This is a genomic window from Planctobacterium sp. AWH2_060 (assembly GCF_056158425.1).
This window is the reverse complement of the sequence record NZ_JBSWTG010000001.1, coordinates 3,401,353-3,516,695: the sequence shown is the minus strand read 5'-3', so window position 1 is coordinate 3,516,695 and position 115,343 is coordinate 3,401,353. Positions and strand designations below refer to the sequence as shown.

The window sequence follows — 115,343 nt, the reverse complement described above, 5'->3', positions numbered from 1 at the left end:
GGCCTTAACTACCGACGACTTCAAGCGCATTCTTACTGAGCCCAGCGCCTCGTTAACCGAGCAGTATCAGGCCCTGATGGCCACCGAAGGGGTGAACTTATCTTTCTCTGAAGACGGTATTGATCGCATTGCGCACGCCGCCTGGCAGGTGAACGAAACCACCGAGAACATCGGTGCCCGTCGATTGCACACAGTGCTGGAGCGTCTGATGGAAGACATCTCCTATGATGCTTCTGAAATGGACGGTGAACAGGTGGTTATCGACGCCAAGTACGTGAATGAACATCTGGAATCCCTGGTAGAGAACGAAGATCTGAGTCGTTTTATTCTTTAGTTCATTTCTGCTTTTGATGAAAGCCCGCTGTTATTGCGGGCTTTATTGTTTCTGCGCCTGCACAAATGTGTTTTTAATGTTCATCGGTGTCTATTTTTATCCAAAAATTGACATTCTGAGTCTATTTATACCCATATTTCCGGTGTTATTTTTACTCATTCAGATAGGTAATCTTATTTTTAAACGCTAAGTCACTGATTTTATTGCTTTGTTAACAAGCCATTATGTTTTTTGTTAAAGCCTTCCTGTCTTCATCCAATCCGGCAAAGTAGTTGTTGTGAATATGACGCTCGTTGCAGTGATGCAAAACACTGTAAAAAACTAAAAGAAATACAGGAACCCTATCCATGTTGACCAAACTTTCTCTGGTGACAGCCGCTGTGCTGAGTGCCACTTCTGCCCTGGCAGATGACATCTACATCTCTGAATACGTCGAAGGCAGCAGTTACAACAAAGCCATCGAATTACACAATCCTACAGGGACAGCCATTGATCTGTCTGTCTACAGTCTGGATTTTTATTTTAACGGCAATACCTCTGTGGGTTACAGCATCGCACTGGAAGGCTCTCTGGCCTCTGATGCTGCTCACGTGGTGGCGCATGGCAGTTCTGCTCAGGCAATTTTAGATAAAGCCAATCAACTGAAAAGTGGTAGCTGGTTTAATGGCGATGATGCTGTGGTACTGAGCAAAGACGGAGTCGTGATTGATGCGATTGGACAAGTGGGCGTAGATCCAGGTTCTAGTTGGAGCAGCAATGGTGCCAGCACTAAAGACAAAACTCTACGACGTATCAGTGGTATTGTCAGTGGCGACAGTGATGCGTTTGATGCTTTCTACCCTGATGTAGAATGGCAGGTTTTTGATAAAGATAGTTTTAATGATCTGGGCAGTCATGGTGGCAGCGATAACGGTGGAGACAATGGCGATAATAACGTCGATTTAGGCGTCTGCTCTGAGGCTGCTACCCTGATCAGTGAAGTACAGGGAGCAGGTGATGAAAGTCCGTTAAAAGGCACTAGTGTGGTGGTGGAAGCCATAGTAGTTGCGGATTTCCAGCAAAGTGAAGAACTGAAAGGCTATTTTATTCAGGAAGAAGATAGCGATATCGACGATAACGCTGCCAGTTCTGAAGGGGTGTTTGTTTACGACAGTAGCACCGAGGTTAATGTGGGTGACAAAGTTCGCCTGGTGGCTGAAGTTCAGGAATATTATGGTGCCACGCAATTAGGAAACGTGGCAGCTGCAGAAGTATGTGATAGTGGCTACAGCGTCACACCTGCTGCGCTTAGCTTACCCGTTACAGACAGCGCGGCATTGGAAAGTGTCGAAGGTATGCTGGTGAATATGTCGCAAACCTTAACGGTGGCCGACAACTACAGTTTGAGCCGTTACGGTGAAATCGTGGTGTCATCAGGCAGATTGTACAATCCAACTCAGATTGCTTTGCCCGGAGAAGCGGCCAATGCCGTTGCTGCGGCAAATGTCTTAAATCAAATCACCATTGATGATGGCAGCACGCAACAAAATCCAGACGCAATCCCTTATCCATCGCCAGAGTTAAGCGCCGCCAATACCCTGCGCGCGGGCACCGAGATTCAGGGAGTCACCGGCGTTGTTACCTATGGATTCAGCAAATACCGCATTCATCCCACTCAACCTTTGAGCTTCGTGGATGCCAACCCCAGAACTTCTGCGCCTGAATACAGTTACGAAGGGGAATTGCGGGTGGCCAGTTATAACGTCTTAAATTATTTTAACGGCGATGGTCAGGGAGCTGGTTTCCCCACTTCTCGTGGTGCTGATTCACTGGAAGAGTTTGTCCGCCAGCGGGATAAAACCATCTCAGCCATTTTGGCCATGGATGCTCATATCGTAGGCTTGTTGGAAGTCGAAAATGATGGCTTTGGAGAATTCAGTGCCATTCAGGATTTGGTTAATGGCCTGAACGATAACGCTTCTGAGGGTGAATGGGCATTTGTGAATTTCAATGCCGATAATATCGGAACTGATCAAATTACCTCCGCAATCATTTATCGCAAAGACATGGTGGCAGAAGTAGGCACCGCTGCTCATACCACCGCCGTGCCCTTTGACTATGGCAACCGCGCACCGGTGGCACAAACCTTCAAAGATCTGTCCAATAACGATGAGCTAACCTTTGTGGTGACCCATCTGCGCTCCAAAGGTAGCTGTAGCAGCGCTGAGGGCGATGACCAGGATCTGGGTGATGGCCAGGGCTGCTGGAACGCGACACGGGTATTTGCTGCCAATGAGTTGATGAGCTGGTTAGCTGCTAACCCCACTGGTAAGGCAGAGTCAGATATCATGATTCTGGGGGATATGAATGCCTATGGTATGGAAGATCCCATTACCACCTTTAAAGGTTACGGCTTAACGGATTTAAAAGCAGCGTATTTGGGCAGCTATAATCATTCGTACATCTACCGCGGTGAGTCCGGCAGTCTGGATCACGCATTTGCATCAGCCAGTCTGAGCAACAAAGTAAAAAGCGTGACGGATTGGCATATCAATGCAGATGAACCCATTGCTTTAGATTACAACACCGAATACAAGTCAGCTTATCAACAGGCTAACCTGTATGCCCCTGACGCCTACCGTGCCTCGGATCACGATCCGGTGATTATCGAAATCGATACCTATCAGGAGTATCAGCAAGACTGGACGGATTTATCTGGCAAGCGCAGATGGCGTACCTATAAATTTGAGCTGCCAGAAGGCTCAAAGTATCTGGAAGTGACCACCACTGGCGGTGAAGGCGAATTGTCCTTGTGGCTAAACCACGGCAAAAAGCCCAACAAGCGCCGCTATCAATGTCGCTCGAACAACTATGGCACCGAAGAGCGCTGCGTGATCGAAGCACCGGAATCCGGCAAATGGTTCATCCGACTGCGCGGGCACAAGCGCTATTCTGGTGTGTCCATGAAGGCCTATAGCCACAACTAACGGCTCTTAATGCGCCGAGACTGAAAGCCGGGTAACCTCAGGGGCCCGGCTTTTTCCTTTATTACTTATGCAGCACAAAAGTGAGTGTCTTATTAACACCCAAACAAAGACAATTCTCTACTTTCACTCTGCACTGAAATAGTTGAAATCCACTGCCGCTGAATTTATCTGGTACGCAAATAGCGGTTAGTTTACTATGCGGAATAAACGGACATCCAGCCACCGTGGAAAGTGAACATGATGTCTTTTATAAAAATGTTATGTAACTTAGGAGGTTACGTTGAAATATCTACAGCTGTTAATTATTGCTTGCGTGTTATCAGGGTGTGCAAGCTCAAACATTCAATACGCCAAATATTCATTACCACCAAACGCAGAGACCTCAACGGTTGAGTTTTGGGTTCACGGATTTAGAAACAATGGAACCATAACTCTCGGTTATATTGATCCAGAAGAAAAAAGCGAAAAAACAACACTGTATGAAATTGCCAAACTACAAACTAACGGTATGTTCGACGAACCTACAAAATCAGTCATAGTGGAGATACCAGCAGATCAGCTATTTACTGTTTTTTACGACAATATAAGCTCCTCAGGTTATGTAACAACTAATTGTTATGGCTATCTTCCCTTGCAACTGGATTCACGCAAAAGCTACAAAATAGAAGTTATTAACTGGACTCCTAAAGAAGCAACATTTGCTGACTTTACCTGTGAGTTTGACATTAACGAAGTTCAAACCGACGGAACACTAAAGCATGTGGCATATGTTAAGCCAGAGAAAAAGCAATAGCCGCACATAACGAATAAGGATAAGTCGCGCGAAGCCGCGACCTATCCTGTTGTTGAACAAGCCCGGAGCGCAGAATTGGGGGATACTATAACTACTATAACTAAACAACTAAACAGGACATCCATCTTAAAGTTTGGGTGATCCAGTTTTCGTGATTTTGTTTGTGGTTTACTGATTAGTTTCCCGAAACCAGTTTTAACTGGTCTCAAAGGCCGTGATTTAATGCAGAGAAAAAGGAGCTTGGTTCGCTGGAATCGCCGGTTCAGCCATACAAGGGCCTTACCTTGCGATAATTCTGCTAAAAATTGGATTTACGGTACTTACTTTCAGCCAAATAATCGGATAGCTGTGTTTTTATCCCTGAGTCGTTTTAGCTTGTGTCGATGTCGATAGGCTTCAAGATAAAATTCACTGCCAGCAGCGTGATGAAAACAGTTTTCAAATTGAGTGGTGAGTTCCTGCCATTGTTCCGGTCTGAGATTGAGGCGTTCTAATATTGCCGGTGTTGATTCTTCAATGGAGCCACGTTTATTGGGTAAGATAGCTCTGCCCGTGATATCAACCAGCTCCAGGTAATCAGATAAATGAAAGGGTAAACCATGGGGCAAATCCTCTTTGATATTGCCGGCAAAAGGTATCAGGAATTTAGGTGTTTTTCCTGCTTTGGCTGCATTGATACGATACTGAATACTGGTGTGGTCGGATTCTTCCGGTGTTTCAGCCATTTTGGCTCGGATGGGGTTTAAGTCCACATAGGCCATACAGGCTGTAAGCGCGGCTTCATCTAATAAGGCTTGCGATTTGAATCTGCCCTCCCAGAATCTGCCGGTACATTTATCTTCCTTATTGGCTTCTCTGGCTATGTATTCATTTAAATAACGCATAAACCAGCTGATATCCGTCAGTCGCTGCCGCCATATATCCGCGGTTTCTTCAACGGTTAGTAATTGCGATTCATGCATTTGCATTCGTTGTTCCGGATTCAAATACTGATGACTCAGCAATGTGCCATTACTAAGCCTGTGCCAGCGGCGAATCACCTCTTCGGTATCCCAACTATCTGATAAAACTTTATGTATGTGTAACACCAGGTGAGTGTGGTTGCTCATTACCGCATAGGCACAGACATCAATAGCAAAAATTTGAGACAGAAAGTGAATACGGTCTTCAACCCACTGGCGGCGGTGCTCATAGCTAACCCCGGTTTGTTTGTCTTTCCCGCATAAATAGGCTCTACGCACACAACGGGAAACACAGTGGTAATAGGGCGTATCTTCAAGGCAGATTTGCGCCTTCCTGGCTTTTGGCATGTTAACTCCTCCTGAGTCTGCTGAATGAAGCTTCTATTTTGCACAAATAAGAGTGTTTGGAAACTGTACTGAAGTACAGTTATGATGGGTGTCCTGTTAGTACTTCCTGTTAGTACTGAAATTGATACATATCAGGAGTTTGAGCTGGAGTGGGCAGATTTATCCGGCAAACGCGGATGGCGTACCTATCAATTTGAGCTGCCAGAAGGCTCAAAGTATCTGGAAGTGACCACCACTGGCGGTGATGGCGAATTGTCCTTGTGGCTAAACCACGGCAAAAAGCCCAACAAGCGCCGCTATCAATGTCGCTCTAACAACTATGGCACCGAAGAGCGCTGCGTGATTGAAGCACCGGAATCCGGCAAATGGTTCATCAGACTGCGCGGGCACAAGCGCTATTCTGGTGTGTCCATGAAAGTCTATAGCCACAACTAACGGCTCTTAATGCGCCGAGACTGAAAGCCGGGTAACCTCAGGGGCCCGGCTTTTTCCTTTCTTTCTTATGCATCTCAAAAGTGAGTGTCCTGCAAAAACCAAAACGAAGACAATTCTCTACTTTCTCTCTGCACTAAAATTGTTGATTACCTCTGCCACTGTATTTATCTGGTACGCAAATAGCGGTTAGTTTATTATGCATAAAAAGACGGACATCCAGCCACCGTGAAAAGTGGACATGATGTCTTTTATAAAAATGTTAACTGCCTCAGGAATTATCGTGATATACGAGATCAAAGCTGGTGAGAGAAGCATAGGAACTACCAAATTTGAATTTGGTGATCCGCCAATGGGCTTTGTCCACGGCGAATTTATACCATCTGAACAGTATTGCTCCAGAAATAGCTATGAAGAGCTTGTTGTTATTTGTGCAGATACCGACGAGCTTATTAGTTGTGTTTCCGTCTCAATCGAAGATAATTCTGACAAGGCTGGGAAGCAAGATGTCCATATAACTGCTCTGCTTTCGTCTTCCGAAGAGTACGAAAAATACTTCAGACATCATATAAATAAGTATGATGCCAGCCATAAATAACCTACAGGATCTTTTTGGCATCTCTGTAAAAGTTTTCGTGCGAACCGAAAACCAGTAACTCTAAAACCACAGAGCCGCTTTCATAGCTGTATCCTAAAAGCGTCAATTGTTTCGCCATTTTGAATTTGTAAACACGCATAAACGACAGGTCGCCTTTCTTTTGCTCTCCTAGCAAAGGTTCTGCAACAAGCGCTTTAACTGCTTTATCTAAATCCGCTTTCTGATTCTTATAAAGCTTTTTGACTGCCTTTTTGAACGTGGTTGTTTGCAGGACTTGGGTAACTTTAGCCAAAGTCATAAATCTCTAGCTTCCCGGCTTCCTTCTCTGCTTTAGCGATAATCGCTTGTTTTACAAATTCATAGGGTAAATCAGGATTATCTTCCATCATTTCGCCAATCTTAGCCCAGTGTTCAATTTGCTTTGGCGTTGTTCTATTTAAAGCTTTTCCTATAATACTGGCTTTTTCTACCAGTTCCTGATCAAGTCTGATACTTGCAGTAGCCATAACCTTTCCACCTCTAAGTTTTCGTTTGTAGCAACTTACCACAATTGTAGAAATTGGCTGTAATAAATGCAATCGAACCAGGACAAAAATCCAAAGTAAAAAGTGCCAGTTATCTTTCTCAATGCAACGAGAGGGCGAAACAAGTCGCCCTCGCTAACAGAATAGTGACATAAATATTCTAGTTACTCGCCTGCGCTTTGCGTCTCCAGGGTTCAATCGGTTGCGTAAAATAACGCCACCAAACGTACTTCCAGGGAATTAAAACCAGTAAGATCGCAATTGCAATGAGCGATGCCTTTGCATTGACGATGCCCGGTATCTCCTGACCGGCCAGCCATGGTGGAAGGGCAACGACAGACAACCACACCAGCTTCCAAACGATTTCATAGATCATAATAGGCAGAAATGCCAAAGGACGGAATATCCCTCCAATTGCCATGATGGCAAGGGTAAATAACATCGAATGCCCAAGTCCCCGCCAGTTAGTCCATTCAGACGCTCCTTCTAAAATATAATTCAGCTGCTTTGAACCCAGAACCATTACCATGGCAGCAAAAATAATTCTAAGCCCCCAGGTTTTCCATAGTGGCACGGGCGGAGCACTCCTGATTATCACTTCATTGTCGTTCATATTACTTCTCCTTTAGAGACTCTTATTGATTGCTGTTTCGGTGTTAACTGCGACTCTCAGATAGCCCTTCTTACACAGAGCATTCAGACTTTGGAAATAAAGGTTTTTGCTTGTCCAAAACCATTCCTCGTTTTCTGAGTTCGCTGCAATGCTGCCATGGGTAAGGGTTTCAGGAGCATCGAATTTGAAAATCGATACACGAAAAACACAAAAAAGAAGAAAAACTTCGAAACTGACCGCAGTTCACGTAATATCAATGTTGGCAAAAGAGAGAGTAAAAATTGGAACTAAACTGGGAATTGCTGAAAACCGCACAGCTGTGCATTGTGTTGCTGAGTCTGACGTTAGCCATCATTCATTTTCGTCACAGGGAAACGCATGTTTTGCATTTGGCCTTTGCGGTTTTTTGTGGCTCTTCGTCGATGTACATTGCCTACAAATTGACACAAGACTTTTGGTCCCCCTATCACCATCTGATCGGAATTTTGGGTTTTGCCACCTGTAGCGGCTACTGGCTGTTTGCGCGGGCATTTTTTCGCAAAAGTAACCCTTTCAATCGCCATCACCTGTTATTCGTCGGCGTACTTGGTGCGTGCCTAATATTGCGGCACCTTGTGCGTTTTGCAGAAAAAATGTGGTTGCTAAATACTGACTGGATCCCTGCGCTGACCACCATTTTGTCAGAAGCCATCGCGCTGTTTTCATCAGGTATGCTTATTCTGGCATTTTGGGAAGGTTATCGCGGCTTGCAAAGCGCTGCAGCGTTACAACGTAAAGTGATTATTATTTATCTGTCTTCTTTTATGGTTGCGGTTGTCAGTGTCATGCTCGTCGCTGCTGTGCTTCCGAAAGAATTGTTGGCCGGTGCGGGACGAGACTGGCTGGTGGTTTTCGCTTATTTATTAATACTCAGTATTAGCCACGGGCTGATTGTATTTCGTCAGCGACAGCTTGACGAGATAGACAAAAATACCGAACTCAGTGCGCAGCAAGAAAAGAAACTCGCGCAGCAAATTAATGTGCTCCTGGTGGAGGAGAAGCGTTTTTTGGAAGCGAATTTGCGAGTCGCCGATATCGCCCGAGAGCTAGATGTTCCCGAATATCGGATCCGCGCTCTCATGCTCAATCATTTCAATGCCAAAAACTTCAATCACTATGTCAATCAGATGCGAATTGAATATGCAAAAACTTTATTGCAAGCTCCTGATAAACTGGATTGGCCGGTACTTGTTGTGGGGATTGAAAGCGGCTTTGCATCTGCCGCTCCCTTTACACGTGCCTTTAAAGAGTTTGCCGGTTGCACACCGGGACAGTATCGCAAGCAACAACTGGCAAACCAATAGTTTATTTCTCGGCTTTGGAAAACACTTGTCAGGCAAAAACCAGCTCGATTAAGCCACAAACTCCTGCAACCAGGGCGGGTTCAACTGCCAGGAAAAACAGCGGATTAGCAGCGACTATTAACGTCAGGCCAAAGGCCCAATAAATCCCTTTGCCGAATACCGAGGCAAAAATCAGGTAGCGACAACCAATAGTTGCCATCATAGCCGGAAAGAAAAATTGCGGGTTGAGCAAATACAAGCCATAGGCCATGGCGCAGCCCAAAATTAACCATATTGTGGATGCCGCCACCAGTGGATTTAGCCCATTGCCTTTGGCGGTTTTCGCCGGACGCCCCAACATTTTATCCAGCACTGTACCAATTGGATGAATCATCATGCCACCGATGAGTAAGGTCCAGACGCCGTTGTGCATACCAAGCTGAAATGTCACAAGTGCGGCAATAATCCACACAATGCCAGATACAACAATACCAGGTGCCCCGTCGTAGTAGGCATGGCGCATTTCACTTTGATGGTTTTCGGTTGCAGTCAGGTTCATCTGTTTTTCCGTTATTGTAGTTATTTATCAAGCGCTTACGCTTTTTTGATTGACCAAGAGTATAACGAACAACATTTTCCTGACAAGAACCTTGAAATGCATGTCAATTATGTGGAAATCTCTTCCAGTGGCACATAATCTAAATCAAAACCAAAGCAACGAGGGCTGACGGCAGCTAGTGCTTTTTCGCTGCGAAAAAAAGCAGGGCAAGCTACGGCAAATACGGCCACTCTTTGTCCGTAGCGCAACCGTTCAGCATTGATGGGTTGAACTGTTTCGTAATCTACGATCACAATCAGATCAGGAACAGAGGCCAACACCTTGTCAGCTTCTCTGACCAACAGGTACTCGTTCTTTATGCTGATTTTTATTTCGCGATTGGCGTCTGAAAAATCCAGGATGCTGGCTTCTCCCACGTCATATCCGCCAACAATCTGGGTGCTTTTGTCAATAATTTTGCCGCAGCTCAGCAGTCGACAAGAACCGTACAAAGAAGTCTCAAATAACTCCTGAAGTGCCGGCAGAATTTGCTCAGCGTTGCCTTTGTGTTGCTTCAGCAACTGCCCCAACTGAATGGCGAAGCTCAGGGTACCAGGAATTATGGCGCGTTTTAGCTGTTTCCCCGTCATGGGGTGCTCTGCGGTGGTGAGCATTCCACCGGATGCCATAGTTAAGGCCCGAATGTGGCGCTCATAGGTGTCGGTATCCTTGGTGGAAAAACTGGTGACATTGCCCTGATAATCATAGGCGACCGCTGGAGAGGGGGATACACCTTCTATGGCGTAACTCATCATCTGTGCTTCGGGCAATGCCCGTCCCATTCCGTCTCCATCCACTATGGCAGTGCCAGAGGCGGCTGCGGCAATCAGAGGCAGTAAGGAGTTGGCTCCGCCAATCTCAAACGCGGCAACAGCGTCTACCGTTTCTCCTGTGTGTTCTTGCCAGGCTTGCAATGTTGCTGATGCCTCGGTCAACGAAGGCAACAACTCCAGACTAACAGTTGGTGCACCGACCCCGCCCAGGGTGATAATACGTGCATCATCTGGCAAGTCATCGGGGTTAAGCAGAGTTACCTCGCCATAAGTTCGCAGTGCTTGTTTGGCTAATAGCAGTGGCACATAAGGGTCTCCGCCGCCGCCCGTTGCTAAAAATACTGCACCCAGTGCCAGGTCATCCAGTTGTTGTACAGAAATCTTCATGCTTAAGCCCCCTTATCGCTTGCAAACAGGATGTCACCAATGACTTTCACCCGGATTTTAATGTTTCCGTCATCCATGTATGGAATGCTGGTTTCTTCGATGTCTGCCAGTCTCAGGCTGTCGGCATTGGCTCCTGCCGCAACGGCCTGATTTATTGCCTGACTTTTTACCTGTGCAATGGCGGCTTCTCTGGACATTTGGCGGTAGTTAAGCATGGCCTCTGCTTCTCCGCCGATCTGGGCTATGGAAGCGCCAATGGCATTGGCCACCGCGGCATTTTCCGGGCGTATAACTTGTGATGCTGAAGGCAAATCATCCTGCACCAGGATTGCACCACCACCTACCAGAATCACGGGTACTGGTTTGCTGCTGGGTTTCATCATATCTATGTGTTGATCTAATAATGTGTGCATGGTGTTTCGGGCATTATTAATGGTGTTTTGCGACAGATGTTGGAGAAAGCGAGTGTCGCCGATATCCGCCTGACCCGATGCCACGATAATATCTGTTGCCGTCAGCGTTGAACCGCCAAATATCAAGGCCTCCTTTACCAGGTTGTGTCCGGTGGATTGTGGTCCGATGCGCCTGCCATCATCCAGCACAATACTGCCTCCGCCTAACCCCACCGCTTGAATATCAGGCATGCGAAAGTTAGTACGTACTCCGCCTACTGAAATGACGATATTTGATTCTCTGGGAAAACCATCCTGTAAAACTCCGATATCAGAGGTAGTGCCACCGATATCCACCACTATGGCATCTTTGAGCCCGGTGAGTTTACTGGCTCCCCTGAGTGAATTGGTGGGTCCTGAGGAAAAGGTCAACGCTGGATATTGAGTGATAAATTGCGCGTTCATCAGCGTACCGTCGTTTTGACTGATAAACATAGGGCATTGCAGGCCTTCATTTTGGATTGCATGCAGCATGGCACTGACCACTTTATGGGCGAACGGCAGTAATGCCACATTCAATGCAGCGGCATTTTCCCGCTCCAAAATGCCCAGCTTGCCCATTCTATGAGACAGAGTGACATTGGCATCCGGGATCTGTGTCTTGAGCAATTGCTCTACCTGAAATTCAGGTTCCGGATTCATGGGGGAGAATGCCGACGCCACGGCGATACTTTTAATGCCTCTAGCGCGAATATCGGCTATGACTTTGTGAATTTCTTCCTGATTGAGTGGACTCAGTGGCCAGCCATCATAGAGATAGCCACCATTGACCTGGTAGGTTTTCAGTTGCATAGCGCTAACCAGATCTGTTGGCCAGTCACAACCCGGCGGCAAACCTTCTCCTGACGGAGAGCTCATGCGAATGATGGCCGTAGGAGCCAATTCCCGGCGCTCCACTACAGCGTTGGTAAATTGTGTGGTGCCAATCATCACTGATTGAATTTGTGCAGCGGATACTCCGGCATCCAGAATAACCTGCCGCAGTGCGTGGATAATACCGGACAGCACATCCTGACTGGTAAGGGCTTTGGTGGCTGCCAGCAGTTGCTCTCCCTGCATTAACACAGCGTCGGTGTGTGTACCGCCTACATCGATACCTATTCGCATTGTCTGACTCCTGAATCGGCTGGATTCATTACTGATAAAGGGTTGATAAAAGTTAGTTAGCACTGTTGCCAGGTGGTGGTTTTACCGCCAAAAATCGCTTGCTGGTGGCCCAGTAAACGAGTGCGCAGAGCAAAATGGCATCCAGCACGTTAATACCTGTGACAGTGGGTAGTGTGACGAACATGTCAGTGACCGCCAGGCTGGAACCGGCAAGCCATGCTAGCGCCGCAGCAGGCGAAAACGGGATTTTTTGCGCCAATGTGAGCGCCTGGTAATCACCGCGATATAGCAAAAAGTAATCAACCATGATTACTCCCGCCACCGGCACAAAGATGGCGGATAAAATCACCAGAAATTGAATGAATACTTCCAGAATATTGAAGGACGCAGCAACAATTCCGGTAATGCCAAGCAGTGTCGTATTTAAATGACTTTGTGCTTTTGGCCAGGTCGCGGCAACGCTTAAACAGGTGCTGTAAAGATTCAGGGAATTTAAGATCCAACTGCCACAGATGACAATCGCAAATGCCATTACCCCCAAACCAATTGCCAACATTAATTGCAGAATTTCATGGCTGTTAGTCGCAGCACCTGCCCAGGCGGCAACGATCATCACCAACAACTGCACCACTAAATAAGACCAAAAAGCAGTGTGCCATGCGCCATGACGATGTCGGCTGAAACGGGTAATATCAGGCAAAATAATAGCGCCTATAATAATGGCGCCGACGATAGCGCTGACACCCTGACTAATAGCAATCTTGTTCTCGCCTGGAATATTGAGAAAGTCAGCCAGGGGTAAAAGTTGCAGCGCGCTGTACAGCATATATAGAGTTACAAGCGCAATAACCGGCACCATCCAGGAGGCGATGCGGTTGATGGCTGAGAAGCCAATTACCGTGGTGACAGTCATCAGAGTTCCGGCTATAAGTTCGATTGCGAAACCCGGTAGTACATCCATTTGATATTGCTGAAACAGGACGTTGACCGCCCCAGAAAACAGATCGATGTTGACCCCAAACCAACCCAACAACGACAGGGCAAATGCCAGATTAATCGCAGCAGCACCTTTATCACCAAATGCAATACGTACCAGTTGATAGGAACTCATGCGAGTCTGAACCCCGATGGTGCCCATGGCACCGCCAATCAGGGTTAATATCAGGCAGCCAATCAGCATGGCCTGCAATGCATCCGGTATAGACAGTGACTGCGCTACCTCTAAGCCTGTGATAAAGGTAGGTAGAGAAAAGGCCACCATAGCGGAGATGGCCGCAATGCGAGGCCAGGCAATCAACTGGTTTTGATGGGGCAGCGTGTTCCTTTGCTCTTGCGGGATCATGTCATTGTGCATTGTCTGAGCCTTTCACTGAAGTTGCTCTGGTGGATGAATTAAGTCTATAGCATGGCAGAAAAATATTTGTTTGAAGTGCAGGGTTAGAAAAACAGATTGTTTTTTATTTCAGTGCAAATCAAAATCTTATTTTGTTCTAAGCGGAAAGTCTGATGACAAAAAAGAATATTAAGCTGGATGCAATCAATAAACGCATTCTGGCTACCATCCACAAACAGGCCGATTTGTCTAATCAGGAGTTGGCGGATCTGGTGGGGTTATCGCCCAGTGCCTGCTTTCAGCGCACCAAAGCACTAAAAGAAGCCGGTTACTTCTTTAACTTTCACACCGAAATGGATTTAGACCGCATCTGCGAACACGTGCTGGCTTACGTGGAGGTTAAGCTCGAATCCAATACGCCCCAGGCCCGAAAACCTTTTGAACAGGCTGTTCAGGATATCCCGGAGTTTATGGATTGTTTGAGAGTAGAAGGTGAATTTCACTACATGATGTTCAGTTGCTTTCCCAATATGCAGGCGCTGAACAAGGTGTGTGACGACGTGGCCGGAAATCCCAAACTAGGAATCAGGGAAATGCGTATCAGAACCATTTTAGAGCGAGCTAAGTGGTATCTGGGATATCCTTTGGAAAAACTCAACTGGTTGGAGTGAGCCTTCAACGTCCAGCAGATAAATGCAGGTTATCGCTGACTTTATGGGTTTGTTGAGCGAGATAACCAGACCAGAAATCGGCACCTAATTCGTTCATCAGGTTGGCTTCGGCATTCATCAGCATAGCGACACCGATACCCAGTTCACTACAAAAGGAAACTTCGGCGCGGTAGCCTTTAACCCAGCCGCTGTGATATGCCACCTGCAGGCCATCAATTTCGTATACCCGCCAGCCCAAGCCGTAGTGAGCGTTGTCCAGCAGATTGCGCCACGCCCGGCGTCTTAATTCGCGGGAAGTGCGGATGTGTGGTTGGGTGATCTCTGAAATGATTTCCGGCTCAATAACGTCCGGGTATTCCCCCAGCATGGCTTTCAGCCAGATACCCATATCATGACTATTGGTGTTAATGCCGGCTGCCGGAGAGACTCGATAGTAGGATTCATTCAGGCGGGTCTTAGTCCAGTTTCTGGCACGGGTGAGTACATGCGGTTTGGCCCAGTCATCGGCCTGCATCAGAGGTTCACGACCAACACTGGTGTGATACATATTCAGTGGTGTCAGCAGCTCTTGTTCCAGCACTCGTCCATAGGAAGTATTGTTTTGCTGAAAGTGATATTCCAGTACGCCAAAAAGGGCGTTTTGATAGGTATAGCACTTGCCTGGCTGACACAAAGGGTCTAAATCTTTGAGCTGATCGATAATCTTAGGCAAGGGATATTCGGCTTCAATCAGGTTGTCATAAGCGTTGCGCATCAAACCGCTGCTTTGGCTGAGCAGGTGCTCCAGAGTAATATTGCGATTGTTATCGCTAAAGGAGAAATCAGGGGCCAGTTCTTGCAGGGGTTGCTGCCAGTTGAGCTGTCCTTTATGGACCAGTTTTGCCGTTAATCCTCCTGTAAAGGTTTTCGATACCGACGCCAGGCGAAACAGGGTTTGTTCGTTAACGGGTTGACCGCCTTTTTCGGTTAAACCAGTATTGAAATAACGGGGTGCACGGTTGCGTTCGATAAACACCATGCTAAAGCCGGGAATTTTTTGGCGGCTAATTTTTGAACGGGTATCCTGCCAAAATTCATCAATATAGTGCTCGTCTGCCAATGCAGAAAAGCCAATAACGGACAGCAGGACAACAATACTAAGGCGCAAAAAAATCAACCAAAACTCCGGCAAAAATAACAACTTACGGTTTGCACGCGAACCTGAAGGCAGCCTACAAACACGCTATTATCGCGATTAAGTGCTGTGCTTGCAATGCCACACAGCTGAACAATTAGCCTGACGGCCAGGTTTTGCTGCCACATTCAGTTCCGGTTTCGTCGCATTCGGTGCAAAAAATAACGTAAACTGGCGCTAGTATCGAAATAAAAAACCGGACCAAAAAATGAATTCACAGCAATGGCAACAAGCCAGAATGAGTCGTGACAGGCGCTTTGACGGTCGCTTTTTTGTGGCTGTGAAAACCACAGGTATTTTTTGCCGTAATATTTGTCCGGCTAATTTACCCAAAGAAGAAAATGTCGAATATTACGCCCATGCTGCCCAGGCGCTAAGTCAGGGCTATCGGCCCTGTTTGCGTTGCCGACCGGATAGCGCTCCCAGCTCCTTTGCCTGGATGGGCGTAGAAACTACCGTGGCCCGCGCCATGCGGATATTGCGGGAATGCCCGGAATCCGATTTGCAACAGGTAGCTGACAGATTGGGCATATCTGATGGGTATTTACGCAAGCTGTTTCGTCAGCATTTAGGAGTATCGCCAAAACAGTTCCAACTAACCGAGCAACTGTTGTTCGCCAAAAAGCTGTTGCACGAAACCAATTTAACGGTGGAACAGGTAGCGGTCACCGCAGGCTTTCAGTCAGCCAGACGATTGCAACAGAATATGAAACAAGCCATGCAATTGACACCTTCGCAAATTCGCCTGAAACAAGCCGAATCTGCCGGGCAATTGCAATTGTATCTGTCGTACACACCGGATTATTGCTGGCGTCAGGTAAGGGATTTCTGGGGTGTTCGGGCTGTGCCGGGAATGGAAGAGGTTACCGAAACCAGCTATGCCCGCAGTTTTAATTGGCTGGGCCAAAAAGGTTATTTCAAAGCAGAAATCGAGCCTGAACGGTTTCGCTTTCGCGTAACTCTGAACATGGCGAGTTATAGTGAATTGCGGGGCGTTCTGCAAAACATCAAACGCATTCTGGATTTGGAAGCGGATCACAATTTGGTGCAACAGGCATTACTCAATACCGGTTTAACTGAGCAGCAGTTAACTGTTGGCATACGTATTCCGGGAGTCTGGTCTTTGTTTGAAGCGGGATGCCGGGCAGTGTTAGGGCAACAGGTGTCGGTTAAAGCCGCAGTAAATAAAGTGGCACAGCTCACTGAAGAGTTAGGCGAGCCTGTCAGGCCTGAGGCTGGCTCGGAAGGCGTCGCTGTTAACCGCTTGTTTCCTACGCCGGAAGCAGTGGCCAACAGTGACCTGGAATTTTTCAGGATGCCGCAAGCCAGAAAAAATGCCTTAAAAGCGCTGGCGAAATTTATTCATGAGCAAGGTGAGCATACCTCGCCCGATGAATGGTTACAGATTAAAGGGATTGGGCCCTGGACTATTGCCTACGCCAAAATGCGTGGGCTGTCTGAGCCAGATATCTGGCTGGGTACCGATTTGGTAATAAAACATCAGATTAAACAGTATTCCCTGAATACCGATGCCGCTGCTCCCTGGCGCAGTTATCTCACTTTCCAGTTATGGGACAAAGCATAATGAACAGCAAAACTAACCGCATTTATGATTATCTGAAGACGCCATTGGGATGGCTGGAGATCGCTGCAAGCGATGGGAAATTGCGCCATATTCTGTTTGTGCAGGAACCCGAGCATGGGGCATCGTCAGAGACGGTATTAACAGAAGCAAAACAACAGCTTGAGCAGTACTTTGCCGGTGAGCGCAGCGTATTTGATTTGCCACTGGCCCCCGAGGGCACCGATTTTCAGAGCAAGGTTTGGCAGGCGCTGTTAACCGTGCCATATGGCGAAACCTGTAGTTATCTGGATATCGCGCAACAACTGGGTGACAGCAAAGCGGTTCGGGCTGTGGGAGCGGCCAATGGTAAAAATCCGCTGAGTATTGTGGTGCCTTGTCATCGGGTTATCGGTAAAAACGGTAAATTGACCGGTTATGCAGGGGGATTGTCCAGAAAAGCATGGTTGCTACAACTAGAATCAGGGCAAAATAGCGCGAAGCAACCCTCTTTCTGGGATGAGTAACAGGACAGTAATATGCAGGCTAAATCTTATCTGGAGCTTTTGATCCTCGGCGCGCTGTGGGGCGCGTCATTTTTGTTTATGCGCACAGCATCGCCAGAGTTTGGTGCCTTTTCTTTGATCCTGTTTCGGGCTTCGATTGCGGCTGTGTTTTTACTGGTGCTGATGGCCTTTATTCGCCGTCATGAAATGCAGCAAATTCGCACTCATTGGCGACATTTGGTGGTGCTGGGATTAACCAATACCGCCATGCCTTTTACCTTATTCGCCTGGGCCACACTGTCGCTGGAAGCCGGGCTAACCGCTACCCTGAATTCCACCGCGCCCATGTTCGGTGCGCTGGTGGCCTGGCTGTGGCTAAAAGACAAAATAGCGCCAGCCACCATCTTTGGTTTAGTGGTGGGCTTCACTGGGGTGTTCATCCTGATGTCAGAAAAGATTTCCGATGACGCTATGTTGCTGCTGCCCATTATGGGGGCCTTGTTTGCTTCCACTTGCTATGGCTTTGCCGCTTGCTATTCCAAGCTCTATGCAGCGGGAATGAAACCGCTGGCGGTGGCTACCGGCAGTCAGGTTTATGCCTCTTTGATGTTGATTGTACCTGGCGTCATCACTTGGCCAGATGTGATGCCGTCAGTCAGCGCCTGGCGGGATGTGATTTGCCTGGGCATCGCCTGTACCGGCGTAGCCTATATTCTGTATTTTCGTATTTTATCCCGCGAGGGAGTCAGCAAAGCTCTATCGGTAACCTATCTGGTGCCGCTGTTTGCCTTTATTTGGGGCTGGTGGTTTATCGATGAGCAGGTTACCCAAACTATTTTGCTGGGGGCAGCGACCATTTTATTGGGTGTGGCGCTCACCACCGGCATGCTTAAGTTGCCGTCGAAGCTCTGGCTGGCAAAGCCGGAAACTAAATAAGTGATAGCGCTTAAGCAGAACTTCTTAAAATCCATATTGACACAGCGCTTAGCGCTAAAGTAAGTTAAAAGGGAAATTTATACTTCTTGTCGGAGTGCCGGATTTTTCAGTGATGGGTGAAGCCCACAATTGAAAAATTTTGGCTGAGATCGCAGTTGCGGGATCCGTGAACCTGACCAAGTTAATACTTGCGTAGGAAACAAGAAAGCAAGCCTCAAAATCCAGGAATAATCCAATTCAGGTACTTTCCGGGACGGTTGTGGCGGCTTCCTGTCCAGCTTCTTCTTATTTCTGACAAGACCGATTTAACACAAAGAGGTCTTATCATGACAACCAATACAAAAAATGCTCGCCAGCGCCGCGCTGAAGCCGAAGAGTTTATTCAACAATTGCGCGGCTATGATTATCCCAATTCCAAAAAGATTTATGTAACTGGCTCGCAACCCGATGTGCGCGTGGGCATGCGGGAAATTCAACTGGCCGACAGTCTTATCGGTGGTAGCGAAGAAAATCCACAATATGAGCCGAATGCACCAGTACGGGTTTACGATACCTCCGGTGCCTACGGTGAACCTGACGCTGAAATTGATGTGCGCCTCGGCTTGCCAAGGCTCAGGGAAGCCTGGATTGCCCAGCGACAGGACTGCGAAACGTTACCTGCACCCAGCGCCGGATTTTCTCAGCAAAGGCTGGCGGATGAAGGATTGGATCACATTCGTTTTGAGCATTTACCCGCTATTCGCAGAGCCAAACCCGGAGCCAATGTCACCCAAATGCACTATGCCAGAAAGGGCATCATTACCCCGGAAATGGAATACGTAGCGATTCGGGAGAACATGGGCAGAACCAAACTGGCCGATGAGATACGCGCTGCGCAACAAAAAGGCGAGTCTTTTGGAGCCAGTATTCCCGAACAAATCACCCCGGAATTTGTGCGTCAGGAAATCGCCCGCGGAAGGGCAGTACTGCCCTGTAATATCAACCATCCGGAAAGCGAGCCTATGATCATAGGTCGCAACTTTCTGGTAAAGGTGAATGCCAATATTGGAAATTCCTCGGTGACCTCTTCCATTGAAGAAGAAGTGGAAAAGCTGGTGTGGTCCACTCGTTGGGGCGCAGATACCGTGATGGATTTGTCCACCGGTCGTTATATCCACGAAACCCGCGAGTGGATTATTCGCAACAGTCCTGTGCCTATCGGCACAGTTCCCCTGTATCAGGCGCTGGAAAAAGTGAATGGAGTGGCTGAAGACCTCACCTGGGAAATCTATCGCGATACCCTGATTGAGCAGGCAGAGCAAGGCGTTGATTACTTTACAATTCACGCCGGTGTTTTGTTGCGCTATGTGCCTTTAACAGCGAAACGGGTGACGGGCATTGTTTCTCGTGGCGGCTCTATTATGGCGAAGTGGTGCCTGGCCCATCACAAAGAAAACTTTCTCTACACTCACTTTGAAGAAATCTGTCAGATCATGCAGCAGTATGACGTCAGCTTTTCCCTGGGTGATGGCTTGCGGCCTGGTTCGATTGCCGATGCCAATGACGCTGCGCAGATGGCAGAATTATCCACCTTAGGCGAACTTACTAAAATAGCCTGGCAATACGATGTGCAGACTATCGTGGAAGGGCCAGGACATGTACCCATGCAACTGATAAAGCACAACATGGATGAACAGCTCAATTTGTGTCACGAAGCGCCATTTTACACCCTTGGCCCACTGACCACCGATATTGCGCCTGGCTATGACCACATCACCTCGGCCATTGGCGCGGCGCAGATTGGTTGGTACGGCACAGCGATGTTGTGCTACGTGACACCCAAGGAGCATTTGGGGTTACCGGATAAACAGGATGTAAAAGAAGGGCTAATTACTTACAAGATAGCTGCCCATGCTGCCGATCTGGCAAAAGGCCACCCAGGTGCGCAAATTCGCGACGATGCCTTATCTAAAGCGCGTTTTGAGTTTCGCTGGCACGATCAATTTAATCTCAGTTTAGATCCGGAACGAGCACGAGAATACCACGATCAGACTCTGCCGCAGGAGTCTGGCAAGGTGGCGCATTTTTGTTCCATGTGTGGTCCCAAATTCTGCTCAATGAAGATTTCTCAGGATGTACGCGATTACGCAGCGGAGTTGGGCGATGAAGTGATTGAGATTCAGATGCTGGATATTGAGGCCGAAATGCAACAAAAATCCGCTGAATTTAAATCCTCTGGTAGTGAGCTTTATCATCCGGTGAAATAAACCATGCATATTGCAATATTAGGGTTTGGCTTGTTGGGGCGTTTGTGTGCACTGCAGCTTCTCGGGCGTGCCAGGATTACAGTGTTCAGTGCTGATGATCCGGACATGCCGCAAGGGGCAGGTGCAGTAGCGGCGGCCATGTTGGCACCATTGGCGGAAGCGGTACATTGTGCTGAGCCGCGTTTGTTGTCTTTAGGTAAAGAGTCAATGGCGCTCTGGCCGCAGCTTTTGGCCCAGTTACCTAAAGCTGTGTGGTTGCAGCAAACCGGCACTTTAGTGGTGTCTCATCATGCTGATGATGCACTGCTTGCGGAATTTCAGCAGCGCACAGGCCGCTGTCAGTCAGAACCCAATCCTTGGTTAGACAGGTTGGCGATTGCTGAGCTGGAGCCAGATCTGCCCGCTCATTTTCGACGGGCATTGTGGTTATCCGGTGAGGGGCAGTTAGACAATCGCAGTTTTTATCGTGCCAGCTTGCAGGCCTGTCAAAGAGCTGGGGTGACAATGCACTGGCAAACGCCGGTTGATTCCTTATCGGGAGCACAATGGGCAACAGAGTGGACCAAAGGACGTCTAGCGGGGCAAGAGTTTGATGCTGTGCTGGATTGTCGCGGGTTAGGTGCCCGAAATACCCTGGCTCTGACTCCCAATCCCGTATTCGGTGCAAACACAAAACAACAGGAAGCAGCGCAACGCAACCTGCGAGGCGTGCGCGGAGAGATTATTCGCGTGTCTGCCCCGGAAGTTCATCTGACCCGGCCGGTGCGTTTTATGCACCCCAAATATCCCCTGTATATTGCGCCTAAGCCTGAGCAGCAGTTCGTTATTGGTGCTACAGAAATAGACAGTCAGGATGATTCCCCCATTAGCTTGCAGTCCAGTATGGAGTTGTTATCCGCTGCCTATGCTTTGCATCCGGGGTTTGCCGAAGCTCGTATACACAGTGCCCGCACAGGTTTGCGACCGGCGTTTGCACATCATTTACCGACCATCTATCGTCATGAACGTTATGTGAGTGTCAATGGCCTTTATCGTCATGGTTACTTACTTGGCCCTTTGTTTAGCCAGGCAGTCTCAGCCATGGTACTCAAGCGGCCCGTGCCGCATTCCGTGGTGCCTTTTATCACTGACAGCAATAAGGAAGACAGATGCGAATCCGATTTAATGGTGAATTAACCGAAACCGATACTCAATGTCTGGCGGAGTTTTTGTCCACCGTGGTGGATAGCCGCCTGGCTTTTGCAGTGTCGGTTAATGGTGATTTTGTGCCTAAACAGGCCTATCAGCACACCAGTTTGAAAGAAGGGGATCAACTCGATGTGCTGTCACCGATGCAAGGGGGATAACAATGCTAAACGGCCATAATGACATCATCGAAAATAAGTCTGAACCAGCAGAAATGCCTTTTCCACTATCGCTATTTACGGACAGTCGTTTGTTGCTGGGAACAGCACAATATCCCTCTCCGACCTTGATGCAGCAGGCAATCGCAAAGGCACAGCCCGCTATGGTGACTGTGTCGTTGCGCCGTCAGGGCAGTATTGAGGGCGGCGCGGAGTTTTGGCAAATGGTTAAACAAACCGGTGTGCCGGTATTGCCCAATACCGCAGGTTGTCGCTCTGCGAAAGAAGCTATTACCGTGGCGCAAATGAGCCGGGAAGTGTTTGCCACTGAGCTGATCAAGCTGGAGATCACAGGCGATGATTACAATCTGCAACCGGATCCGTTTGCTTTGTTAGAAGCCACAACAGAGCTTATCAACCAAGGGTTTAAGGTGCTGCCCTACAGCACTGATGATCTGGTGCTGTGTCAACGCCTGGTGGAAGCTGGATGTCAGGTTGTGATGCCCTGGGGGGCGCCTATCGGCAGCGGCAAAGGTTTACTCAATCCCTATGCCCTTAAAACCCTGCGGGCCAGATTGCCGGATGCGTTTTTGATTATCGATGCCGGAATCGGTAGCCCTTCTCATGCCTGTCAGGCGATGGAATTAGGCTTTGATGCGGTACTGTTAAATACTGCTGTGTCTCAAGCGGCTGATCCGGTACTGATGGCAGGCGCATTTCGCCAGGCAGTGGCAGCGGGGCGCGCTGCGTATCTGGCGGGACAAATGCAATCGCGGGAAACCGCCAGCCCATCTACTCCGGTTTTAGGAACACCATTTTGGCAACAATCATGATGAATAAAAACAAACAGCCCTATATTTGGGCTATCGGTGGCTCAGATTGCAATGCCGGGGCCGGTATTCAGGCGGATATTAAAGCGGCGCAGAAACTGGAAGTGTATTGCAGTACGGTGGTCAGCGCGGTAACAGTGCAAAACAGTCAGGGCCTCTTGGCCATCAACCCGGTGTCCATTGACCTGTTCAGTGAACAGATACAGGCGCTGGCGGAGGATGGCTTGCCTTCAGTGCTTAAGATCGGTTTGCTGGCCAGCACAGATCAGGTTTTGTGGCTGTGTAACTGGCTGAAAACCCTCAAACAAAATAATTCCAAGCCTCTGGTGGTATTGGATCCAGTGGTGTCCGCCAGTCGTGGTGGCAGTCTCACTCAGCAGGATACCCGCAGTGTTTTGACAGAGTATTTATTGCCTTATGTGGATGTGTTAACCGCCAACAGACAAGAAGCACTCTGGCTGACGGGCAGTCAAGGTAACCCAGATAGCGAAACCCTGTTGCAAGGATTACAGCAGTTACCGGTAAATTGGGTGTTGTTAAAAGGCGGGCACGAGCTGAATTCTGAAAAAAGTATTGACTGGTTGCAGGGCCAGGGCGAATTGTTGGCATTAAGCTCGGAGCGTATAAGCGCTGTTGATGCGCACGGTACCGGGTGCGCCATGGCCAGTGCCTTGGCGGCTGCTATGGCAAAGGGGCACGCTTTAAAAGAAGCTTTTGTATTGGCCAAGGCACTGGTTTTTCAGGGGATTCAAAACCATTTATCCATAGGCGGCGGAGCGCCTAAGTTGGGCCTGCAACCATTGTGTTTTAGCGCAAACGAATTTCCGCACTATCATCCAGTGCAAGAGTCTGTAATACCGGCAGCGGCTTTTGCCAGTTGCAATACAAAACAACTGGGCTTGTATCCTGTGGTGGATTCGCTGGCGTGGGTAGAGCGCCTGTTTAATTATGGGGTAAAAACCCTGCAGTTGCGTATCAAAACCGGTGATATGCAGTTTATTTCTGAACAAATCCGCAAGGCCAATCAATTGGCTCGTGTGCATCAGGCCAGATTATTTATTAATGATTATTGGCAACTGGCCATTGAGCATCATTGTTATGGCGTACATCTGGGTCAGGAAGACTTAGATTCGGCTGATTTGTTCGCTATACAAAAGGCGGGGTTACGTCTGGGCATTTCCACTCATGGTTATTATGAGTTGTTACGGGCCATGTCGTTACAGCCCAGTTATATTGCTATCGGAGCGATATTTGCCACAAACACCAAGGATATGTCAGGCCAAATCCAGGGAACTGAAAAATTGCATCATCTGGTGAAATTAGTGAAAGGCTATCCACTGGTGGCAATTGGCGGCATCAATCTGGCTAGAACGCCTGAAGTGTTGGCTACGGGAGTTGGCTCTGTCGCTGTAGTTACTGCCATTACTCAGGCACAAGATCCGCAACAAAGCGTTCGTCAGTTTCAGTCACTGTTGCAGCAACAGGGTATCGCAAATGAGCCAGAGCAGTACTGATAAACGTTATGTCCGGCAAATGGTGTTGCCACAAATAGAGCCAGAGGGACAGGCGCTTATCGCAGCCAGTCAGGTGCTGGTGGTGGGCGCGGGAGGCCTGGGCTGTGCCGCCCTGAGTTATCTGGTGGCTGCTGGCGTGGGACAGATTTCCATCTGGGATCCGGATACAGTCAGTGCAACCAATCTGCCCCGACAGCTTTTGTATCGCGCAGAGGATATTGGCCGTTTAAAGGTAGAGGTGGCAAAAACGCAATTGCAGGGAATTAACCCCGATTGTCAGATTCAGATACAAAGCCAGGCGTATACTGCAGATGCTGAAATCCACCACAAACCTCAGCTGGTATTAGACTGTTCCGATAATTTCCAAACCCGTTTTACTATCAATCAATGGTGTCACAGTACTCAGGTTGATTTGGTGGGAGCAGCTGCAACACAACTCAGCGGTCAGTTGTGGTTATGTCATCACAGCCAGCAACAGTTACGGCAGGGATGTTATCAATGTTTGTTTGGCGAGGGTGAACTGCCAGCAGAAAATTGCCTCAATCAGGGCATTCTCGGACCGGTTGTGGGGACTATGGGCACAATGCAAGCCACTCAGGCGCTGCTAATCCTGGCTGGAAATAAATCAGAAAACCAATTCATGCAGGTAAACTGGCAAACTCTGCAATGGCAAAACATGCGTATTCACCCTGAAAACCATTGTCTGGTTTGCGGCTAATTGTTTAGCGCACAAAACTGAGGTTTCGTGAATGGCGGTTTGCTTCTAGAATTAAAAGAGCCCCGAAACCTGAGGATCCCGTAGCGGCAGGGCAATTACCTGACGCGATATTGCATGAGCAGCCAGCTTTATCAGAAGTTTACTATTGCCAGTGAGCGCGCTTGGATCGTGGGGGATATCCACGGCCAGTATGAACTGCTGATTAAGCACCTTGCTCAATTGGGATTTGATCCGCAGCGGGGCGATCGCCTGTTTAGTGTTGGCGATCTTATCGATCGTGGGCCGGACTCACTCAAAACCCTGCAACTACTAAATAAATCCTGGTTTTTTGCGGTGATGGGCAATCATGAACAAATGCTGCTTAAAGGTTTGGCAGCCATGGCGGGAGACGGCAATATCGCTGATATTCTCAACTGGCAAACCTTTAATGGTGGCGACTGGTATCAACCCAAGTCGGATATGGCGCTTAAGGTGGCAGCCCTCTTGGACAAAGTTAAATCTCTGCCCATGGCCATCGAACTGGAAACCGAATCAGGACGCGTTGGTATAGTGCATGCGGCTGTACCGGGGAATCAGTGGCTCAGACAAGAAAGTTTAGCCGCTGCAGATATTCAAAAGCACCTGCTCTGGTACCGGGATAACGCTTTACAGGCGCGTCAATTTCAACAGCCCGATATTTCCTCCAGCCCGCAACAACGGGAGACTCATCAGGTATCCGGCATCGACAAAGTGGTGGTGGGGCACACTATCATGACCGGCGGTAATCCGGTGTATCTGGGCAATACCTTGTATCTGGATGTGGGGGCCGCCAATGGTCTGACACCGGCAGTGATGTCAGCCCAAAAAGTACTGCAAATCCACACTCAGGGTTCGGTTGCGCTTTCCTGAAGCTATCTCCCGACAAATTGGCAACGGCTTTTCGTTGCAGGGTGAGTTGCATTCGTTACAATAAGCACAATTTTTTGCAAAGGATCCGTTATGTCAGTTTCTGCCATTGTTTTGGCTGCCGGTAAAGGCACCCGCATGAAGTCGGAATTACCCAAAGTGTTACATCCCATCGCGGGCAAGCCCATGGTGCAACACATTATTGATACTCTGGGCGAAGTGGGTGCAGCTCAAATCAATCTCATCTATGGTCATGGCGCAGAGCAACTGCAAACTGCGTTAGCCCATAACAGTCTTAACTGGTGTTTACAGGCAGAACAATTGGGTACGGGCCATGCGGTCATGCAGGCTATCCCGCACATTCAGGATGACGATGATGTATTGATTCTGGTGGGCGATGCGCCACTGATCAAAGCCGAAACGTTGCAGTCTCTGATTGCCACCAAAAAAGAAGCTGATTTGGTGCTGTTAACGGTAGTGCTGGACGATCCGACCGGTATGGGCCGCATTGTGCGTGATGGCGATCAGGTTAAAGCCATTGTTGAGCACAAAGATGCCAGTGACGCGCAACGACAGATTCAGGAAATTAACACCGGCATTATGATTATGGGTGGTGCTGATCTTAAGCGCTGGCTGGGCCAACTGGAAAACAACAACGCGCAACAGGAATACTACCTCACTGACGTCATTGCTATGGCCGCAGAGGAAAACAAGGTGATAAAGGCCACGCAAGCCAGCTCTGCAGTAGAAGTAGAAGGCATTAACAACCGGGTGCAATTGGCCAAGATTGAACGCGCTTATCAATTGCAACAGGCGCAAGCCTTAATGATTAATGGTGTCAGCCTGGCCGATCCAAACCGTATCGACATTCGCGGTGAAGTGAGCACAGGAACAGATGTCAGTATCGACGTGAATGTTGTGTTGGAAGGCAAGGTTGTCTTAGGTAACAAAGTAAAAATCGGTGCGAATTGTGTTCTCAAAGATTGTGAGATTGCCGATGGCACGGTAATAGAGGCCTTTTCCAGTATTGAACAGGCAGTGGTCGGCACTGATTGTAATGTCGGACCTTACGCCCGCCTGCGCCCCGGTTCAGTGATGAAAGCCAAAGCCAAAGTGGGCAACTTTGTGGAAATGAAAAAAACCGAGTTGGGTGAAGGCGCCAAGGCCAATCATCTGACTTATTTAGGCGATGCCACTGTGGGAGCGGGCGCGAATATCGGTGCTGGCACCATCACCTGCAACTATGACGGCGTCAATAAATTCAAAACCGACATTGGCGAAGGGGCTTTTATCGGCTCTAACAGCTCGCTGGTGGCCCCGGTGACTATTGGCAAAGATGCCACAGTAGGTGCCGGCTCAGTTATTACCAAGGCAGTGGAAAGTGAACAACTGGCTATCGCTCGTGGTAAGCAGCGCAATGTCACTGGCTGGGCACGCCCGGTCAAAAAGTAAGCTCTACGCTATTCAATTCAAAGCCGGGCCATCACAGTCCGGCTTTTTTTAATGCTTTTCTCGCCAGGATGAGAGCATGAATGCTCACTTTATGACCAAAACGCCCAGAAACTAAATATTTCCATTTTAAGATAAAGCCAAACTGACTCGTATATGGATTCAGTAAGGTCAGGGTTTGTTCGAAGTACAAAACCCTATTCCCCTTTACGCGTAATAAAGGGCGACATCAGTTCAAACAACGATGAGAGATATCAGGGATGATAGCTCAATCAATGCCCAGCACAGGGATGTGCTGTCATTGATGGTCGTCGTTGTTCTGATGGCGAAGTTTATGTTTTTGCGCGTCAGGGGCTGCGGGGGATTCTCAAGGGGGGCGCAGCCGCTCACCTTGAGGCGCAGTCGGCGCCCCGACAATAATTTCAGTCAAAGGATAGTGGTTGAATTAGACTGCGGCTTCGAAATAACTCTATCTAACATCAAGCTCAATTTAGGAGTTTGAAGGCTGATTGATAGTCCCGCTTCAATAATCAAAGGCAAGTCAAAATTGATTGGCTTTAGCTTGGTTAGAGCAGGCTGGTTTCGATTGTTACTCAAAAAAGTTTTCCAATTACACCCTGTTTTACCCCTCAGTTCAGTTATTTTTGCTTGCATTAAGTTTCGTTTTGAATAATATGTTTCGAAACGAAACTTAAGGTGCTTGTTTTGAAACGTAATACCCAGCAACGTCGTCGCCAGATTGTCTCTGCATTGGAGCAGCGTGGTGAACTTAGCGTTGAACTAATGGCCAGAGAATTTTCTACTTCTGAAGTGACCATCCGAAAGGACTTGGCTGCTCTGGAGCAAAGTGGTTTGGTATTGCGACGCCACGGCGGTGCGATTCTTTCTCCCGGCGAAAGCAAAGAAGTGATTGAAGAAGTTTCGAAACGAAAGGTGGCGATTGCCGAAGCGGCAGCAAAATTGATTCAGGATCACGATCGTATATTGATCGATTCCGGTACTACCACCCATGCCCTTGTGCCCTTTCTGAAGAACAAACGCGGGCTGGTGGTGATGACCAATTCCATGAATACCGCGCAGGAAGTACTGGAGCTGGAACCTGAGCCTACCCTATTGATGACCGGTGGTACCTGGGATGTGCAAAGCCAATCTTTTCAGGGCGCGATGGCGGAAAAAATGGTGTCTTCCTACAACTTCGATTTAGCCTTTGTGGGCGCATCGGGAGTGGATCTAGCAAGAGGCACCACCACCTTTAACGAGTTTACACAACTAACACTCGCCATGACGCGCGTAGCCAAAACGGTAGTGGTGTTAGCTGAATCAGAAAAATTTGAGCGCAAGATGCCAAACCTGGAATTGCCCTGGCAACAAATCTCGCAACTCATTACTGACGATCAACTAAGCGATGACGTGGTAAGCCAGCTACAAAGCAATGATGTAGCGGTTATCCGTGTGGCTGTATAACGAACAAAATTAACAACGAGAGAAAAATTATGTGTGGAATAGTGGGTGCAATTGCAGAACGGAATGTCGTGCCTATTTTGGTAGAAGGTCTGCGCAGGCTGGAATACCGCGGTTACGACTCTGCTGGTGTCGCAGTAATTGCCGAAGGCAATAGCCTGCAACGGGTGCGCCGGGTAGGTAAAGTAAAAGCCCTGCAGGATGCTATCAAAGAATCCCCGGTTAAAGGTGCGATTGGTATCGCCCATACCCGTTGGGCAACTCACGGTGGTGTCACTGAAAGCAACGCTCATCCCCATTTTTCTACTGATCGAATTGCCGTAGTGCACAATGGCATCATTGAAAACTACGAGCCACTGAGTAGCAGACTGAGCAGTGAGGGTTACACCTACGAAAGCCAGACCGACACCGAAACCATTGCTCATACCATTCACCACAAGATGCAAACCAGCAGCGATTTGCTCAAAGCCGTACAGGAAAGTGTCGCCGGATTCCACGGAGCCTACGGCACAGTCGTTATGGACCTGGAAAATCCAGAAAAGCTGGTGGTTGCCCGCTCAGGTAGTCCACTGGTTATTGGCCTGGGTATTGGTGAGAACTTTATCGCTTCGGATCAGTTGGCGCTGTTGCCGGTAACCCGCCGTTTTATCTTCTTAGAAGAAGGCGATGTGGCCGAAGTAACCCGCACCGAAGTTCGCATCTTTGATAAAGACGGTGAAGCCGTAACCCGCGAAATTCACGATTCTGAAGTGGAACACGACGCCGGTGATAAAGCGGGCTATCGCCACTACATGATGAAAGAGATCTACGAGCAACCCATTGTTACCCGCAATGCTCTGGAAGGTCGTTTGGCAGAAAATGATTTGTCTGCTGAGCTGTTTGGGCGCCATTCGGATGAAATCTTAAGCAAAGTACAGCACGTGCAAATCGTTGCCTGTGGTACCAGTTATCACGCTGGCTTAGTCGCCCGTTATTGGTTAGAAGAACTGGCAAATGTGTCCTGTAACGTGGAAATCGCCTCCGAGTTTCGCTACCGCAAATCCCATGTACACAGCAACAGCTTGCTGCTCACCATCTCTCAGTCCGGTGAAACCGCAGATACCCTTGCGGCATTGCGCTTATCCAAAGAGTTGGGTTATCTCACCAGCTTAACCATCTGTAACGTACCAGGCTCTTCTATGGTGCGCGAATCGGATCTGGCCTACATGACCAAAGCCGGTGCGGAAATTGGTGTTGCCTCCACCAAAGCCTTTACCACTCAGCTGACAGCCTTGTTGTTGTTTACGCTCAAACTGGGACAACTGAATGGCTTGGCGCAAGAGAAGCAGCAAAAGATTATTCATGCCCTGCACACCCTGCCCAGCAAGTTAGAAGAAGTGTTAAACCTGAATAGCACCATCGAAAAACTGGCACCGGAATTCGCTAATAAGCACCACTCACTGTTCCTGGGCCGTGGTGAGCACTATCCTATTGCAATGGAAGGAGCGTTAAAGCTTAAAGAAATCTCCTACATTCACGCGGAAGCCTACGCCTCTGGCGAACTAAAACACGGCCCGCTGGCCCTGATTGACGATGAAATGCCGGTTATTGTAGTGGCTCCTAACGACCAGTTACTGGAAAAACTGAAATCCAATGTGGCTGAAGTACGCGCCCGCGGCGGAATCATGTATGTGTTTGCCGATAAAGATGCGAACTTCCAGAGCGACGATACTATGCGGGTGATCAACGTCCCTCACGTTGACGACATCATTGCTCCCATGGTGTACACAGTACCGCTGCAACTGTTGTCCTACCATGTTGCCATCATTAAAGGCACCGACGTAGACCAGCCAAGAAACCTGGCCAAGAGCGTGACAGTGGAATAGAAAAAAGGCCGAAAGGCCTTTTTTTGTGCACGTACAATAAGGTTTTATATCAAAACCCCAAGGCTAGATACTTTATTGTTCGTCTACATTTGTGGGAGAGTACTTTATAAATACATAGTGCAATCGTACTCAATAAAATAGTTTCATACTTGCGAAAGGCAGAATTAGACATGGTGCCAACTTTCAAGTATCGATGTTGTTATGTTTTGTAATAGCCTCGCAAAAATTTACATGTTAATTTAATTATGCTTACGGGCAGATTTTGATTGCGTATCGCAATCATAGTTTCAATGACTGACTATCGTATTGCTACCTTACGGAGTATACGTTTGTGTAACAGTTATATCCTTTTTACTTTCGCCTAAGAGTGCCCGTAAGCACTTTCTATACATGGAGGTTGATTGGCACAGTCTTTCGTTGATGAATTTATCCCGAGAATTGAGCAGCTAAAAAGCTGTGAAACGCTTGGCGATTTAGCTTACATCTTAGGATACAAGCCTCAGTCTTTATCTTACATTCTGTATAAAATTTCGGACGAGTCGAAATATACAGAGTTCGAAATACCCAAGAAAAGTGGTGGTTTACGAAAGATTCAAGCTCCAACACCTCGCTTAAAGAAACTTCAAAGGCGAATGGCTAATCTTCTAAGCGAATGCGAAAAAGAGTTATTTGAATCTCAATCAAAAAGTTCAGAGACTAAAAAAGACACCCGCACTAAAGCGCAGAGAGCGGTTTCTCATGGTTACAAGAAAGACCTGTCTATCTCAACTAATGCAGAAATGCATATCGGTAAACGATATGTATTCAACATTGACTTAAGCAACTTCTTTCCTAGTATTAACTTTGGTCGAGTTCGCGGCTTTTTTATAAAAAACAAAAAGTTCAAACTTCACCCAAAAGTGGCAACAATTATCGCTCAGGTTGCATGCTTCAATAATCAATTGCCACAAGGTAGCCCTTCCTCGCCAGTAATTTCTAACTTGATTGCTAGACCTCTTGATATGGCTCTGCTGAAGATAGCTAAAGAGAATGGCTGTAGCTACACAAGGTATGTCGACGATATTACGTTCTCGACAAATTTAAGCCACTTTCCAGGTGGGATAGCTTATCGCCCGCTTAAGTGGTTAGGTTCAAGCAAGTGGTTGGCAAGTAGTAAAATCAAGAAATCAATAGAGCACCAGGGATTTAAAGTTAACGAATCAAAATGCCGAATGCAGAAAGCAATTGAAAGACAGGAAGTAACTGGCTTGGTTGTGAATAAATTGGTTAATGTAAGCTCTGATTACTACCGATTTGCCAGAGCCATGTGTAATAGCCTGTTTCAAAATGGTTACTACCATTTGCCAAAAAAACTTATTGCTACACCCAAAAGCAGCTCTTTGATAGACCGGATTTTACGAGCAATAGAAAAGCCGAAACAAGAACAACCTGCCGACAGTTCGGAGCTAAAGAAGCATGATTCTCTAAACAAACTGAATGGTATTCTTGCTTATATCTACAACATTAAATCTTACCGGAACAAATATGCTGACATTGGGTTTAGAAAAACCAAACATGATGGCATCAGAAAAAAGACAAATGAAAAATACCCACCTATTGATAGAACACAAAGCCACTCGGATGAAAGTCATCAGGTAGCATTGGATGGCATAAAGAACTTATATCAAAAATTTTTGTTTTTCAGGTATTTTTACTATAACGAAACTCCTACGATAGTATGCGAAGGTAAAACAGATAACGTCTACCTTCGATGTGCTTTGGAGAACTTGGCAAACCACTATCCCGAGATGATAGATAAGAGTGGTAAGCTCAAAATAAAGTTATTAAATCGGACTGAGACAACTAATGAGATGCTTAGCATGGCAGAGGGAACCTCTGGATTAGTCTATTTACTGGAGGTATATAAGCGATTCACTAAAAAATATAGAGTACAAGGTCAAAGTAATCCAGTAATAATCATTGTAGATGATGACAAAGAAGGTAAAAAAGTAAAAACGACAGCTGATAGATTGAGGGATCAAAACAGGAAGGCAAAAAAGCTGACTAATGTTCGGAATTCGAATTATGTTTTCGAGAATTTATACGTTGTTTCCATTCCTTCCTCAGGAACGAAAGAAACACCGATAGAAGGCTTGTTTGATCCAGACCTGCTAAAAACAAAGTTAAATGGAAAGGAGTTTCATCTTGAGAATAAAGGCTTAAATCCTGATAAGCATTACGGTAAGGATTACTTTTCTAGATTTGTAGTTAAGGCTCAAAAGAAAAAAATTAATTTCAGTGGTTTTAGGCCTTTGCTAAACGATATAAAAGTCATTCTAAAATCCTATAATCCAAAGGATCTGGATTGAAAGTTGAATCTGCGCTCTATTTTTCAATTCTTTAATAGTTATGGGTACACAAGCAACCGCTTAATGTATCAAGCGGAAATACTTCAACCAAATTCTTGAATAAAACTAAACGAGACACCCATCATAACTGTACTTCAGTACAGTTTCCATATTCTCTGATTTGTCCAAAATAGGAGCTAAATTAAGCACTCTCAGGAGGGGGTAAAATGCCAAAAGCCAGGACGGCACAAATCACCCTTGAAGATATGCCCTATTATCTCTGCGTTTCCCGTTGTGTGCGCAGAGCCTATTTGTGCATGAAGACAACAAACCGGGGTTAGCTATGAGCATCGCCGTCAATGCGTTGACGATCGTATTCACTTTCTGTCTCAAATATTTGCTATTGATGTTTGTGCTTATGCAGTAATGAGCAACCACACTCACCTGTATTGCATATCCATAAAGATTTATCTGACTGTTGGGATACCGAAGAAGTGATTCGCCGCTGGCACGGGCAAAGCAATGGTAAGTTACTGAGTCACCAATTTCTGAATCCCGACAAACGAAAACAGATGCATGAGTCTCAGCTGTTCATCGTAAACTACCCCGTTTTTGAAAACTATGTATACAGCGAGATTGAGTAAACGAAAAAAGCGCATTAGCTGAAAGTGGTCATTGGTCCTTTTTCTGTTGTTAAGTTGACATGCCAAGGATGCGTGCATATTTGAACAGTGATTATTGTTGGTGGCGGATGACAGGTTTGAGTGAGACATTACCCGGAATTAGTGATCGGTTATCTCTGGATACGCACGAGCTTCGAGCACCACTGTTTACAACGACTTCTGGTTATTTAGCAAATTTTAGATGGGTGTCTTCATAATATTCCTTCGTAAAATTTCAGAATTTCGATGACTTTCTTTAAGGTTAGCTCTATTTCCCACAAACAAACCGACCCTGGATGGATTGAAATTCAAAATGATTCTTGTAAGATTGGTTAAATGAAATACATTTTTACCCTTAAATCATTCTTCTGCTGGTGGCGTTCTTATTAGAGCGGCACTGAATTTTTACATTCTTAAGCTGCTGGAAGGTAGCTAAGACTGTAATTGCTTTTATATCTCCAGTAGTGATCTGTTCTAACCTGGAGATTCCCATGAACACAAAGCAACTTGCTGAAAAATCAGAAATTATATTAACCGGTGACAGAGCCACAGGACCATTGCATTTGGGCCATTATGTCGGTTCGTTAAAGCAACGTGTGGCATTACAGGCAATTCATGAGCAAACCATTCTGGTTGCTGATATGCAAGGCCTTACTGATAACGCTCATAACCCCAAAAAAGTATCATCCAATATTCTCAATGTGGTGGCAGACTATTTGGCTGTGGGTATTAATCCCTCTGAAACAACCATTTGCCTTCAATCACAACTTCCTGCACTTGCTGAATTGACTATGTACTACAGCAATCTCGTCACAATCAGTCGATTAGAGCGTAATCCAACGGTTAAGAGTGAGATACACAGCAAAGGGTTTGAGCGCTCCATTCCTGCGGGCTTTTTAACCTATCCAATATCTCAAGCTGCCGATATTACTGGCTTCAACGCGACATTGGTTCCTGTAGGAGATGACCAGTTACCAATGCTCGAACAAACTAATGAAATAGTGAGAAAGCTCAATTCACTAGCAGGGCGCATTGTACTGAATGAATGCAAGCCTTTATTGAGTAATGCGCCGCGTCTGCCTGCTACAGATGGTAAAAGTAAAATGTCGAAGTCGTTGGGCAACGCCATAAATCTCGGGGCTTCTGAAAAAGAGATCAGCGCTGCGGTAAAATCCATGTATACCGACCCTAATCACCTAAGGGTGCAAGATCCAGGGAAAGTAGAAGGAAATGTTGTGTTTACCTATCTTGATGCTTTTCACCCTGATGAAGGCTATATCAGCCAACTAAAAGACCACTATCAACGCGGAGGTCTTGGTGATGGTACAACGAAAAAAATACTGGACGAGTGTTTGCAGGAGTTACTCAGGCCGATACGAGCAAAAAGAGCGGAGCTTTTAAACGACAAGGCTCAACTGATTGATATTTTGGCGAAAGGGAGTCAGCGCTCCAGAGATAAAACGGAAAAAATACTGTTTGATATCAAAGATATCTTTGGGCTAAATATTTTGGCGACGTCTTAAACTATCGATATTGAAACAATCAACCCATTTACAAGGCTCCAATTTTGGGTTTGCTTGTAGGTTGGTTTTTTCGGTGCCGCGGTCTAATTAAACCTTTGTCATTTGATTGAAATCATTGTCGGGGCGCCGACTGCGCCTTAAGGTGACCGGGCTGCGCCCCCCTTAAGAATCCCCCGCAGCCCCTGACGCGCAAAGGCATAAACTTCGCCATCAGAACAACGATGAGCATCAATGACAGCACATCCCTGTGCTGGGCATTGATTGAGCTATCATCCCTGATAGCTCTCATCGTTGTTTGAACTGATGTCGCAGTTTATTGCGCGTAAAGGGAGATTAGGTTAAGCACTCCGAACAAATACTGGCGTAACCGAAACTGTAAACGAATCTATTGCTTTATCTTTAAACACTAACCTTTTTGTTCATTTAGTTAAATGCACTTCATAGTCCATCACTTATCAAAGGTCAAATAAACAACCTAAAAATAAAGGGTAAAAAAATACTCAATTTTTCTAAATATGCCAATTCAGGGTCGATAACCTAGAAGATTCGTTAGCTAACTCATGCATGTCGCGGATGCGGAAAAGTCAGCGCTGTTAAGCGCTTAAATAAAGACCAGTTAGGACAAATAAACATGAATACGAATTTTCATCGGTTGTTGAGCAATCAGCAGATTTTTGCCGCCCTGCGGGATGGTTTAGTAAATCTCTTAAATTTAAATGGCCGCGCTATTTTTGGTGTGACACCGGTTCGCCTGATGTTCCTGGGATTACTGTCAGTCAGTGGTACCGTCAGTGCCGCAGTGCATTACCAAATCAATTTAAAAACCTCCAATAATTATTATGTTGTTGCTGAAGGCGATGGTGGTGGTGCGGTAAATGCCAATCGCACCGCCGTTGGCCCCTGGGAGAGTTTCACCCTGATTGATCACAATGGTGGAGTATTAAACAGCGGCGATTCAGTGTCGATTCGCACCGGCAATGGTCACTATTTTCAGGCCGGGCAAGATGGCGGTCATGATGTCTCTGCGGTGGCGCCACAGGCCTACTCCTGGGAAACCTTTATTATCGAGAAACCCAATGGTGGTGGTGCCATTGTGGCTAGCGATAAAGTTGCTCTGCGCACCGGTAATGGTCATTACTTTCGCGCTGAAAACAGCGGCGGTGGTGGTCTGGACGCCAGAGCCGGAACGCTGGGCTGTCCGCTAGACTTCAATTGCTCCTGGGAACTGCTTGAGCTGGTTATTAACCATGAAAATAACGTCGTCAGTTTTGCCAGTGGTTTTAATGGCAGATGTCTGGATGTTAATCCGGCCGACAATAATCTGCGCGTGATGGATTGTAACGGAGCGATAAATCAGCTGTTTACTCAACAAGCAGATGGTTCGATTACTTCCTTGATGAACAATTATTGCATCGATGCTGCTGCTCATAATGGCAATGCCTATATGTACAGCTGTCATGGTGGTGGTAATCAACGCTGGAATCTGGCCAACGGCGAACTCAGGGATCTGGCTCATAATCAGTGCATCGATCTGTATGCCTTTAACAATAGCAATGGCGCTAATGTTCAGATGTACAATTGCAACAACCTGTCTAACCAGCGCTGGCATATGATGCACCACAACTTTACCTACGCGCCTGAAGATCAGCGCACAACGGTTAACCAAGAGTTGTTTGCCTGGAGTAACAATGGCGCGATCCCCGGTATGAGCTGTATCGCTATTAATGAAACGCTTAACAATCAGGCGGTCTGGGGTAACAACTATTTTTGTACTACCGCACCCGCCAACGAAATCGGTTTGCAATACAGCATGGCGGGTCCAATTACCGGTAAACGTTGTAGTCTGTTATATGAAGGTACTCATAGCTGGGGTGATAATTATCTATGTGTAGATCGCCACTCTAATTACGTGATCCACTGGGATTGGGCCAATAAAAAAGGTCCTACTTCGGTGCGCTTCAACGAACCAGGCGAAAATTACTGGAGTGATAACTATCTGACCATTGGTTATGTTGGTGATGACTTTCTGAACCCGGCGGCAGATAAAGCCCACAATGGTAATTATCTGGATAACTACAACTGGACCTACTTTTTTGAGGATGTGATTTTTGACTCAGAGTTTTATTGCCCATTGTTAAACTTTGCCAACTATCTGGGCTACGCCTGGGCGGGATGCAGCAACCCTAGCATTTGGTTTGATTCTCAGAATAATGAGTATGTGATTCAAAGCCCGCATGGCAATGGTTACCGCGGCAATGAAACCCTGCAAACCCGCATCAAGGATTTACGAGTGGAAATGGATGCTGCCACTATTTCTTTGGGAGACCCGGTGATATCTCCGTCTTCTACATCGCAAAATGTGAAAACAGCTACGTTTGAGAATCAGTCTTATCAGGACGATGTTCAGGAGTTCAGGGTGACAGTAGCACAGCAAAATTGCTGGTCTCGTACTGATCAATTTACCTTCGGGCAGAGTGTTTCTGTTACGGGTGAGAAAAAATGGAAAAGTGCTGTAACCGAAGCGTCAGTTTCTGTCACCATCGGACTTTCATTTGAGCAGGCTTTCAGTGACACCACGTCCAACTGTACTACTCAAAACGAAACCATCGTCACCCGTGTTACTGTGCCAGCCCGCAGCAGAGTGACGGTATCAACGGCGGCAATCACCGGACAGGTAACCATTCCTTACACTGCAAAAGTGAACCTGGGATATACCGCTACTTTCTGGAACTTCCTGCGCTGGAGCGGTAATGCTCATAATAACCACCCCACCGATCGTCCTTATCATTTGGGCGTGTTTGGCCAGAACTCTACCCCTTATAAAAGCGCTCCGGATGCGATTGTGGAATCTTTTAACGAAAAGAACAGTTTGCAACGTGCCTATGAATGGGACTGGAACTGGATGTTTGGCACCTATGGCGTTGATGCGCTTAAAAACACTATGTCAGGCGTGACCCGCAAGCATACCCGAAATGTTAACGGCCAATTTTACAGTGATGGTGTTAGCTATGTAACCACCATTGGCGCAGCTCAGCCTTTGTAAACTGATTGTGCTGTGACTCAGCCACCTTGCAACCTGTTCACAGTTGCAAGGTGGTTTTTTGTTTTAGCTGTGAAGCTCACTTTCAGTGGACAACACAAGTAGCAAAAGTCTGATAAGATTAGGGTAACGAAACTAATTCTGAACCGGAAAATGAACAACAATCCCCTGCATCGCGTCAGACAAATGGCAGATTATTTAAGCTGTTCGCAGGAGCCTATGTTAATGAGCAAAGTGCTTACGGATTCGTTAAATCACCCGGTGGTATTTGTAAATCCGCGCTTTGAAGAGATATTGGGTTATACGCTTGAAGATATCCCCGATAAAAACACCTGGTGGAAAACGGCTTACCCTGACCCGGCTTATAAAAAAGTTGTTGAAGCTCAGTGGGAGTTGCTGTTTCAGGAGGCACTGGAGCAGGGCAAAAGCTATGTCTCACTGGAAGTGGATATTCAGACTAAGAGCAATGGCATCAAGCGTTTTAAAGTCTACGCCGAAGTAGAAAGTGAAACTCTGCCTGAGCACTATGTGGTGATCTTCACTAATCCAGAAAGCACTAACTAATACTGGCAAAAGTGCTCTTTGGGGGCTATTTAGCACTTATCATCCCGGTTTTCTACGCTTTTTTACCCCTTCAATCACCAAGGGGGAATAACTGATAGTCAGAGCTGCCGGAGCTTTTCAGGCTCCGGTTTTCTGAGAAACTCCTATGCAGAAATGGGTTTACAGGCCCCCGGTTTTATTGAACACTTCCACCTGTAAAAAAGCAGTACTAAAGGAACATCATGAAAACAATATGGAAACTCATCTCAGCACTCGCCTGTTTCAATGTTATGTGGGCTTCTGCAGCTCCGGCACCTTTAATGGCTGCATCTGAACATCAGGCCTTTTGGCAAAATCTCTCGGCCTTATGCGGTCAGGCCTTTGCCGGCAAAATAGTCAAAGATACCGACGGCGATAGCTTTGCCGGAAAAGAACTCATCATGCATGTGCGTAAATGCTCTGAGCAGGAAATTCAGATCCCTTTTCATGTGGGTGACGATGCTTCCAGAACCTGGATTTTAACTAACACAGGTGCGGGTATTATGTTGAAGCATGATCATCGCAACGAAGATGGCAGTTATCACGCCACCACTATGTACGGTGGTCATACGGTGGATGCCGGTTGGCCTCAATTGCAATCATTTCCGGCAGATCCTTACTCGCAACAACTTTTCATGGCACAGGGGATTCCAGCCTCAGTGGATAACACCTGGCAAATGCTGATTTATCCCAAAACCTTCAGTTATCGTCTGGTCAGAGCAGCGCGTGATTTTCAGGTGGACTTTGACCTGAGCCAGCCTGTAACCGCGCCCGATGCGCCGTGGGGCTATGAAAATCAATAACTACTGTCGTTTTCTGTCAGTGTAATTCGTTACTATACTTAACAGCCTGGTAACACCAGGTTACAGATTGCTTTTCACATCGCTATTTTGGCGTCGTAGAATGCGCTTTCTGAACTAAGATTACCGTTAGCCATATCCCAATTTCAAAACGCACTTACAAGGAGAATCAGCGTGAGGAAGTCGATCGTCAATGCTATAGCTAAGCTGACTATAGCCAGCAGCCTCATCGTAACCAGTATGGTTTCATACGCACAGTTTGGCCCTACACCGGTTAATGTGGAGGCGGCACAGGTGCGAATGCTGGCTCCCTTGAGTTCGGTTTCCGGTGCTATTGTCAGTCAAAATGATTCACAAGTGGCGGCTCGAGTAGCAGGGCAACTTATCGAAGTGGCGAAAGTGGGTTCCAAAGTATCGGCTGGTGAAACCTTTGCCGTAATCCGCGATCCCTCTCTGGTATTTCGTCATGCAGAGCAGATGGCTCGCCTTAAGTCTTCGGAAGCCAATCTGACTTTTCTGAACAGCGAAGTGACTCGTTTGCGCTCGTTAGCTGCCAGAGACTTAAGTTCCAAAACGGAGCTGGACAGAACATTAGCTGCGCGAGATCAGGCTCAGGCAGAGCTGGAAGAAAACAAAGCTTTGCTGGATCAGATTGAACTGAGCCAATCCTATCAAAATATGCAAGCCCCGTTTGATGGCATCATCATGGAACGTCTGGCGGATGTGGGTGAGTTAGTGGCACCTGGTACTGCGGTGGTGCGTCTGGTGCAAATAACCCAGTTGGAAGTCAGCGCTCGTGTTCCAGTCGCGTCACTGGCTTATGTCACTCCAGGTAAAACCATCAGCTTCAGCTCGTCTGTGGGTAGCGGTCAGGCAACGGTTCGTACAGCTGTGCCCGTGGCAGATAACCGCACTCGCCTGGTAGAAATCCGGGCGGAAGTACTGGAAGACAATTGGCCAGTGGGTCTGGATGTCACTGCAAAAGTGCCGTCTGGTGCTGAAAAAGAAGTATTAGCAGTGCATCGTGATGCGCTGGTTTTGCGTCGTGATGGCGCCAGAGTGTTTCGCATCGATGCCGAAAATAAAGCGGAACAGGTGATGGTGCAAACCGGCATTGCTACTGAGCGGTGGATTGAGGTCAGCGGCGATATCAAGGAAGGGGATAAAATCGTCATTCGGGGAGCGGAACGTCTGCAACCGGGTCAGCAGGTGATGATCCGCGATAATAATGCGAGCCTGATTAGCCAATGAAATTAACAGCAGCCTCTTTAAGTAACCCCACAGCGGTAGTTGTAGGAATTCTGTTAGTCCTGTTATTTGGGGTGTTAAGCCTGACGCGCTTGCCCATACAGTTAACACCGGACGTAGAACAGCCTCAGATCGTTATAAACACCAGTTGGCGCGCCTCTGCGCCGGAAGAAATAGAATCAGAGATCATCGAACCTCAGGAAGATGTATTAAAGAGTCTTCAGGGGGTGGTGACTATGGAGTCCAATGCCTCTCAGGGCAATGGTTCGATAGTGTTGCGTTATAAAACCGGTACCGACCTGAATCGCGCTTTAATTGACGTGATGAATGCTTTGAATCAGGTGCCCTTTTATCCGCCGGATGCCAATGAGCCTATCCTGGCGGTGGGCGGTGATTCGGTGTTTGATGCCATTGCCTGGTTTGGCTTACACACTTTGCCCGGTAACGACAGACCTATTGAAAGCTATCAGGATTTTGTGGAAGACGTTATTCAGTCCCGTTTAGAACGGGTGCAGGGTGTGTCTCAAACCAATGCTTTTGGTGGCTTGCCCACTGAGGTGCGTGTGACTTTCGACCCCTACAAAGTGGCGGCTTTAGGCCTGAACATCCCCGAAATCGCCGCTAAAGTGGGCGGTAATACCGACTCTTCAGGCGGCTTTAAAAACGTTGGCCGACGCAAATACACACTGCGATTCGACGGCAAATACGACATTCCCGATCTGGAAAGCATGATCCTGGAATGGCGCGGTGATACCCCTATTCTGTTGCGAGATGTGGCTCGCGTGGATGCTGTTTTAGGCGAACGCTTTGGGGTGCTGACCCTAGACGGGGTGCCCGCCATTGCCATGAATGCTCAGGCAGAAGTGGGCGTTAATGTCATGGAAGTGGATGAAGGTCTGAAGCAGGTGGTCAAAGAGCTGAACGAAGGACCATTAGCTCGTGCTGGTCTGGAGTTGATCCAGATGTACGACCAAACCATCTACATTGAAGACTCCATGGCATTGGTGCGTAATAACCTGTTGCTGGGTTTTATTCTGGCGGTGTCTATTCTGTGGTGGTTCCTACGTAAGTTTAAAGCCACGTTAGCGGTGGCACTATCTATTCCCATTTCTCTGACGGTTACCTTTGTTGCGTTGGATCTGATGGGCCGCAGTCTGAACATTATTTCTATGGCGGGTCTGGCCTTCGCCGTTGGCATGGTACTGGATGCCGCTATCGTGGTGTTGGAAAACATAGTGCGAATGCGGGAGCACGGGGCCAAAACCTCTGATGCTGCCTTTAAGGGCACCACGCAGGTATGGGGGGCGTTGCTGGCCTCCACCACTACCACTGTGGCCATCTTTTTGCCCATCGCCTTTTTGGAAGATGTAGCCGGGCAACTGTTTGCCGATCTGGCCATTGCGATATCGGTTGCCGTGGTGGCTTCCTTGCTGGTGGCGGTGTCGGTTATCCCGACGGCATCAACGCGACTGTTAAAAACCATCAATTCTGAAGATCCTCACGATCATTGGTGGGACAACATCACCCGCGGCATTATGCGCATTACCGGCAGCAACAAAAAACGCTTTGCCTGGGTGTTTGGTTTGTTTGGCTTTGCTATTTTGGCCAGCTATCTGTTGTTCCCCAAAATGGATTACTTACCCAAAGGCAACGAAAACCAGTTTGGTGCTTTTATGCTGCCGCCTCCGGGCTTGAGTATTGAAGCCGGTAAGCACGAAATGATCGATGTCATCAATCAGCGCATGGAGCCTTATCTGACTGGTGAAAAGCAGCCCAAAGTGGCCCACGACTGGTTGGGAATTTTTGGCACTTTTGGTTTTATGGGCGGTCGTGCCGAAGACGCCGATGACATTCAGGAGCTGTTGGGCATTCTGAATTCAGAAATCTTATCAGGCTTTCCAGATACAATTGCTTTTGCTCAGCAATCTCAGATTTTTCAGGGCTTAGGTGGTGGTCGTCGTATCGATATCGATATTCAGGCCAACGATGAAGAGCAATTGCTCAATGCGGCACGCGTGGGTTTTGGTGCTGTTATGGAGGCGTTACCTGGGGCACAAGCTCAACCTGTTCCGGGGTTGAATATGGCTGAGCCGGAACTGCGCTTGTTACCTTATGAGCGCAAGCTGGCGGAATCTGGCTGGACCCGCAAAGAAATGTCGCAAATCAGCCGTTCGCTGGGTAACGGATTATACGTGGGGGATTACTTCGATGGTCAAAAACGCCTGGACGTAATCTTACGAGCGGAAGAATGGCACACGCCGGAAGAACTGGAGTCTATGCCCTTGTATACGCCAGATGGTGGTGTTCAGCCCGTCAGTGCGCTGGCAGAAGTGGCCCGCACAGCAGGTCCGGGACAAATTCGTCGGGTAGACAGAAAGCGCACCATCACCTTGCAGGTGACCCCGCCGGATAATCTCTCGCTGGAGGAGGCGATTAGCACCCTGAAAGCAACGGTGAATAACAGGGTTTTGGCACTGTTAGGGGATGAAGGCGCTGTAACTTATCGCGGTACCGCAGAAGCGCTCACCGAAGCCATTACCAACATGAGTCAGAGCTTTTTGTTAGCACTGATTATTTTGTACCTGTTGATGTCGGCGTTGTTCCGCTCCTTTAAAGACAGTCTGCTGGTGGTAGCAACCATTCCTCTGGCGACGGTGGGCGGCATTGCCTCTTTGCGTTTAACAGACCTGCTCACCGGCTTCCAGCCGTTGGATTTGCTTACCATGATTGGCTTTATCATCTTGTTGGGTCTGGTGGTAAATAACGCCATCTTGTTGGTATATCAAACCCGCATGGCAGAACTGGAAGGCAAATCCAGAATTGATGCCGTGGAACAAGCCGTCAGGTTGCGGTTGCGTCCCATACTGATGAGTACCCTCACTAGTTTGTTTGGCATGTTGCCACTGCTGCTTATTCCAGGAGCAGGTGCCGAGCTGTATCGCGGTATCGCTGCTGTAATCGTTGGCGGTATGAGTGTTAGTACCTTCTTTACTTTGATATTCCTGCCCAGCTTACTGCAACTGGGTCAGAGCAAAGCACAGCAACAGGACGTTGCCGAAGGGGAACCTGCGACTGCATCTTAATAATAATTGGCTCATCTGAAGTTTTCAGATGAGCCATTTCCTGCCTTAACTATAACGAAAAGAAAAATACCAATTGTCGCTTTCGATAACTTTGCGAAGAAGTGCATTTTGGTATTAGTTTGACCGCAGCGAAAAATACCAACCATCCCCCAAAAACATATCAAAGGCTGCCCCCTGTTTACGCTCCCTTATCGCATCGGGCGTGTGGAAGACTTCATCATAAGGTTTGGGGTATGGCAGGTTGTAAGCGTATTTTTGTACCCAAGCGCCACCCGAAAATCCCACTGCGTAATATTGAACTACCAGTGTACAGCGTCCCTCCTGCTCTTTATAGGAAATAGCATCGGATTCAATCGTTTGCAGTAAGGCTTTTAAATTCGGATAGGCAAGCTCTTCTGTGCTTGTGCGTAATTTTTCCCGGGCACCTATTTCGCAGCCCAACTGGGCAATTTCATTAAATGCTTGTCGATGCGTTTCAAAGTGCTGCACCATATCGTCATAACTGGGGCGCCATTGGCAGCCTGCCAGGAAAAATAAAGCCATGGTAACAACAATAGTTTTAATAACAGCAACTTCCTTTTTGGTTTTGTAACAGGTCAAAGTGAAGGGTGTTACATTATTTCTGGGTAAATTAACTGCTCTTTATAATCGTGTCAATGAGTACCAAAAAGGGTAAGGCTTGATGATGTTTAAAGCGGATTAATACTGCTGTTTAAAATTCAGCACCTTCTCTAAGTAGCGACGACTTTCCGAGCGTGGATGCTGGTTGCGCAACTTGTCGTAAACCTGTGTGGCACTGAGTTGATTGATTGTCTGGATGGCCCGTTCCCGGTTGCTGCTAAAAGTCTTAAACACATTGCCTGCACCACCGTTGTAAGCTGAAATCGTCGCGTATTCACGGCTTTGTGATTGGCGAATGTTTTTCAGATAAATATCGTCCAGGATATGTAGGTAAGCTGTGCCTATGTCGATGTTGTCCTGGGGACGAAACAGTACTGATTGGGTGGGCTGGTCGTTGCGGCCTTTAATGCGTTGGTACACGTCCTTACCAGCCGAAGCGGGGATTATCTGCATTAAACCGTAAGCGTTCGAAGCGCTTACGGCAAATGGGTTGAAGCTGCTTTCGGCTTCGATGATGGCGTAGATAAGGCTGGCAGACACCTGATAGCGTACTGAAGAGGCCAGTACGTATTGGGAATATTGCTTTTTGCGCAATTCGTGATGATTATTCACCAGCGGAAAGTTTACCGAATGGGCTATGCCCGATTCTGAATTGTAGGTTTTGAGTTGTGTTGCCATCAGGTACTCGGCAAACCTGCCGGCTCGCCACTGAAAGCGTACCGCGACGCCATCCTGATCCAATACCTGACCATACAAAAATGGTTCACCGTTAAACTCTGGTGTTTCGGCGCTGAAGATATCGGTGGAATTCGGGTCTGCGGTGGTTAACAAAGTGGTGATGATGGCTTCTCTGAGCTGAGTTTTATAATCTTCAGCATTGATGGTTTCCACCCTTACCTGACCCAGAGCAAAATCCACCACCGCTTTTGCCTGATAATCCTGAGTGTATTTTACATAGGTATCATTGTCCGGCAGGTCGCTGTTCTGCTCTCCCCACTTGTCTTTGGCGTTGTCTTTGAGGGCGGCCAGCAATTCCTTGAGATTCTTTAAATCGTAAAGCAATGCACCTGGGTTGTTTTGATACTGCTGCGCTTTTTGTTTCGCGAAGGATTCGACAATTTGACCGGCATCACCGGATTTAGCCGCCCGAGCCAACATCACTCTGTCGGTGTGGGTGCATGATCCCATTAGCAACAGGAGACAACAAAATATAGCTGAGCGAGTAAAGTGTGACATGCTTATCGGAAGTGTTTTAATTTTGATGCTATTAGAGCAATAAAAAAGGCGTCAGATCAAATGCGAAAATCTGACGCCTTTCTGCTTCCTCATACCCAACATGAGAAACCTTGACATACCAATTAACATGACCCGACAGATAAGAAGGAACTTTTATCGGTCACTATTACACCAAAACACCACCTCTATCTGGTGATTCAGTGTGTTAACTGATATGGTCAATAATGTTATAACATCACAATAAGATCAAGTGGTTTTTTCATCGTACAGACAGCGCATTTATATGTAGATGATTCGTCATGGAAAAATGCCTCATTATGTGTGATAGTTCGTCACTCATTTGACACATCAAGGTTTTGCCATTGTCTTCCACGACATCAAATCAATTGAGTGATATCGCGCTCATCAATAAATTACTGGAAAGTTACGATCAGAAACAGCTGGCCCAGTACCTCAATCAATATTCACCAGGAAAATGGGCCAGAGAAACCCTGAATCGTTGGTTAAAAGGCAAAGCCAATCCAACCCTGACACATCATGAATATTTACACCTGCAGGACTTGTTACCGCAAGCCAAAGTGACGGCGCAAAATGCTCAATTCAGGTTTGTTGATCTCTTTGCTGGAATTGGCGGCATTCGAAAAGGGTTTGAGGATATTGGCGGTCTGTGCGTTTTTACTAGCGAATGGAACAAGTTTGCACAACGCACTTACAAGGCAAATTACCATTGCGATCCTGAGCAACATATTTTTAATGACGATATCCGTTCTGTGACCTTGTCTCAACAAGAGGACGTCAGTGAGCAGCAAGCCTATCGACATATTGCTGCTCATGTTCCCGATCACGATGTGTTGTTGGCGGGATTTCCTTGTCAGCCTTTTTCGCTGGCTGGCGTGTCGAAAAAGAATGCGCTGGGCAGGGCACATGGTTTTGAGTGTCAGACCCAGGGAACCTTGTTTTTCGATGTAGCCAGAATTATTGCGGCCAAACAACCTGCAGCCTTTGTGCTGGAAAATGTAAAAAACCTTAAGAGTCACGATAAAGGTAAAACCTTTAAAATTATTCTACAGACGCTGGATGAGTTGGGTTATGAAGTGGCCGACAAGGAATTTGAGGGCAGGGATCCTAAGATCATTGATGCCAGACATTTCTTGCCGCAACACCGGGAGAGGATTGTACTGGTTGGCTTTCGAAAAGATTTAAATTTGCACAAGGATTTTAGTTTAAGTCATATAGCGCAGCACTTTCCTACAGAGCCGATAAACCTGGGGCAGCTTCTGGATAAAGAGGTTGATAGTAAATACATACTGACCCCTAAGCTATGGGAATACCTGTATCGGTACGCGCAAAAACACAAGGCCAAAGGCAACGGGTTTGGCTTTGGTCTGGTCAATGAGAACAGTGTAGCCAGAACTCTGTCGGCCCGGTATTACAAGGACGGTTCGGAAATATTGGTGGACAGAGGTTGGGATCTGAACAAGCCGTTTGAGTCACAGCTCAACGGTAATACTCGCCCACGTCGATTAACGCCGCTAGAATGCGCCCGATTGATGGGCTTTTCAGCCTCTGGTTGCAATAGCTTCAGGATCCCGGTGTCGGATACTCAGGCCTACAAGCAATTTGGTAACTCTGTGGTAGTGCCGGTTTTTGCGGCCATTGCGAGACTAATGGAGTCCCGGATTAAGCAAGTGGCTGCTAATATTAGTATGCAATCAGTCGCTTAGCTTTTGGGGACATAAATGGACTGGAAAATCTTTTTTACTATTTTTGCCTCTATCGTTGTTATGGAGCTGGGTGATAAGTCTCAGGTAGCAACCATGCTGTTTGCTGCCGATAAGCAGGTCAGTAAACTCACTGTGTTTTTGGCTGCGGCTTCTGCTTTGGTTTTAGTGTCAGCGATAGGTGTGTTAGCTGGTGACTTGTTGAGTCAATATATAAACCCTAAACACTTACAATACATCGCAGGTGTAGGCTTTGTTTTAATTGGCTTATATACCCTATACAGAGCCTGATATTTACTGTCTTGTTGGTTTAAATGGGTATTCTGACAGGACTCCATGCTTTTCAAATAAAGCCTCCAGTTGCCCTGTTTGCTTGAGATGCTTTAGTTCCTGATCCCAGATTTCGATTAACTGCACAGAGTATGTATTTTGTTTACTAAATGCTGGATATAAAGTCAGGTCGCCAAACTTGACCCAGCTATATCCACTATTTTCAATGTTTTCTGCCAACATCAGCTCCAGAATCTCGGAATTATCTCCTAAAATAAAATGTACTTTACCCGCTTTTAACAACCTGAAAGCGGTGGTGGCGTCATTGACTTCATAGCCCTGCAACCGATATTGTGGGAAGTACCTGTCATAAAGATAATCGGTTAACCAGGCGGCTGGGGCATCGTAATAATCTGGCGTTTGGGTTGGATAATGAGCTGTTAAATAAATGGCGTAAATAAAGTCAGCGTCCATGGCTTCTTCTGGTGTATCGATATAACTCTCTTCATTTTTATAGGCTCCCAGCCACATATCGGCACTACCATTCACCACCATAGCTTTAGTTCGGGCATAGTCGGCGTATACAAAGCTTACATTAAAATCAGGAAATACCTGTCTGAGTAGTTCTTCATAAAGGCCATCGCTTTGCCTGGAGGTGTATTTATCCCAAAGGTCGGTGGCCACAATGAGTTGTTGCGCCTGGCAAAACAAAGAAATTGGCAATAACAAAAGCAGCAGCTTACTCACAGACACCCCCAACAATGCATTGTGAAATTGTCGTACAGTGAGCCGAAATTGCCAGTTTTTTTGTCCGATTCAGGACTAAGATTACTGATTTAAACCTGAGTGTAAGCCTCGTCGGTAAGCACCAATCGCCGGGATACAGGCCACCAGGCTGGTGGCAATAATCACCAGAGCGGCAATCCATAAAGCATCCTGAGTGAACAAATCAGTACTGATAAACAAGCCGTAATGAGCGCTTAACCAGTCATTGGAGAGCAGTAAGGTAAACCAGACTAAAAGCAGCGCCAACAAAGTGGATATTGCAGACACTAAAATGGCTTCCGCCTGGATCAGTAGAAATAGTAATCCCGGACCCGCACCAATGGCTCTGAGTACGGCAATTTCCCGATGACGCTCCCGCATGGAGGCCAGCAGCATAGTGGCCAGGCCAAACAGGGATGAAATTAAAATGAGCGCTGAAATAAAGCGCAGCAGGTTTTCCACTGTGCCCAACATTTGCCAAAGCTCTGCCAATGCCACACCGGGCAAAATGGCCAGCAATGGCTCTGTGCGATAATTGTTAATACTGCGCTGCACGCCAAAAGTGGCGAACTTGGAATTCAGGCCTAAAAAGAAGGCGGTTATGCTCTTGGGTTGTAATGGGTTTTGTTGCAGTGCTGCTTCTGGATCTGTGACATATTGCGCGACGCGCCCCGCGGGTAAATGCACTAATTCTAAAGATTCAAGGCTGACGTGAACGGTTTGATCCACCGGTGTACCCGTCGCAGACAAAATGCCGGTAACTACAAAAGGAGCGTTGTCGTGATTGCTGAAACTGACCCCTCCGACACCATGGGAAAGGGTGATTTTATCGCCCAATTGATAGCCCAGCTTCTGCGCCACTTCAGCGCCGATCACGGTTTCCAGAATTCCGGTAAAAGGGTTGCCCTGGTCAAAACTAAGTAGCTGCTTTTGACCATAGCGGAAATGTTCAAAATAGCCTGTGCTGGTGCCCATTACCCGATAGCCTTTGTGGGAGTCGCCTAACGATACCGGAATAGCCCATTTTACCTGGGCGTCACTTTGGATTTTCTGAAAGGTTTCCCAGTCAATATTGTTGGTGGCGTTGCCTACCCGAAATACTGAATAGAGCAGCAGATTCAACTGTCCGGTTCGTGCCCCAACTATCAGGTCGACACCGGATACGGTGCGGCCAAAGCTGTCTTTGGCTTCTTTGCGAACGTGTTCTACGCTCAGTAGCAAACTGATACTTACCACCAGAGATATGATGGTCAGGATCACCGAGCTTTTTCGGCTTTTCAGGCTGCCGGTGGCGATGCTGAAAATCATAACTGCACCTTTTGAGAGTAAGCCTGATTAATGCTGGCCAAAGACTGTTTGTGCTCAAAATACTGGCTGAGACTTTGATCGTGACTGACAAAAATTAAGGTACTGTTTTCCTGGTCACAAACCTTTAGTAATAGTTGCATAAAGCTGTCTCTGGCGTCAGAGTCCAGTGCCGAGGTAGGCTCGTCCACTATCATGAGTTTGGGATGATTGATCAATGCGCGGGCGATGGCCACCCGCTGTTGCTGACCTACGCTCAGTTGCGATGCCTGTTGCTTAAGTAGCTCTGCAGGTAGCTGTAATTGGGTGACAGTCTGTGCAATCAACTGCGGCAGGTTGCCATTGCTGTTGCCCGCTAACCAGGCGGCCGTCGCGATATTTTGCTCCACCGTCAGATAAGGGATGAGGTTGAACTGCTGAAACACCACGCCGATATTCTTTGCCCGAAATTTGTCGCGCTTGCGTGCCGAAAGGCGGGTGATGTCGTTCCCCAGAATTTCGATACTGCCCGATACCGGTTTGAGGGTGCCTGCTAATAAATTGAGTAGCGTACTTTTGCCACTGCCTGAAGGCCCGTATAAAAAGAGTCTTTGGCCGGTTTTCATCTGCCATTGTGGAATTGCCAGCAAATCCGACTTATCCGCTGAGTTATAGCGAAAAGTCAGATCACTGATTTGCAGCAGGATATCGCTTTCTTGTTGAGTCATTACTGGTTAGTTTAAACGGGTTTTTATGGCTTTATTTATGTCAGTGGGAGATTGCCACACTGCCTCATCCTTGTCACCCTCAGTGGACTGCTTTGTGCTGTTATCCGGGTAGATGATTTCTAACCGAGAGTCTTCGCTTTCATCCAGTTCGACACAACTTAAAATACCATCGGCTTTGTTAAAGCCAAATATGCCGCGTTCAGTGATAAAAACGCCTTTTAAACGCTCTGGGTTGATGGCATTCAGCATGGTGAATATCTGCGTAAAATCAAAGATATGGCTGCTGTCGTAGATCCAGCCTTCGGTGACAAAACCGGAACGGGATTGCTTAGTGTAGGCACAGCCATCTTGTTCCAGTTGTGATTGCCACTCCGGACTCGCTGGCGGCTCAGCGTGATGATGGTGATGATGATGATCATCCTGAGTTGCATCTGTGCTGTTGCGAAGTTCTTCCAGGATCGTCAGTGGCAGTTCGCCGTTGGTGGCCAAAAGCAGTTTCTTATCCTGCAGCCCCAACTGTGCCAGGGTATCTTGCATGTAGACTTTATCCTCGTCGGAATAGAGGTCCGCTTTGGTGGCCACCAATAAGTCGGCAATTTCCAGTTGCTCTCGAAAGATTTTATGATTGTTGTAACGACTTTGTATGAGTTTGCGCGCATCGAACAAGGTCATTACCGCTTTTAATTCGATAATGCCCTGGTTGTATTGCATCTGAAGCTCAGCGATCACTTCATTGGGATGCCCCAAGCCAGTGGGCTCAATAAACAATCTGTCTGGTTTGCTCCTGCTGAGTAGTTGCGCCAGTGCGATTTGCATTGGCAAACCGGAGGTACAGCACATACAACCACCTGGAACTTCCTTGATAAAAACCTGATTTTGCTTATCCTGAGGACCAGTTAACAATTGCCCATCAATGCCAATTTCACCGAACTCGTTGACCAAAATAGCCCAGCGTTCATCTGCGGGTTTTTGTTGCAGAAGGTGTTTTATCAGTGTCGTTTTACCGGCACCTAAAAAGCCGGTAACAAGGTGAGTGGGAATAGGGGATGCGATTCTTTTGGTCACAGCGTCAGTGAGATTGTGAAGTTTGCAGTAATGTTATATTGTAACGGCTGCTTTAACAATAGCCGCTAACTAATCCAATGACCTGGTTCTAAGTAAAACCGAACACAAATTTTTACTATGTCGCAACACTCGCAATATCCTTCGTTTTATCAGGGTAAGAATCAGTGGCTGATATGGCTTCTGGTGGTTACCCTATTTGCCTTGCTGGGTTACGCTGTGGCTGTGCTTAAACCCTGGCAAGGCTTCCACACTTCAGGTTCTTTATACAGTGCAGACAAGGTTCTACAAGTTGACGCTATTGGATGGCAGGATTTAATGGGTGAACAAGATAAACAATTGCTTGCGGATTTGCAGCGCAAAACGTCAGCGCTGATGAATACTGGGCAGTCTGACCAGGCAACCATGAATCAAGAGCAGCAATTATTGGCTTCTGTATTAAAAGCGCAAACCTGGCAGGGTTTGGATGGTTATCAAATCAATAGCACTATGCACCAGCGGGATGTCAGTATTCCTGGTTTTCTGGTGCCGCTGGAAGTAGAAGGGCAGCAGGTTAAAAGCTTTTTTGTGGTACCTTATTTTGGTGCCTGTTTGCATTATCCGCCACCGCCGCCGAATCAAATGTTTTATGTGCAATTGCCCGGGTATATGCCGCTGCCCGCCATAGACAAGCCTTACCTGTTCAGCGGAACGTTGACTGCGGAATTATTTGAAGATCCGCTGGGAACTTCAGCCTGGAGTATGGAAGTTGTGACAATTAATCATTATGCTAAACAGGCTGATGATGCCAGAGAACATTGATAATGACATTTGCTACAGAAGATTGCTGTGAAGCACAAAAAAATAACGTCAGAGACACTATGCATATTCAATATGAAATTAATGAAAACGTAAAACCGGAAGAGTTTCGACAGTTGTTGCGAGATTCAACTCTGGCAGAGCGACGTCCGGTGGAAGATTATGCTTGTCTTAAGGGTATGCTGGAGAACAGTAATCTGATTATCAGTGCCTGGCATAATCAGAAATTAGTGGGCATTGCCCGTTCGGTTACGGACTTTCATTACTGTTGCTATTTGTCGGATTTAGCCGTGCATCAGGAATATCAAAACCAGGGCATTGGCTTAAAGCTGCAACAGCTAACGCAGCAGCGTTTGGGGCCGCGCTGTAAGATCATCTTGCTGGCAGCGCCTGCCGCCAAAGACTACTACCAGCATATTGGTTACGAGCACAATGAACGCTGTTGGGTACTGGACCGGGAACAGCATCTTGGTGCTGATTAGACGCTGATATGTTCCAGCTTGTATTGCAAAATAGGGCGATACAGATCCACACACTCTTCGCCGATTTTGATTAAGGCTTCTGCCTTGTCAAAATCCATAATGCCATAATCGGCTAGCTTGGGCTGGATCACCAGGTCCGGCGGATCACCGGCTAATTGGGAGCGGGTAATACGGTCCTGCATTATATCAATACAACCTGACATAACCGCGAAAACATCTGGTGTACGGGCTTTTACCTGTTTGCGTTCTTTGATTTGCTGCAGATAGTTTTTACCGGAAAGTAATAATCTATCGAAGTGGTTTTTTTCAGCGCCTGGTGTTGCCACGTAATCCAAGGGTTTTTCGGGTTCGGCAAGCAATTCTTCGGATTCCGCCTGAGGGATCACTTTTTCCTGGTTTTTTGCTCCTAAATTGGATTTGTCAGAATTTAAATCCACTGCAATAACAAAATCAGCGCCCATGGCTTTGCACAAAGATACCGGCACTGGGTTGACTGTGGCACCGTCTACCATCCAGCGGCCTTCGTATTCATAGGGCGCTAATATGCCAGGAATAGCACAAGAACAGCGCAGTGCATGTTTTAACGATCCCTGAGTTAGCCAGGTTTCCCGACCCGTGAACAAGTCCGTGGCAACAGCCCCAAAGGGCATATTCAGGTCTTCAAAGTTAACATCACCGATGGTTTCTGTGACTTTTTCAAAGACCTTTTCACCGCTGATCAAACCGCCCTGGCCTAGCCCCCAATCCAACAAGCTGAACACTTGCCAGTTATCCAGGCTTTTTACCCAATCTTGTAGTTCTGCGAGCTTGCCGCTTGCCAGCGCTGCTCCTACCAAAGCGCCGATGGAACTGCCGGTTACAATGTGAGGCTCAAACCCAATTTCTTTCAGGCGATTGATTATACCTATGTGGGCCCAACCTCTGGCTGCACCGCTACCTAAAACTAAGCCTAACTTCATCCCAGTACTCCCAATTCAACTCTACTCATAATTGCGGTTTTTCTCGGTGATTTAAAGGGGGAGGATATAGTTAATTTTTGTTGTACCTAAACCCATTTTGACGCAGTATGTAGCCTGCAAATTTCAGGTCCATTTAGCTTGAGGATTAACGATGAAAAAACAAGCACTTTTTTCGCTAATTATGTTGTTGGCTGTGGCCGCTTGCAGCAAAAATGATGAAGCGGTCGTGACCAAAGGACAAACAACTCAGGTGGAGCAAACTTTAGCTAAGAAAGTGACTCCTTCCCAAATCAAGGTCGGCAAGGATTATCACTCCTTATCTAACCCCGAAGAAATCAAAGTCACTCATATATCGCTGGATTTGACCGTGGACTTTGAGCGCAAGGTGTTAAGTGGCACTGCTGAACTGGAAATAGCACGGGTAATTGCTGAGAGGAAGCGTTTGATTTTGGATACTCGTGATCTAACTATCCTGTCAGTGACATCGGATGGCAAGGATGTGCCTTATACACTGATGGAGCCGGATCCGCATCTGGGCACCGGACTTCTTATCTCTGTCCCTAAAAAGGCCCATAAAATTACTGTGGCTTATGAAACATCACCGGATGCTTCTGGCGTACAGTGGCTAACGCCACAACAAACGGCGGGTAAACAACATCCGTTCTTATTCACCCAGGCACAGGCTATTCATGCGCGAAGCTTTATCCCGCTTCAGGATACGCCAAAAGCCAGAGTGACTTATGATGCCATCATCCGCACTCCGAAAGAGTTACTGGCGGTGATGAGTGCTGCCAATGACCCGGACGCAGAAAGAGATGGCGTGTATGAATTTACTATGCCGCAACCCATTCCTTCATATCTGATTGCTTTAGCAGTAGGGGATTTACAATTTAAAGCCATGGGTGAGCGCACTGGTGTTTATGCTGAGGCCAGTTGGTTAGAGCGTGCCGCCAAAGAGTTTGAAGATACCGAAAACATGCTGATTGAGACGGAGAAACGCTATGGCGAATACAGTTGGGGCCGTTATGATCTATTGATCTTACCGCCTTCGTTCCCCTTTGGTGGCATGGAAAACCCGAGATTGTCTTTTATTACTCCTACCGTGATCGCCGGTGACAAATCGCTGGTGGCGTTGATTGCCCATGAGCTGGCTCACTCCTGGTCTGGCAATACCATCACTAACGCCACCTGGCGTGACTTGTGGTTAAACGAAGGATTCACAACCTATCTGACCTATCGCATTATGGAATTTATCTATGGCACCGACCGCTACAATATGGAATTGGTGTTAGGTGCTCAGGACCTTGCGGCGGATATTGCCAGTTTGCCGGAAAAAGACCAGATCCTGGCGATTGATTTGCGCGGTCGTGATGCGGATGACGTGTTTAGTAATATCCCCTACGAGAAAGGCGCATTGTTCCTCAGAGAGCTGGAAAATAAAATTGGTCGCGAGAACTTCGATGCCTTTTTGTTGGGCTACTTTGAGCATTTTGCCTTCCAGAGCATTACCACTGAACAGTTTATTACTTATCTGGATGAAACCTTGTTAGCTCAGTATCCCGAGCAACTGGACAAAGAGCGCATTATGCAATGGATCTTCCAGCCAGGTATTCCAGAAGGCGCACCTGGTGCCAGCTCTGATGCCTTTGCCATTGTGGATGAAGCGCGCAATGCCTGGTTACAGGGTGAGTTGAGAGCCGGAGATATAGATACTGCGAACTGGAATTATCATCAGTGGAAGTATTTCGTAGACAATTTGCCAGAAATGACTATTGAGCAAATGTCTGAGTTGGATGCCGCCTTCAACTTTACCGGTCATCAAAACAATGAAATTGCTCACAGTTGGTTATTACACGCGATTCACAACGACTACAAAGTGGCGTGGGACAGATTATATGAATATCTCACCACCATTGGCCGCAACAAATTGGTTAAACCTTTGTACAAGGCTCTTTCGGAAACACCGGAAGGCAAAGCCTTTGCCAAAAAAGCCTTTGATGTAGCCAAAGCCGGTTATCATCCACTCACGGTGAAAGCCAACGAAGGTTACGTTCAATAATCCAACCTGACGTATAACTCGACAACCAAAAGGTGCCCCATCCGGCACCTTTTTCGTTCAAGGAGTCAGAGTTCTTGAAACCGCTCATCCAATCAAGGGGTCAGAGTTCTTGAAACTGCTCTACGGCATTACTGATGCCAGAAGTGGAAAAATCTCATCTTAGGTGCCATTGTTTAGTTCGGATAAATTTAGTGGCTCAGGAAAATGGTCAGCACCTACATTCAGATGTGCTTAAGCACGGCAAAGTTAGCTTTAGAACCAGAGCGAGAACGATACAGCAAAACACTTTGTTGCTGGCTATTGATTTTGGCCGTTTTGTTGCTATCAGGTTGTGGTGGTGGCAGCACTCCAGAGCCCATCAATAGTGAACCTCCACCGCCGCCTCCTCCTTATGTGTATCAACAGCCTGAATTGCAACTGGACCAATTACAGGTGGCGCATTTCCAGGACGTAGGGATTAGTGATATTCAGTTGTTGCACAGCATGATGGATAAAATAAATCAGGGACAGTATCGCAATATTGATTCAGTGTTGATCCTCAAGGATAACCAACTGTTTTTCGAGGAGAGTTTGCGTGACTCCTTCGATGGTGCTGATGTGGAGCTAAATAATAACAATCTGGATTTGCACAGTCAGATGTCGGTGACAAAAAGTTTCGTGTCGGCATTAGTGGGCGTAGCGATTGATAATGGAGATATCCCAGATGTTGATGTACCTGTGCACAATTATTTCGAGGCCTGGTTCCCCATCGAACATTGGGAGGATCACAAGTCAGAAATAACCCTGCGCCACTACCTGACAATGCAGCACGGTTACAAAGGGAACGATTAGATTTCAAGGGGTCAGAGTTCTTGAAACCCGGTCGTTTTGATTTCAAGAACTCTGACCCCTTGAAATTAGCTGTTTTTCATGTGGTGGGCTAGTTGTGTGATGGGTTGGCGAATGGCTTCTCGCAGTTGGCTGTCTTCGACTACTTCATCAAGCGCTTTATTCATACAGTACAACCATTGCTCAACCATCTGTTCTGTGACGGCAAAAGGCAGGTGCCTGGCCCGCAGTCTGGGATGCCCGTATTGCGTTTCGTATAGTGGTGGGCCCCCCAGCCAGCCGCTTAAATATTCAAAAAATTTCTGGCGAATTTTATCCATAGGTTTAGGGTGTAATGCCAACAGCTCCGCGGCGGCGGGATCTGACTCCATGATATCGTAAAATCGGTTCGCTAATCGTCGGGTGCCTTGTTCGCCGCCAATGGCGTCGTAAGCGGTGGCGGGCTTTTTCTTGAATAACTTGTTGAGCAATCTCACGCTCCTTAATCTGAAACTGGCGGCATTATAGCGGCAATATCCACTGCCTGTGTATCCGGAAAGTCGAGATAAAACTGCGCGATTGCCTGTTTTTCGTGCGCTTTGAGGGCTTGGAGTTCGGCCTCTGTTGCCAAGGTTTTTGCTGCTTTGCAGATGATATCAATCTGAGGGTTAAAATGTCGAAGCCACAAAAATCCCCGTAGCATGTGAAAATCGGAGGTTACCAGGTACACTTTTTTGATGCGAAACAGCCGTATTATTTCGGCGCAGAGTTTTCCGTCTTCGTAGGTATTGCGGCTGGCGGCATAAGGAAGAAAGCGCTCGGCGGCGATTCCTTTTTGCTGCATCCAGTTTTGAACATGTCGGGCATGAGGCAGAGAGTGCCGATTGAATTTATCTCCCCAACCTCCGGTGCACAGCACAGGTGTATTAAACTGTTGGGCGACCTTTACCGCCTCACTGGCTCGTTGCTGCATAATGGCGAACAGTTCACCCTGAGGTGTGTTCTTGTAACCTAAAACCAGGGTAATGCTATCGCACTGAAAACGATGTGGATCAGTTTGTGGAAGTGTCATCACTATTGATCTGCACAGTGAGTTGAGGCCATTGTGTCAACCAGTCTTTCTTGGCAACACGCTCTTTGAACAGCGATAAAGGACGTTTGTTATTCCAGGTTATACAAGCATCGAATAAAAAGGCCAAACCCCAGGGAGCCAAAAACTGCAGTTGTTTATTTTCATCAAGGCAAACCGCAATGGCCGTTTCTTTTTCCGGCCAGTTACTCATCGCTTCGGCACAGTCGGAATAAGGCGAGTGACCATGCTTTTTATGCATCCTAGCCTGGTTTTTCACATCCCAATCCACCTGCTGAAACTGTTGTTGCAATCGCACTTTCGCCTGGGTTTCGCTATACATGTCCTCAGTATCGTAATAAATGATGTCAATATCGTTAAGCGGCGAAAAATTCTTTTGATGTAACCTGTCCCAGATCAAGTTGCGTAAAAATCCGGCGGCAACATAAGCCTGAGGTAGCGTTAGTTCCCGCACCGCCTCAAGTACCTGCATTCTGAAGTTATCTTGTCGCAACCACTGACTGATGGTCTCTTGTGCTTCGGATTCTGTCATGGTTTATGCGGTGCTTTTAAGTAGTGCATTCACCAGTGCAAACCCGGCAGAAAGGGAGCACAGGGTGAGCAGAATGGGTCTGAAGCTATTGTCGACGTGACGTTGCAAATGCTTGCCAACCCAGAAGCCCAGTAACGCAAAGGGCACCATAGTGAAACTAACCAGCCAGGTTTCTGTGGTCATTAATCCGGTCAGTTGATAGCCCACCAGACTTATCAGGCAACTGTACACAAAATAAATAGACAGGTTCGCCCTGATAGTCCGGGCTTCACCGTGTTGCATCACTAATGCCATTGGCGGACCGCCAATACTGGTGGTGGTGCCGGTTACGCCGGAAACAAAGCCCGCGATGCCTAAATTGCGGGCGTTAGCCGGAAAGGGCTTTAACCACAAAGACACCACCACTGTCAGTAACACCATGGCGGCAACGGTGATTTGCAAAGCCGCGATGGACATAACCATTAACAGCCAGGTGCCTAAAATGGTACCTGGGACGCGGCTGATAAAAGGTGACATCATAGTGCGCCACTGAATGGCTTGCCTCTGCTGCCACGCGTTACTACTGCTCACCACAAGCGCGGTAACAGTTAGTATGTAGGGCACCCACTGGGGTTGCATTATCACCAGAATGGGCGCGGCAACAATTGCCATACCAAAACCGATGGCAGCCTGAATCACACAACCTAAAAACAGCGCTAAAGCACAAATCAGCCAGATGTAGTCGAATTCCAATGGCATAGATGAATCACAGAAGGGAAGCAGAGAATGCATTGATTTTACGCTTTTTCAGTTACATTATGGATACCTGTCTCAAAATTTTTTCGTTTATGTTCAATACTCAGGCCGAAGATTTAGACATCTCAGCAGCGTTGCCAATTGGTTATCAGTGCCGACCCGCCAAAGGGATTGGTGCTGGAATGTCCCGATTTATTACTGCCAATCAATTGGAAACACAATGAGGGATATCAACAACCTGACTTTTAATGCCTTGGTGCTGGCAGGTGGTCGCTCTTCCCGCATGGGGCAGGATAAAGCACAACTAAAACTCGCTAACGGCAGAACCCTGTTACAGCAGGCTGAACAACTGTTACAGGAAGCCGGTGCCAGCCTGGTTTTGGTAAACCATCCTGACGCTGCCGCGAAGCAAAAAGTGACAGACCTATACCCTGCGCGCGGACCGCTATCCGGTATTCATGGGGCGTTGCATCAAAACGGAAAATTGCCGTTGTTAATCCTTCCAGTGGATATGCCCCTGATGACGCCTTTATATCTGCGACAATTAGTGCAATACGGAGAGCAAAAACAACAAAGTTGTTATTTTCATGAACAATGCCTGCCTTTATACCTATTTCAGAGTGACAAAGCAGAGCAATTAATCTCAGAATGGTTGAGTGCTGGCGAATCACCTTCAGTGTGGCGGCTGGTTAAGGCGTTGCAGGCTGAGACTCTGCCGCTTCCGGAGCAAAATGCCTTTAAAAATGCCAATGATCCAAAGCAGTGGCAGGAATGTCTGCAACATAACAGCGAGAACTGAGCCCGGCGTTTGCCCCAACATTGTGCAACCGGGTATCCTCTGGCAATCACCAATACAAGCTAACTAATTGATAAATATTTAAAAATCTAAATGGCGTGGGAGTTGCAATACACAGTCATAGTCTAACTAAACTGTGACAAGTAAGCTTTTCCATGGCACAAGACGAACATTCACAACCTCTTTGTGTGTTACTCATCGATGATGATCCGCAGCGGGCAACGGCGCTTTCTGCGGCACTGGATAAATCCCGTTATCAGGTAAAACACATGATAGGCGCAGAGGTGTCCTTGTTGAAGCAGGTGGATACCTTACAACCGGATGTCATCATTATTGATATCGAATCTCCCAGCCGGGATATTCTGGATTCACTGCACACCCTGAATAGTTTTAACCCTAAACCCATCGTAATGTTTTCCGAACAGGAAGATACCAACACGATTAATCAGTCAGTACACAGTGGTGTCAGTGCTTATGTGGCCAGAGATGTCAGTCCTTCACGGGTCAGAGCCATTATGGATGCCGCGGTAGCGCGCTTCCAGCAAATGCAGTCTTTGCTCAACCAATTACAAGAAACCCAACAGGAATTAGCTTCGCGAAAAATTATCGAAAAAGCCAAAGGCTTGTTAATGGAGAGTCGCAATTTGAGTGAAAAAGAGGCTTACCAGATGATACGCAAAATGGCCATGGACAATGGTTTGCGTATGGATCAGGTGGCGAAAAACATGATCGATATCATTACAACGTTGTCGGTATAAGGCGGGGAAATGTTCACACCAGAAAAAACAGATATCACAATTGGTTTTATGCCGTTAAGCGATTGTGCACCGTTAGTGGTGGCAGAAAAACTGGGATTCTTTCAACAGAATAATCTCAATGTGCAGTTGGTCAGGCAGAATTCCTGGGCAACTTTGCGGGATAAATTATTGGCGGGTTATCTGGATATGGCGCAGATGCTGGCGCCTATGCCATTGGCTATGCACCTGGGGCTGGGTAGCAGCGCTCAAAACATGACTGTGCCCATGATCCTCAGTTACAACGGCAATGGCATTACCTTATCCAATGCCTTGTTTGCTGAAGTGCAACGTCTGGGAGAACAAAACACTGCACAATTATTATCGGAACCCCTGAGCGCAGCGCGCCTTAGTACCATCGCTAAAATTCGCCATGCTCAGGGTTTGAAAAAACTCTGTTTCGCCACGGTTTTTCCGTACAGCTGCCACTATTATCAACTGGTGAGTTGGTTACAACAGGGGGGCTTGAGCACCGATGACGTGGAGATACGTATTATTCCTCCGTCGAGAATGGTGCAGGCTCTCGCCGAAAACGAGATAGATGGCTTTTGCGTCGGTAGCCCCTGGAATGCGGCGGCAGTCAGAGCGGGCATTGGTACTACGGTTATTGCGTCTTGTGAGATATGGCACAACACGCCAGAAAAAGTACTGGGACTTACCCGCGCTTGGCAGGCACAAAACCCGCAAAGCATTGCGGCGGTAACGGATGCCCTGAAAAAGGCCTGTCTGTGGCTGTCTTCTAAACCCAATCGCTTTGAGGCGGCCCGCTGGCTGGCAGAATCCGCGTATGTAGGCACCAGCCTGGACAGTGTAGCACCGGCATTGTTGGACAGTTGCCTGACTAAACAAGGCACAGATTGTCGTGAAATTCGGGGCCATACTCTGTTCCAGGAGCCGCAAAAGCAAAACCAACCTACTCCGGAACAGGGGGTTTGGTTATTGCAGCAAATGCAGCGCAGCCAACACCTGCCCAAAGATACCGATTTACATCAGGTTATCCGCCAGGTGTATCGCACGGATAGTTATGATGGTGCACCGAGCTAGTGCCCAAATGCACTAAAAGGATCTCTGTTCACAGCGGAAGTTTTTATAGGGAATTCGTAAGTTGTTGAAATATAACAATTAAAAATATTGGCATTAACAATGCTATGCTAAGGTCAGAGTGATAAGAATTTTAAATACACACTCCTAAAATATCGCGAACAGTCATTCCAGGTGTGAATCACTGCTCGCCAGGCAAAGTAGCCCGCAGAACGAATTTCTCTATGAAGTTCGCGCTGTGGGCTTTTTTTTGGCTAAAAAAAGAGGACACAAAATGTTAAGCACACATTGGATAAAGAAATTTAAACGCACAATTTGCGTTGCAATGTCATCGGTAACATTGCTGTCTACTGCTGTTTTTGCAGATGGGGATTGGCCGGAAAAAGAAGAACTGAAGTTTGGTTTTATCAAATTGACGGACATGGCGCCTTTGGCCATTGCTTATGAAAAAGGCTATTTCGAAGATGAAGGCTTGTACGTCACCCTTGAAGCTCAGGCCAACTGGAAGGTGTTACTGGATCGGGTGATTGATGGTCAGTTGGATGGCGCACATATGCTGGCTGGTCAGCCGTTAGGTGCCACCATTGGTTTTGGCACCCAATCTCATATCGTCACCGCTTTCAGTATGGATTTAAACGGCAACGGAATCACGGTTTCCAACGATATCTGGGCGCAGATGAAGCAGCACATTCCCCACGAGAATGGCAAACCTGTGCATCCCATTAAAGCCGATGCCTTAAAACCTGTGGTGGATTCCTATATTGCCAAAGGTAAGCCTTTCAATATGGGCATGGTATTCCCGGTCTCGACCCACAACTACGAGCTGAGATACTGGTTAGCCGCCGGTAATATCCATCCGGGTTTTTATGCGCCCCATAAAGGCGATATCAGTGGCCAGATCGATGCTCAGGCCTTGTTGTCTGTAACCCCTCCACCGCAAATGCCCGCTACCATGGAAGCAGGCACCATTTATGGCTATTGCGTCGGCGAACCCTGGAACCAACAAGCAGTGTTTAAAGGTATCGGTGTGCCGGTGATCACCGATTATCAAATCTGGAAAGACAACCCGGAAAAAGTGTTTGGTGTCAGCAAGGAGTGGGCAGATCAAAACCCCAATACCCACAAACGTGTGGTAAAAGCTTTGATCCGTGCCGCAATGTGGCTGGATGAAAACAACAACGCCAATCGCCCGGAAGCAGTAAAAATACTGGCAAAACCACAGTACGTGGGCGCCGATGCCGACGTGATTGCCAACAGTATGACGGGCACCTTCGAGTTTGAAAAAGGCGATAAGCGCGAGATCCCGGATTTCAACGTGTTCTTCCGCTATCACGCTACTTACCCTTATTACTCTGATGCCATCTGGTATCTCACGCAAATGCGTCGTTGGGGCCAGATAAGCGAACAAAAACCGGATCAGTGGTACTTCGATATCGCCGAGAAGGTCTATCGTCCCGACATTTATGAGGCCGCTGCCAAAGATCTGATTAAGGAAGGCTATGCCACTCCGGCAGGATTCCCGGACTTTGCAACCGAAGATGGTTTCCGCGACCCGCAAACTCACTTTATCGACAACATTACTTATGACGGTAAAGCGCCTAACGCTTACTTACAAAAGTTTGCCATTGGCCTGAAAGCGGACGACAAAATTTGACCCCGACTTCGTGTCTCTGGACAGAGCATGTGGTTGTTTTTGGACCTTGAGTACAGGGAAGTACATTTTTTACAGAACTACCGAGCAGTAACGCTCAGAACCCGGACAGATATGGATTCTGTTTTTTGATTAACCCGTAAACTTACACCCCGGAGTATTGTCATGAACCGAACTGCAGCATTGCAAAAAGTGACATTCCTGAAATTACCTGCCCCGCTGGCCAATAGCGCCTGGCTGGCAACCCTGAAAAGCGCTCTGTTACCGCTGATTGGACTGAGCCTGTTTCTGGTTTTGTGGAACATAACCGCTAAAAATATTGATACCTCACTGGGCCAGTTTCCCGGCCCGGTGCAGGTCTACCAACAGAGTGTCAATCTCTGGCAAGAGCATCAGGCGGAACAGCTAAAAGCGGAAGCCTTTTATCAACGTCAGGAAGAGCGCAACGCCCGTCGTGCGGCAGCCGATCCTGATTATCAGCCCAAAATCAGACCTTATACGGGTGCCCCGACTTTCTTCCAGCAGATCTGGACCAGTCTTTACACCGTGGCAGTGGGCTTTTTCATTGCTTCGCTGGTGGCCGTGCCTGTAGGTATCTTGTGTGGTCTGAGTAAATCCGCATACGCCGCCATTAACCCGCTGATTCAGTTGTTTAAACCGGTATCGCCACTGGCCTGGCTACCACTAGTGACTATGGTGGTGAGTGCGGTATACGTTACCGATGATCCGATGTTTTCTAAGTCGTTTTTAACCTCTGCCTTCACGGTCGCCCTGTGTTGTTTGTGGCCAACTCTGATCAATACAGCGGTGGGGGTTTTCGGGATCCCCAATGACCTGGTGAATGTCAGTAAAGTACTGCGTCTGAACGCTATGTCCCATGTGGTCAAAATTGTTTTACCTGCTTCTATACCCATGATTTTTACCGGTTTACGTCTGTCTCTGGGCATTGGCTGGATGGTGTTGATTGCCGCAGAAATGCTGGCGCAAAACCCGGGCCTTGGCAAGTTCGTCTGGGATGAGTTCCAGAACGGCAGCTCTGATTCATTAGCCCGCATTATGGTAGCTGTGCTGGTCATTGGGGCTATCGGCTTTTTCCTTGACCGTCTGATGCTGATGTTGCAGCGCAAGGTCAGCTGGGACAAGTCTATCAATCTGAGATAACACCTGGTAGCGCGGCAGCCAGAATAAACAAACGCTGCTGCCTGCAAAATTTAACGCTAAACAGCGGAGCAAAATCATGAGAAAGCATTTAGAACTAACCCAGGTGGGCATCGAGTTTCCTACGCCTAAGGGGCCATTTGTGGCACTGCAGGATGTCAACCTGACCATCGCCAAAGGCGAATTTATCTCCCTCATCGGTCATTCCGGTTGTGGTAAATCCACGGTACTGAATATCGTGGCGGGCCTGTATCAGGCCACCACAGGTGGTGCAATTTTAGAAGGCAAAGAAGTCAATGAACCCGGCCCGGAAAGAGCGGTGGTGTTTCAGAATCACTCCTTATTGCCCTGGTTGACGGCCTATCAAAATGTGGAGCTGGCAGTAAAACAAACCTGCAAGCACATGGATAAGGCGCAAAAGCACGAGTGGATTTTACACAATCTGGAATTGGTACATATGACTCATGCTAAAGACAAGCTTCCCGGCGAAATCTCCGGTGGTATGAAGCAGCGTGTGGGTATTGCCCGCGCCCTGTCTATGGAGCCACAGGTGCTGTTAATGGATGAACCTTTCGGTGCCCTGGATGCACTGACACGGGCCCACTTGCAGGATTCCTTGATGGAGATCCATGCCGAATTAGGCAATACAGTGATCATGATCACCCATGATGTGGATGAAGCAGTACTGCTCTCAGATCGCATCGTCATGATGACCAACGGCCCGGAAGCCACAATCGGTGAGATTCTGGATATTTCATTAGAGCGGCCTCGTAACCGTATCGAGTTAGCGGATGACAAACAGTACAACCACTATCGCCATGAAGTGCTGAGCTTCCTGTATGAAAAACAACGCAAGGTTGAGCCTGTGGCAGTGAAAAAATCGCAACAGCAAGCCGCAGCAAAGCCCGATGCGGCCTGATTGGGAGAGAACAGTATGACTAAGCAAATGACAACAGCACAACCGCGCATTGTCGTGGTGGGTAACGGCATGGTGGGCCACCATTTTGTAGAACAAATGGTGGAGGCCTTGCCACAAGCACATATCACAGTGTTAAGCGGTGAGCCGCGACTGGCTTATGATCGGGTGCATTTATCCGAATATTTCACCGGTAAAACGGCCGCTGAGCTGGCTTTAACTGATGAAGCCCGTTATCAGTCTTTGGGAGTGGAATTCTACGTTAACGCCAAAGTGGTGGATATCAATAAATCGGATAAAACCGTGACCACCGAAAGCGGTGTTACCTACAGCTGGGACAAACTGGTGCTGGCCACTGGCTCCTTTCCTTTTGTACCGCCCATTCCCGGTCACGACCAGGAACACTGCCTGGTGTATCGCACCATCGAAGATCTGGAGGCCATCCAACAATCTGCCAGTCAGAGTAAAGTTGGTGTCGTGGTGGGTGGTGGCCTGCTGGGCCTTGAAGCGGCTAACGCGCTAAAACAAGCCGGCCTGGAAACCCATGTGGTGGAGTTCGCTCCGCAACTGATGGGTGTGCAGCTTGATGAAGGTGGCGGCGCGCTGCTTAAGCGCAAAATTGAAGAGTTGGGCGTGCAGGTGCACACCAGCAAAGCCACAGAAATTATCGAAGCAGGCGACAACAATCGCTATCAACTGCGTTTTAAAGACGGAGAAGTACTGGGTACAGACATGGTGTTGTTCTCTGCCGGTATTCGTCCGCAGGATGCCCTGGCGCGAGAATTTGATATCGAAATTGGCCCGCGCGGCGGCATCGTGGTGAATAACCAGTGTCAGACTTCAGCACAAGATATTTACGCCATCGGCGAATGTGCGCTGTGGAATAACTTTATATTTGGTTTAGTGGCACCCGGTTATCAAATGGCTCGGGTAGCAGCAAGTCATATCGCAGGAGGCGATTTGGCGTTTACTGGTGCAGATATGAGTACCAAACTTAAACTCCTGGGTGTGGAGGTTGGGTCTATTGGCGACGCTCATGCCAGAACACCGGGTGCCCTTACCTACATATTTGAAAATCAGCCGAAGCAGGTTTACAAAAAAATCGTGGTGGATGCCAAGCAGGAACTGCTGTTGGGTGCTGTGCTAGTGGGTGATACCGGCGAATACGATACCTTGCTGCAATTTGCCCTGAACGGCATGGCTTTACCGGAAAATCCGGAAACCCTGATTTTACCCGCTTCTGACGGTGCTGCCCCGGCCATTGGCGCAGGCTCCTTGCCGGATACCGCGACGGTGTGTTCCTGTCACAACGTTTCTAAGGGCGACATCATTTCTGCCATGGACAATATCTGTAGCTCAGGTGGTGCTTGCGATTTGGGCAGTGTTAAAAGTTGCACCAAAGCCAGCACTGGCTGTGGAGGCTGTACTGCCTTGCTGAAAACCGTCGTAGAGACCGAGCTGGAAGCGCGCGGTGTGGAAGTGAAAAAAGACATCTGCGAACACTTTGCTTACAGCCGCCAGGAGCTGTACCACATGATTCGGGTAGAGCAAATTCACTCCTTCGATGAATTACTGGACAAACATGGCTCCGGCCATGGCTGTGACGTGTGCAAACCGACTGTTGCCTCTATTTTAGCCACCGCCTGGAATGACTATGTGCTGAAAAAGCCCCACATTGGTTTGCAGGATACTAATGATCGCTACCTGGGCAACATGCAAAAAGATGGTACCTATTCCGTGGTGCCGCGCATTGCTGGTGGTGAAGTGACCCCTGATAAATTAATTGTGCTGGGTGAAGTGGCCAAAGAATACAACCTGTACTGCAAAATCACCGGGGGGCAACGCATCGATTTATTTGGTGCCCGACTGGAAGAGTTACCGGCTATCTGGCGCAAGCTCATTGATGCCGGATTTGAAACCGGTCACGCCTATGGCAAATCTTTGCGTACCGTTAAATCCTGTGTGGGCAGCACCTGGTGTCGCTATGGCGTGCAGGATAGCGTTGGCACCGCCATCAATATCGAAGATCGCTATAAAGGATTGCGTTCACCGCACAAAATCAAAATGGCAGTATCCGGTTGTACCCGTGAGTGCGCCGAAGCACAGAGTAAAGACGTGGGTGTCATCGCCACTGAAAATGGCTGGAACCTCTACGTCTGTGGTAATGGCGGAATGAAGCCTCGTCATGCCGACCTGTTTGCTACCGACCTGGATACCGAAACCTTGGTGAAGTACATCGACCGCTTTTTGATGTTCTACTGTAAAACCGCAGACCGTCTGCAGCGCACGTCCGTGTGGTTAGAGAATCTGGAAGGTGGCCTGGAGTATCTCAAGCAGGTAGTGATTGAAGACAGCCTTGGCATCGCTGAGGAACTGGAAGCACAAATGGCAGCAGTAGTGGGCACCTATCAATGTGAGTGGAAAACCACGGTGGAAGATCCCGAAGCCCTGAAACGCTTCCGTCAGTTTGTGAACAGCCCGGAACAGGATGAAAACGTCGTGTTTGTGCAGGAGCGTACCCAAATTCGCCCGGCCACCAGTGAGGAAAAACAAGCCTACTGGTCACAACAGAAAATCGCGGTGCTGGATGCCACGCATTCCGCAACGACACCTCACACCGAACCGGCTTAACAGGAGCAAGATCATGAATTGGCAACCAATATGTCATTTGGATGATTTGATTGATAACGCTGGCGTGTGCGCCAAACTGAATCAACTACAAATCGCGCTGTTTAAATTTATTGTGCAGGGCGAAGCGCAATACTTCGCTACCGGAAACTGGGATCCCATTGGCGAGGCCAATGTCATGAGCCGGGGCATTCTCGGCTCTGTGCAGGACGAGCTGGTGGTGGCATCACCACTGTACAAGCAGCATTATTCGCTGACCTCAGGCAAGTGTCTGGAAGATGATTCCAGATCAATCCCGGTATATCCGGTGCGCCTGGTGGGTGAACAACTGGAAATCCAGGCCTGAACTCAGGCCTAAAGTGAGTAACAGCAATGAACCTACCGGCCAATAACAAACATATGCTGGAGGCGTTTCCCAGCCTTCGACGCACGACTTGCCCCTATTGTGGGGTGGGTTGTGGCGTTGATGCCAAAATGGCTTTTGCGACGGATGATGCCGGTAAAATGTGCAGTCAGCTGGCGGCTGTCAGCGGTACACCTGAGCATCCGGCCAATCACGGTCGTCTGTGTGTTAAAGGCAGCAAATTGGTGGAGAGTAACGGTCCGGATAATCGCCTGTTGCAACCGCAGATCAATGGCCAGGCCAGTGACTGGCAAACGGCCATCAGTAAGGTCGCCACAGGGTTCAGTGATATTATTGCCAAACACGGCCCCGACGCCGTGGCGTTTTACGTTTCAGGGCAATTGCTGACCGAAGATTACTACGTTGCCAATAAGCTGATGAAAGGCTATATCGGCAGCGCCAATATCGACACTAACTCCCGATTGTGTATGTCTTCGGCAGTAGCCGGATACAAGCGGGCGTTTGGTGCGGATGCTGTACCCTGTTGCTACGAAGATTTGGAACAAACCCAATTGCTGGTGTTTGTGGGCAGCAACGCCGCCTGGACACACCCGGTGTTGTACCAACGTATAGAGCGGGCTAAACAACTGAACCCCGCCATCAAGGTGGTGGTGATTGACCCCCGAAAAACCGCCACCTGTGATCTGGCGGATTTACATCTGGCCATCAAGCCAGGCTCCGATGCTGCTATTTTCAACGGCTTGCTGAATTACCTTAATCGTCATGATGCTTTGGATAAGCAGTATATTCAGCGCCATACCGAAGGTTTTGAAACCTGCCTGGAAGCGGCCGCCAAATGGTGTGTTGAATGTGTCAGTGAATTTGCTGATGTTCCGGTTAATCAATTGCGTCAGTTTTATCAGCTGTTTATGCAAACCCGCCGCAGCGTCACCTTCTATTCTATGGGGGTGAATCAGTCCTCCAGTGGAGTTGATAAGTCCAATGCCATCATTAACTGTCATCTGGCGACGGGTAAAATAGGCAAACCCGGATGCGGTCCCTTTTCTATTACCGGTCAACCCAATGCGATGGGGGGACGGGAAGTGGGCGGACTGGCCAACATGCTGGCGGCTCACATGGATATTGATAACAGCGACCATCGGGAACTAGTGCAGCGCTTCTGGCAATCTCCCAGCATCGCTGAGAAACCCGGTTTAAAAGCCGTGGATTTGTTTCAGAAAATCAAACAGGGCAAGGTGCAAGCGGTCTGGATCATGGCCACGAATCCGGTGGTGAGTATGCCGGATAAAGACGCTGTGGCAGAAGCACTGCAATCCTGCGAACTGGTGGTGGTTTCTGATTGTGTGGCCAGTAACGATACCCTGGCCTACGCTGATGTTTGCTTGCCCGCCAGCGGCTGGTCAGAGAAAAACGGCACGGTAACCAATTCTGAGCGGCGTATTTCCCGTCAGCGAGGACTGTTACCTCCAGCGGGTGAAGCAAGGCACGATTGGCAAATCATTTGCGATGTGGCCAAACACATGGGCTATGCCGGTTTTGATTATCAAACCAGTTGTGAAATTTTCAATGAGCATATCGCCTTGTCGGGCTTTGAAAACCAGGGACGCCGGGATTTTGATTTATCGGGCTTAGGTCATCTGAGTCTGAGTCAGTACGATAACCTGACACCCATACAATGGCCAATTACATCGGATAGACCCAATGGCACTAAGCGCCTGTTTAGTGACGGCCGATTTTATACGGCGTCGGGCAAAGCACAGTTTGTGGCTATTACGCCAAGGTTGCCGGAGCAACAAACTAATGATGCCTTCCCGTTTGTGCTGAACACTGGCCGTATCCGCGACCAGTGGCACACCATGACCCGCACCGGCAAGGTAGCCGAACTGAATCAACATACCGAAAAACCCAGTATTCATCTGCATCCGGCGGACGCTCGCCGTTTCAATATCGCTGATGGTGAGCTGGTGAAGATCACACCCCGTCACAAGCAAGGTGAATCTGATGAATTTTGTTTGATGACAGCCGTGCTGGATAAGCAGCAGCGCCGCAAGGAAGTGTTTGTACCCATGCACTGGAATCGCGAATACGCGTCACACGCCAACATCAATCGTCTGGTGGCACCAGTGGCGGATCCCATATCGGGTCAGCCAGAGCTGAAAGCCGCGGCAGTAGCTATTGAAGCCTGGTCAGTGCAGCGTTGGGCAACTTTGATTACGCGCCAACCACTGGCTGCTGAGAGTTTGTCCAGCACCTCTGGCTTTTGGATTAAGCAGGTGTTGCCGCAAGGCTACTGTTATCAGTTTGCATTCGATAAATTCGATGAAAACACGCTCCAATGGTTAAAAACATTGATTCACGTGGAACATAGTCTGATCCGTCTGGAGCAACCTGGCTTGTCCGGATGGATGGCCTGCGCAAGTAAAGCGGATTCAGAGACTCAGACTTTGACCGCCATGCTCTGGTGTTCACAGCAGCCCTTGCAGAACAACCTCGCCTGGTTTAGTCATTTATTGGCATCCGATGTGATAGCTGAGGATGACGTTATCAGCACCCTGAAACATCAGGCTTCACTGGCTTTTCAACAGGGGCGGTTGGTATGCAGTTGCTTTCAGGTGCGAGAGAAAACTATTCAACAGGCCATCGAAGCCGGTGCCACTTCTGTGGCCGAGCTGGGTGAGCAACTACAATGCGGCACCAATTGCGGCTCCTGCAAGTCGGAATTAGGCAGCATGATCAAACAATTCGCTGACAGTTCAAAGTCAGAAAACGCCGAATATCATTTGGCTCAGGAGGTCTTATGAACCTGACTACTTCCATTAACAACCTGTTTGGATTACTGAATTTCAGACGCGCTGTATCAGGGCAATCTTTTAAAGGTTTTTTTGACCAGTACTATAAGAAAAACCGCGATAATCAGCGTGTCAGTGGTGGCCGGGGGGAAGTCTTTATTGTGGGCGCAGGTCCCGGCGATCCGGAATTATTAACCTTAAAAGCCCATCGGTTAATTCAAAGTGCCGATGTGGTGTTGTTTGACTGGTTGGTGTCAGAAGACTTATTGCGCCTGATACCGGCTTCAGCCACCCGACAGTTTGTGGGTAAGCGCTGTGGTCAACATTCTTTTGAGCAGCAAACTATCTGCAATCTGATGGTGGAGCACGCCCGACTGGGACGTAAAGTGGTGCGCCTGAAGGGCGGTGATCCTTCTGTTTTTGGTCGGGTCAGTGAAGAGTGTGAAGCGCTGCAAAATGCCAATATTCCTTATGCCATCGTGCCCGGTATTACTGCGGCTTCCGGTATGGCGGCCTATTCTGGTATGCCACTGACCGACCGTCGTTATGCCCAAAGCGTGCGTTTTATCACTGCCACCTTAAAAAATCCTGAGGATGAGCCTGACTGGTCAGGCATGGTGAGCCAAGCCGGAAAGTCGCAGGACACCCTGGTGTTTTACATGGGGCTAAAGCGCATTGGCACTATTGCCCAACGGCTAATAACCCACGGTATGAAAGCGGATATGCCTTGTGCCGTGGTGGATCAGGCCACGCAACAACAGCAGCAGGTCATTAGCGGAAATCTCAGTAATATCGCGGATTTAATGGCATCGCAGGTAATCGAAGGGCCTGCCTTGTTAGTGGTGGGTGAAGTCACCCAACAACCCTGGTCGGTGGATCTGGCCCTGTTACACAAGGAGCACATCACTTACTAAAAATATAGCAACGCAAAATTTGTTCCCAACAAGACACCCATGTTTGCTGACAACCCGGATTGTTTTCAGCCAAACAAAAACTGATTTGTAACACACAACCTGAGCAAAAAGCTCAACAGTAAGAGGAACACACAATGCGTACTCAAATAACTATATTGTCTATGGCAGTTGGGCTGGCTTGTACTTCGACTATGACACAGGCGCAAAGCTCAGAAGCTAATTCAGTGGCCGAGGCCATTAAGGCGTCCAGCATCAGCACCTTGCTTCGCTATCGCTATGAGGGCGTGGATCAGGATGGCCTGAGCGAAGATGCCAGTGCTAACACCCTGTTAGGCCGCATTACTGCCACCACTGGCAGTTACAACAATTGGCAGGCTGTGGTGGAGTTTGATTATGTGACAGAACTTCTGGATAAGGATTATAACAACACCATCAATGGCAATACGGATTATCCGGTGGTGGCGGACCCCAGTGGTGCCGATCTGAATCAGTCCTACCTGAAGTACAGTTCACAAGGCGGAACTTCGGTCTCATTTGGCCGCCAACGTATCAACCACAATAATCAGCGCTTTGTCGGCGGTGTGGCCTGGCGTCAAAACGAGCAGACTTTTGATGGGGTGCGCATTGCGTCAAAGGTGGCTGAAAATTTTTCCTTGGATTATGCCTGGTCATCCCGGGTGAACCGGATTTTTGGTTCGAAAAATCCCAATGGCGATCTGGATGCCAATCTGCACTTGTTTAATGCCGTCTACACACCGGCAAAAGGCCATAAACTGGCGGGCTTCGTATATCACATGGATTTTGATGATGCCCTCGCTCTGTCTAACAGTACGGCCGGTATCGACTACAACTACAGCGGAGCCACGGGGGACATTGGTTATCAGTTACACCTGAGTTATGCCAGCCAAAAAGATACCGGCGATAATCCAGTGGATTATTCTGCCGATTATTACGCTGTGGATGCCAGTGTAAAGGTGTCTGGCATTACTTTCGCGGCGGGTTTTGAATCTCTGGGAGCCGATAACGGCAAAGGTTTTGTCACGCCGCTGGCGACACTGCATAAGTTTCAGGGCTGGACTGATAAATTCTTAGGTACGCCGAGGGTAGGAGTTGAAGATACCTGGTTTAAGCTGGCGACCAATTTAGGTGGTGTGGCCGTTGCCGCCATTTATCACCAATTTGACGCCGAGCAAGGCAGTGCCGATTTGGGCAGTGAACTGGGCTTAGTGGCCAATTATGGCTTTGCTAAGCATTATAAGCTTACCGCCAAATACGCAAGTTACGATGCTGACAGCCATGCTACCGACACCGACAAACTCTGGGTGCAATTGGTGGCGAAATTTTAACAACTTTAAGCAATAAATAATGCGGGCAGCGATACCAGGCTGCCCGTCAACGATTGGCACTAGTGCCTGTTAATTACTTTTTATCGTAACCCGAATACTGCCCCGGTTGTCCTTAAGACCTGCGCCATATAAGCCTTGCAGATCATCATTGATACACAAGAAGAGTTTCCCGGCTTCACCTTTCGGGGTTTGGCTTAGCGCATTTCCTACCAGAAATGGTTGCCCTTGTTCACCAATTTTGCCAATTAAGGCGCCCATGGCTACTTGTGTTAAGGGGTAACCCGGCTGGGTTGCGATAATATTCGGGCAACCATTGGCATCGTACAGCTGACCGTTGTTTGTATCAGGATCGGCCGTCCATAAACCGCTAACCCTGGAGATGGCGACCGTGCTTCCGGGTTCAATCTGGATACCGGTATCAAACCAGGATTGAGTGGCCTGAATACCCATAAAGGGTGAGTCTCCAACGATCACCTCCAGCAAAACCGGGTGGGATTTTGTCGGATTGGCCGGAGGCGGGTTGTAATCCAGTAAAATATTGGATTCAAATCGATCGGTAAAGGCAAAATTATAGGCATCAACATTAGGCACGTTATAGAGATTCCAGGCCCAGGTATTCCAAAAATTAGTGACCGGCTCTTGTTTGAATTTCACGTTCTGCCAGGCTTTTTCTCCCCAACAGCCTGCCGTGTAGGGGTTGTTACCGGGGGTAAACCAGTCCTGAGGAGAGCCTCCAAGGGTAGTACCTTTAGTATTGCCCACTGGCCAAAGTGCCGGACTTCCCACCAGGCCAGCATTCAACGCCGCGAGTAAATCGGCTACCACCCAGCCAAACAAGTCATTTTTCAGGGAGGGGATATCGCCATTTAACGAACTGTTATCCCCTGTCAGACCCGCAATGGTATAACCCGCGTTCGCACCGTATATGCCCGCTGGCATACTCAGTGTGGTCCAGTTGCTGTCCTGACCGCTGCCGGTGAATACTGATGGGTTTAGTGTTGCTGAAAATGCAGCATACTTATTGCCGCTAGCCGCAACTTTCAGACTGGTGGGGCGGGTTTTCCAGACGGCACTGGCCTGTATGAAGATATTGCGCAACTGTGGCGCTTGTTTTACCGTCACAGTTATGGCCACATTGTTATTTAAGTTGCTATTACCGGCAGGGATAGTCCAGCTGGTGCCCAGCGCCACGCCGGGATCTGCCTGATAATCAGAAATGGTGGCCGAGTAAATGTCGCCCTTATCGTTTGTCAGTAGCGTCAGTTCGGTGCCAACATGATTGGGTAACTGCACAACACATCTTTGATTGGCGTTGCAAGTAAGATCGCTTGACGGAGAAACACTCACAGTGCCATTGGCCAATAAGTTATCCAGCGAGGTTCCCAATGGCTCAGAATTCAGGCTATACACCAGATGTAGTAGTACTTTTTGTCCTGTGGTGGGAGTGAGCGCTTCGCCCTGGGCGTTTAATGCTGTGGCTTCTACCGGAGCATATATCCCGCTGGCTCCAGTGTTATTGGTGCTGCTCAGGGTTAGCCAGCCTTCTTTGACGGCATCGTGGGTGTTGTTAAATTGGGTGACGGTTTTCAGTGACGTATCTGGCGAGGATTTGTACCAGGGCACGCTGATGGTAAAAGGGCTTGCTTCGCTGCCCAATAAAGGGGTTTTCTCTTGGTCGTCGCTGGTAGTGAAACCGGAAAACTGAATGTAGCTATCCTGACTGATTTGAGTGACCTCTCCGCTGGGATAGGTATTTTTCTCAGACTTAATATGGCTGAAGTCCACCTTAAAATTAAACTGCTGTTTTTGATCCTGAATTGCACTCTTACCGGTACCGGAAAAAACGCCAGTCAGTGTAAATGCGTGGGCTTTTTCGCTCAGGTACAGTAAGTAACCGGTAAAGTCGTGATAGGGGAATGGGTTATTTGCCGGATCAGTGTAATAGCTGGCTGGCGCGGCAGCCATTGTCGGACCTGTGAGTCGGCTTGCGGCCATATTGTTGGAAGAATTTGTATTCACCGTGGTATCTGGAAACTGCTGACACGGATAAGCATTACTGGCCCGACTTTGGGTTTTGGGTTGTAACAAGGCGTCATAAATGGCCTCACCATTACCACCTTGTTTGCTGTTGGTTTCGCTCAGTCGGCCGTTATCACTGGCAAAATCGTAACTCCAAACCTTTAGTGTTATAGGAAAACTAAACCAGTCGATGTCAGTGATGTCGGCATTGTTTCCCGGCGTGTTGGTGGTGTTAATAGCTGCTGCGATATAAGGTTCAAAAAAGTCATACAGGCTGGAATAGGTAGTGCTGGTAGTATCGGAGGGATCGGGTTCACCCCCCGTTTCTTTGTGCAAATCAGCATTACTTAGATAAATGCGTCCGCCGGTGTAATGATCCAGAAATACATTGGCATAGTCATTCAAACCAGCGGATGCCGCCTGAGAGGAAGCCCAAAAAGTTAAAGCCTCTTCAAAATGAGCGGCCCCCACTGCATTGGTGGCTTTTAATCCGGTTACCCCGGATGTGGTTTGTGTTAATGGATAGCTTTTCCCGGTTTCGAGGGTATTTTGGTTGCTGCCGCCATAACCATAATATTGCTCCTTTCCTAATTGCACTCCATTTCCGGCGGGCAAGGTAAGGAAGAACTGCTCAAGGAATTCATTGTAAGTGAGATCATTGCCGCCATAAGTGAAAACAATGGGGATGTAGCCATTTGGATTTTTACTGGTGCTCATTAGGTTCCCTCAGATTCAGGTTAAGAAATGTTTCATAACCTGAACTGTATCGACCTGTAAGGTTAATAATTCACACGGCAGATCTAAAAATATCAGGATTCGGTGAAAGGTAGCTTCCTTGGAAAGCAATCAACGCTGTTTATTTTGCGCCAGTATCCGATCTAACTGATTGGCAAAAGCCTGCTTGTCCTTTTGCGAGTAAGACGCGGTTTTCCCGGTTTGCTCGCCACTGGCGCGCATGGTGTCCATAAAATCCCGGATGTTAAGACGTTGTCGAATATTTTCCGGGGTGTAGAGTTCGCCTCTGGGATTCAGGGCCTGCGCCTTTTTATCAATCACTTCTGATGCTAACGGGATATCTGAGGTGATAATTAGATCGCCGGCCTGACAATCATTGACGATCCGGTGATCGGCAATATCAAAGCCTTTTTCTACCACCACTGAGTGCAGAAAATCCGACCCTGGTAGCTGTGTGTAGCGGTTTGCCACAAAATAACAGTGTGTTTGTGTGCGGTGCGCCGCCTTACTCAGAATCTCTTTTACCACTACCGGACAGGCGTCGGCATCTACCCATATTTTCATAAGTTATTGAATTACCAAATCTGTGTCCTGAATTTCCTTGCCACGCGGTAATGCATGTCCGGCAATCAGTACCTCTTCGTTATTAAACGATTCTATTGCATTTTTGTTGATCAGGTAAGAACGATGTAAGCGCAAAAACTGTTCCGGCAGTTGTGACTGGGTATCTTTCAGTGAGCTGTATACTACTTTTTTCTCACCGTCTCGCAGGTGGTAAGTGACATAATTGCCCAATCCTTCAATATATAAAATGTCCGCCAACTGTATTTTGCAGGTGCGTCGATCGGATTTAACCAGAATAAACTCCGGAGGCTGCGTGGTGCTATTGGCCTGTTTTTCCAACAGACCAATATAGAGCATGAATATCTTTACCGTACCTAATAACAGAACCGTGGTGTTGATTAAGATACAGTTGCGCACCCAGCCGGACAGGGTCAGGGCGAAACCTTGTTCGGTCGCTAACAACAGCTTTTCGTAAAAGAAATAGCCAAACAGCATTTGCATTAGGCCAGACACCGCAATAAGCAGGGCATAGCCGATGAAAAACGACTGATATCGGCGTGCTACCAAAAAGTGGGGGATAAGGAAGTACAACATGGCATAGGCCGCCATGATGCGCACCGGCATGAGAATAAATTCCAGATAAAAAGAGGCGAAATAACCCAGTTCGGGTCGCATCCAGATATAACTGAACAGCAGATAGTAACCCAGCCAAAAGGTCAGATGGGTCACAAAGCGCGAGCCGAACAGATAAAAGCCGCTGTAGGTGGGTGTCCAGTGCCAGATGCCTGTCATTTATTTTTATCCTTACACATCAAAAAATCCTGCGTTGGCATAAAAGGCCAAAAAACATCGCATTCTGATCCTAGTATGAAGCGCTGAATACTCGCGAACAAGCGATTACGATTATTTGCTGAAAAGGAAAGTTAAATGACATTACATCTGTTGCTCAAACCCCTTGCTTTGTTTTTACTGTTGTTAGTTCTGGCCCCCGTCAGTGCTGAGGTGAGCCATGAGGACCGGCGGGCAAAATGGCATGCCACTTTTAAAGCCGCTCAACCAGCGGGGCGGGAAATTATCACAATTGACCCACAGTCAGTTCTGAATGAGGCGGGGTTACAGGTGGGAGATGTGCTGCTGGCCGTGAATGATGAAGTAATTCGCGATGGTGACCAATGGTGGGACATCATTTACGGTCTGCGAGCAGGTACAGAAACCAAACTCACCTATCGCCGGGCGCAACAAGTGCATTCGGTCAGTGTGATTTTTGAGCCAGTGCCTTTGGAGCAATACGATAATTTGCGCACTGAGTACGGTTTTATTACTTCTGACTATAATATCCGGCAACGTACTATTGTGACTTTACCAGAAGGCGATACTCCGTTACCTGCCATTTTTGTGGTGGGCGGGCTAAGCTGTTCCAGCATAGAGTATACGCCCGGACGACAGTCCAACTTTATTCGCTCGTTGCGCTACCTGGTGGAGCATTCTGACATGATGGTGATGCGAGTGGAAAAGCCCGGCGTAGGTGATAGTGAAGGGCGCTGCTCACAAACCGACTTTTTAACGGAACTCAATGGTTATGAAGTGGCGTTAAAAACCTTGCTGGCGGATCCCCGTGTCGACAGAGAAAAGGTGATTGTTTACGGCAGCAGTATGGGCAGTGCTTTAGCACCTTATCTGGCCAACAAATATCAACTCAATGGGGTTATTTCTGACGGCACTTTTTATCGCAGTTGGTTTGAACACATGCTGGAAATAGAACGACGTATTCTCACCATGAAAGGCGATGACCAGGCGACGGTAAACGACAAGATAAATCGCGCTTATATCCCACTGTACTACGGCATGTTAATCGAGAAAAAGAGCTATCAGCAGGTGATTGCACAGTCACCGCTATTGGCCGAATACAACTACCATAGTGGCGCCCACATGTATGGTCGTCCGGTCAGTTTTTATCATCAGATGCAGGATTTTAACTTTGCCGGAGAATGGCAAAAATTAACGGCTGCTGCGCGTATCCGTTGGGGGACCAATGACTGGATCATGTCGGAGTACGATATAGATATGATTGATACCCTGTTGGCAGAAAAAGGTCATGAGGATTATGAAATTTTAAAAGTGCCTGGTTTAGATCATTGGGACACTATTCATGACAGTGCCTTGAATTCATTTCAGGGAAAACCCGGTCAATGGAGTGAAGCTCTGCCAAAACAGTTGGTAGACTGGGCCAAATCGTTGCAGGATTAAAAAATCGCCCCTCACTCTGGCATTCGGCGCTGTAATCTGCATTAATAATGGTTTGCAAACTCAATCTGTGTTTAAGAGTACATTATGTCTAAGGTTACACCGTTACAAGCGCGTCGTTGGATAATGCCAGCTTTGTTTTCACTGGCAAGTTTATTGGCTGTTCAGGCTGCGGCTGTGACGCTGCAGGTCAAACAAAAAAACGGTGAGCCAGCCGTGGGCGTTGTAGTGCTGTTAAACAACGAAGCGGCGAAGGGCGCTAACACCAGTATGGCTGAAATGGGGCAACGAGAGCGCCAGTTTGATCCGCATGTGCTGGTGGTGCAAAAAGGCTCAACCGTCAGTTTTCCCAACTATGACGATATCAAACATCACATCTACTCTTTTTCTTCAGTAAAAACCTTCGAGCAGGAATTATATGAAGGCACCGAGAGTACCCCCGTCACCTTTGAAAAGGCAGGTATAGTGGAGCTGGGATGTAACGTTCACGATTGGATGCTGGGCTACATTTATATTACGGAAACGCCGTTTTATGGCATGACCGATGAACAGGGGCAGGTGAACATTGCCAGTGCGCCTGCCGGCGATTATGAAGTTACTGTCTGGCACCCTCGTATGGAAAATGACAGCCATAGCTTTACTGCGCGCACCAAAATTAGCGATTCTGCAAAGATTGCATTAAATGCCAATGTGGCCGAAGCAGAAGAAGCTGATTTCGACCTGGATTTTGACGATTACGATTAATCGTTATTCTTCAAGCGGATTAATCATCTTGTTGGCAAATTCAAACAGGTGTAACGCCGCTGGATGCTTCAGTTTGCGCTCAGGTGAAATCAGATAGAAGTCCTCCCGGATATCGTTAGTACTGCCGACAACTTCCACCTGAAATTGCTTGGTGACGTGTTCGGCTATGGGTGAAGGGGCGCAAAATACGCCGTATCCGCCCTGACCAAATAGCTTCATTAACGCGCTGTCTTCAAATTCCGCGGCGATATCCGGTACTATGCCCAGTCGATCAAACCAGGCGATTAATTCCACTCTTAAGGTGGACTTTTCTCCCGGTAACAGCATCGGAGCCCGATGCAAAGACAGTGGAAATCCGGGTTGTAACTTTTCTGCCAATGATTGTTCAGCGAAGAAAGTCATACCGGTTTCGCCCACAAAGTGATTGTAGGCTTTGATATTGCCACCTGGCGGTAAGGGTTGATCTGAGAAGATGAGATCCAGCTTATTAAGCGCCAGATCCCCCAGCAAACTTTCTAAATCCCCTTCTTTGCAAACCAATTTCAGGTTTTCATCGTAGTCAATACAGGTGCGAAATAAATCGAACGCCAGCACCTTGGGAATAATATCCGTCACGCCAATGGTAAATTGCAGATGGTGTGAGGATTCTTTTTGTTTCAGGTTTTGCAGTAATTCTGATCCAAGACTGAAGATATCCTCTGCATAGCTATAAACAAACTGTCCCTGCTGATTCAGGATCAGGCGTTTGCCTTTTCGATCAAATAACTTCTTGCCCAGATAGTCCTCAAAGGTGGCGATTTGTCCGCTGACAGTTTGCGGTGTCAGATGTAATAAGCTGGCCGCACGCATAATGCTGCCCTCGCGAGCTGTAACATAAAAGTAATACAAATGATGATAATTCAGTTGTTGCATGGCGGCCATCTCCGAGGATTTTGTAATCAGATATTATCTGAATAAAATTTAAAAAGATACGAATATTGCGATTTTATCAGATGTCCCATAATCGCTTATCTGTTTCATTAAATGCGGAGGTTTTATGACTGACGCGGTAAAACGTTTTTTTAAACACGATGCTGCTGGTGGTATTTTACTGGTGGCGGCCGCCTTCCTGGCCATGGTGATGGCCAATAGTCCCCTGTTAGGTATTTATAAGGGCTTTCTCGAAGTTCCTGTGGTCTTTAAATTTGGCGCGTTTGAAATCGCTAAACCTCTGATCTTGTGGATTAACGATGGCCTGATGGCAATCTTTTTCTTCATGATTGGACTGGAAATCAAACGCGAAGTGCTGGATGGACAACTGAAATCGGTTGAGCAAATCACCTTACCTGCGGTCGCAGCTATAGCGGGGATTGCCTTTCCAGCGCTGATTTATGTGTGGTTCAATTCCGGTGATCCGGTGGCGATGAATGGTTGGGCTATCCCATCAGCGACGGACATCGCCTTTGCATTGGGTATCTTCGTGCTGTTTGGCAAGGGCTTACCCCTGTCTCTGAAGTTGTTTCTGTTAAGTGTGGCCATCTTTGATGATATCGGGGCCATTGTCATTATAGCCCTGTTCTATTCTGAAAACCTGTCCAGTACTTCACTGTTAGTGGCACTGACAGGACTGGCTGTGTTGTTCCTGTTAAATCGCAAAAAAGTACGTTATCAGGCCGCCTATATTCTGGTGGGTGTCGTGGTCTGGGCTGCGGTGCTTAAATCCGGGGTGCACGCCACTCTGGCGGGTTTTGCTCTGGCCTGGTTTATTCCGTTAGAAGTTAAAAATGAAGACGGTCACAAAATGCTGCCTCACCTGGAGCACGCGCTACATCCCTGGGTTTCATTTTTAGTTTTGCCAATATTCGCCTTTGCCAATGCCGGTGTAAAAGTGCTGGGCGCTACTGCTGAAGATTTATTTAACCCCATCACCTTAGGCATTGCTGCTGGTTTATTCCTGGGTAAGCAGGTGGGTATCTTCGGAACCTGTTGGTTGGTGATCAAGTTGGGCTGGGCAAAGCTGCCTAAAGAAGCGAACTGGGCACAGTTATATGGTGTGAGTTTGCTCTGTGGTATCGGTTTTACCATGAGTTTATTTATCGGCACCTTGGCCTTTGCTGATCAGGGGCTGGACTACCAGTTGAGTGTCAAAGTCGGAGTATTGATGGGATCGATTTTGTCGGCGGTCGTAGGGGCTGCTGTATTAATGGCATCTAAGCCACAAGAGAATTATCAATTATCTGGAGCGAAAGTATGAATAAATGTATTAAAGGGCTAAGCCTGATTGCGGTAATCATGTTTATGAGCAGTGCCAATGCGAAATCCGCCAATGAGTTTTATGACGATATGAATCGCATGTGTGCGGATACTAACACCAAATCTAGCACCGTGTTTATCACCAGCTGTTATCAATACATTCGGGGCTTTTTGCAGGGGGCCATCATCACAGATACCGCCATTATGGATGAGATAGAAAGCACCGGGTTCGATACCGGATTTGCCAACCGGGCCTACAGAACCCGCGTGGGCATTGAGCGCAAAACAGCACCAGCCACCCTGTACGCTGGCTTCTGTTTACCAGACGATATGGTGACCCATGAAGTGGTGGTGAATCTGCTTGAAGATGTGCAAAAACGCTTTGAGCAGGTGGGCAAAGGGATCCCAGACAACCCGCTTTCTGAACATTTGTATGAACTGTTAAAAAAGCGTCACCCCTGTGAGCAGGAGCCACAAGCGGTAGCGCAGAAAAATTAATTTCCATGAGCACTGATGGCGGCCTTTCTCAGGCCGCTTCGTCGCTTAGTTTTGCAATTTCTCTCGATAATCGCAGGTCTATCACTATAGACATTTTTACTTGCGCTATTTAGGAGGGCCACCCGATTTTGGTTTCGATACTAAACTTAGGCTAATACCAATCAGTAATAATATGTGATCTACTCAGTGGGAATTGAAACGCATTTATTCGCTACATCCTTGTAGCTCACCTGCTTCGCAGGCCAGCTAAAGCTGTTCTATGCTGTTCCATACAGCATTTGGTAGGCAAGGCAGATGTTTGCAGGTCTAGTGGGGCTAAATCAAAAACATCTAAAGCAGCATAAATGCGTTTCAAACCCATCTTCGACGTTGCTCATAGCCATGATCTCTTTGTTGCCAACAAGGATGTTGGTAAGGGGCGAGAGCAGGATGCGTTGAGCTTTGCGCGAGACTCGAAAGACCACCAGTATTACTTCACTCGCGCGTCGCGACCTCATGGCTATGAGACTAACGCTGAGCGATCACATATTATTACTGATTGGTATAATACCGCAAAATACTAAAGAGAGAACTATGACCTCATTGATTAAGCAAGGCCAAAACATCCTCAATGCAGCTCAATCTGCTGACTTTCTGGCACCATTATTGTTGCGTTTATACCTTGCTCCGGTGCTCATGCAAGCTGGCTGGAACAAGATGAATCACTGGCAGGATACCGTTGCCTGGTTCGGTAATGCCGATTGGGGGTTGGGTTTACCCATGCCAGCTGTAATGGCTGCGCTGGCTGTGGGTGCAGAGTTTTTTGGTGCCATTCTTTTACTTATTGGTCTGGCAACCAGGTTGGTGGCAATACCGCTAATGGCAACGATGGTGGTGGCGGCGGTGACTGTGCATCTGCAAAATGGATGGTTGGCAATAGCTGACGCCAGCAGTTGGTTTGCTGATGGCACTATTATGAGTAACCCGGCCATTATAGAAGCCCCAGAAAAGCTGGCCGCCGCTAAATCACTGTTGCAGGAACATGGACACTATGAGTGGCTCACAGCCAGCGGCAATTTTGTGATCCTCAACAACGGCATAGAGTTCGCGGCCACCTATTTCATCATGCTGTTAACCCTGTTTTTTATTGGCGGTGGCAAATATATCAGTGCTGATTATTGGTTGAGTAAAAAGTTGTAACTTTTAGAGAGACAGCGTCGCCGATCACTAAAACGGCGACGCTCATTGGCTACTTTGTTTGCCTGTTATCATGCTTGTGGTTTTCAGGGTGGGTAATATGGTCCAGACGCACAGGTGTATCTTCCCCCCGCCATACTTTGCTCATCAAATACATGGCAGCAGCAACCCGGTTGATGGGTTTTATTAAGTCTTTTGTATCTGATTGCAGCATATCTTCTTTCATTTCGTTCAGGATATTGGTCATCTGAGTCAGCTGTCTGGCTGCCTGCTGAGTGGGATCCCCTTCAATTTGAAGTGATTGTTTGCTGCTAAAAGATTGACATATATGTTCCCATCGCTGCCTGTCTGAATCGCTGATAACACCCCTCAATATCGCCAATTTAAGAAGGTTTTCCTCTGCTCCAGAGGTCAGGGTTTGTGCTTCTCCCTGATAATGATCGGCAATCAATTGCATCAGTTCCGTCCGGTTCATAATGGCTGAAACTTTTTCTGCCATTTTATTCATGTTGCGGTAACTACCCTGCAATTTAAACGGTGGTTCTTGGCGGTAATCTTCAGCTACTGCCGCTGATTTAATGTATTCCAGGTTAACTTTGAGAATGACATCCTGAATGACAAACAAATGCTGGAGTACGCTACATATTTCATTAATTTCTGCAGAACTGTATTGATGACTAAGATCGGTAGTGGCGATCTCTTTGCCTTGTGCTTTGGCAACCAGTTTATAAACGTCCTGCATATCTCGCAGTGCCAATGGCGCCAGCACTTTATTTGATGTCAGGCTGTTTTCTATGTAGCTTAGGGCAAATTGCTGTTCGCGACCGTTTAACACGTCACCCAGATTATAAATATCGGCACGGTTGGCCAACATGTCAGGGATTTTAAAAACATCACCAGACTCGGTATAAGGGTTACCCGCCATAACTACGCAGAATTTTTTACCACGCATATCATAGGTTTTTGAATTGCCCTTCCAGATCCCTTCGATTCTTCTAGTTCCGTCACACAACGAAATGAATTTTTGTAAGAACTCCGGGTGAGTATGCTGGATATCATCCAGATAGAGCATAACGTTATTGCCCATTTCGAGGCCAAGGTTAAGCTTTTCCAATTCCTGTTTCGCTGTGGCGTTAGGCGCTGTCGAGGGATCCAGTGATGTAACCTCATGGCCAATGGACGGGCAGTTTACTTTGACAAACACCAGTCCAAGGCGGTTGGCTATATATTCCATCAAGGTGGTTTTGCCGTAACCAGGAGGGGAAATAAGCAGCAACATACCCATCAGGTCGGTGCGTTTATCCTCACCAACCGTGCCCATTTGTTTGGCCAGGTTGTCACCAACCAGCGGCAGGTAGACTTCATTGATGAGTTTGTTACGTACAAAGGAACTTAAAGGACGCGCCGAAAACTGTTGCAGTTGCAGTTCGCTTTTACTCGTTTGCATAACCGCTTTGCGCAGTTGATGATAACGCTGGAATCCTGCAACGTGCACCGCTTTATAATGAGCTAATCTTTGATTAAATTCATCTAATTGCAGTCGCAGCGTACCCTTGTCAATATTGCGATGTTCGCCCAACAAGCTTTCCACTTTAATACTAAGCTCAAAGCTGCTTTGGCGTGTCTCCAGTTTATTTTGGGTTATTAACAGCGCCGCGGCTTCTGCTATGTAGTGTTTCAGGGTGGCAGTGTTATTGTTGTCTGGTTGTTGCTGCAACCAGGCGGTAAGCCAGGCTTCAACCAGTTGCCACTGGGCATTCAGGCCACAGCTTTCATCAATGGCTTTGGAGGAAGTGAGAAGGCTATCAAACTCCTGCATCGCGGCTTTCCAGCTCTTTATCTGGTTTTGTTGTTGCAGCTCTTTCAAAAGCCTGTCAGCCAACGATTGGCCAGATTTACTGGTAATAAAGGCAACTTTAGGTTGGCTTAACTCTTCAGCCAGGTATTGTGCGGCGCTGTTACATTGGTAGTCCGAAAAAGGCAGAGCAAGGCGCTCTACAAATTGTTTGATGGCGTCTTGCAAGGAGCTTACAAGTGTACTGAAGGCACTTCGGCTGTTCAGTGTTGTGGCCAGTGCTTGGGCACTCACGGCATGACTTTGCCAGATTTTTTTCTGTTGTTCGTCAAGCGGATAAAGACCCCAAAAGAGCATCGCCAATGCCCGTGGTTGCGGTGCATAGCGCAACAGGTCCGCGTGTTGATGTACCGGCAAAAGTTCAGTTAACAGTTTGCAGGCATCACTGTCATGGATTCCCTTTTCATAACCTTCCTGATAGCGGGCTGAAATGTATTCTTGCACCAGTTTTTTCAGTGCAGCCGGTTCCTGTGGCAGTCTGTACAGCTGGGACATGCTAAGACCGTTTTTTTGAGCTTGTGCATCGTCCAGGATCACCGAGACCAGATATTCGCAGCGACTCACTTCGGCATTCTCAGAGATCAGAGATTGTTGCCAATAGGTTTTTAATGCATCCAGCTCAGGATCGATAACCTTTTCATAGTAGTCGGTTCCCACCAGGTGTCGGTACAAGCCATCATCCTTGGGCAGGAGTGTCAGATCCAGAGACTGGCTATTTACACTAAACTTGTGTTTGCCCAGTTTGATGACGTTTCCACCGTCTTCAAAAATATCCTGTTTGTCCCGGAATGCTCGGATGGCCTGCTCTTTCGCTGATTTGAGTTGTGCTTCCAAATCATCGGCTTTGACCTGATCGTCGAGTTTGCGCAACTCGGCGCTCAGGTCGGTGATTTTCAACACCATAGGGTCCGCGGCAAAATAGCTATTTAGCTGGTCATTGTCAGTAAAGCTGGAGGCGCGTCGCTGTACCCCTTTGAGAATTCGCTCTGCTGCTGAAAAAAGATTCTGCGCCCGGCGCTGTCTTTCTTCCAGTAAACTTTGTCGGCGTGCTTCGAAGGCGTTTTGTAACTCTTCCCTTTTCGCCAAAATATCATCCAGATACTCATCATACTCGCTGAATTTCGATTCCAGTTCTTCCAGTTGAATCGTCAAACGTGAAAGCTCTTCATCGGCTTTTTCAGGTGTATCAATCATACTGAGGGAGCTACTGATACTTTGGGAGAAAAGCCTGAATTGCGCAGCAAATTCTGCACTGGCTTCACCGGATCCTAGTTGTTTCTTTTTCTGGCGGCCTTTCGCTTTTACCTGGTTGAGTTTGCCGTAGAGTTCGGAAATATCATCAATAATTTTGGTACGTACTGTCGCATCTTCCACCTTAAGTCCGTTCAGTACTTCGGTGAGTAAATCCAGTCCAGATGAGAGTGTTTCCAGCGTAGTCAGCAATGGCGCAATATCGACAACCAGCTCAACCTTTGCGATTTGCGCTTCCAGATCTGCAATCTGTTGTTGGTAGGGGGCCAGAGCCTTATCGCCAGCCAAAAAGTTAACAGTAGCCTGACTGACCTTATCAAATTGCTCGGTGACTTCCTGTTCCAGTATTTCAACCGCGGCGACGTCAATGTAACGAAGTTCTCTGATAGTAATCAAATGTCCACGCTGAGAACGCAAACCGGTCAGGCACTCTACGAATTGTTCCGGGGACTGCCAGCTTTTGATTTTTATGCTCTGTATCAGTGTTTTTTGTTTGTCCTGTGCGTCAGCAAGTGCTTTATTGGCTTGTAGGCGTATCTGTTCTACTTTTTCAAACTCATCAATCACCAGTTCTGCGGTGTGATTAATTTTTTCTACTACCTCATTTACACCATCTACTTCAGGCTCCGCCAGCCAGTAATAAGCATCAAAAAGGGTTCTACTGGCCTTAATTAAGTCTTCATACAGCGCTTTGTTGGGACTGGGGTTTTCAATCATGCGACAGATACTATTGATATCTGAAATCCCTCTGACCAGTTCTTTGTTGCCGATACGGCCAAAGAAATTGTCTTTAGCTGGTTGCTTTGCTGCGTGTTCATCACTGAAAAATGGTGTTTCCCAAATCTGCATTGGGTGGATGCGGGTGGCTTCTTCTTCTGCGCTAAAGAACACCGCTGTGCCATCGTCAAATATGCTGTATCCATGAGCATAAATTGGATTGAGCAGCGCTTTGCGGATCAAGTTGTATGAGTAAAGGCCGCAGGTGCCGGTTTCTTCCTCATAAAAAATGTACAGTACGTCTTCCCCGTTGGGAGAGCGAATACTGCGTTTAAAACTCATTCCTTCGATATCGTCTGGGAAGGATTTGGTTTCACCGTTTTGCAGGTAATAACCGCCCGGAAAGATAATGCCGTGATCTTCAGGCAGTGCTATACAAGCTGCGCCAATCGCGTCGATACGGTCAACTTGTTGGTTTCGGATATTGAATACCAGATAGCGGTATTCTTTTTCACGGTAAGGGAGTATTTTTAACAGAATCAACGAGCCAACTTCTGCAAATTGCACGTCAGCATCGGATAAACTTTGAGTTTTATCCTCTACAGGCTCCTGATAAATACCTAAACCATCTTCAGTGTTGTTCTCCACCTTTATGGTCAGGTTGCCTTTGATGGTTTCAACAAACAGTTTATCTGCAATATTGATATGAGAATGTGTACCTGTGACGAACTGGTCGTGGCTGGTTTTTTGCCATTCAAAATCATGTGAGGGCGCCGGTTTTAAGACTCTCTCGCCGCGATTATCAATGTACTTTGCGTTTCCATCGGCATCCAGTTGCCACTGAAAAACCCGGATATCAGTCAGTTTACGACCAATCTGAAAAACCGCAAAAAGCACCTGATTTTGAACTTTCAGCTGTAGCAGTCGCGATTCTTTGTAATAGATATAAAGCTCGCCGAAATCCTTAACAAATTTAGGGTCGGATAAGAATGTGTTATCTAGTGGCGCTTCCTGTAATTCAAAGCTGTCGTCTTTGCGCTGTAAGGTGAATAGACTAAAAACATCGGAGACGCGGGTTTCTTTCTTTAACCCGATAAACACATTGTATCCAAATAGCAGATAGTCACCTATCGGCACTATATCGCGGGCGATACAGTTGTGTTCTGTTCTGACTCTGACCCGTGCTTTGACATCCATTACCGGCTGTCCAAACTCAGCAATGCGCTGCTGGTTCAATGCATCGATTTTGCTTTTTAATTGCGAGGCTTGCTCTGTCAAACGGGCGCGGATCACTTCATAAGCGCCACCGTCGGCCACAGCTTGATCAATACCGTCGTGGTTAGCCATTTTCAGCTCCTGTAGCAGAATAAAAACGAAAGAGTTTTAGCGGTTAATAAAAGGCATTGCCTTGTATGGGCAATGCCTGATATTGCTCACTATTGTTCGTTTTTATTTACTGCGCTGTTAATCGCTTCAGAAAGTTGAGATGCTGTCATTCCACTGTTTAACAGACGGGTAGCAAGCGCTGCCATGGCACCATTTTTAACCGGTCCAGTGGCTGAACCCAGGCCAGCAAGCAGTTCCTTGGCGTCTTCTACAAAGCTGGCGTCACCATTGTAGTGATCTTCCAGCGCTGTCGATAATGTATGGCTTTTGTTGATGGCGCCATCTATGCCTTTGCCTACGGAAATTGATTTAATAAAACTGTCCAGATAACCGGAATCACCACCGACGATGTCGATATTGGCTTTCTTCAGCGCTTCACTTAATACCGCCGCCTGTTGCTTGGCAATTTCCACGTCAATATCTATGCGTTTCATTGCTTGTAAGTGCTGGTTGTCCACTCGCATACGATATTCTTCATGGGCGCGTTGCTCGTCAGACATAGACGCCATTGCAGCAAACTTCTGAGTCATGCCCTCTGCTTCGGCAATTGCTTTTTTGGCCACAATCTCTGCTTCCGCCATTCCGGTTTTCTCCAGAACATCGGCTTTTGCTTCCTGCACTTTAACTTCGGCCATGCCCTGAGACTCCATCGCGGCGGCTTTGGCTTCCATTACCTTGGCTTCGGCTAATCCTTCAGATGCTGCCATAGCTTCCAGTCCAGTGGCTTCTTTAATCTTCGCTTGTGATTGTAGTTCTGCCACTTCCAGGTCTGCCTGAGCTGAGATTGCCTTTTGTTTTGCCAGGTGAGATGCGGCTTGCTCGGCGGCCTCAGCTGCCTTGATATCTTTGACTAATGATTCCTGGGCTTGTGCTTCAGCCAGGATTACCTGAGCTTTTTTCTTGCGTTCTGCTTCAGAGACTTCTCTTAATTCTTTGATCTCTTCTTCTCGCTCAGCCACGTTCTTATCTACTTCAATACGAGCGCTGATGACTTCTGCGATTTCTCGTTTCTCGTGCTCTACCAGTTTTTCCGCGGCAATTTGCTGCAATGAGGCCTCTTTTTCGCGTTCTATTCTGGCCAGCTCTCTGGCGTTAGTTACATTTTCTTCTTCTACGGCCACGGCTTTAAGACGAGCATTGGAAGCAACCTCAACTTCCCGTTGCTTGTTTTGCTCCTGCACCTGAATTTCTTGCTCTGCATGCACTCGGGCTTGCTCAGCTTTCATGTGCTCCTCATATTTTATTTTTTGGGTTTCCGCTTCTTCCTGGGCTTTGACACTTTCGATTTCACGCTGTTGCTTTGCTTCGGCTTCCGCTTGTTGGCGTTCCAGTTCGAGAATGGCTTCTTTGGTTTCTACGTCTTTGCCTTTTATTTTTAACTCTTCATCCCGACGAAAAACGTTAGTTGCAATATGCTGATGGGCGGTTAGCTCAGTAATTTTACGAATACCCTGAGAGTCAAGAATGTTATTGGGATCCAGCTTTTCTAGTGGTGTTTGTTCCAGGTAGTCGATAGCGACGTCTTCAAGCACATAGCCGTTAAGGTCTGTACCAATATTGTCGATTATCAAATCTCTGAATTTATCGCGTTTGGCGTACAGCTCTTCAAAATCCAGAGATTTACCTACGGTTTTCAGCGCTTCGGAAAATTTGGCGCTGAATAAAGCTTCCAGGGTTGCCAGGTTTGATGCTCTTTCGCAGCCAATTGCCTGCGCGACTTTCAATACATCATCCTGATTTTTATTCACGCGTACAAAAAAGCCCACTTTAATATCGGCACGAATATTATCTTTACATATCAAACCATCACTACCATTGCGGTCTACCTCAATAGTTTTTAACGATATGTCCATGATTTCCATTTTATGGAATACCGGAACCACAACTGCCCCGGTGAAGGTGACTTTGGGTTCGGCTCGCATTGTGTTCACAATCATTGCCTTACCCTGTTCCACTTTTTGATAAAGTCTTGCCAACATCAGCAAAACCACCAGGCCAAAGACAAAGATCCCGACAGCCAGGGAAAGCCAGAAAATCAGGTCGTTTCCTACATTCATTGTTCTACTCCTTTAGAGTGTTTTAATCATTTAAAGTTGAGGTTGTGAGGACATGGCTAGTAATTCTTGTTCGCCTACTACCCAATAGATATCCGAAAGCGCGTCGTACTCCAGCAAGGCCACTTTGTCACCTTGAACTATGGCCTGGTCACTTCGGGTTCTGATACTGAAGATCATGCCATTTGCTGCAACAGCCTGACCAAAGGATTCACTAACTGTTTGCGTTTTCACAATGCAAATTGTTCCAATCATTTCATTTTTTTTGGCACCCTCATGGGTGATAAAGAAGCGGCGCAGAGGTTTAATGCAAATTGCTGCTATGGGGATGGCAATAACCAGTGAAAGTAAAGCAAGAGAAGCACCTGCTGCTGTTGCTGTGAGAATACCGTCAAGGAGCGGCATTAAATACTTCTTTGCCAGATAGGAAGCTGCCAGACCATATATGTCAAGGAATGTGATGGCAACTGTTAGCGGCACACCGTCAAGACCGATTGAGGACAGCCAGTTTCCACCAGTGCTGCTACCTGAGTCTGTATCAACCTCTACATCGCTACCCAAGTCAAACACTTCTAAATCTAGCATTCCCAGCAGGGTAAATAGCCAAATCATAATCAGAAGCAAGGCTGGAACTGTAAAGACAACCATTGGCAGGCTGAACAGATAATCAGAGAGCATTTCCATCGCAATTTATCCTTTAGTGTGCATGAGTGTCTGAAGCCACAAGCAAGGGCTAAATTATCCTGTCTATTTAATGACTAAATTTCAAGTGTTTTATTAATCTGAGGCTAAAAGAAGTTCCTTTAGCACAATCAAAACCCGGTGCCATAAACTTTGTTATAGACCTCGGTTAGCTCTTGGTGGTAATCGGCAGCGTACCAGTCCAGGTGGAATTGCAGGTATTGTTTTTCCTGGCTGGATTGCGCGATGGCTTTATTTAATTGCGCAATTAGCTGCTGTCCCTGATTCCCCGGAGAACACATGATATAGCCGGCGTGATAGCTATCCAACTCTGCTAGCGGGAAAGAGTGCAGGGGCACATTCTTGTTAGCGCTGGTTTGTTGATAATGGCGCAATACATTGGGGTATTCGATAATGAAATCTACCCTTCCGGCCAGTAGCATGTCCACCATCCCTTGTGCTGTTCCGGCATCATTGCGCCGGTAAATTCTGCGACTGGCTTCGGCTTTTTGAATAATGCTATCAACCTTATCGCCATAACTTCTGCCATCCTGGATACCAAACATCAATTCATTTTTACCCTGTAGTAATTCGCTAAGTTGTACCTGACTTCTGGCATTAAAAGCCTGTTTGATGGTTGTTAAATGAAGATCGTTGGACAAGTACAAACGCTGACCTAAAAACAACGTTTGCGGCAGGGTTGTCATGGGGAAGGTTTGTAGACGCTGCTGAGTTTTTAACTTGTTGCCAGTACAGGCATTGGGCGTAGAAAGCAGAATTGACTCCGCCCGTTTGCTATTTGCCTGTTGATAGACAAAAGTGATTTCCGCGCGTTGGCTTAATAAATCAAATAATCGATTTTCCAGATTTACGCCTGATGTATTTACTGAGTCTGAATTGTTCATTTCACTGACCCAGATAAGGGGTTCAGCAATGCAATATCGGCTACAAAAAATTAAAAGTAGCGCAATTAATCGCCCCTTTGCTGAAATCCTGTGCACAGTTATGCATCCTCTATGTCTTTGCTTGCTTTCAATAGTGGCAGGATTTTCGGGCAACTCAAGTTCTCATAAGCTGTACTGAAAAAATCTGCAGCATATGTGGGAACAGGTCCACTGATAGGACCAAAGTATAATATTTAATCTGTTGTGTGGCGTGTAGGCTTAGGATAAGTGATAAAAGGCTGAAACAATGCTTACATCTGACAGGTTATCGAACCACATAAAATCGACAGCTAAAATTTTAGTTGTTGATGACCAACCACTTGAGTCCATGTTGGTGGCTGATGTGTTGAGCCCGCTTGCTTGTGTGTTAACTGCCAGCGACGGCGATGAAGCATTTGAACGTTGTCAGAGTGAGAAACCCGATCTTGTGGTGATGGATATTGAAATGCCTCGGGTAGATGGTATTTCTGCCTGTCGAAATATTAAAAAACACGAAACTACGGCAGAAACGCCTGTGATGTTTTTGAGTGGTGGCAATGATCTCGGGTTGGAAAGGCAGTGCTGGGACGTCGGTTGCACCGATTATTTGTGCAAACCCTTTGAACGTCAAGTAGTGCAATACCGGGTGCAGTTGCAACTGATCTTAAAGCAACACTTGCAAGAATTAAGGCGCATTACCTGCTTCAACACCCACTCTATGCTGAAAAACCTGTCCTGGTTTGATTGCTTGCTGGAAAACCAGCTGCAGATATCCAGTCGTCGGGAACTTCCACTTTCCTTGTTGTGTATTGAAATCGAAAATGTCGAAGAAATCATTAATCAGCTGGGCTACAGCCAATACGATATCTGGGTTACGCGGCTTAACCGCTTATTAGAAAGACTCTCGATAAGTCGCAATCATATTGTCACCCGGGCCACCCGAAACCGGTTTTATTGTTTGTTTCCCGAGTCGGCGGAAGAAGCTGCCAGACACATGGCCTTTATGCTGTATCAGCAGGTTTATAATCATGATGCACTGCGCTTAAAGTACTTCTCTCAGGAAGTTGATCTGAAGGTGTGTGCTTTGACCAATTATGCCTCTAAAACCAGAGGAATTGAGTTGGTTTTGACTATGAATAAGATGTTACAAGATATGGCTGAACAGGGCGTTGTGCGCGGTATGAGAAGCCGCGTAAAGCGCAGAGATGGCATCTTGTTTGAGCCTCTTTATCAGGCGGTATGGTAAGTGCTTATAAATACGAAGTCGAAGGTGGTAGTTTTTTAATCCTTTGGGCTGACAAATGATAATGCAGCAACTAATTTTATAAAGAGGTTGTTGAGCCTTACTGAAGGTAGTTTGTACCCAAAGTATCAACGCGCTCTAGCTAACAAAGGAAATTTTCAATTGAATATACCAGCTAAAATAGTTAGGGATTGAAACGAGATCGTATTATGGCTACCAGTGAAAAATACAATATTTTGGTTATTGATGATGATGCCGCTGTTACTGACCTGATTTGTGAATCATTAGGCGATGATTACAATATGTTTGTTGCCTTGGCCGGGGCTGAGGGTATTGTCTTGGCCACTCAAAATGTGCCACCTGAATTGATTATTCTGGACATCAATTTGCCGGGTAAAGACGGTCACATGGTGGCAGAACAGCTTTCTCAAAACGAATGTACAAAAGGCATCCCTATTTTATTTGTTACCGGGCTTCGCGATGATAACGAAGTGGTAAAGTCCTATGAAGTGGGTGGCGTTGATCTGGTGTTCAAGCCACTGAATATTCGAATTTTGAAAGAGAAAGTTAAAGCTCATCTTAGAGACTTCGTTACCCGACGAGAGCTGGCGGAGCGTTCAGTCACAGATCCCATTACGCAACTGCAAAATACCCGAGGTTTTAACAGCCACTTTAAAAATCTGTGGATGACGGCCCGGATCTTAAATCAACCTATCTCATTGTGCTTTATCAGTCTGGACAATGTCGAATTTTTACCTAAGTATCGAAATATAAATAATCGCGAAGATTTACTGCGGGTGTTTGCTAAGAAGCTGGTTTTTGCTTTTGAAGGAATACATTGTGAAATCGCCCGTTATTTTGGTTATACCTTTGCGGTTTCCACTTTAGATAGGGCTCCGGAACAGTTACATAAAGTCGTTTCAGAGTTAATGCAAGGTATCACTCATGGTGCATCCGACGTCGGACAGTTGCAGGAAACTGGTCTGGTTACCAGCGTGGGTATTGCCGCTGGTAATGTCTCTGATTTTTCCAGTACCGAAGGATTAAAGCTGGCGGCTGATAAAGCCTGGCTGCAGTCGCGACAAGAAAATGTGGAAAAACAGGGACTGGTGATCACCCTGAAATAAAAAAGTGTGACAACCCGCTCTGGTTTTTGTCAGGCGGGCATATTCTGTGTCAGAAACCAACACTCAAAGTCTGATTTAGGCAAGGGTTTCGAGCTAAAATAGCCCTGAAAATAAGGGATCCCTGAAGCCAGACACTGGCGCACTGCAGCCGATGTTTCTACGTTGGTGGCAATCCACTGAAGACCTTTTTGTGAACCTGTTTCAAGCACCTGGCTAAACTCCTGATTTTCAGCTTCCTGAGTTAGCAAGGAGGCAGAGATTTTACAGCTTGTTATACCGTAAGCTTTATCAGCGATGATATTGTCGTCTGGGTTGTCCAGATTCAAGGTGAACTTTACGCCGAGTTCAGCCAATACCGCGATGTTTGCTACACAATCTGGATTAGCAAGATAGTGAGCATCGATTTCAAAGCTGATGTTTTCGGAATAAATAAAGTGTTGTAGCAGCACATATTGCAAAAATCCGGGAAAATCCGCTCTGGCCAGGGTAGTTTCAGAAATATTAATATTGAGAAACAGGGGCTGGTGATATTTTTCGTTCCACTCCGAAAAAGTTATAACACTTTCCTCAATTACCCAGCGATCCAGGCGCTCAATGTCACTGGAATGCGCAGCATTGTTGAGATATTGACTGGTGGACACCATAGTATCTTCTGACACAACACGCAGCAATGCCTCAAATCCTGCTAAGTTTAAGCTATCGGTTTCCAAAATGGGCTGAAAAGCCACTTCCAGAGAGGTTCGATGACTCGATAAGTCATTTTGAATGTTAACTGCCGGGATACCGTAAAGGTGCATGACGTTGGGCCTCTGATAATCTTCTTCAGGCCTTGTATTGGCTGACAAGAATTTTCCGTAGCATAGCCGACAAACCAGACAAAACTAAATTAGACTTAAGTTGCATATGCCTAATACTTTAGTATTAGATGGAGTCTTGAAGTGGAATGCAATAAGCTAGGATCCTCCTTGCTTGCCGAACCCAGAGGTAAAACAGTATGGCGTTGATGAGGTTGTACAAAACCAGGTTATTACTGGTTTCCCTGACAGTAGTAATAATCACCTTAATGCTTGCCGTTGCTGTATTTGTCTGGCAGGAGACCCGGCGATTCACTAATGATGTCACACAACAGGAATTTGATGCTCTCGCACAACAAATTGCATCTGAACTTCAAACTATAACCAATAATGCTGTCAACCTGGCGGCTTCGGCATCCGCAAGCGATTTAATTATTGCGGCAACAAAGGAAAACGAAGCACTACAGTCTCTGCAGTCCCACTGGCAGGCTTTATTCACTGTTTATCCCACTTTACATCAGGCTCGTTTTATTGCTGCCGATGGCAATGAGGTATATCGGGCAGAGCGCGCTGAACAGGGTATTGTCTGGCGCGCTACCGACGAATTGCAAAATAAAGGTGGCCGTAATTATTTTCTGGAGGCCCTGGCATTAGCTGAAGGCATCTATGTTTCAAAGCTGGACCTCAATAAAGAAAATAACGTTGTAGAAATGCCGTTGAGACCCACTATTCGCAGTGCGGCAAAATACTACAGCGAAAATCAGTTATTGGGGGTGGTGGTGTTCAATTTTGATCTTACAAGCACCTTTTCCAGACTACTTAGTTTGCAAGCTAAAAACGCCCACTGGCTGCTAAATGATAAAGGCTTTTTTCTCAGTGCTCCTGATAACTCAGCCTGGGGCTGGCTGCTGGACAGGCCCGAAAACCAGATCCGCAATCTGTTCCCGGAATTACAGGACTTTAAATCTTCGCAAGGTTTACCGGCCTCACTCGCCAATGAATATGTCATGAATAAAATAGTGCTGTCCTCTCCTGAGAGTATTTCAGTTGCACTGGATGACCCTGAATTCTGGTTGATCATGAAAAAGCCCGCCGCAATGGCTGCCTACCAGCAGCAAACAGCTTATCTGATATTGATTGGGCTAGTACTGGGTGGATTGATTACTATCGCAACCTCTGGTTTTTTATTTCGCCTGATTAGACAGCTCAACGAAGAAAAAACTAATGCAGAGAAAGCCACCTGGCAGGCAATTGAAGCAGAAAAAGCCAAAGCGGAGTTTTTGGCCAGGATGTCTCACGAAATACGCACTCCAATGAACGGGGTATACGGTTTGTTGCAGATTACGCAAGGGGAGCGCAACTACAAAAAAATCTATGACAATCTGGAGCAAGCTATTACCAGCTTTTCTCTGCTTAGCCGCATTATTGATGACATCTTGGATTTTTCTAAAATCGAAGCCGGAAAGCTGGAAATTGTTGCAGCTCCCTTCCGCCTGGACAATTTACTGAAGCAAACCGGTCAAATGATGGGGCGTGCGGCATACGGCAAACCTATCGATTTGTGGATTGATATTGATCCCGCCTGCCCAAAAACGGTGATTGGCGATGCTGTCAGATTGAACCAAATTATCAGTAACCTGGTGAGTAATGCCATCAAGTTCACCAGTAAAGGGGAAATAAATGTCCGTGTAACTGTATTGTCTGAAGAGGAAAGCGATATCCAGTTGGGGTTTGAAGTTCAGGATACGGGTATCGGCATGACAGATGAACAGGCCGCAAAGGTATTTAGCGCCTTTACTCAGGCTTCGGACGACACCAGCAGTAAGTTTGGTGGCACAGGTCTGGGGCTCAGTATCGCGCGGCAGTTGGTAGAGTTGATGCATGGCAGCATAGGCGTTTCCAGTGAGCAAGGTGTGGGCAGTACCTTTCAATTTAATGTCCGACTCAAAAAAGCCGATGAGTCACTGGAAGATCAGCGGTTGTTTGAAGGCATCGATATTTGTCAGGCTATGGTGCTGACCAAAAATGTCAATGCGCAAGCCATAATTCAGCGACAGTGTTCCATATTAGGCTGGCCTTCCAGTTGTGTCAGGAGTCTTGAAGAGCTGAGTAAGTCACAATTGTCAGAAGGAGCGCAAAGAGTTTTATTAATTGATGAAGCTATATTGGACAGCATAGATAGACAGGCATTGGCAGACTGGCAACAGTCTCAGGTTGATATTGTTTACCTGATTATCGTTTCTCACAACCGCAAAGATTACGGCGATAATAGCCTGGTCATCTGTGATGAAGTGCTGTTAAAACCCTTTACGCCATCGTCCCTGTACGATGCAGTATTGACTACCAAAACCCCAGCAATGGAAGGTGAGTCTCAGTCCCCCGAGTCTGATAACGGGGAGTCGGAGCACCCACTGGCCAGGCGTTTAGTGTTGGTGGTGGAAGATAATCCCATAAATCAACAGGTGGCAGGAGCCATGCTTAAAAGTGCCGGGGCTGTCAGTAAGTTTGCAGAGAATGGCCAGGAATGCCTGGATCTTCTACACAAGGGATTTCGGCCTCATATCATTTTGATGGATATGCAGATGCCCATCATGGATGGCGTTGAAGCTGCTACTGAAATTCGAAAAGTGCGTGAATGGGATGACATTCCTATATTGGCCACCACTGCCAATGCTATGGAATCTGATAAAAAGCGCTGCTTACAAGCCGGTATGCAGGGGCATATTGCTAAACCCCTGGTGAAAGACGAATTGTTAAAGGCGATATTGGCGCAACTAAATAAGTAGGCTGATTAATATTAGTCGTTCTCGTGGGCAATTACCCGATTGCGGCCTGTTTCTTTCGCCTGGTAGAGTGCAGCGTCTGCTAGTTCAAATAAGCGTTGCGGGGAGTCTTCTTTTTCCGGAATGAGGGTGGCTACGCCAACGCTTATTGTCAGGTGTTTGTGAATGGGCGATTTGGCATGAGGGATCTGCTTTTTACGCAAATTCACCAGTAAATTGTTAGCCACTCGCCAGGCCCCTTCAGCATCAGTATTAGGCAAAATAACCGCAAACTCTTCACCGCCCACCCGTGCCACTAAATCACCGGGTCGACTGGCGGTATTATAAAGACTGCTGGCCACCTGCTTCAGGCAGGTATCGCCCTGACCATGACCATAGTGATCATTGTATTTTTTGAAAAAGTCGATATCACATATCACCAGGCTGATAGGGTGTTTGTCTCGTTGTGCACGTTTCCATTCGGTAGCTAAAATCTCATTGTAACTGCGTTTGTTATCCAGTCCGGTTAAAGCGTCTTTGGTGGCCAGCTCTTCCAGCATATCCCGTTGCAGCTTCATCATCAGGTGATTTTTGATTTTGGCCATTAGCAACGGCATTTGCACGGGTTTATTGATAAAATCCACGGCACCCAGTTCAAAACATCTGGTGATTTCTGAAATCTGCTCCAGTGCCGAAACAAACACCAGCGGGATACTAAAGGTTTTCATATTTTGCTTGAGTTCCCGGCATATCTGATAACCGGATAAACCGGGAATAATCACATCCAATATGATGAGATCAGGAGTGGGTTCTGCCAGTGCTCTTTTTAGCCCTTTTTGGGCGTTGGACTCAGTGATGACATCACACATTTCAGACAGGGCGTTACTGGCCATATCCAGAAAATAACGATCATCATCTATGATCAGGACTTTCGCTTTGCTGTCAGGAGTGTGGGTGCTCAAATTCGTTCCTTTGGATAAATAAAAAAGGCGTGATAAAAAGTATCACGCCTTTTGTAGCACATTTAATTGTTTAACGCATAGTAACGTATTCTTCGCCAGACGTGGGGTGAATTGCCACACAGGCATCAAAGTCTGCTTTCGTTGCGCCCATTTTGATCGCAACCCCAAAGCCCTGCAGGATTTCATCCATGGCGTAGCCAATACCGTGCAAGCCCACCACTTTTTCTTCGGGACCAGCGCATACCAGCTTCATTTTGGTTTGCTGACGGTTGCGGGTTACGGCGGTGTACATGGCGGCAAAGCTGCTGTTATATACTTTGATATTGTCTTCGCCATATTTGGCCTTGGCTTCTTCTTCTGACAAACCAATAGTGCCAATGGGCGGATGACTGAATACCACGGTGGGAATGGTGTCATAGTCCATTTTGGCGTTAGTCTGACCATTGAACAAACGCTCAGACAGGGTGCGTCCAGCTTTTACTGCCACTGGCGTCAAATCCACCTTACCGATGTTATCGCCCACAGCATAGATGTTGTCAGCCGTGGTATTTTGGTACTCGTCTACGATGATATGCCCCTGTTTATTTACCTCAACACCGGCATTTTCCAGGCCCAGATTATCGGTGGCAGGTACCCGACCTACAGCCCAGATAACTTGTTCAACTTCCAAACTTTTGCCGTCAGTGAAGGTCAGTTTTAACAGACCGTTGTCTTGCTTCACCACACTTTCCGGAATGGAATGAGTATGCAGTGTTGGACCGTCCTCAGCCATTAGTTCCATCAGGGTCTGACTTAACATACTGTCAAAGTTGCGCAGCGGCGCGTGTTTTCTGACCGCAAGGTGGGTTTCAGCCCCGAGTGCATGTAACACACCAGCCAACTCAACAGCAATGTAGCCTGCGCCAATTACCGCAGCGCTTTTTGGCATCTCGTTAAGTTCAAAGAATCCATCAGAGTCGATACCCAATTCCGCTCCGGGGATTTCAGGACGCCACGGACGACCACCCGTCGCGATCAGAATGTGCTTTGCGCTGTAGTGTTTGCCGTCAACTTCCACAGTGTTCTTGTCCACCAGTTTGGCGTAGCCGTTAATAACGGTGATTTTGTTATTGCCCAATACTCTGTCGTAGGAGCCGTGGATGCGCTCAATGTAAGCCTGACGGTTTTTTACCAGGGTTTGCCAGTCAAATTTATTGATGGTTAAATCAAATCCATAATCAGGGGCGTAACGGTGAATGGCCTCCGCTACCTGAGCACCATACCACATAGCTTTTTTGGGCACACAGCCGACGTTGACACAGGTGCCACCGATATGGCGACCTTCTATTAAAGCTACTTTTTGGCCGTGCATTGCCGCACGGTTTGCTGAGGCAATGCCTCCGCTACCACCACCGATACATATATAATCAAAATCTGCCATGTTTATCTTCCGGATAATTTACTTGTGATATAGGTTATGGGTTCACAGTATAGAATTGCAAACCAGCTTTAGCGATTGAATGATTCGAGTTATTCCATTAGAAATGGAAATATTGCATTCTATTTCCTGTGAACTGCTTTTTTTAAACCGATTATCCAGAATTATTTACCTGGATTGGTTGGCTGATGCTTCGCGACGTCTTTAGTCCTGTATTGCATAGAGATAAACCAAAGCAAATTCCTCTTGCTCTTAGAATTCATGCAAAGAGCAACACGCGTCTGAACTCAATTCAGTGTTAAGAATAAACGCGTTACCCGTTGATACTTGAGCAATACTGACATTGTTCTGGATTTAATAGGATCAGTATCAGATTGAAACAATTTGAGCTAATGAATTACAGTTAATTTTGGTGAATTTTCTAAGGGGGACTACTATAAAGTATATAGAAGGAATTAATTCCAACCAGGGTTATGACGATAGCCCTACAGGAGTGAAACTATGCGGGTGCTGGTGATTGATGACAGTGCATTGACCCGAAAGATGATCATTCGCACAATTGAACAGGCGTTTGAGGCGGCTACATTTGACGAAGCCGGAGATGGTGATGAAGCCTTGTCGCTGCTCAATGAACATGACTATGATATTTTCACCATTGATTACAATATGCCGGGCGCGAATGGTGAAATTGTCGCTATTGCGGCAAAAACTAACAGCCCCAATGCGCGTATTTGTATGCTGACCTCGCAAGAAGAGCCTGAAGTTCAGCACCGGGTAGAACGCATTGGTGTGCGCTTTTTACGCAAGCCTGATTTTCAGGATGAGCTGTTGGAGTTCGTAAAAGCCTCTTAACAATTAATTCTGTTACCTTGATAATTATCTGAACACCCCCAACTTCTTTGCTAATAATTTTTAAAGCCGGGTTCACTATGTCATTTACGCAATACGAGTCTGAATTGGGTCTGCCCTTATTCTCGAAATTTAAACCAGAAACTATCCAGGAAAACGTCAAGCAAGCCATTGCGCAATGTAAGAGCGTGATTGAGGATTGCATGAAGCAAACTGAATATCGTTGGGACAATCTGGTGTTGCCCATTGATGAGGTGAGCGATCAACTCAGCAAATACTGGTCGCCGGTATCTCACATGAACAGTGTTGTCAGCAATGATGCGCTGAGAGAAGCTCACGATAGTTGTTTGCCTTTATTATCGGAATATTATACCTGGTTGGGGCAGCACAAAGGTTTGTATGAAGCCTACAAACAGATTGCTGAATCAAGCCATTTTGAGGCTCTCACCGGAGCACAACAAAAGGTGATCAACGACGCATTGTTGGATTTCAAACTCTCGGGCGTCGCCCTTGAGGACGGGCATAAACAGCGTTACGCTGAGATTCAAGCCCGCTTGTCAGATCTCTCTTCCAATTTTAGCAACCATGTTATGGATGCCACCCTGGCTTTTACTAAACACATTACTGATCAGAATGAATTGGCCGGGCTGCCACAATCGGCGCTGGATGCCGCTGCGCAAGCCGCTAAGGAAAAAGAGCTTACCGGTTGGTTATTTACTTTGGACTTTCCCAGCTACTTACCGGTAATGACCTATTGTGAGAATCGCCAGTTACGCGAAGAAATGTATCGGGCGTTTGCTACAAGGGCCTCGGAAACCGGGCCTAATGGCGGAGAGTTTGACAATACTGGCATTATTGAAGAAACCCTAGCTCTGCGTCAGGAGTTGGCCAAATTGTTGGATTTTGACAATTACGCGGCGTACTCACTGGCCACCAAAATGGCCGAGTCGGCTGACCAGGTAAAGGGCTTTTTAACGGACCTGGCTGACAAGTCTAAACCTCAGGCCGAAGCGGAGTTACAGGAAATTCGCGATTTTTCGGCTGAGAATTATGGCGCCACTGATTTGCAGGCTTGGGATATCGGCTTTTACGCAGAAAAACTGAAGCAGCAGAAATACGCCATTTCGGATGAAATGCTCAGACCCTATTTCCCTGAGCGCAAAGTGGTTTCCGGTTTATTTGAAGTGGTCAGGCGCTTGTATGGCATCACTGTCACTGAAAGAACTGATGTTGAAACCTGGCATAAAGATGTGCGCTTTTTTGAAATCACAGATCAGCAAGGCGAGCTGAGAGGCCGCTTCTATCTGGACCTATACGCCAGAGCGAAAAAACGCGGTGGTGCCTGGATGGATGAATGCCGCTCTCGCTGGATAAAAGTCGATGGTACATTGCAATATCCGGTGGCTTACCTGGTTTGTAATTTTAATGGTCCGGTGGGAGATAAGCCGGCACTGTTTACTCATGATGAAGTGATTACGCTGTTCCATGAGTTTGGGCATGGTATTCACCATATGCTCACCAAAGTGAATGAGTCCGGCGTGTCGGGAATACGCGGTGTTGCCTGGGACGCAGTGGAATTGCCCAGTCAGTTTTTAGAAAACTGGTGCTGGGAACCCGAGGCGTTGGCGTTTATCTCTGGTCACTATGAAACTGGTGAACCTTTACCTCAGGAAATGCTGGATAAAATGTTGGCGGCAAGAAACTTCCAGTCTGCGATGCAAATGGTGCGTCAGCTGGAGTTTTCACTGTTTGATTTTGGCTTGCATGAAGAGTATCAACCGGGCTTAAATGTGCAGCAATATTTGAATTCTGTGCGAGACAAGGTTGCGGTAGTAAAACCGCCGCAATTTAATCGTTTCCAGAATAGTTTTAGTCACATATTTGCTGGTGGCTACGCTGCCGGATATTACAGCTACAAATGGGCGGAAGTGCTTTCTTCAGACGCTTTCTCTCGTTTTGAGGAAGAAGGGATCTTTAATGCTGAAACCGGTAAGTTATTCATGACTAACATCCTTGAAATGGGCGGTAGTAAAGAGCCGATGGAGTTATTTAAGGCGTTTCGCGGGCGGGAACCCGATATTGCCGCTTTGTTGCGCCATTCTGGCATTGCAGCTTAGTTTATTGGTTTATCAACAACAGCGAGAATGACAGTGACAGCAGAACGTTTTGAAGATATTTATGCCCGGGCGGCACAGCGCAAGGGCGGGGAGCTGTCACTGGAAAAGCTGGTTTCAAAGCCCTTGCCCAATGAGCACCTGGCTTCATTGGGTGAAGATCGCTTTTTGGCTGAGTTTACCAAAAAAGTATTTCAGTCGGGGTTCGTATGGCGGGTTGTGGAGCAAAAATGGCCTGCGTTTGAGCAATGCTTTTTTGGTTTTGATATCGCAAAAGTGTTATTGATGCCGGATGAAATGCTGGAGCAAAAAGCCAGTAATCCTGACATTATCCGCAATTTCAACAAGGTGAAAACCATTCGTGACAACGCCTTAATGATAGATGCTGTGCACAACGAAAAAGGCTCTTTCGCGCAGTTTGTGGCAGATTGGCCCGAAGATAATATCATTGGCTTGTGGGATTTTCTGAAAAAACAGGGAGCGCGTCTTGGCGGTAATACCGGTCCTTATGCGTTACGTGCTTTGGGCAAAGACACTTTTTTATTAAGTCGCGATGTAGAAGGCTATTTTAAGGGCCATGATTTGATCAGTGGTTCAGCAACTTCGAAACGCAGCCTTACCTGTATTCAGGCGACCTTTAATGAGTGGCAGCAACAGTGCGAGCGTTCGCTGCAGGAAATCAGTCGTATTGTGTCTATGAGTGTCGGTGACAATCACGTGGGCATTGAGTGATCATTTTTCTGCTTTTTAGGAAAGCAAATAATCCAAATTTTCGTAGTTCGTCAAAGAGTAACATAATAAATTTGTTACACTGCCCCAGACTCTATTGCCTGTGTGTTCGCTATGCTCCAGTTTTCCATTAATAAACGGCTTTTTGCGCCTCTGAGCGTTCTGATCTTGAGTTTCTCTGGAATGGCGCAGGATACCCAAACCTACCAGTACTTTGGCGCCAGTGGAAAGTATGCGTTTAAAAATAACTACTTTTTAGCCTTATTAGAACAAGCGTTAGAAGTCACAAAACCGACTTATGGCGATTTTGTGCTTGCGCAATACCCGGTGCGTATGAATCAGAGTCGGGCTATTGAAAACATGGCAAAGTCATGTGATTTTGACATTCAATGGCATATGACAACTGCGGGTAGAGAGTCGGCAATGCGGGCTATCAAGATACCTTTATATAAAGGCTTGTATGGCTATCGGGCTCTGATGATCCATCAGGATAATCAAACCAGGTTTGCTGCAATCAATAGCAAACGCCAATTGCAGTCACTAACCGCCGGGCAAGGGTCAGATTGGCCAGATACCGGCATTTTGAAAGCCAACCATTTTAATGTTTATGGTGTAGACAATTACCATGCGTTGTTTGATCTGCTGCAGCAAAAACGCATCGACTACTTTCCTCGCAGTGTTGCGGAAATAGATGATGAATTGCTACTGCATGAAAATAAACCCCTCAGTAGGGAGCCGCATTTATTGCTGTATTATCCTGCCCCCATTTACTTTTTTGTTTGTCCGCAAGACGATGTGCTGGCAACACGGATTGAATTGGGTCTGCAACAATTAATTGAGTCCGGTGTGTTTGCAGAGCATTTTACTACAAGTAAAGCCTATCAAGGTTTTTTGGCTGCGGGTGGCTTTGACCAGAAGCGCATTTTTGAGTTGCGCAATCCTATGGTTAATTCAATGAGCCTGCCCGACAATGAGTCTTTATGGTTGCTTCCCTGACTTGGGTAAATGCTTTTCTCGGGATTTTTGCAGACCAAAAAATGAAGTTCAGGTTTGGGATCTGAATGTGCTAAGTTAGTTGCACATTTTGCTGCGCACACAGAAGGTCATGGGAAAACGCCTTTTAATATTCAGCCGGGTATTACTGCTTGTATTGATTGCACTTCCTTTAAAAGCGCATTCTGACATTGAGTTGGAATGGTGCCTGGATGATCATCCCAACTGGCACAATTACCCCGAGGAAGGTGAGCCTTATGGCCTGACCGTAGATCTTATGCGACTTGTCTCTGAGCGTGCTGGTTTTACATTAAAGTTCAGTCCGAATATACCCTTTGCCCGATGTCTGGCGATGATGAAGGACGGCAAGACAGACTTAATGACCAGTTTGAATTATTCAGATGAGCGTGCGCAATACATGCATTTCATTCCCTATGATGTGGCAAAATCAGAAGTCTTATTTTTGCGTAAACAACAAGCTGATATTGCAACCCGGGAAGACCTGAAGGGTAAGTCGGTCATACTGATACGCGGATACGCCTATAACTCGGAGCTTCCTGCGATTATTAAACGCAAGAATGTAAACGTTATTGAAGCCGTTTCGCTGGATATGGGGTTTGCCATGCTTCTGCTGGAAAGGGCGGATACCTTAATCGGACCCGCTCAAAGCTCCATCAATGTAATTCAGGACAATTCCCGCTATCACAGCCAGTTCAAACAAGCCTCTTATAGCCTTCCGTTCACTCAGCTCAGGCATGTAAATCTTGGCTTCTCTAAAAAAAGCCCCAATAGTCATTTCTACCAACATTTGCAAAATGTCATATCCGGCATGGTGGAAGAGGGAGTGGTAAAACAGTACCGCTATGAACAAGAAGCCGGCAAAGGCTCCGCACTTTAATAACTTTGAAAGACACCCAGTCTAACTTTAAAAAATTTAAATGACACCCAGCCCAAATTTAGCGAGCTTTTTATTGCTTTGACTTGTAAGTGAAAAGACTGAATGCAATTAAATCTGCAAGAAGATGTTTTTTTGGGGCAGGATGCGGAGCTTTGATTGTTGTGTTTCTTGGAAGTTGAAGCCAAATGCTAACTCCCTGACGTGAGACGGCCTTACCTTGCGGTAATTTTTAAGCATGTAGGCTTAAGGTGATTTTACTTAGCCAAATAGCCTGATCGCGTTGTTCTTATCCAGTAGTCTTTTAAGTTTGTGTCGATGTCCGTAGGCTGCCAGGTAGGACGCGCTCCCTACGGCATGGTGGAAACAGTCCTCAAATTGTGTTGTGAGTTCCTGCCATTGTTCCGGTTTTAGATTGAGTCGCTGCAGAATGGCCGGTGTTGCTCCTTTAATAAATCCCTTTTTGTTATCAAGAATCACTCGGCCGGTGATATCCACTAATTCCAGATAGTCGGTTAAATGAAACGGCAAACTATGTTGCAGGTCGTCGTTAAAATTGCCGACGAAGGGAGTCAGGGATTTTGGTTTTTTACCTGCTTTAGCGGCATTGATGCGGTATTGAATGCTGGTGTGGTTTGACTGTTCCGGTGTGTTAGCTACTCCGGCTCTGACGGGATTCAAATCCACATAAGCCATGCAGGCGGTTAGTGCAGCTTCATCCAGCAGGGCTTGAGACTTAAAGCGGCCTTCCCAGAAGCGACCTGTGCAGTCATCTTCTTTGTTAGCTTCACGGGCAATATATTCGTTTAGTGAGCGCATAAACCAGCTGATGTCGGTGAGTCGTTGCCGCCAAACTTCAACGGTTTCTTCAACAGTAAATAATTGAGATTCTCCCATCTGTTGACGTTGTTCAGGATTCAGGTATTGATGGCTTAACAATGTGCCTTTATGCATCCGGTGCCAGCGGTGAATCACTTCTTCGGTATCCCAGCTGTCTGATAAATCTTTATGAATATGAAGCACCAGATGTGTGTGATTGCTCATTACCGCATAGGCACAGACATCGATAGCAAATATTTGCGACAAAAAGTGAATTCGGTCTTCAACCCATTGGCGGCGGTGCTCATAGCTGATACCGGTCTGCTCGTCTTCACCGCACAAATAAGCTCTGCGTACACAGCGGGAAACACAATGATAATAAGGCGTATCTTCCAGGCAGATTTGTGCCTTCCTGGCTTTTGGCATGTGGACTCCTCCTGAGTCTGATAACAAGAGCTTCCATTTTGCACAAATCACTGAGATTGGGAACTGTACTGAAGTACAGTTTTTATGGCTGTCTCGATAGTTGCCCCCTGTGTCAGGATAGTTGTCGCCTCAGTTTTTCGAATTGTTAGACAGGGGGCGGATGACAGGTTTGAGTGAAACACTATCCAGAGAAGCATAAGAAGGCAGTTGTTAGCAAGTTAGTTGAAAGCGGTTTATCATTGCGCCAATTTTCACAGAGAGAAGGTATCAACCTTTCTACCCTGTGTAGTTGGCGAGATAAATACTTAGAGGCAGACTACAACTTGACTAAAAGTGATGACCCTAAAGACTGGTCGGCAGAACAGAAGTTCTCGGTGGTTTTAGAGACGGCCACATTGTCGGAAGTTGAATTAAGTCAATATTGTAGGGCGCATGGTCTTTATCCTGAGCAAATTCAGCAATGGAAACAGAGCTGTATCTCAGGTAATCAGACAGAAGCTCAGCAGCGTAAACAACAGGCGCAGGAGCGCAAAAGCGACAAAAAGCGCATTAAGGAGTTGGAGAAGGAACTCAAACGTAAGGATGCGGCTTTAGCTGAAACAGCGGCTTTGTTGGTGCTGAGAAAAAAGTTAAATGCCTACTGGGGGGAAGACGAGGACAGTTAACCACACTCCCGGATAGGCAATATTATGTATCATTGGTTGACGAAGCCGTTATGGCTGGAGCCAGAAAAATCAAAGCCTGTGAGGTAATTGGATTATCTCTTCGCACACTGCAACGATGGCAAGAAGCAGGCGGTATAAGTGCAGACAAAAGACCTGAGGCGAGCAGACCGCTGCCAGCAAATAAATTGACTGAAGCGGAACAGGAGGCAATTTTAGACACCTGTAATCAGGAGCGGTTTGCCAGTTTATCGCCATGCCAGATAGTCCCCATATTGGCTGATGAAGGGACTTATCTGGCTTCGGAATCCAGCTTTTACCGGGTTCTGAAAGCGAATAATCAGCTGAAACACAGAGGCAAGGCGAAACCTAAAGGGAGTATGATAAAGCCAGACGGGTTTAAAGCTAAAGCGCCCTGCGAGGTCTGGACATGGGATATTTCCTATTGTCCGTCCACGGTAATTGGTCGATTTTTCTATCTCTACATGATTATGGATATCTTCAGTCGCAAAGTGGTTGGGTGGGAAGTGCATGACAGTGAATCTGGTGAGTATGCAGCTCGCCTCCTTGAGCGCACACTGTGGTCAGAGAAGTGTGTTAATGAAGATATTATATTGCACTCTGACAACGGCAGCCCGATGAAGAGCCTGACGATGCAGGCAAAGATGATCGACATGGGAGTCATTGGCTCACGTAGTCGCCCGGGTGTCAGTAATGACAATCCCTACTCTGAATCCTTGTTTCGCACAGTAAAGTACTGTCGTCGATGGCCAAGTGAAGGCTTTAAAACACTGGAAGAAGCGAGGCTTTGGGTAAAAGAGTTTGTTCAATGGTACAACACTGAGCATCGCCATAGTCGGATCAAATTCGTCACGCCGGAACAACGACACAATGGTGAGGATAAAATGATACTAGCGAAGCGTGCAAATCTATATACAAAAGCAAAGGGCACAAATCCTAACCGGTGGTCTGGCGACACCCGCAACTGGGATCAGATCGATGTTGTGGAACTCAATCCGGAGAGCAAAAAAGAAGCAGCTTAACGGCTTAGGCGGCAACTACCTTGAAAAACGCCGGTTGTTATGGCTGTCCAGATTAGTTTGTGGCTGTTCTGATTAATTGTTCTGATTAATTTTTACAGGGTTTGTTATAGCCAGGTCTCGTGGTTGGTGAATTACTTTCTCATTGGATTCAAGCAGTTAATCAAGAAAGGAAAATTTGTAAGCAGGTGTAATAGCTAAATAACTGACTATCACCTACTTTAAGTATGGGTATTTAAGTTACCTTTTGTGGTGATTGACAGTAGAAGCTAACCCGCTTTGAACAGGGAGCAATATGTTCTCTGCAGCTTGGAAAAGGAGTCAAAATGAGATTTGAGGCCAGAACACGGTTACCCCTGGAGATGGGGACGTTTGACGTATCTGTTTTTACAAATTCACAGGGATTAGACGTGGTGGCAGTGCACCACGGAAAGTTAAACCATCAACACAACCTCCCGGTGAGAGTGCACTCATCATGTTTTACGTCTGAAGTGCTGGGATCCCAGAAATGTGATTGCAAACAGCAGCTCGATTACGCCTTGAGTTATGTTCACAAGCATTGCGGTATCGTGCTTTATTTATTGCAAGAAGGCCGGGGAATCGGGTTAGTCAATAAAGTGCGTGCTTATGCTTTGCAAGAACAAGGCTATGACACCATTGATGCCAATACAAAGCTGGGTTTGCCCGTAGATGCACGAACCTATGAAGACGTAAAAGATGTTCTGGACTACTTCTCAGTAGAATCAATCAAGCTGATGACCAACAATCCGGATAAAATTGCGCAGCTAACGGAGCTTGGCATCAATGTATCCGGTCGAATACCAGTTCCCGCCACGCCAACCTGTAGCTCTATTGATTATCTGGATACAAAACAAAAATTAATGGGGCATATGATAAAAACCCGGTCTTTGTACGAATCCAGAGAACTGAATCATCACTCTTCACCTCACCCATCTCATCGCCCTTTTGTTCACGTCAACTTCGCAATTACAAACCAGTCAAAACTCGCAGATGCCAAAGGGCAATGTATGGCTATCTCTTGTGAAAAAGACTGGCAGCGCGTGCACCAGCTTCGGGAGCGATATGACGCTATCGCTGTGGGAGCTAATACCTGGAGAAATGACGCACCAAAACTAACAAGTCGTGCAGAGTGCTTAGGCAGAAAGCCGAAAAGCCAGCCTCATCGCGTGATCTTTGGTGGTCATCACAACTTTGAAGTCAGGGATGATTCCCAACCAAGAGAAACTTTTGTGATAGGGGCGGAAGCCGCAAGCATCAGAGGTTGCCATGCAATCTATTGTGAAAACCGCGCTTTGTCTTCACCGTTGCAAGAGTTAAAACGCGCTGGTGTTACATCGCTTTTGGTAGAGGGCGGTCCAACCCTTATCAAGTCATTTCTGAGCCAGAATGCGGTTGATAAGCTCTCGGTATTCGTTGCATCTCACGATATTCCTGAAGCGGTTCAGGCCCTCACTAACCTGGTACCGTCTCTTCCCGAAGACGAAATAATTGCCGAAAAATTTGGCAAAGGAACGCTGCTCAATGTGGACTTAACTGAAGCGCTTTACGCCCCGGAACAATTGGATGTTGCTATATGAAAAACTGTATTTTTGGCTTATTGCGCCGTGATTATGAAGACAGTGATACTGCCTATAAAAAGCTTCGAGAGCTCACTATTTCCTGGACCCGTTATCGCTATCAGGGTGAGATTATTGAAGCCACAAGCATTGATGAAATCTTGGCAAAAGCTAATCAAACAGGTGCTGAATTCTGTTTGATTCAATCTGTAGGTCACATCATTGATGAACGCTGGTACCTGTCAAATTGGGGGAAGAGTGGTTTTTATGACTCCCTGCAAAATTTAGCAATACAGGGCGATTTTCTGGTGGCCGCCGAGCAAACTGCTGAATCTCTGAATAGCGACTGCTTGCTCGTTAATTTATCAACCTATCGCGCTTTGGGGCTGCCACCTTTCTCAGAGGCTGAAAGCTGTCACAACGGTGACAACTGGATATCAGTCAGTAACGCAAGCGATTTAGCTATTCCCGAGCTTGGGAAAGATATCAACAATTGCCGCTTTTACCTAAATGAGCTTGAGCAATCCACGCAACAGTTTGCTTCTTTGTTTGGTCGCGCACTGGAACAGGACGGGATCAAGTTTGATGAAAGTAGTCCACAGCAGCGTTTTATAGAAAAGATCAACCGGCAAATCAACAACGCTAAAAACGGCGTTTTCCTGTTCAACATTGAAAATTATGGCGAGCTCAATGTAAGCCAGGAAAGCAAACCTCTGGATGCTTTGTTTTCCGTTGCTGCGGGATTCAAGCCCTACCGTATTTTGGCGGAGAAAGGTTTTAGCTGGAACACTCATGTGGTCTTTTTTGATTACAGTCAAAGCGCTTTGGATATTAAGAAGCACATGATTGAGCACTGGGATGGCGAAGACTTCCCGGCCTATATAGCGCAGCTATTCAATGAGTTTCCTCATCCTGAGGTTTTTTATCAGCTCTGGGACAGCACAACCCCCGATAATATTGACTGGTCTGATATATCCCACATGTGGCAGCAAGAACTGCAAAAGTGGGGTGGCCAGCAGAAGTTTAAAACCCATTGGCAAATGTGTCGTCGTTTACCTCATCTGTTTTTACACTGTGATCTGCTGCAAAACCGCCAACTCTTACTGGCCAGGCTTGCTGAGTATCAAAACACTTACCTCTGGTGGAGCAACGCCTTTTTTACCATCTATAGCCATTGGCATTTCGATGCCAGTACCCGAAAACAACAATACATAGACTGGCTCAATTCATTATTGAAGGTAGCTCCAGACTGCGAAATCAGTGGCGCTGATCACAACAATGCCGCGGTTAACGGACTCAGTGTGCGTGAATATGTTGCCCAGTTTGATGCACAAAAATGTGATCAATTACGGCCACAGCAACTCAACAAAATCAGTATGCCATTTTAATAAGGACTTCTAACATGTCAGACATTAACCATGAATTTACTCGTCATCGCGGCCCAATCACTTGTGCGGCGCATGTTCCATTTAGCAACAAAATAATCACCTCTGGCTACGACAGTGCCGTTGCGCTCTTTGATTTTACTTCTATGGAAGTTGAACTCCTTGGATACCACGAACACCTGGTTAATCGCGTTACTGTTGATGCAAAGGGAAATTTTGCAGCAACCGCTTCCTCTGATTACAACGTTTATATTTGGGATTTACGCCGCAAGCAGATCAAAACCATTCTGCGAGGCCACAGTGACGATGTAGAAGATTTTGTGTTTTTATCAGCCTCAAGAGGCGCTTCTGTATCCAGAGACAAGCGCATCATACTCTGGGATCTGAACAATGGTGCTATCGAAAAAATTATATTAGGTCACGAGAAAGATGTACTCAGCGTAAACTACACAGCCGGAAAGCTGTATACCTCCGGCGATGATATGACCTTGCGGGTTTGGGACGTGGATACCGGCAAGCAACTCAATATGATTGGCCCTTTTGAAACGGAAACGGACACCTGCGCCATCGATCCGGGCCGAAATCGCATTATTTTAGGCTGCGATGACGGTTTTGTTCGCGTTTTTGATTTGCGAGATGGCACCTTAATCCGGGAGATCTCAGGACACCAGAGCGCGATAAAAAAGGTGGCTGTGTCCCCGGTGACCGGCGATATCCTTTCAGCTGCCTATGACCAAAAGATTCAGATCTGGGACAACAAAGATTTTGCTTTGGTTTGTACGCTTGCTCATCACCAGGCCTTGTGGGAAAGGTCCTTCAATTGGAGTGCAGATGGTCGGCAGATAATTGCTGGGAGTTTTGACGGCACCGTACTTATCTGGTCGGTTGAATCAGGTCTGTTGCTGGATGAAATTGGTGACCAAAGCCTTGAAGGCAATGCCTGTTTTAACGACCTTGCGACAAAAAACAGCAACGAACTGGTTGTTGTCAGTGATGATGGCATAGTACGGGATATCACCTTAACCCCGCAGGAATCCAATCTTAACCAACAGAAGCAGCCTGCCGAAGGGCGCATTCTCATGAATGCAATTGCCTGGTCACCGATCACGCGCTATACCATCGCTGGCGCCCATAATCAGTGTCTGTATTTTTTCCCTGAGCGCAGTGCCAGCAGTGACAAGGAAGTGCGACTCAACGAAGGCCCATTAAACTGCCTAAGGGTAGCGACAATCCCCCAGTATCAGGGGGATGTATTTGCTGCCTGCTACAGCGGGACTATCGTCAACCTGTCGGCGACCGGGAATATCAAACAACGCTTGGCAATTCATCCCAATGCGGTCAAAGCGCTGGCTTTACATCCTGAAAAACCTATTGGCGTCAGTTGTTGTGCCGAAGGGACACTTCGCGCCTGGCGTTTTAATGGCGAAATAGTCGCGGATTTTAAAGCCCATACCGCCATTATTGATGACGTTGATATTTCACCTTCAGGCGAACTCATTGCCAGTGCTGGTCGAGATTTTGTGCTTAAAATTCACGATTTGGAAAGCGGCTTACTGCGCGCCAATATTCCGCTCGGCAACCGCTCGCCGAAAGCCCTGTGCTTTGTTAACAACGACACGGTTGTCGTAACTAACTATTGGGGGGAGTTGCTGCGAGTCAGCATTTCCGATGAAAAAGTCACGCGCAAGACCATAGCCGGTAACGGTATTAGTGGTATTGCGGTTATCAACCAGAACATAGCTGTAACCTCCTATGATGGTTCGGTGTATTTAGTTAATCCCGCCAATCTGGATGTGCTTAATCGTTACACTGCGATGAAGCAGCGTGTTGAGTCTGTATGTCATGCCTGATTGCACTGCAACAGTACATCGCTTTGTAATACTGGCCGCGCCCCGCAGTGGCAGTAACTTGCTGTGCATCATGTTGCACTCGCATCCCGATGTACTGTGCCATCATGAGGTGTTTAACCCGGATGGGGTTTATGTTGCTGTGCCCCTGAGAAATACAGATTTTAGTATTGCCAGCAAACAGCAGCGGGATGCTAACCCGATGCAGTTTTTAGCCTCCTTGTGGGCGCAACACCTCGGTTGCTCGCATGTGGGCTTCAAGATGACCCATAAACAGCACATGGGGGCATTTAAGGCGGTATGCGAAGACTCGGACATCCACAAAATTGTACTCACACGGCGCAATCAGGTTGCGGTTTATGTGTCTCGCCTTATCGCTGAGCATACCGGTATTTGGGAAGACTACCGCATTGGAGAAGTCAGCCCTTTACAGTCTGTTCACGTCGAAGCCGACAAGCTGCTTGAGGCGATTCGTTTTAATCAGGATTACTACACCGAGCTTAAAACCCGTGTGGCTGGCAAGGTCACTTACATAGACTACGAAGAGCTGTTCAACCCGGAAGAGCAATCGCGCCTTTTGACGGCGTTAGGTCTGCCATTGTGCTCACTTGAAGCCGGTAGCCGAAAACAAAACCCTTATCCACTTTCAGAGCTGATTGAAAATTTCAGTCAGCTGAAAACGCAACTGTCGCGAAACCCATCGACTCACTCACTGGTGAGTGAGCTGGAAACTTAATTACAGCAGAGGAATGCATTATGTCATCGCAAAATAGTACACATAAAAAAGGCGGGCTGTTTAAAAGCCGGTCTTTGCTTATCGCCCTGTCAGCACTCACTTTGGTTGCCGGATGTGTTGGCTCAAAGGGCACTACCCATAAGGAAACAAACAATGAGTTTGTTAAAAATGCACGATTGCCATCAGATGTTGATATGACCTGTACGGTCAGCGATAGCGAGTTTAAAAAATGGTTTTCCGGTCACAAAGTTACGGCTAATGGGGCGGTCACAGCGGCAAATAGTACTGACAAAGTTTTTGCCGATTTTAGCGACAATACCCGTTGTGATTTTTATCGTTGGGGCGCCCGTATGTTTTTATGGATGACCACGGCGA

96 protein-coding genes and 1 riboswitch (2 of these 97 only partly in view) are annotated in these 115,343 nt (G+C 47.1%); of the genes, 64 read left to right on the top strand and 32 right to left on the bottom strand.

Annotation, left to right across the window (positions count from 1 at the left end):
• From hslU to ACXAD8_RS14980, 3 genes are all read left to right on the top strand, one after another.
• A protein-coding gene (gene hslU / locus ACXAD8_RS14990; RefSeq protein ID WP_475230266.1) for an HslU--HslV peptidase ATPase subunit crosses the window boundary here: on the top strand, nucleotides 1-334 show its 3' end. It extends 995 nt beyond the left edge of the window; 334 of the gene's 1,329 nt are visible here — the last part of the coding sequence; its start codon lies beyond the left edge, outside the window; the stop codon is at nucleotides 332-334.
• Nucleotides 335-681: 347 nt separating this feature from the next.
• On the top strand, nucleotides 682-3,300 hold the full coding sequence (locus ACXAD8_RS14985) for an ExeM/NucH family extracellular endonuclease (protein WP_475230264.1): 2,619 nt from the start codon (nucleotides 682-684) through the stop codon (nucleotides 3,298-3,300).
• A 280-nt stretch (nucleotides 3,301-3,580) separates the two neighbouring features.
• On the top strand, nucleotides 3,581-4,093 hold the full coding sequence (locus tag ACXAD8_RS14980; RefSeq protein WP_475230261.1) for a hypothetical protein: 513 nt from the start codon (nucleotides 3,581-3,583) through the stop codon (nucleotides 4,091-4,093).
• Nucleotides 4,094-4,419: 326 nt separating this feature from the next.
• Here the strand turns inward: ACXAD8_RS14980 and ACXAD8_RS14975 are convergent, their stop codons facing one another.
• Complete coding sequence (locus tag ACXAD8_RS14975) at nucleotides 4,420-5,403, bottom strand: transposase (protein WP_475230258.1); 984 nt, start codon at nucleotides 5,401-5,403, stop codon at nucleotides 4,420-4,422.
• Nucleotides 5,404-5,484: 81 nt separating this feature from the next.
• Here ACXAD8_RS14975 and ACXAD8_RS14970 point away from each other — a divergent pair, with 81 nt between their 5' ends.
• Nucleotides 5,485-5,838: a PPC domain-containing protein gene (locus ACXAD8_RS14970; protein ID WP_475230256.1), complete on the top strand. Its 354-nt coding sequence runs from the start codon at nucleotides 5,485-5,487 to the stop codon at nucleotides 5,836-5,838.
• Nucleotides 5,839-6,076: 238 nt separating this feature from the next.
• Entirely contained in the window at nucleotides 6,077-6,433 is a 357-nt protein-coding gene (locus ACXAD8_RS14965; protein ID WP_475230253.1) for a hypothetical protein, read from the top strand.
• A gap of 1 nt (nucleotide 6,434) precedes the next feature.
• Here the strand turns inward: ACXAD8_RS14965 and ACXAD8_RS14960 are convergent, their stop codons facing one another.
• The 3 genes from ACXAD8_RS14960 to ACXAD8_RS14950 all read right to left on the bottom strand — a co-directional run bounded on the left by ACXAD8_RS14960 (nucleotide 6,435) and on the right by ACXAD8_RS14950 (nucleotide 7,570).
• Nucleotides 6,435-6,731 carry a type II toxin-antitoxin system RelE/ParE family toxin gene (locus ACXAD8_RS14960; protein ID WP_475230250.1) on the bottom strand — a complete coding sequence of 99 codons (297 nt, stop codon included), beginning with the start codon at nucleotides 6,729-6,731 and terminating at the stop codon, nucleotides 6,435-6,437.
• Nucleotides 6,718-6,939, bottom strand: a complete 222-nt coding sequence (locus tag ACXAD8_RS14955) for a TA system antitoxin ParD family protein (protein ID WP_475230247.1) — start codon at nucleotides 6,937-6,939, stop codon at nucleotides 6,718-6,720. The genes ACXAD8_RS14960 and ACXAD8_RS14955 overlap by 14 nt, the downstream gene beginning before the upstream one ends.
• Before the next feature lie 178 nt (nucleotides 6,940-7,117).
• Entirely contained in the window at nucleotides 7,118-7,570 is a 453-nt protein-coding gene (locus tag ACXAD8_RS14950; protein WP_475230245.1) for a hypothetical protein, read from the bottom strand.
• Nucleotides 7,571-7,851: 281 nt separating this feature from the next.
• Here ACXAD8_RS14950 and ACXAD8_RS14945 point away from each other — a divergent pair, with 281 nt between their 5' ends.
• Nucleotides 7,852-8,913, top strand: coding sequence for a helix-turn-helix domain-containing protein (locus tag ACXAD8_RS14945; protein WP_475230243.1), 1,062 nt, complete (start codon nucleotides 7,852-7,854; stop codon nucleotides 8,911-8,913).
• A 28-nt stretch (nucleotides 8,914-8,941) separates the two neighbouring features.
• Here the strand turns inward: ACXAD8_RS14945 and ACXAD8_RS14940 are convergent, their stop codons facing one another.
• The 4 genes from ACXAD8_RS14940 to ACXAD8_RS14925 all read right to left on the bottom strand — a co-directional run bounded on the left by ACXAD8_RS14940 (nucleotide 8,942) and on the right by ACXAD8_RS14925 (nucleotide 13,563).
• A complete protein-coding gene (locus ACXAD8_RS14940; protein WP_475230240.1) occupies nucleotides 8,942-9,451 on the bottom strand; it encodes a DUF7010 family protein in 510 nt (169 codons plus the stop codon).
• A 107-nt stretch (nucleotides 9,452-9,558) separates the two neighbouring features.
• Complete coding sequence (locus ACXAD8_RS14935) at nucleotides 9,559-10,650, bottom strand: DUF917 domain-containing protein (RefSeq protein WP_475230237.1); 1,092 nt, start codon at nucleotides 10,648-10,650, stop codon at nucleotides 9,559-9,561.
• Between the two features lie 2 nt (nucleotides 10,651-10,652).
• Nucleotides 10,653-12,209 (bottom strand): hydantoinase/oxoprolinase N-terminal domain-containing protein, encoded by a 1,557-nt coding sequence (locus tag ACXAD8_RS14930; RefSeq protein WP_475230234.1) that lies wholly within the window; start codon nucleotides 12,207-12,209, stop codon nucleotides 10,653-10,655.
• 52 nt (nucleotides 12,210-12,261) lie between these two features.
• Nucleotides 12,262-13,563, bottom strand: coding sequence for a purine-cytosine permease family protein (locus tag ACXAD8_RS14925; protein WP_475230231.1), 1,302 nt, complete (start codon nucleotides 13,561-13,563; stop codon nucleotides 12,262-12,264).
• Nucleotides 13,564-13,715: 152 nt separating this feature from the next.
• Between ACXAD8_RS14925 and ACXAD8_RS14920 the strand changes: the two genes are divergently transcribed.
• A complete protein-coding gene (locus ACXAD8_RS14920) occupies nucleotides 13,716-14,213 on the top strand; it encodes an Lrp/AsnC family transcriptional regulator (RefSeq protein WP_475230228.1) in 498 nt (165 codons plus the stop codon).
• Between the two features lie 4 nt (nucleotides 14,214-14,217).
• Here the strand turns inward: ACXAD8_RS14920 and ACXAD8_RS14915 are convergent, their stop codons facing one another.
• The gene (locus ACXAD8_RS14915; RefSeq protein WP_475230225.1) at nucleotides 14,218-15,369 is read right to left on the bottom strand and encodes a serine hydrolase domain-containing protein; all 1,152 of its coding nucleotides are present in this window, start codon (nucleotides 15,367-15,369) and stop codon (nucleotides 14,218-14,220) included.
• Nucleotides 15,370-15,595: 226 nt separating this feature from the next.
• Between ACXAD8_RS14915 and ACXAD8_RS14910 the strand changes: the two genes are divergently transcribed.
• From ACXAD8_RS14910 to ACXAD8_RS14815, 20 genes are all read left to right on the top strand, one after another.
• Entirely contained in the window at nucleotides 15,596-16,972 is a 1,377-nt protein-coding gene (locus ACXAD8_RS14910; protein WP_475230222.1) for an Ada metal-binding domain-containing protein, read from the top strand.
• Entirely contained in the window at nucleotides 16,972-17,475 is a 504-nt protein-coding gene (locus ACXAD8_RS14905; RefSeq protein WP_475230219.1) for a methylated-DNA--[protein]-cysteine S-methyltransferase, read from the top strand. The genes ACXAD8_RS14910 and ACXAD8_RS14905 overlap by 1 nt, the downstream gene beginning before the upstream one ends.
• A 12-nt stretch (nucleotides 17,476-17,487) precedes the next feature.
• Nucleotides 17,488-18,390, top strand: coding sequence for a DMT family transporter (locus ACXAD8_RS14900; protein ID WP_475230216.1), 903 nt, complete (start codon nucleotides 17,488-17,490; stop codon nucleotides 18,388-18,390).
• 80 nt (nucleotides 18,391-18,470) lie between these two features.
• Nucleotides 18,471-18,606: riboswitch (TPP riboswitch) on the top strand.
• Between the two features lie 110 nt (nucleotides 18,607-18,716).
• The gene (thiC, locus tag ACXAD8_RS14895) at nucleotides 18,717-20,636 is read left to right on the top strand and encodes a phosphomethylpyrimidine synthase ThiC (protein ID WP_475230214.1); all 1,920 of its coding nucleotides are present in this window, start codon (nucleotides 18,717-18,719) and stop codon (nucleotides 20,634-20,636) included.
• Between the two features lie 3 nt (nucleotides 20,637-20,639).
• The gene (locus tag ACXAD8_RS14890) at nucleotides 20,640-21,812 is read left to right on the top strand and encodes an FAD-dependent oxidoreductase (RefSeq protein ID WP_475230212.1); all 1,173 of its coding nucleotides are present in this window, start codon (nucleotides 20,640-20,642) and stop codon (nucleotides 21,810-21,812) included.
• Entirely contained in the window at nucleotides 21,785-21,982 is a 198-nt protein-coding gene (gene thiS / locus ACXAD8_RS14885; RefSeq protein WP_475230209.1) for a sulfur carrier protein ThiS, read from the top strand. Before ACXAD8_RS14890 ends, thiS begins: the two co-directional genes overlap by 28 nt.
• Before the next feature lie 53 nt (nucleotides 21,983-22,035).
• Nucleotides 22,036-22,812 (top strand): thiazole synthase, encoded by a 777-nt coding sequence (locus tag ACXAD8_RS14880; RefSeq protein ID WP_475232978.1) that lies wholly within the window; start codon nucleotides 22,036-22,038, stop codon nucleotides 22,810-22,812.
• Complete coding sequence (gene thiE, locus ACXAD8_RS14875; RefSeq protein WP_475230207.1) at nucleotides 22,809-24,323, top strand: thiamine phosphate synthase; 1,515 nt, start codon at nucleotides 22,809-22,811, stop codon at nucleotides 24,321-24,323. Before ACXAD8_RS14880 ends, thiE begins: the two co-directional genes overlap by 4 nt.
• Nucleotides 24,304-25,041 (top strand): HesA/MoeB/ThiF family protein, encoded by a 738-nt coding sequence (locus tag ACXAD8_RS14870; protein ID WP_475230204.1) that lies wholly within the window; start codon nucleotides 24,304-24,306, stop codon nucleotides 25,039-25,041. Before thiE ends, ACXAD8_RS14870 begins: the two co-directional genes overlap by 20 nt.
• 114 nt (nucleotides 25,042-25,155) lie before the next feature.
• Nucleotides 25,156-25,929, top strand: coding sequence for a metallophosphoesterase (locus ACXAD8_RS14865; protein ID WP_475230201.1), 774 nt, complete (start codon nucleotides 25,156-25,158; stop codon nucleotides 25,927-25,929).
• A 90-nt stretch (nucleotides 25,930-26,019) separates the two neighbouring features.
• Nucleotides 26,020-27,378 carry a bifunctional UDP-N-acetylglucosamine diphosphorylase/glucosamine-1-phosphate N-acetyltransferase GlmU gene (gene glmU / locus ACXAD8_RS14860; protein ID WP_475230198.1) on the top strand — a complete coding sequence of 453 codons (1,359 nt, stop codon included), beginning with the start codon at nucleotides 26,020-26,022 and terminating at the stop codon, nucleotides 27,376-27,378.
• 702 nt (nucleotides 27,379-28,080) lie between these two features.
• The gene (locus ACXAD8_RS14855) at nucleotides 28,081-28,839 is read left to right on the top strand and encodes a DeoR/GlpR family DNA-binding transcription regulator (protein ID WP_475230196.1); all 759 of its coding nucleotides are present in this window, start codon (nucleotides 28,081-28,083) and stop codon (nucleotides 28,837-28,839) included.
• A 29-nt stretch (nucleotides 28,840-28,868) separates the two neighbouring features.
• The gene (gene glmS, locus ACXAD8_RS14850; protein WP_475230194.1) at nucleotides 28,869-30,701 is read left to right on the top strand and encodes a glutamine--fructose-6-phosphate transaminase (isomerizing); all 1,833 of its coding nucleotides are present in this window, start codon (nucleotides 28,869-28,871) and stop codon (nucleotides 30,699-30,701) included.
• 401 nt (nucleotides 30,702-31,102) lie between these two features.
• Complete coding sequence (locus tag ACXAD8_RS14845; protein ID WP_475230191.1) at nucleotides 31,103-33,049, top strand: retron Ec67 family RNA-directed DNA polymerase/endonuclease; 1,947 nt, start codon at nucleotides 31,103-31,105, stop codon at nucleotides 33,047-33,049.
• 1,132 nt (nucleotides 33,050-34,181) lie between these two features.
• Entirely contained in the window at nucleotides 34,182-35,213 is a 1,032-nt protein-coding gene (gene trpS, locus ACXAD8_RS14840; RefSeq protein WP_475230189.1) for a tryptophan--tRNA ligase, read from the top strand.
• A 631-nt stretch (nucleotides 35,214-35,844) separates the two neighbouring features.
• Complete coding sequence (locus tag ACXAD8_RS14835) at nucleotides 35,845-38,256, top strand: aerolysin family beta-barrel pore-forming toxin (protein WP_475230186.1); 2,412 nt, start codon at nucleotides 35,845-35,847, stop codon at nucleotides 38,254-38,256.
• A gap of 222 nt (nucleotides 38,257-38,478) precedes the next feature.
• Nucleotides 38,479-38,817: a PAS domain-containing protein gene (locus ACXAD8_RS14830; RefSeq protein ID WP_475230183.1), complete on the top strand. Its 339-nt coding sequence runs from the start codon at nucleotides 38,479-38,481 to the stop codon at nucleotides 38,815-38,817.
• 221 nt (nucleotides 38,818-39,038) lie between these two features.
• Nucleotides 39,039-39,638, top strand: a complete 600-nt coding sequence (locus ACXAD8_RS14825) for a hypothetical protein (RefSeq protein ID WP_475230180.1) — start codon at nucleotides 39,039-39,041, stop codon at nucleotides 39,636-39,638.
• A gap of 171 nt (nucleotides 39,639-39,809) precedes the next feature.
• Nucleotides 39,810-40,886 (top strand): efflux RND transporter periplasmic adaptor subunit, encoded by a 1,077-nt coding sequence (locus ACXAD8_RS14820; protein ID WP_475230178.1) that lies wholly within the window; start codon nucleotides 39,810-39,812, stop codon nucleotides 40,884-40,886.
• Nucleotides 40,883-43,966 (top strand): efflux RND transporter permease subunit, encoded by a 3,084-nt coding sequence (locus tag ACXAD8_RS14815; RefSeq protein WP_475230175.1) that lies wholly within the window; start codon nucleotides 40,883-40,885, stop codon nucleotides 43,964-43,966. The genes ACXAD8_RS14820 and ACXAD8_RS14815 overlap by 4 nt, the downstream gene beginning before the upstream one ends.
• 114 nt (nucleotides 43,967-44,080) lie before the next feature.
• Here the strand turns inward: ACXAD8_RS14815 and ACXAD8_RS14810 are convergent, their stop codons facing one another.
• Nucleotides 44,081-44,509, bottom strand: a complete 429-nt coding sequence (locus ACXAD8_RS14810) for a hypothetical protein (protein ID WP_475230172.1) — start codon at nucleotides 44,507-44,509, stop codon at nucleotides 44,081-44,083.
• Nucleotides 44,510-44,665: 156 nt separating this feature from the next.
• Nucleotides 44,666-45,775: a murein transglycosylase domain-containing protein gene (locus ACXAD8_RS14805; protein WP_475230169.1), complete on the bottom strand. Its 1,110-nt coding sequence runs from the start codon at nucleotides 45,773-45,775 to the stop codon at nucleotides 44,666-44,668.
• Nucleotides 45,776-46,185: 410 nt separating this feature from the next.
• Between ACXAD8_RS14805 and dcm the strand changes: the two genes are divergently transcribed.
• Nucleotides 46,186-47,547 (top strand): DNA (cytosine-5-)-methyltransferase, encoded by a 1,362-nt coding sequence (gene dcm, locus ACXAD8_RS14800; RefSeq protein ID WP_475230166.1) that lies wholly within the window; start codon nucleotides 46,186-46,188, stop codon nucleotides 47,545-47,547.
• Nucleotides 47,548-47,562: 15 nt separating this feature from the next.
• Nucleotides 47,563-47,835: a TMEM165/GDT1 family protein gene (locus tag ACXAD8_RS14795; protein WP_475230163.1), complete on the top strand. Its 273-nt coding sequence runs from the start codon at nucleotides 47,563-47,565 to the stop codon at nucleotides 47,833-47,835.
• Between the two features lie 3 nt (nucleotides 47,836-47,838).
• Here ACXAD8_RS14795 and ACXAD8_RS14790 read toward each other — a convergent pair whose 3' ends face one another.
• The 4 genes from ACXAD8_RS14790 to ACXAD8_RS14775 form a co-directional block, all read right to left on the bottom strand.
• Complete coding sequence (locus tag ACXAD8_RS14790; protein ID WP_475230161.1) at nucleotides 47,839-48,561, bottom strand: hypothetical protein; 723 nt, start codon at nucleotides 48,559-48,561, stop codon at nucleotides 47,839-47,841.
• A gap of 81 nt (nucleotides 48,562-48,642) precedes the next feature.
• Complete coding sequence (locus tag ACXAD8_RS14785; RefSeq protein WP_475230158.1) at nucleotides 48,643-49,887, bottom strand: ABC transporter permease; 1,245 nt, start codon at nucleotides 49,885-49,887, stop codon at nucleotides 48,643-48,645.
• Complete coding sequence (locus ACXAD8_RS14780) at nucleotides 49,884-50,591, bottom strand: ABC transporter ATP-binding protein (RefSeq protein WP_475230155.1); 708 nt, start codon at nucleotides 50,589-50,591, stop codon at nucleotides 49,884-49,886. The genes ACXAD8_RS14785 and ACXAD8_RS14780 overlap by 4 nt, the downstream gene beginning before the upstream one ends.
• Before the next feature lie 6 nt (nucleotides 50,592-50,597).
• Complete coding sequence (locus ACXAD8_RS14775; RefSeq protein WP_475230152.1) at nucleotides 50,598-51,656, bottom strand: CobW family GTP-binding protein; 1,059 nt, start codon at nucleotides 51,654-51,656, stop codon at nucleotides 50,598-50,600.
• A gap of 117 nt (nucleotides 51,657-51,773) precedes the next feature.
• Here ACXAD8_RS14775 and ACXAD8_RS14770 point away from each other — a divergent pair, with 117 nt between their 5' ends.
• A complete protein-coding gene (locus ACXAD8_RS14770; protein WP_475230149.1) occupies nucleotides 51,774-52,454 on the top strand; it encodes a DUF3299 domain-containing protein in 681 nt (226 codons plus the stop codon).
• A gap of 2 nt (nucleotides 52,455-52,456) precedes the next feature.
• Complete coding sequence (locus ACXAD8_RS14765) at nucleotides 52,457-52,933, top strand: GNAT family N-acetyltransferase (RefSeq protein ID WP_475230146.1); 477 nt, start codon at nucleotides 52,457-52,459, stop codon at nucleotides 52,931-52,933.
• On the opposite strand, the gene rssA is transcribed toward ACXAD8_RS14765, so the two are convergent.
• Entirely contained in the window at nucleotides 52,930-53,892 is a 963-nt protein-coding gene (gene rssA, locus ACXAD8_RS14760) for a patatin-like phospholipase RssA (RefSeq protein WP_475230143.1), read from the bottom strand. The two genes, ACXAD8_RS14765 and rssA, sit on opposite strands and share 4 nt — an antisense overlap.
• Before the next feature lie 151 nt (nucleotides 53,893-54,043).
• Between rssA and ACXAD8_RS14755 the strand changes: the two genes are divergently transcribed.
• Nucleotides 54,044-55,951 (top strand): M1 family metallopeptidase, encoded by a 1,908-nt coding sequence (locus ACXAD8_RS14755; RefSeq protein WP_475230141.1) that lies wholly within the window; start codon nucleotides 54,044-54,046, stop codon nucleotides 55,949-55,951.
• Between the two features lie 204 nt (nucleotides 55,952-56,155).
• The gene (locus ACXAD8_RS14750) at nucleotides 56,156-56,782 is read left to right on the top strand and encodes a hypothetical protein (protein WP_475230139.1); all 627 of its coding nucleotides are present in this window, start codon (nucleotides 56,156-56,158) and stop codon (nucleotides 56,780-56,782) included.
• A 65-nt stretch (nucleotides 56,783-56,847) separates the two neighbouring features.
• On the opposite strand, the gene ACXAD8_RS14745 is transcribed toward ACXAD8_RS14750, so the two are convergent.
• From ACXAD8_RS14745 to ACXAD8_RS14730, 4 genes are read right to left on the bottom strand one after another with little or no spacing between them, the layout of a single operon-like run.
• A complete protein-coding gene (locus ACXAD8_RS14745; RefSeq protein WP_475230136.1) occupies nucleotides 56,848-57,249 on the bottom strand; it encodes a group II truncated hemoglobin in 402 nt (133 codons plus the stop codon).
• An 11-nt stretch (nucleotides 57,250-57,260) separates the two neighbouring features.
• Complete coding sequence (locus ACXAD8_RS14740; protein ID WP_475232976.1) at nucleotides 57,261-57,830, bottom strand: YdcF family protein; 570 nt, start codon at nucleotides 57,828-57,830, stop codon at nucleotides 57,261-57,263.
• On the bottom strand, nucleotides 57,811-58,380 hold the full coding sequence (locus tag ACXAD8_RS14735; RefSeq protein WP_475230133.1) for a nucleotidyltransferase family protein: 570 nt from the start codon (nucleotides 58,378-58,380) through the stop codon (nucleotides 57,811-57,813). The genes ACXAD8_RS14740 and ACXAD8_RS14735 overlap by 20 nt, the downstream gene beginning before the upstream one ends.
• Nucleotides 58,381-58,383: 3 nt before the next feature.
• Nucleotides 58,384-59,118 (bottom strand): sulfite exporter TauE/SafE family protein, encoded by a 735-nt coding sequence (locus tag ACXAD8_RS14730; RefSeq protein WP_475230130.1) that lies wholly within the window; start codon nucleotides 59,116-59,118, stop codon nucleotides 58,384-58,386.
• A 2-nt stretch (nucleotides 59,119-59,120) separates the two neighbouring features.
• Here ACXAD8_RS14730 and ACXAD8_RS14725 point away from each other — a divergent pair, with 2 nt between their 5' ends.
• The 12 genes from ACXAD8_RS14725 to ACXAD8_RS14670 all read left to right on the top strand — a co-directional run bounded on the left by ACXAD8_RS14725 (nucleotide 59,121) and on the right by ACXAD8_RS14670 (nucleotide 73,512).
• Entirely contained in the window at nucleotides 59,121-59,339 is a 219-nt protein-coding gene (locus ACXAD8_RS14725) for a hypothetical protein (RefSeq protein ID WP_475230127.1), read from the top strand.
• Entirely contained in the window at nucleotides 59,336-59,914 is a 579-nt protein-coding gene (gene mobA, locus ACXAD8_RS14720) for a molybdenum cofactor guanylyltransferase (protein ID WP_475230124.1), read from the top strand. The genes ACXAD8_RS14725 and mobA overlap by 4 nt, the downstream gene beginning before the upstream one ends.
• A 152-nt stretch (nucleotides 59,915-60,066) precedes the next feature.
• Complete coding sequence (locus ACXAD8_RS14715) at nucleotides 60,067-60,669, top strand: ANTAR domain-containing response regulator (RefSeq protein WP_475230122.1); 603 nt, start codon at nucleotides 60,067-60,069, stop codon at nucleotides 60,667-60,669.
• A 9-nt stretch (nucleotides 60,670-60,678) separates the two neighbouring features.
• Nucleotides 60,679-61,749, top strand: a complete 1,071-nt coding sequence (locus tag ACXAD8_RS14710; RefSeq protein ID WP_475230120.1) for a CmpA/NrtA family ABC transporter substrate-binding protein — start codon at nucleotides 60,679-60,681, stop codon at nucleotides 61,747-61,749.
• 322 nt (nucleotides 61,750-62,071) lie between these two features.
• On the top strand, nucleotides 62,072-63,400 hold the full coding sequence (locus ACXAD8_RS14705; RefSeq protein ID WP_475232975.1) for a CmpA/NrtA family ABC transporter substrate-binding protein: 1,329 nt from the start codon (nucleotides 62,072-62,074) through the stop codon (nucleotides 63,398-63,400).
• Between the two features lie 162 nt (nucleotides 63,401-63,562).
• Nucleotides 63,563-64,558, top strand: coding sequence for an ABC transporter permease (locus ACXAD8_RS14700; protein WP_475230117.1), 996 nt, complete (start codon nucleotides 63,563-63,565; stop codon nucleotides 64,556-64,558).
• A gap of 76 nt (nucleotides 64,559-64,634) precedes the next feature.
• Nucleotides 64,635-65,474, top strand: coding sequence for a nitrate ABC transporter ATP-binding protein (locus ACXAD8_RS14695; RefSeq protein WP_473020610.1), 840 nt, complete (start codon nucleotides 64,635-64,637; stop codon nucleotides 65,472-65,474).
• A 27-nt stretch (nucleotides 65,475-65,501) separates the two neighbouring features.
• On the top strand, nucleotides 65,502-68,102 hold the full coding sequence (gene nirB / locus ACXAD8_RS14690) for a nitrite reductase large subunit NirB (RefSeq protein WP_475232973.1): 2,601 nt from the start codon (nucleotides 65,502-65,504) through the stop codon (nucleotides 68,100-68,102).
• Nucleotides 68,103-68,115: 13 nt separating this feature from the next.
• Nucleotides 68,116-68,445 (top strand): nitrite reductase small subunit NirD, encoded by a 330-nt coding sequence (nirD, locus tag ACXAD8_RS14685; protein ID WP_475230114.1) that lies wholly within the window; start codon nucleotides 68,116-68,118, stop codon nucleotides 68,443-68,445.
• 26 nt (nucleotides 68,446-68,471) lie between these two features.
• Nucleotides 68,472-71,264 carry a nitrate reductase gene (locus ACXAD8_RS14680; RefSeq protein ID WP_475230111.1) on the top strand — a complete coding sequence of 931 codons (2,793 nt, stop codon included), beginning with the start codon at nucleotides 68,472-68,474 and terminating at the stop codon, nucleotides 71,262-71,264.
• Complete coding sequence (gene cobA, locus ACXAD8_RS14675) at nucleotides 71,261-72,166, top strand: uroporphyrinogen-III C-methyltransferase (RefSeq protein WP_475230108.1); 906 nt, start codon at nucleotides 71,261-71,263, stop codon at nucleotides 72,164-72,166. The genes ACXAD8_RS14680 and cobA overlap by 4 nt, the downstream gene beginning before the upstream one ends.
• 134 nt (nucleotides 72,167-72,300) lie before the next feature.
• Nucleotides 72,301-73,512 (top strand): alginate export family protein, encoded by a 1,212-nt coding sequence (locus ACXAD8_RS14670; RefSeq protein ID WP_475230106.1) that lies wholly within the window; start codon nucleotides 72,301-72,303, stop codon nucleotides 73,510-73,512.
• 69 nt (nucleotides 73,513-73,581) lie between these two features.
• Here the strand turns inward: ACXAD8_RS14670 and ACXAD8_RS14665 are convergent, their stop codons facing one another.
• The 3 genes from ACXAD8_RS14665 to ACXAD8_RS14655 form a co-directional block, all read right to left on the bottom strand.
• Complete coding sequence (locus ACXAD8_RS14665; RefSeq protein ID WP_475230103.1) at nucleotides 73,582-76,248, bottom strand: hypothetical protein; 2,667 nt, start codon at nucleotides 76,246-76,248, stop codon at nucleotides 73,582-73,584.
• 129 nt (nucleotides 76,249-76,377) lie between these two features.
• Nucleotides 76,378-76,830: a YaiI/YqxD family protein gene (locus ACXAD8_RS14660; RefSeq protein ID WP_475230101.1), complete on the bottom strand. Its 453-nt coding sequence runs from the start codon at nucleotides 76,828-76,830 to the stop codon at nucleotides 76,378-76,380.
• A gap of 3 nt (nucleotides 76,831-76,833) precedes the next feature.
• Complete coding sequence (locus ACXAD8_RS14655; protein WP_475230098.1) at nucleotides 76,834-77,622, bottom strand: LytR/AlgR family response regulator transcription factor; 789 nt, start codon at nucleotides 77,620-77,622, stop codon at nucleotides 76,834-76,836.
• A gap of 135 nt (nucleotides 77,623-77,757) precedes the next feature.
• Between ACXAD8_RS14655 and ACXAD8_RS14650 the strand changes: the two genes are divergently transcribed.
• A complete protein-coding gene (locus ACXAD8_RS14650; RefSeq protein WP_475230095.1) occupies nucleotides 77,758-79,077 on the top strand; it encodes an alpha/beta hydrolase family protein in 1,320 nt (439 codons plus the stop codon).
• An 84-nt stretch (nucleotides 79,078-79,161) separates the two neighbouring features.
• Nucleotides 79,162-79,818: a methylamine utilization protein gene (locus tag ACXAD8_RS14645; RefSeq protein ID WP_475230092.1), complete on the top strand. Its 657-nt coding sequence runs from the start codon at nucleotides 79,162-79,164 to the stop codon at nucleotides 79,816-79,818.
• A gap of 3 nt (nucleotides 79,819-79,821) precedes the next feature.
• On the opposite strand, the gene nhaR is transcribed toward ACXAD8_RS14645, so the two are convergent.
• A complete protein-coding gene (gene nhaR / locus ACXAD8_RS14640; RefSeq protein ID WP_475230089.1) occupies nucleotides 79,822-80,730 on the bottom strand; it encodes a transcriptional activator NhaR in 909 nt (302 codons plus the stop codon).
• 124 nt (nucleotides 80,731-80,854) lie between these two features.
• Here nhaR and nhaA point away from each other — a divergent pair, with 124 nt between their 5' ends.
• From nhaA to ACXAD8_RS14625, 3 genes are all read left to right on the top strand, one after another.
• On the top strand, nucleotides 80,855-82,051 hold the full coding sequence (gene nhaA, locus ACXAD8_RS14635; RefSeq protein ID WP_475230087.1) for a Na+/H+ antiporter NhaA: 1,197 nt from the start codon (nucleotides 80,855-80,857) through the stop codon (nucleotides 82,049-82,051).
• Nucleotides 82,048-82,548: a hypothetical protein gene (locus ACXAD8_RS14630; RefSeq protein ID WP_475230085.1), complete on the top strand. Its 501-nt coding sequence runs from the start codon at nucleotides 82,048-82,050 to the stop codon at nucleotides 82,546-82,548. The genes nhaA and ACXAD8_RS14630 overlap by 4 nt, the downstream gene beginning before the upstream one ends.
• 573 nt (nucleotides 82,549-83,121) lie before the next feature.
• Nucleotides 83,122-83,727: an HvfX family Cu-binding RiPP maturation protein gene (locus tag ACXAD8_RS14625; protein WP_475230082.1), complete on the top strand. Its 606-nt coding sequence runs from the start codon at nucleotides 83,122-83,124 to the stop codon at nucleotides 83,725-83,727.
• A gap of 49 nt (nucleotides 83,728-83,776) precedes the next feature.
• Here ACXAD8_RS14625 and ACXAD8_RS14620 read toward each other — a convergent pair whose 3' ends face one another.
• The 4 genes from ACXAD8_RS14620 to ACXAD8_RS14605 form a co-directional block, all read right to left on the bottom strand.
• The gene (locus ACXAD8_RS14620) at nucleotides 83,777-88,894 is read right to left on the bottom strand and encodes a DNA repair ATPase (protein WP_475230080.1); all 5,118 of its coding nucleotides are present in this window, start codon (nucleotides 88,892-88,894) and stop codon (nucleotides 83,777-83,779) included.
• An 89-nt stretch (nucleotides 88,895-88,983) separates the two neighbouring features.
• Entirely contained in the window at nucleotides 88,984-90,990 is a 2,007-nt protein-coding gene (locus ACXAD8_RS14615; protein WP_475230077.1) for a flotillin family protein, read from the bottom strand.
• A 30-nt stretch (nucleotides 90,991-91,020) separates the two neighbouring features.
• Nucleotides 91,021-91,671: a hypothetical protein gene (locus tag ACXAD8_RS14610; RefSeq protein ID WP_475230074.1), complete on the bottom strand. Its 651-nt coding sequence runs from the start codon at nucleotides 91,669-91,671 to the stop codon at nucleotides 91,021-91,023.
• A 128-nt stretch (nucleotides 91,672-91,799) separates the two neighbouring features.
• Nucleotides 91,800-92,573: a hypothetical protein gene (locus ACXAD8_RS14605; protein WP_475230071.1), complete on the bottom strand. Its 774-nt coding sequence runs from the start codon at nucleotides 92,571-92,573 to the stop codon at nucleotides 91,800-91,802.
• A 286-nt stretch (nucleotides 92,574-92,859) separates the two neighbouring features.
• Between ACXAD8_RS14605 and ACXAD8_RS14600 the strand changes: the two genes are divergently transcribed.
• On the top strand, nucleotides 92,860-93,837 hold the full coding sequence (locus tag ACXAD8_RS14600) for a response regulator (RefSeq protein WP_475230068.1): 978 nt from the start codon (nucleotides 92,860-92,862) through the stop codon (nucleotides 93,835-93,837).
• 206 nt (nucleotides 93,838-94,043) lie between these two features.
• Nucleotides 94,044-94,961, top strand: a complete 918-nt coding sequence (locus ACXAD8_RS14595) for a response regulator (protein WP_475230065.1) — start codon at nucleotides 94,044-94,046, stop codon at nucleotides 94,959-94,961.
• 29 nt (nucleotides 94,962-94,990) lie between these two features.
• Here the strand turns inward: ACXAD8_RS14595 and ACXAD8_RS14590 are convergent, their stop codons facing one another.
• Nucleotides 94,991-95,806 carry an EAL domain-containing protein gene (locus ACXAD8_RS14590; protein WP_475230062.1) on the bottom strand — a complete coding sequence of 272 codons (816 nt, stop codon included), beginning with the start codon at nucleotides 95,804-95,806 and terminating at the stop codon, nucleotides 94,991-94,993.
• A gap of 149 nt (nucleotides 95,807-95,955) precedes the next feature.
• Between ACXAD8_RS14590 and ACXAD8_RS14585 the strand changes: the two genes are divergently transcribed.
• Nucleotides 95,956-98,541, top strand: coding sequence for a hybrid sensor histidine kinase/response regulator (locus ACXAD8_RS14585; protein ID WP_475230059.1), 2,586 nt, complete (start codon nucleotides 95,956-95,958; stop codon nucleotides 98,539-98,541).
• Nucleotides 98,542-98,552: 11 nt separating this feature from the next.
• On the opposite strand, the gene ACXAD8_RS14580 is transcribed toward ACXAD8_RS14585, so the two are convergent.
• Entirely contained in the window at nucleotides 98,553-99,479 is a 927-nt protein-coding gene (locus tag ACXAD8_RS14580) for a GGDEF domain-containing response regulator (RefSeq protein ID WP_475230056.1), read from the bottom strand.
• 70 nt (nucleotides 99,480-99,549) lie between these two features.
• On the bottom strand, nucleotides 99,550-100,899 hold the full coding sequence (gene gorA / locus ACXAD8_RS14575) for a glutathione-disulfide reductase (protein ID WP_475230053.1): 1,350 nt from the start codon (nucleotides 100,897-100,899) through the stop codon (nucleotides 99,550-99,552).
• Nucleotides 100,900-101,397: 498 nt separating this feature from the next.
• Between gorA and ACXAD8_RS14570 the strand changes: the two genes are divergently transcribed.
• The 5 genes from ACXAD8_RS14570 (at nucleotide 101,398) to ACXAD8_RS14550 (ending at nucleotide 106,479) form a co-directional block, all read left to right on the top strand.
• On the top strand, nucleotides 101,398-101,748 hold the full coding sequence (locus ACXAD8_RS14570; protein ID WP_475230050.1) for a response regulator transcription factor: 351 nt from the start codon (nucleotides 101,398-101,400) through the stop codon (nucleotides 101,746-101,748).
• 77 nt (nucleotides 101,749-101,825) lie between these two features.
• Nucleotides 101,826-103,862 carry an oligopeptidase A gene (prlC, locus tag ACXAD8_RS14565; protein WP_475230047.1) on the top strand — a complete coding sequence of 679 codons (2,037 nt, stop codon included), beginning with the start codon at nucleotides 101,826-101,828 and terminating at the stop codon, nucleotides 103,860-103,862.
• 27 nt (nucleotides 103,863-103,889) lie between these two features.
• A complete protein-coding gene (locus ACXAD8_RS14560; protein ID WP_475230045.1) occupies nucleotides 103,890-104,591 on the top strand; it encodes a DNA-3-methyladenine glycosylase I in 702 nt (233 codons plus the stop codon).
• Between the two features lie 111 nt (nucleotides 104,592-104,702).
• The gene (locus ACXAD8_RS14555; protein ID WP_475230042.1) at nucleotides 104,703-105,584 is read left to right on the top strand and encodes a hypothetical protein; all 882 of its coding nucleotides are present in this window, start codon (nucleotides 104,703-104,705) and stop codon (nucleotides 105,582-105,584) included.
• A gap of 109 nt (nucleotides 105,585-105,693) precedes the next feature.
• Nucleotides 105,694-106,479 (top strand): substrate-binding periplasmic protein, encoded by a 786-nt coding sequence (locus ACXAD8_RS14550; protein ID WP_475230039.1) that lies wholly within the window; start codon nucleotides 105,694-105,696, stop codon nucleotides 106,477-106,479.
• A gap of 258 nt (nucleotides 106,480-106,737) precedes the next feature.
• On the opposite strand, the gene ACXAD8_RS14545 is transcribed toward ACXAD8_RS14550, so the two are convergent.
• A complete protein-coding gene (locus ACXAD8_RS14545; protein ID WP_475230036.1) occupies nucleotides 106,738-107,721 on the bottom strand; it encodes a transposase in 984 nt (327 codons plus the stop codon).
• Nucleotides 107,722-107,894: 173 nt separating this feature from the next.
• Between ACXAD8_RS14545 and ACXAD8_RS14540 the strand changes: the two genes are divergently transcribed.
• The 6 genes from ACXAD8_RS14540 to ACXAD8_RS14515 all read left to right on the top strand — a co-directional run.
• A protein-coding gene (locus ACXAD8_RS14540) for an IS3 family transposase (RefSeq protein WP_475230033.1) occupies nucleotides 107,895-109,426 on the top strand; the annotation gives its coding sequence in 2 pieces (ribosomal slippage) (nucleotides 107,895-108,357 and nucleotides 108,357-109,426; 1,533 coding nt in all).
• Nucleotides 109,427-109,749: 323 nt separating this feature from the next.
• Nucleotides 109,750-111,021, top strand: a complete 1,272-nt coding sequence (gene ribA / locus ACXAD8_RS14535; protein WP_475230030.1) for a GTP cyclohydrolase II RibA — start codon at nucleotides 109,750-109,752, stop codon at nucleotides 111,019-111,021.
• Nucleotides 111,018-112,388 carry a hypothetical protein gene (locus ACXAD8_RS14530; RefSeq protein ID WP_475230026.1) on the top strand — a complete coding sequence of 457 codons (1,371 nt, stop codon included), beginning with the start codon at nucleotides 111,018-111,020 and terminating at the stop codon, nucleotides 112,386-112,388. Before ribA ends, ACXAD8_RS14530 begins: the two co-directional genes overlap by 4 nt.
• Nucleotides 112,389-112,402: 14 nt before the next feature.
• Nucleotides 112,403-114,235: a WD40 repeat domain-containing protein gene (locus ACXAD8_RS14525; RefSeq protein ID WP_475230023.1), complete on the top strand. Its 1,833-nt coding sequence runs from the start codon at nucleotides 112,403-112,405 to the stop codon at nucleotides 114,233-114,235.
• Complete coding sequence (locus ACXAD8_RS14520; protein ID WP_475230019.1) at nucleotides 114,228-114,968, top strand: sulfotransferase; 741 nt, start codon at nucleotides 114,228-114,230, stop codon at nucleotides 114,966-114,968. The genes ACXAD8_RS14525 and ACXAD8_RS14520 overlap by 8 nt, the downstream gene beginning before the upstream one ends.
• Nucleotides 114,969-114,988: 20 nt before the next feature.
• Nucleotides 114,989-115,343 carry the 5' end (the start) of a hypothetical protein gene (locus ACXAD8_RS14515; RefSeq protein WP_475230017.1) on the top strand. The gene runs 1,295 nt beyond the window's last position, so 355 of the gene's 1,650 nt are visible here — the first part of the coding sequence; it begins with the start codon at nucleotides 114,989-114,991; the stop codon falls past the right edge of the window.

What these genes read in the sequence shown, in the direction of transcription:
- ACXAD8_RS14985 (WP_475230264.1), top strand. Translation starts at nt 682, where the DNA reads ATGTTGACCAAACTTTCTCTGGTGACAGCCGCTGTGCTGAGTGCCACT.
- ACXAD8_RS14975 (WP_475230258.1), bottom strand. Translation starts at nt 5,403, where the DNA reads ATGCCAAAAGCCAGGAAGGCGCAAATCTGCCTTGAAGATACGCCCTAT.
- ACXAD8_RS14970 (WP_475230256.1), top strand. Translation starts at nt 5,485, where the DNA reads ATGATGGGTGTCCTGTTAGTACTTCCTGTTAGTACTGAAATTGATACA.
- ACXAD8_RS14965 (WP_475230253.1), top strand. Translation starts at nt 6,077, where the DNA reads ATGATGTCTTTTATAAAAATGTTAACTGCCTCAGGAATTATCGTGATA.
- ACXAD8_RS14960 (WP_475230250.1), bottom strand. Translation starts at nt 6,731, where the DNA reads ATGACTTTGGCTAAAGTTACCCAAGTCCTGCAAACAACCACGTTCAAA.
- ACXAD8_RS14955 (WP_475230247.1), bottom strand. Translation starts at nt 6,939, where the DNA reads ATGGCTACTGCAAGTATCAGACTTGATCAGGAACTGGTAGAAAAAGCC.
- ACXAD8_RS14950 (WP_475230245.1), bottom strand. Translation starts at nt 7,570, where the DNA reads ATGAACGACAATGAAGTGATAATCAGGAGTGCTCCGCCCGTGCCACTA.
- ACXAD8_RS14940 (WP_475230240.1), bottom strand. Translation starts at nt 9,451, where the DNA reads ATGAACCTGACTGCAACCGAAAACCATCAAAGTGAAATGCGCCATGCC.
- ACXAD8_RS14935 (WP_475230237.1), bottom strand. Translation starts at nt 10,650, where the DNA reads ATGAAGATTTCTGTACAACAACTGGATGACCTGGCACTGGGTGCAGTA.
- ACXAD8_RS14930 (WP_475230234.1), bottom strand. Translation starts at nt 12,209, where the DNA reads ATGCGAATAGGTATCGATGTAGGCGGTACACACACCGACGCTGTGTTA.
- ACXAD8_RS14925 (WP_475230231.1), bottom strand. Translation starts at nt 13,563, where the DNA reads ATGCACAATGACATGATCCCGCAAGAGCAAAGGAACACGCTGCCCCAT.
- ACXAD8_RS14920 (WP_475230228.1), top strand. Translation starts at nt 13,716, where the DNA reads ATGACAAAAAAGAATATTAAGCTGGATGCAATCAATAAACGCATTCTG.
- ACXAD8_RS14910 (WP_475230222.1), top strand. Translation starts at nt 15,596, where the DNA reads ATGAATTCACAGCAATGGCAACAAGCCAGAATGAGTCGTGACAGGCGC.
- ACXAD8_RS14905 (WP_475230219.1), top strand. Translation starts at nt 16,972, where the DNA reads ATGAACAGCAAAACTAACCGCATTTATGATTATCTGAAGACGCCATTG.
- ACXAD8_RS14900 (WP_475230216.1), top strand. Translation starts at nt 17,488, where the DNA reads ATGCAGGCTAAATCTTATCTGGAGCTTTTGATCCTCGGCGCGCTGTGG.
- thiC (WP_475230214.1), top strand. Translation starts at nt 18,717, where the DNA reads ATGACAACCAATACAAAAAATGCTCGCCAGCGCCGCGCTGAAGCCGAA.
- ACXAD8_RS14890 (WP_475230212.1), top strand. Translation starts at nt 20,640, where the DNA reads ATGCATATTGCAATATTAGGGTTTGGCTTGTTGGGGCGTTTGTGTGCA.
- thiS (WP_475230209.1), top strand. Translation starts at nt 21,785, where the DNA reads ATGCGAATCCGATTTAATGGTGAATTAACCGAAACCGATACTCAATGT.
- ACXAD8_RS14880 (WP_475232978.1), top strand. Translation starts at nt 22,036, where the DNA reads ATGCCTTTTCCACTATCGCTATTTACGGACAGTCGTTTGTTGCTGGGA.
- thiE (WP_475230207.1), top strand. Translation starts at nt 22,809, where the DNA reads ATGATGAATAAAAACAAACAGCCCTATATTTGGGCTATCGGTGGCTCA.
- ACXAD8_RS14870 (WP_475230204.1), top strand. Translation starts at nt 24,304, where the DNA reads ATGAGCCAGAGCAGTACTGATAAACGTTATGTCCGGCAAATGGTGTTG.
- ACXAD8_RS14865 (WP_475230201.1), top strand. Translation starts at nt 25,156, where the DNA reads ATGAGCAGCCAGCTTTATCAGAAGTTTACTATTGCCAGTGAGCGCGCT.
- glmU (WP_475230198.1), top strand. Translation starts at nt 26,020, where the DNA reads ATGTCAGTTTCTGCCATTGTTTTGGCTGCCGGTAAAGGCACCCGCATG.
- glmS (WP_475230194.1), top strand. Translation starts at nt 28,869, where the DNA reads ATGTGTGGAATAGTGGGTGCAATTGCAGAACGGAATGTCGTGCCTATT.
- trpS (WP_475230189.1), top strand. Translation starts at nt 34,182, where the DNA reads ATGAACACAAAGCAACTTGCTGAAAAATCAGAAATTATATTAACCGGT.
- ACXAD8_RS14835 (WP_475230186.1), top strand. Translation starts at nt 35,845, where the DNA reads ATGAATACGAATTTTCATCGGTTGTTGAGCAATCAGCAGATTTTTGCC.
- ACXAD8_RS14830 (WP_475230183.1), top strand. Translation starts at nt 38,479, where the DNA reads ATGAGCAAAGTGCTTACGGATTCGTTAAATCACCCGGTGGTATTTGTA.
- ACXAD8_RS14825 (WP_475230180.1), top strand. Translation starts at nt 39,039, where the DNA reads ATGAAAACAATATGGAAACTCATCTCAGCACTCGCCTGTTTCAATGTT.
- ACXAD8_RS14815 (WP_475230175.1), top strand. Translation starts at nt 40,883, where the DNA reads ATGAAATTAACAGCAGCCTCTTTAAGTAACCCCACAGCGGTAGTTGTA.
- ACXAD8_RS14810 (WP_475230172.1), bottom strand. Translation starts at nt 44,509, where the DNA reads ATGGCTTTATTTTTCCTGGCAGGCTGCCAATGGCGCCCCAGTTATGAC.
- ACXAD8_RS14805 (WP_475230169.1), bottom strand. Translation starts at nt 45,775, where the DNA reads ATGGGATCATGCACCCACACCGACAGAGTGATGTTGGCTCGGGCGGCT.
- ACXAD8_RS14795 (WP_475230163.1), top strand. Translation starts at nt 47,563, where the DNA reads ATGGACTGGAAAATCTTTTTTACTATTTTTGCCTCTATCGTTGTTATG.
- ACXAD8_RS14785 (WP_475230158.1), bottom strand. Translation starts at nt 49,887, where the DNA reads ATGATTTTCAGCATCGCCACCGGCAGCCTGAAAAGCCGAAAAAGCTCG.
- ACXAD8_RS14780 (WP_475230155.1), bottom strand. Translation starts at nt 50,591, where the DNA reads ATGACTCAACAAGAAAGCGATATCCTGCTGCAAATCAGTGATCTGACT.
- ACXAD8_RS14770 (WP_475230149.1), top strand. Translation starts at nt 51,774, where the DNA reads ATGTCGCAACACTCGCAATATCCTTCGTTTTATCAGGGTAAGAATCAG.
- ACXAD8_RS14765 (WP_475230146.1), top strand. Translation starts at nt 52,457, where the DNA reads ATGACATTTGCTACAGAAGATTGCTGTGAAGCACAAAAAAATAACGTC.
- rssA (WP_475230143.1), bottom strand. Translation starts at nt 53,892, where the DNA reads ATGAAGTTAGGCTTAGTTTTAGGTAGCGGTGCAGCCAGAGGTTGGGCC.
- ACXAD8_RS14755 (WP_475230141.1), top strand. Translation starts at nt 54,044, where the DNA reads ATGAAAAAACAAGCACTTTTTTCGCTAATTATGTTGTTGGCTGTGGCC.
- ACXAD8_RS14750 (WP_475230139.1), top strand. Translation starts at nt 56,156, where the DNA reads ATGGTCAGCACCTACATTCAGATGTGCTTAAGCACGGCAAAGTTAGCT.
- ACXAD8_RS14740 (WP_475232976.1), bottom strand. Translation starts at nt 57,830, where the DNA reads ATGACACTTCCACAAACTGATCCACATCGTTTTCAGTGCGATAGCATT.
- ACXAD8_RS14735 (WP_475230133.1), bottom strand. Translation starts at nt 58,380, where the DNA reads ATGACAGAATCCGAAGCACAAGAGACCATCAGTCAGTGGTTGCGACAA.
- ACXAD8_RS14730 (WP_475230130.1), bottom strand. Translation starts at nt 59,118, where the DNA reads ATGCCATTGGAATTCGACTACATCTGGCTGATTTGTGCTTTAGCGCTG.
- ACXAD8_RS14725 (WP_475230127.1), top strand. Translation starts at nt 59,121, where the DNA reads ATGAATCACAGAAGGGAAGCAGAGAATGCATTGATTTTACGCTTTTTC.
- mobA (WP_475230124.1), top strand. Translation starts at nt 59,336, where the DNA reads ATGAGGGATATCAACAACCTGACTTTTAATGCCTTGGTGCTGGCAGGT.
- ACXAD8_RS14715 (WP_475230122.1), top strand. Translation starts at nt 60,067, where the DNA reads ATGGCACAAGACGAACATTCACAACCTCTTTGTGTGTTACTCATCGAT.
- ACXAD8_RS14710 (WP_475230120.1), top strand. Translation starts at nt 60,679, where the DNA reads ATGTTCACACCAGAAAAAACAGATATCACAATTGGTTTTATGCCGTTA.
- ACXAD8_RS14705 (WP_475232975.1), top strand. Translation starts at nt 62,072, where the DNA reads ATGTCATCGGTAACATTGCTGTCTACTGCTGTTTTTGCAGATGGGGAT.
- ACXAD8_RS14700 (WP_475230117.1), top strand. Translation starts at nt 63,563, where the DNA reads ATGAACCGAACTGCAGCATTGCAAAAAGTGACATTCCTGAAATTACCT.
- ACXAD8_RS14695 (WP_473020610.1), top strand. Translation starts at nt 64,635, where the DNA reads ATGAGAAAGCATTTAGAACTAACCCAGGTGGGCATCGAGTTTCCTACG.
- nirB (WP_475232973.1), top strand. Translation starts at nt 65,502, where the DNA reads ATGACAACAGCACAACCGCGCATTGTCGTGGTGGGTAACGGCATGGTG.
- nirD (WP_475230114.1), top strand. Translation starts at nt 68,116, where the DNA reads ATGAATTGGCAACCAATATGTCATTTGGATGATTTGATTGATAACGCT.
- ACXAD8_RS14680 (WP_475230111.1), top strand. Translation starts at nt 68,472, where the DNA reads ATGAACCTACCGGCCAATAACAAACATATGCTGGAGGCGTTTCCCAGC.
- cobA (WP_475230108.1), top strand. Translation starts at nt 71,261, where the DNA reads ATGAACCTGACTACTTCCATTAACAACCTGTTTGGATTACTGAATTTC.
- ACXAD8_RS14670 (WP_475230106.1), top strand. Translation starts at nt 72,301, where the DNA reads ATGCGTACTCAAATAACTATATTGTCTATGGCAGTTGGGCTGGCTTGT.
- ACXAD8_RS14665 (WP_475230103.1), bottom strand. Translation starts at nt 76,248, where the DNA reads ATGAGCACCAGTAAAAATCCAAATGGCTACATCCCCATTGTTTTCACT.
- ACXAD8_RS14660 (WP_475230101.1), bottom strand. Translation starts at nt 76,830, where the DNA reads ATGAAAATATGGGTAGATGCCGACGCCTGTCCGGTAGTGGTAAAAGAG.
- ACXAD8_RS14655 (WP_475230098.1), bottom strand. Translation starts at nt 77,622, where the DNA reads ATGACAGGCATCTGGCACTGGACACCCACCTACAGCGGCTTTTATCTG.
- ACXAD8_RS14650 (WP_475230095.1), top strand. Translation starts at nt 77,758, where the DNA reads ATGACATTACATCTGTTGCTCAAACCCCTTGCTTTGTTTTTACTGTTG.
- ACXAD8_RS14645 (WP_475230092.1), top strand. Translation starts at nt 79,162, where the DNA reads ATGTCTAAGGTTACACCGTTACAAGCGCGTCGTTGGATAATGCCAGCT.
- nhaR (WP_475230089.1), bottom strand. Translation starts at nt 80,730, where the DNA reads ATGCAACAACTGAATTATCATCATTTGTATTACTTTTATGTTACAGCT.
- nhaA (WP_475230087.1), top strand. Translation starts at nt 80,855, where the DNA reads ATGACTGACGCGGTAAAACGTTTTTTTAAACACGATGCTGCTGGTGGT.
- ACXAD8_RS14630 (WP_475230085.1), top strand. Translation starts at nt 82,048, where the DNA reads ATGAATAAATGTATTAAAGGGCTAAGCCTGATTGCGGTAATCATGTTT.
- ACXAD8_RS14625 (WP_475230082.1), top strand. Translation starts at nt 83,122, where the DNA reads ATGACCTCATTGATTAAGCAAGGCCAAAACATCCTCAATGCAGCTCAA.
- ACXAD8_RS14620 (WP_475230080.1), bottom strand. Translation starts at nt 88,894, where the DNA reads ATGGCTAACCACGACGGTATTGATCAAGCTGTGGCCGACGGTGGCGCT.
- ACXAD8_RS14615 (WP_475230077.1), bottom strand. Translation starts at nt 90,990, where the DNA reads ATGAATGTAGGAAACGACCTGATTTTCTGGCTTTCCCTGGCTGTCGGG.
- ACXAD8_RS14610 (WP_475230074.1), bottom strand. Translation starts at nt 91,671, where the DNA reads ATGGAAATGCTCTCTGATTATCTGTTCAGCCTGCCAATGGTTGTCTTT.
- ACXAD8_RS14605 (WP_475230071.1), bottom strand. Translation starts at nt 92,573, where the DNA reads ATGAACAATTCAGACTCAGTAAATACATCAGGCGTAAATCTGGAAAAT.
- ACXAD8_RS14600 (WP_475230068.1), top strand. Translation starts at nt 92,860, where the DNA reads ATGCTTACATCTGACAGGTTATCGAACCACATAAAATCGACAGCTAAA.
- ACXAD8_RS14595 (WP_475230065.1), top strand. Translation starts at nt 94,044, where the DNA reads ATGGCTACCAGTGAAAAATACAATATTTTGGTTATTGATGATGATGCC.
- ACXAD8_RS14585 (WP_475230059.1), top strand. Translation starts at nt 95,956, where the DNA reads ATGGCGTTGATGAGGTTGTACAAAACCAGGTTATTACTGGTTTCCCTG.
- gorA (WP_475230053.1), bottom strand. Translation starts at nt 100,899, where the DNA reads ATGGCAGATTTTGATTATATATGTATCGGTGGTGGTAGCGGAGGCATT.
- ACXAD8_RS14570 (WP_475230050.1), top strand. Translation starts at nt 101,398, where the DNA reads ATGCGGGTGCTGGTGATTGATGACAGTGCATTGACCCGAAAGATGATC.
- prlC (WP_475230047.1), top strand. Translation starts at nt 101,826, where the DNA reads ATGTCATTTACGCAATACGAGTCTGAATTGGGTCTGCCCTTATTCTCG.
- ACXAD8_RS14560 (WP_475230045.1), top strand. Translation starts at nt 103,890, where the DNA reads ATGACAGTGACAGCAGAACGTTTTGAAGATATTTATGCCCGGGCGGCA.
- ACXAD8_RS14555 (WP_475230042.1), top strand. Translation starts at nt 104,703, where the DNA reads ATGCTCCAGTTTTCCATTAATAAACGGCTTTTTGCGCCTCTGAGCGTT.
- ACXAD8_RS14550 (WP_475230039.1), top strand. Translation starts at nt 105,694, where the DNA reads ATGGGAAAACGCCTTTTAATATTCAGCCGGGTATTACTGCTTGTATTG.
- ACXAD8_RS14545 (WP_475230036.1), bottom strand. Translation starts at nt 107,721, where the DNA reads ATGCCAAAAGCCAGGAAGGCACAAATCTGCCTGGAAGATACGCCTTAT.
- ribA (WP_475230030.1), top strand. Translation starts at nt 109,750, where the DNA reads ATGAGATTTGAGGCCAGAACACGGTTACCCCTGGAGATGGGGACGTTT.
- ACXAD8_RS14530 (WP_475230026.1), top strand. Translation starts at nt 111,018, where the DNA reads ATGAAAAACTGTATTTTTGGCTTATTGCGCCGTGATTATGAAGACAGT.
- ACXAD8_RS14525 (WP_475230023.1), top strand. Translation starts at nt 112,403, where the DNA reads ATGTCAGACATTAACCATGAATTTACTCGTCATCGCGGCCCAATCACT.
- ACXAD8_RS14520 (WP_475230019.1), top strand. Translation starts at nt 114,228, where the DNA reads ATGCCTGATTGCACTGCAACAGTACATCGCTTTGTAATACTGGCCGCG.